77 protein-coding genes, 1 tRNA gene and 3 rRNA genes (1 of these 81 only partly in view) are annotated in these 101736 nt (G+C 71.6%); 35 read left to right on the plus strand and 46 right to left on the minus strand.

The genetic code is table 11. The annotated features are described in order from the left end of the window. Positions 1–861 precede the first annotated feature (861 nt). From WME97_RS21370 to tatC, 9 genes are all read left to right on the plus strand, one after another. Positions 862–2076, plus strand: coding sequence for a helix-turn-helix transcriptional regulator (locus WME97_RS21370; protein ID WP_437554425.1), 1215 nt, complete (start codon positions 862–864; stop codon positions 2074–2076). Between the two features lie 95 nt (positions 2077–2171). Then, positions 2172–2828: a hypothetical protein gene (locus tag WME97_RS21375; protein ID WP_437554427.1), complete on the plus strand. Its 657-nt coding sequence runs from the start codon at positions 2172–2174 to the stop codon at positions 2826–2828. An 81-nt stretch (positions 2829–2909) separates the two neighbouring features. Then, on the plus strand, positions 2910–3230 hold the full coding sequence (locus WME97_RS21380; protein ID WP_437554429.1) for a hypothetical protein: 321 nt from the start codon (positions 2910–2912) through the stop codon (positions 3228–3230). A gap of 649 nt (positions 3231–3879) precedes the next feature. Further along, positions 3880–5094, plus strand: coding sequence for a helix-turn-helix transcriptional regulator (locus WME97_RS21385; protein WP_437554431.1), 1215 nt, complete (start codon positions 3880–3882; stop codon positions 5092–5094). 95 nt (positions 5095–5189) lie between these two features. Continuing rightward, positions 5190–5810, plus strand: coding sequence for a hypothetical protein (locus tag WME97_RS21390; protein ID WP_437554433.1), 621 nt, complete (start codon positions 5190–5192; stop codon positions 5808–5810). Between the two features lie 101 nt (positions 5811–5911). Continuing rightward, positions 5912–6199, plus strand: a complete 288-nt coding sequence (locus WME97_RS21395) for a hypothetical protein (RefSeq protein WP_437554435.1) — start codon at positions 5912–5914, stop codon at positions 6197–6199. Positions 6200–6747: 548 nt separating this feature from the next. Beyond that, entirely contained in the window at positions 6748–7989 is a 1242-nt protein-coding gene (gene rlmN, locus WME97_RS21400) for a 23S rRNA (adenine(2503)-C(2))-methyltransferase RlmN (RefSeq protein ID WP_437554436.1), read from the plus strand. A gap of 44 nt (positions 7990–8033) precedes the next feature. Further along, positions 8034–8714, plus strand: a complete 681-nt coding sequence (gene tatB, locus WME97_RS21405) for a Sec-independent protein translocase protein TatB (protein WP_437554438.1) — start codon at positions 8034–8036, stop codon at positions 8712–8714. Further along, positions 8711–9601, plus strand: a complete 891-nt coding sequence (gene tatC, locus WME97_RS21410; RefSeq protein WP_437554440.1) for a twin-arginine translocase subunit TatC — start codon at positions 8711–8713, stop codon at positions 9599–9601. The genes tatB and tatC overlap by 4 nt, the downstream gene beginning before the upstream one ends. Positions 9602–9823: 222 nt before the next feature. Here tatC and WME97_RS21415 read toward each other — a convergent pair whose 3' ends face one another. The 5 genes from WME97_RS21415 to WME97_RS21435 all read right to left on the minus strand — a co-directional run bounded on the left by WME97_RS21415 (position 9824) and on the right by WME97_RS21435 (position 13418). Then, positions 9824–10762, minus strand: coding sequence for a prolipoprotein diacylglyceryl transferase (locus tag WME97_RS21415; RefSeq protein ID WP_437554442.1), 939 nt, complete (start codon positions 10760–10762; stop codon positions 9824–9826). Between the two features lie 2 nt (positions 10763–10764). Beyond that, positions 10765–11436 carry a signal peptidase II gene (lspA, locus tag WME97_RS21420; RefSeq protein WP_437554444.1) on the minus strand — a complete coding sequence of 224 codons (672 nt, stop codon included), beginning with the start codon at positions 11434–11436 and terminating at the stop codon, positions 10765–10767. Positions 11437–11703: 267 nt separating this feature from the next. Next, positions 11704–12387 carry a signal peptidase II gene (gene lspA / locus WME97_RS21425; RefSeq protein WP_437554446.1) on the minus strand — a complete coding sequence of 228 codons (684 nt, stop codon included), beginning with the start codon at positions 12385–12387 and terminating at the stop codon, positions 11704–11706. A gap of 183 nt (positions 12388–12570) precedes the next feature. Continuing rightward, positions 12571–13038 carry a DUF4398 domain-containing protein gene (locus WME97_RS21430; protein WP_437554448.1) on the minus strand — a complete coding sequence of 156 codons (468 nt, stop codon included), beginning with the start codon at positions 13036–13038 and terminating at the stop codon, positions 12571–12573. Between the two features lie 26 nt (positions 13039–13064). Next, entirely contained in the window at positions 13065–13418 is a 354-nt protein-coding gene (locus tag WME97_RS21435; protein WP_437554450.1) for a DUF4398 domain-containing protein, read from the minus strand. Between the two features lie 617 nt (positions 13419–14035). Here WME97_RS21435 and WME97_RS21440 point away from each other — a divergent pair. From WME97_RS21440 to WME97_RS21450, 3 genes are all read left to right on the plus strand, one after another. Beyond that, complete coding sequence (locus WME97_RS21440; protein ID WP_437554452.1) at positions 14036–16438, plus strand: DEAD/DEAH box helicase; 2403 nt, start codon at positions 14036–14038, stop codon at positions 16436–16438. A 367-nt stretch (positions 16439–16805) separates the two neighbouring features. Then, entirely contained in the window at positions 16806–18383 is a 1578-nt protein-coding gene (locus WME97_RS21445) for a protein kinase domain-containing protein (RefSeq protein ID WP_437554453.1), read from the plus strand. Between the two features lie 45 nt (positions 18384–18428). After that, positions 18429–19307: a class I SAM-dependent methyltransferase gene (locus WME97_RS21450; RefSeq protein WP_437554455.1), complete on the plus strand. Its 879-nt coding sequence runs from the start codon at positions 18429–18431 to the stop codon at positions 19305–19307. Between the two features lie 94 nt (positions 19308–19401). Here WME97_RS21450 and WME97_RS21455 read toward each other — a convergent pair whose 3' ends face one another. The 4 genes from WME97_RS21455 to WME97_RS21470 form a co-directional block, all read right to left on the minus strand. Then, positions 19402–20571: a DUF1566 domain-containing protein gene (locus WME97_RS21455; RefSeq protein ID WP_437554457.1), complete on the minus strand. Its 1170-nt coding sequence runs from the start codon at positions 20569–20571 to the stop codon at positions 19402–19404. Positions 20572–20884: 313 nt separating this feature from the next. Then, on the minus strand, positions 20885–22456 hold the full coding sequence (locus tag WME97_RS21460; RefSeq protein ID WP_437554459.1) for a pre-peptidase C-terminal domain-containing protein: 1572 nt from the start codon (positions 22454–22456) through the stop codon (positions 20885–20887). A gap of 490 nt (positions 22457–22946) precedes the next feature. Beyond that, positions 22947–24581 carry a hypothetical protein gene (locus WME97_RS21465; RefSeq protein ID WP_437554461.1) on the minus strand — a complete coding sequence of 545 codons (1635 nt, stop codon included), beginning with the start codon at positions 24579–24581 and terminating at the stop codon, positions 22947–22949. A gap of 279 nt (positions 24582–24860) precedes the next feature. Further along, positions 24861–25160, minus strand: a complete 300-nt coding sequence (locus tag WME97_RS21470; RefSeq protein WP_437300928.1) for an FtsB family cell division protein — start codon at positions 25158–25160, stop codon at positions 24861–24863. 311 nt (positions 25161–25471) lie between these two features. Here WME97_RS21470 and WME97_RS21475 point away from each other — a divergent pair, with 311 nt between their 5' ends. From WME97_RS21475 to WME97_RS21490, 4 genes are all read left to right on the plus strand, one after another. Further along, positions 25472–30769, plus strand: coding sequence for a protein kinase domain-containing protein (locus WME97_RS21475; protein WP_437554463.1), 5298 nt, complete (start codon positions 25472–25474; stop codon positions 30767–30769). Between the two features lie 816 nt (positions 30770–31585). Further along, positions 31586–32959 (plus strand): Fic family protein, encoded by a 1374-nt coding sequence (locus tag WME97_RS21480; RefSeq protein ID WP_437554465.1) that lies wholly within the window; start codon positions 31586–31588, stop codon positions 32957–32959. 160 nt (positions 32960–33119) lie between these two features. Beyond that, positions 33120–33881: an endonuclease III gene (gene nth / locus WME97_RS21485; RefSeq protein WP_437555448.1), complete on the plus strand. Its 762-nt coding sequence runs from the start codon at positions 33120–33122 to the stop codon at positions 33879–33881. A 156-nt stretch (positions 33882–34037) separates the two neighbouring features. Then, positions 34038–34319 carry a hypothetical protein gene (locus tag WME97_RS21490; RefSeq protein ID WP_437554466.1) on the plus strand — a complete coding sequence of 94 codons (282 nt, stop codon included), beginning with the start codon at positions 34038–34040 and terminating at the stop codon, positions 34317–34319. A gap of 51 nt (positions 34320–34370) precedes the next feature. Here WME97_RS21490 and meaB read toward each other — a convergent pair whose 3' ends face one another. The 3 genes from meaB to WME97_RS21505 all read right to left on the minus strand — a co-directional run bounded on the left by meaB (position 34371) and on the right by WME97_RS21505 (position 36673). Further along, entirely contained in the window at positions 34371–35447 is a 1077-nt protein-coding gene (gene meaB / locus WME97_RS21495) for a methylmalonyl Co-A mutase-associated GTPase MeaB (protein WP_437554468.1), read from the minus strand. Positions 35448–35513: 66 nt separating this feature from the next. Next, complete coding sequence (locus tag WME97_RS21500; protein ID WP_437554470.1) at positions 35514–35816, minus strand: hypothetical protein; 303 nt, start codon at positions 35814–35816, stop codon at positions 35514–35516. Positions 35817–35878: 62 nt separating this feature from the next. Further along, positions 35879–36673, minus strand: a complete 795-nt coding sequence (locus WME97_RS21505) for an arginyltransferase (protein ID WP_437300935.1) — start codon at positions 36671–36673, stop codon at positions 35879–35881. 370 nt (positions 36674–37043) lie between these two features. On the opposite strand from WME97_RS21505, the gene yhbY reads away from it, so the two are divergent. Beyond that, positions 37044–37346, plus strand: a complete 303-nt coding sequence (yhbY, locus tag WME97_RS21510; protein WP_437554472.1) for a ribosome assembly RNA-binding protein YhbY — start codon at positions 37044–37046, stop codon at positions 37344–37346. A gap of 126 nt (positions 37347–37472) precedes the next feature. Here the strand turns inward: yhbY and WME97_RS21515 are convergent, their stop codons facing one another. The 5 genes from WME97_RS21515 to WME97_RS21535 all read right to left on the minus strand — a co-directional run bounded on the left by WME97_RS21515 (position 37473) and on the right by WME97_RS21535 (position 44269). Then, positions 37473–41297, minus strand: coding sequence for an FAD-dependent oxidoreductase (locus tag WME97_RS21515; protein WP_437554474.1), 3825 nt, complete (start codon positions 41295–41297; stop codon positions 37473–37475). A 216-nt stretch (positions 41298–41513) separates the two neighbouring features. Beyond that, positions 41514–42860 (minus strand): acetyl-CoA carboxylase biotin carboxylase subunit, encoded by a 1347-nt coding sequence (gene accC, locus WME97_RS21520; protein WP_437554476.1) that lies wholly within the window; start codon positions 42858–42860, stop codon positions 41514–41516. Between the two features lie 21 nt (positions 42861–42881). After that, positions 42882–43388 carry an acetyl-CoA carboxylase biotin carboxyl carrier protein gene (gene accB, locus WME97_RS21525; protein ID WP_437554477.1) on the minus strand — a complete coding sequence of 169 codons (507 nt, stop codon included), beginning with the start codon at positions 43386–43388 and terminating at the stop codon, positions 42882–42884. A 57-nt stretch (positions 43389–43445) separates the two neighbouring features. Beyond that, positions 43446–43913, minus strand: coding sequence for a type II 3-dehydroquinate dehydratase (locus WME97_RS21530; protein ID WP_437301589.1), 468 nt, complete (start codon positions 43911–43913; stop codon positions 43446–43448). After that, positions 43910–44269 carry a roadblock/LC7 domain-containing protein gene (locus WME97_RS21535; RefSeq protein WP_012236555.1) on the minus strand — a complete coding sequence of 120 codons (360 nt, stop codon included), beginning with the start codon at positions 44267–44269 and terminating at the stop codon, positions 43910–43912. Before WME97_RS21535 ends, WME97_RS21530 begins: the two co-directional genes overlap by 4 nt. A 598-nt stretch (positions 44270–44867) precedes the next feature. Between WME97_RS21535 and WME97_RS21540 the strand changes: the two genes are divergently transcribed. After that, a complete protein-coding gene (locus WME97_RS21540; RefSeq protein ID WP_437554479.1) occupies positions 44868–46754 on the plus strand; it encodes an aconitase family protein in 1887 nt (628 codons plus the stop codon). 87 nt (positions 46755–46841) lie between these two features. Here WME97_RS21540 and WME97_RS21545 read toward each other — a convergent pair whose 3' ends face one another. After that, entirely contained in the window at positions 46842–48926 is a 2085-nt protein-coding gene (locus WME97_RS21545; RefSeq protein ID WP_437554481.1) for a hypothetical protein, read from the minus strand. A 24-nt stretch (positions 48927–48950) separates the two neighbouring features. Beyond that, positions 48951–50048: a hypothetical protein gene (locus WME97_RS21550; RefSeq protein WP_437554483.1), complete on the minus strand. Its 1098-nt coding sequence runs from the start codon at positions 50046–50048 to the stop codon at positions 48951–48953. A 167-nt stretch (positions 50049–50215) separates the two neighbouring features. Here WME97_RS21550 and WME97_RS21555 point away from each other — a divergent pair, with 167 nt between their 5' ends. After that, positions 50216–51628 carry a sulfatase gene (locus WME97_RS21555; protein WP_437554485.1) on the plus strand — a complete coding sequence of 471 codons (1413 nt, stop codon included), beginning with the start codon at positions 50216–50218 and terminating at the stop codon, positions 51626–51628. Positions 51629–51671: 43 nt separating this feature from the next. Here the strand turns inward: WME97_RS21555 and WME97_RS21560 are convergent, their stop codons facing one another. From WME97_RS21560 to WME97_RS21570, 3 genes are read right to left on the minus strand one after another with little or no spacing between them, the layout of a single operon-like run. Then, positions 51672–52706 carry a hypothetical protein gene (locus tag WME97_RS21560; protein ID WP_437554487.1) on the minus strand — a complete coding sequence of 345 codons (1035 nt, stop codon included), beginning with the start codon at positions 52704–52706 and terminating at the stop codon, positions 51672–51674. After that, entirely contained in the window at positions 52703–53113 is a 411-nt protein-coding gene (locus tag WME97_RS21565; RefSeq protein WP_437554489.1) for a hypothetical protein, read from the minus strand. The genes WME97_RS21560 and WME97_RS21565 overlap by 4 nt, the downstream gene beginning before the upstream one ends. Continuing rightward, positions 53110–53787, minus strand: coding sequence for a hypothetical protein (locus WME97_RS21570; protein WP_437554491.1), 678 nt, complete (start codon positions 53785–53787; stop codon positions 53110–53112). Before WME97_RS21570 ends, WME97_RS21565 begins: the two co-directional genes overlap by 4 nt. Positions 53788–53976: 189 nt before the next feature. Between WME97_RS21570 and WME97_RS21575 the strand changes: the two genes are divergently transcribed. Next, positions 53977–54540, plus strand: a complete 564-nt coding sequence (locus WME97_RS21575; protein WP_437554492.1) for a hypothetical protein — start codon at positions 53977–53979, stop codon at positions 54538–54540. Positions 54541–54618: 78 nt separating this feature from the next. Here the strand turns inward: WME97_RS21575 and WME97_RS21580 are convergent, their stop codons facing one another. Next, positions 54619–54774: a hypothetical protein gene (locus WME97_RS21580; protein WP_020736650.1), complete on the minus strand. Its 156-nt coding sequence runs from the start codon at positions 54772–54774 to the stop codon at positions 54619–54621. Positions 54775–55155: 381 nt separating this feature from the next. Then, the gene (gene mutY, locus WME97_RS21585; RefSeq protein ID WP_437554494.1) at positions 55156–56577 is read right to left on the minus strand and encodes an A/G-specific adenine glycosylase; all 1422 of its coding nucleotides are present in this window, start codon (positions 56575–56577) and stop codon (positions 55156–55158) included. 136 nt (positions 56578–56713) lie between these two features. Here mutY and WME97_RS21590 point away from each other — a divergent pair, with 136 nt between their 5' ends. The 4 genes from WME97_RS21590 to WME97_RS21605 all read left to right on the plus strand — a co-directional run bounded on the left by WME97_RS21590 (position 56714) and on the right by WME97_RS21605 (position 60085). After that, positions 56714–57496 (plus strand): hypothetical protein, encoded by a 783-nt coding sequence (locus WME97_RS21590; RefSeq protein ID WP_437554496.1) that lies wholly within the window; start codon positions 56714–56716, stop codon positions 57494–57496. Positions 57497–57740: 244 nt separating this feature from the next. Continuing rightward, positions 57741–58247: a hypothetical protein gene (locus tag WME97_RS21595; protein WP_012236567.1), complete on the plus strand. Its 507-nt coding sequence runs from the start codon at positions 57741–57743 to the stop codon at positions 58245–58247. Further along, the gene (locus tag WME97_RS21600) at positions 58244–58735 is read left to right on the plus strand and encodes a hypothetical protein (RefSeq protein ID WP_437554498.1); all 492 of its coding nucleotides are present in this window, start codon (positions 58244–58246) and stop codon (positions 58733–58735) included. Before WME97_RS21595 ends, WME97_RS21600 begins: the two co-directional genes overlap by 4 nt. Before the next feature lie 159 nt (positions 58736–58894). Next, positions 58895–60085, plus strand: coding sequence for a phosphodiester glycosidase family protein (locus WME97_RS21605; RefSeq protein ID WP_437554500.1), 1191 nt, complete (start codon positions 58895–58897; stop codon positions 60083–60085). Between the two features lie 37 nt (positions 60086–60122). Here WME97_RS21605 and WME97_RS21610 read toward each other — a convergent pair whose 3' ends face one another. Then, positions 60123–62309 carry an ATP-binding protein gene (locus WME97_RS21610; RefSeq protein WP_437554502.1) on the minus strand — a complete coding sequence of 729 codons (2187 nt, stop codon included), beginning with the start codon at positions 62307–62309 and terminating at the stop codon, positions 60123–60125. Between the two features lie 25 nt (positions 62310–62334). Continuing rightward, positions 62335–64866, minus strand: coding sequence for a hypothetical protein (locus WME97_RS21615; RefSeq protein WP_437554504.1), 2532 nt, complete (start codon positions 64864–64866; stop codon positions 62335–62337). Positions 64867–65147: 281 nt separating this feature from the next. Between WME97_RS21615 and WME97_RS21620 the strand changes: the two genes are divergently transcribed. Further along, positions 65148–66653, plus strand: a complete 1506-nt coding sequence (locus WME97_RS21620; RefSeq protein ID WP_437554506.1) for a protein kinase domain-containing protein — start codon at positions 65148–65150, stop codon at positions 66651–66653. Positions 66654–66679: 26 nt separating this feature from the next. Here the strand turns inward: WME97_RS21620 and WME97_RS21625 are convergent, their stop codons facing one another. Beyond that, positions 66680–67759, minus strand: coding sequence for a hypothetical protein (locus tag WME97_RS21625; protein WP_437554508.1), 1080 nt, complete (start codon positions 67757–67759; stop codon positions 66680–66682). A 252-nt stretch (positions 67760–68011) separates the two neighbouring features. On the opposite strand from WME97_RS21625, the gene WME97_RS21630 reads away from it, so the two are divergent. Both WME97_RS21630 and WME97_RS21635 read left to right on the plus strand, forming a co-directional pair. After that, entirely contained in the window at positions 68012–69856 is a 1845-nt protein-coding gene (locus WME97_RS21630; RefSeq protein WP_437554510.1) for a protein kinase domain-containing protein, read from the plus strand. A gap of 489 nt (positions 69857–70345) precedes the next feature. Continuing rightward, positions 70346–70609: a GlsB/YeaQ/YmgE family stress response membrane protein gene (locus WME97_RS21635; RefSeq protein WP_437538714.1), complete on the plus strand. Its 264-nt coding sequence runs from the start codon at positions 70346–70348 to the stop codon at positions 70607–70609. Here the strand turns inward: WME97_RS21635 and WME97_RS21640 are convergent. From WME97_RS21640 to WME97_RS21660, 5 genes are all read right to left on the minus strand, one after another. After that, positions 70570–71379, minus strand: a complete 810-nt coding sequence (locus WME97_RS21640; RefSeq protein WP_437554511.1) for a hypothetical protein — start codon at positions 71377–71379, stop codon at positions 70570–70572. The two genes, WME97_RS21635 and WME97_RS21640, sit on opposite strands and share 40 nt — an antisense overlap. 138 nt (positions 71380–71517) lie before the next feature. Next, a complete protein-coding gene (locus WME97_RS21645) occupies positions 71518–72897 on the minus strand; it encodes a serine/threonine-protein kinase (protein WP_437554513.1) in 1380 nt (459 codons plus the stop codon). Between the two features lie 386 nt (positions 72898–73283). Beyond that, a complete protein-coding gene (locus tag WME97_RS21650) occupies positions 73284–74732 on the minus strand; it encodes a flippase (protein WP_437554515.1) in 1449 nt (482 codons plus the stop codon). Between the two features lie 311 nt (positions 74733–75043). Further along, positions 75044–75116, minus strand: a tRNA-Gly gene (locus WME97_RS21655). A gap of 166 nt (positions 75117–75282) precedes the next feature. Continuing rightward, positions 75283–75825, minus strand: a complete 543-nt coding sequence (locus WME97_RS21660; RefSeq protein WP_437554517.1) for a hypothetical protein — start codon at positions 75823–75825, stop codon at positions 75283–75285. Positions 75826–76113: 288 nt separating this feature from the next. On the opposite strand from WME97_RS21660, the gene WME97_RS21665 reads away from it, so the two are divergent. After that, a complete protein-coding gene (locus tag WME97_RS21665; protein ID WP_012236580.1) occupies positions 76114–76434 on the plus strand; it encodes a hypothetical protein in 321 nt (106 codons plus the stop codon). A gap of 252 nt (positions 76435–76686) precedes the next feature. On the opposite strand, the gene WME97_RS21670 is transcribed toward WME97_RS21665, so the two are convergent. Beyond that, complete coding sequence (locus WME97_RS21670) at positions 76687–77325, minus strand: sterol desaturase family protein (protein WP_437554519.1); 639 nt, start codon at positions 77323–77325, stop codon at positions 76687–76689. An 84-nt stretch (positions 77326–77409) separates the two neighbouring features. Between WME97_RS21670 and WME97_RS21675 the strand changes: the two genes are divergently transcribed. Then, complete coding sequence (locus WME97_RS21675) at positions 77410–77547, plus strand: hypothetical protein (RefSeq protein WP_437554520.1); 138 nt, start codon at positions 77410–77412, stop codon at positions 77545–77547. Here the strand turns inward: WME97_RS21675 and WME97_RS21680 are convergent. The 5 genes from WME97_RS21680 to WME97_RS21700 all read right to left on the minus strand — a co-directional run bounded on the left by WME97_RS21680 (position 77523) and on the right by WME97_RS21700 (position 82946). Further along, on the minus strand, positions 77523–78677 hold the full coding sequence (locus tag WME97_RS21680) for an iron-containing alcohol dehydrogenase (RefSeq protein WP_437554522.1): 1155 nt from the start codon (positions 78675–78677) through the stop codon (positions 77523–77525). The two genes, WME97_RS21675 and WME97_RS21680, sit on opposite strands and share 25 nt — an antisense overlap. Next, entirely contained in the window at positions 78674–80035 is a 1362-nt protein-coding gene (locus tag WME97_RS21685; RefSeq protein ID WP_437554523.1) for a glutamine synthetase family protein, read from the minus strand. The genes WME97_RS21680 and WME97_RS21685 overlap by 4 nt, the downstream gene beginning before the upstream one ends. Positions 80036–80142: 107 nt before the next feature. Further along, positions 80143–80757: a hypothetical protein gene (locus WME97_RS21690; protein ID WP_437554525.1), complete on the minus strand. Its 615-nt coding sequence runs from the start codon at positions 80755–80757 to the stop codon at positions 80143–80145. Further along, positions 80750–82510, minus strand: a complete 1761-nt coding sequence (locus WME97_RS21695; RefSeq protein ID WP_437554527.1) for a serine/threonine protein kinase — start codon at positions 82508–82510, stop codon at positions 80750–80752. Before WME97_RS21695 ends, WME97_RS21690 begins: the two co-directional genes overlap by 8 nt. Before the next feature lie 208 nt (positions 82511–82718). Next, positions 82719–82946 (minus strand): hypothetical protein, encoded by a 228-nt coding sequence (locus tag WME97_RS21700; protein WP_437554529.1) that lies wholly within the window; start codon positions 82944–82946, stop codon positions 82719–82721. A 551-nt stretch (positions 82947–83497) separates the two neighbouring features. Between WME97_RS21700 and WME97_RS21705 the strand changes: the two genes are divergently transcribed. The 3 genes from WME97_RS21705 to WME97_RS21715 all read left to right on the plus strand — a co-directional run bounded on the left by WME97_RS21705 (position 83498) and on the right by WME97_RS21715 (position 87404). Next, the gene (locus WME97_RS21705) at positions 83498–84751 is read left to right on the plus strand and encodes an alpha/beta fold hydrolase (RefSeq protein WP_437554531.1); all 1254 of its coding nucleotides are present in this window, start codon (positions 83498–83500) and stop codon (positions 84749–84751) included. Positions 84752–84995: 244 nt separating this feature from the next. Continuing rightward, on the plus strand, positions 84996–86591 hold the full coding sequence (locus WME97_RS21710) for a hypothetical protein (protein WP_437554533.1): 1596 nt from the start codon (positions 84996–84998) through the stop codon (positions 86589–86591). A 75-nt stretch (positions 86592–86666) separates the two neighbouring features. Further along, entirely contained in the window at positions 86667–87404 is a 738-nt protein-coding gene (locus WME97_RS21715; protein ID WP_437554535.1) for an ABC transporter ATP-binding protein, read from the plus strand. 164 nt (positions 87405–87568) lie between these two features. Here WME97_RS21715 and WME97_RS21720 read toward each other — a convergent pair whose 3' ends face one another. Further along, positions 87569–88495: a lysophospholipid acyltransferase family protein gene (locus WME97_RS21720; protein ID WP_437554537.1), complete on the minus strand. Its 927-nt coding sequence runs from the start codon at positions 88493–88495 to the stop codon at positions 87569–87571. Between the two features lie 360 nt (positions 88496–88855). Between WME97_RS21720 and WME97_RS21725 the strand changes: the two genes are divergently transcribed. Continuing rightward, on the plus strand, positions 88856–89494 hold the full coding sequence (locus WME97_RS21725; protein ID WP_437554539.1) for a response regulator: 639 nt from the start codon (positions 88856–88858) through the stop codon (positions 89492–89494). 86 nt (positions 89495–89580) lie between these two features. Here WME97_RS21725 and WME97_RS21730 read toward each other — a convergent pair whose 3' ends face one another. The 3 genes from WME97_RS21730 to WME97_RS21740 all read right to left on the minus strand — a co-directional run bounded on the left by WME97_RS21730 (position 89581) and on the right by WME97_RS21740 (position 93412). After that, positions 89581–89853, minus strand: a complete 273-nt coding sequence (locus tag WME97_RS21730) for a hypothetical protein (protein WP_012236596.1) — start codon at positions 89851–89853, stop codon at positions 89581–89583. A gap of 294 nt (positions 89854–90147) precedes the next feature. After that, entirely contained in the window at positions 90148–91674 is a 1527-nt protein-coding gene (locus WME97_RS21735; protein ID WP_437554541.1) for a pre-peptidase C-terminal domain-containing protein, read from the minus strand. Positions 91675–92071: 397 nt separating this feature from the next. Further along, on the minus strand, positions 92072–93412 hold the full coding sequence (locus WME97_RS21740; RefSeq protein WP_437554543.1) for a hypothetical protein: 1341 nt from the start codon (positions 93410–93412) through the stop codon (positions 92072–92074). 730 nt (positions 93413–94142) lie between these two features. Between WME97_RS21740 and WME97_RS21745 the strand changes: the two genes are divergently transcribed. Next, positions 94143–94457, plus strand: a complete 315-nt coding sequence (locus WME97_RS21745; protein ID WP_437554545.1) for a KGG domain-containing protein — start codon at positions 94143–94145, stop codon at positions 94455–94457. 250 nt (positions 94458–94707) lie between these two features. On the opposite strand, the gene WME97_RS21750 is transcribed toward WME97_RS21745, so the two are convergent. Next, positions 94708–99612 (minus strand): Lhr family helicase, encoded by a 4905-nt coding sequence (locus tag WME97_RS21750; protein WP_437554547.1) that lies wholly within the window; start codon positions 99610–99612, stop codon positions 94708–94710. Between the two features lie 594 nt (positions 99613–100206). Here WME97_RS21750 and WME97_RS21755 point away from each other — a divergent pair. Further along, positions 100207–100638, plus strand: coding sequence for a hypothetical protein (locus WME97_RS21755; protein ID WP_437554549.1), 432 nt, complete (start codon positions 100207–100209; stop codon positions 100636–100638). Positions 100639–100782: 144 nt separating this feature from the next. Here WME97_RS21755 and rrf (WME97_RS21760) read toward each other — a convergent pair. The 3 genes from rrf (WME97_RS21760) to WME97_RS21770 form a co-directional block, all read right to left on the minus strand. Continuing rightward, positions 100783–100899, minus strand: a 5S ribosomal RNA gene (rrf, locus tag WME97_RS21760). A 204-nt stretch (positions 100900–101103) separates the two neighbouring features. Continuing rightward, a 5S ribosomal RNA gene (gene rrf, locus WME97_RS21765) occupies positions 101104–101220 on the minus strand. A gap of 129 nt (positions 101221–101349) precedes the next feature. Next, positions 101350–101736, minus strand: a 23S ribosomal RNA gene (locus WME97_RS21770); it runs 2620 nt beyond the window's last position.

Consider the following 101736-nt stretch of genomic DNA (forward strand, 5'->3'; position numbering starts at 1 on the left):
CGCCCTCCCAGGGCAGCTCCGGCGCGAGGACCGTCGCTGGCGATCGCTCGAACGAGCGGCCGTCCGCGGCGTCGTAGCGGACGATGGCGTTCGGAGGAGCGAGGGGGTCTGGCGAGGCGTCCTCAGGGTAAAGCGTCGCCGCGAAGAAGCCGGCGGCGGCGAGCGTCGAGGGGTCGCCGTCGAGATGGACGACGGACGCGTCGCGCGCGAAGCGCTCGTCGTCCGCCATGACGTGCGGGGCCGTCCGCGCGTTGCCGAGCTCTTCCCCCGCGATCTCCCGGAACGGGCCGGCCTGGGCGTTCGGCAGGCTGCCCTCGTCGCGCTCCGACGGGAGCGTCGCGCAGGAGGCGAGTGATCACGAGACGGCGGAAAGGGCGAGCGCCCCCAAAGCGGCGGGTGCGGCCAGCGCAACGCCTGGCGCGGCCTAGAAAACCGATCACGTTGATCGAGCGAGAAGTGAACCGCCAAGGCGCCATAAGACGCCAAGATTTTTGTGAATTTCTTGGCGTCCTTGGCGCCTTGGCGGTTCGAATTCTGCTCTCTTCTGGCGGTTTCAACCCGTTTGTCGCTCTAGCCCCTGTCGGATGGACCGTGACACCACATGCGTACCGACGTTTACAGACCTGAACTCGAATTGACCGGTATGTGGCGAGTCTTGCACCACGGCCCCGACGCCGGCGGCGGCCATCTCCCCCTACTCGCCCCAGAAATTCGCGAGGCCCTCATTTCGTGCGGGGCGTCCGGCCGGACCCGCGTCGCGCCCCTCGGAGCGAGGGTCATGACTACACGAGGGTCATGACAACGACATCCGTCGCCGCTATGCTCCGCGTCGGCACAGGCCATCGCGCCGCGCGGGGGACCATGCAGTCAATTGTTCGGCGGGGTGCGGACTTCATCTCGGTGCTCGAGGCCCTGTACCAGCCGGAGCCCGACACCCTCCGGTGGGCCGCCGATCTCCTCGTCGCGATCGGAGGCGTCGTCGCCGCCCCGCGAGGCCTCAGCGTGGGTGCGTTGGCCCATGAAGACGATTACAGCAACGCCGTGGTCATGTTCGGCGTCGCGTCCGACCCGCCGCTGACAAGGATCTTCGAGCGCATGAACGCACCCACGGACGAGCTCACCGTCGTCTTGCGTGACAGCGAGATCGTCCGCGCTGTTTTCTACCCCGGCCGGCCGGTGGCTTCGCACAGCGAGGTCGAGGCGAAGCTCACTGGGCGGGCGAGGGGCTCGTTCCGCGCCGTGGTGGAGAGCTGGGGCGGCCGCGACATGCTCGCGGTCTATGCCTACCCCCGGCCTGGGCTGCCCGTCATACTCTCCTTCCCCTTCGATCGTGAATTCGCCCTCTCCCGCTCCGAGGAGCACCTGTTGCACCGCGTCGCCGGGCACCTCGACAGCGCCTTCCGCCTTCGCTATCGCCCCGACCTCGCGGTCACCGCCGTGCTCTCGCCGAGCGGCGTGTTCCTCGACCTCGACGACGCGAGCATCGAGTGCCCCCAGCGCGAACGCCTCGCCGAGCGTGTGCTCACGCTCGAGCGCGCGAGGCTGCGCGACCGCCGCAACGACCCAGCCGCCCTCGGCGATTGGCAAGCCCTCATCGACGGTCGCTACAGCGTCGTCCCCCGCGATGATACCGACGGAAAACGTCATTACCTGCTGATCCGCAATGCCGCGATCGGCGAGCCTCATGCGCGCTTCTCGGCGCGGGAGATCGACGTGCTGCGTATGGCGGCGCGAGGCTTCACGGGCAAGGACATCACCTACGCTCTCGGGCTGCCACCCAGCTCCGTATCGACCGCGCTCGCCAGCGCTGCGGCGAAGGTCGGTCTTCGGTCGCGACACGCGCTCGTCGAGGTCGCATCGGCCATGTTCGGGGTGCGTTCGTCGAGCGCCCCCGTCGCGACCCTGACGCCCGCGGAGCGCGAGGTGCTGGAGCTGTTGCGCCGGGGATTGACGAACGCCGAGATCGCGCGCCTGCGCGAGCGCTCGAGCCGCACCGTGGCGAACCAGGTCGCATCCGTCCTGCACAAATGCGGCGCTCCCTCGCGCCGCGCGCTCGCTGCTGCGCGCCTGCCTTAGCGTTGCGCAGCAGCTGCCTCGGCGCGAAAAAATGACCATGGAGGCGGCCCCGGGCGGCCCGATAGGCTCCGACCTGCAATCGACAGGAGAGAGATATGCAGGTCAAGATTGTGGTGATCGATTTCGAGATTCCGGCTCGTATCAAGCGCCGTGCGCTCACCGTCGGCATTCCGCTGGCCATCCTCGCGAGCGCTGGGGCCGTCGCTTACGCCAGTGTGCCGCACACGTGGAAGATCGGTGACGTGCTCAGCGCCGCCGATTTAAACGCGAACTTCAGCGATCTCGATAGCCGAGTCACGTCGCTACGGACTCCGATCAGCGCGCGGTATCACCTCAAAACACAGCAACCGTTTTCGGGCGAGCCATTTCCGTCCCTCGGCATGGCCGTCGACTACGACGTGAAAGACCATGACTCCGCGAATGCCGTGACCACGGGCGCCGACTGGCAATTCAAAGCTCCCGTCGACGGAAAATATCTGGCCACCGCGTCGCTTACGGGCACTTGTGCGACGTGTGAAAACACCAACGCCTTCGCTACGATGCGCTTTTCCATCAATGGCACCTGGAACTTCGACGAGGCTGGCCTCGATCTAACTTACGATTGGGTTGGTGGCAACATGCACATGAGCGGATCGGACGTGCTCGTCCTCAAAGCGAACGACAAGGTGTCGGTTCGATTTACCGAGAACAACGTAGGATCGACTTTCAACGCCGGCGGGGGCGCCGTCACCTTCACCCGCATCAGTGACTGAAGCGAATGTATGCCAGCTGGAATCCACGGGAGATTGACAGTCGGATCTCGAACGCCGACGAGCTCGGCAAGGAGGTTAAAGATGACGTATCCATGCCAATGGTGGATCCTCGCCATGGCCCTCGGACTGCTCGCTGGCTGCTCGGGCGAAAGGGTGCGCGATTTCTCGGACGGCGGCACGGCCGGGGGGTGCGGTGACGGGGTGAAGGGCGGCGAGGAGCAGTGCGACGGGAGCGATCTCGGCGGCGCCACCTGCACCTCGATCATGGGCGCCGGCTACTTCCTGCCCTCGCGCAAGACGCTGGCCTGCACGAACGACTGCGCGATCGACACGTCCGCATGCACCAATGCGTGCATCCTCGATGCCCCCGCCTCGATGCTCGACTCGTGTGTGCTCCAGTGACCAAGGCGACAGATCTTCGGCCTGCTCACTCCGAGGATGAGCCGGATCAGCCCCGTCGCGATCTTCCGAGAACTCGATGCGCACTTGCTCGCTCGCCGCGGTCCTGCTGGGATGCCTCCACGTAGCATCGCCCTGCCGTCCGAACATCAACGGATCACCGAAGATGCCCTCGCCTTACCCGAAGCATTTCGGGCATAGCTCGTTCGCCGCATTCTGAGACGCCTAATCCCGGCGCGGTAGGAAAGCCATCGGGTTTGCACGCGGGAACGGAAGCCCTCCGTGTCAGCCGCACAATGAGAGCGCTCAAGCCCTTGACCTCAGGCCTGCCTCGTCGCCGTCGTCGTAGATGCATGATAAGTTGTTGGCATAGAGTCGCTTTTCCAGCAGTGCTAGCCCCTGGGGTGTTGCGATTTGGGCTGAATTTTCTGCGGGTGGAGGATGTTTGCCGGGCGAGCTTGACGGCTGCGCAATGGTTTTGTTTGGATGTGCTGTTGCCGGTGAGAATGGCGCTCGCGACGCGGATGCGGCGGCGGGGACAGGAACGGAAACGGCAAGTGACGATGAGGCGGCTCCGAGGACATGGTGCCGATATCCGCTGCCTGGTATCCTGGCCGGCGGCAAAGGCCATCACTCCACGTGGGAAGGAACCATGCCGTCGATCGTTCGGGCAGGTACGGACTTCATCTCGGTGCTGGAAGCCCTGTACCAGCCGGAGCCCGACACCCTCCGGTGGGCCGCCGATCTCCTCGTCGCGATCGGAGGCGTCGTCGCCGCCCCGCGAGGCCTCAGCGTGGGTGCGTTGGCCCATGAAGACGATTACAGCAACGCCGTGGTCATGTTCAGCGTCGCGTCCGACCCGTCGCTGACAAGGATCATCGAGCGCATGAACGCACCAGCGGACGAGCTCGCCGTCTTCTTGCGCGACAGCGAGCTCGTCCGCGCTGCCTTCTACCCCGGCCGGCCGGTGGCGGCGCACAGCGAGGTCGAGGCGAAGCTCACGGGGCAGGCGAGGGACTCGTTCCGCGCCGTGGTGGAGAGCTGGGGCGGCCGCGACATGCTCTCGGTCTATGCCTACCCCCGGCCCGGGTTGCCCGTCATACTCTCCTTCCTCTTTGATCACGACTTCGCCCTCTCTCGCACCGAGCACCGTGTGTTGCACCGCGTCGCCGGGCACCTCGACAGCGCCTTCCGCCTTCGCTATCGCCCCGACCTCGCGGTCGCCGCCGTGCTCTCGCCGAGCGGCCGGTTCCTCGACCTCGCCGACGCGAGCATCGAGTGCCCCCAGCGCGAACGCCTCGCCGAGCGTGTGCTCACGCTCGAGCGCACGAGGCTGCGCGACCGCCGCAACGACCCAGCCGCCCTCGGCGATTGGCAAGCCCTCATCGACGGTCGCTACAGCGTCGTCCCCCGCGATGATACCGACGGAAAACGTCATTACCTGCTGATCCGCAATGCCGCGATCGGCGAGCCTCATGCGCGCTTCTCGGCGCGGGAGATCGACGTGCTGCGCATGGCGGCGCGAGGCTTCACGGGCAAGGGCATCACCTACGCTCTCGGGCTGCCGCCGAGCTCGGTGTCGACCGCGCTCGCCAGCGCTGCGGCGAAGGTCGGTCTTCGGTCGCGACACGCGCTCGTCGAGGTCGCATCGGCCATGTTCGGGGTGCGTTCGTCGAGCGCCCCGGCCGCGACCCTGACGCCCGCCGAGCGCGACGTGCTGGAGCTGTTGCGCCGCGGGTTGACGAACGCCGAGATCGCGCGCCTGCGCGAGCGCTCGAGCCGCACCGTGGCGAACCAGGTCGCATCCGTCCTGCACAAATGCGGCGCTCCCTCGCGCCGCGCGCTCGCTGCTGCGCGCCTGCCTTAGCGTTGCGTGGCAGCTGCCTCGGCGCGAAAAAATGACCATGGAGGCGGCCCCGGGCGGCCCGATAGGCTCCGACCTGCAATCGACAGGAGAGAGATATGCAGGTCAAGATTGTGGTGATCGATTTCGAGATTCCGGCTCGTATCAAGCGCCGTGCGCTCACCGTCGGCATTCCGCTGGCCATCCTTGCGGGCGCTGGGGCCGTCGCTTACGCCAGTGTGCCGCACACGTGGAAGAGCGGCGAAGTCCTGAATGCTGCAGACCTGAACGAGAGCTTCGGCACGCTCGACAAGCGAGTCGCGACTCTTGAGGCGGACCCAACGTACCTCGTCGCTGATAGCAGCGAGACGGAGGTCGGTGAGGTCTCCCAGGATCTCCTGTACCAGAGCATCAGCCTGGATCTGACCCCGGGCACATGGCTCGTCGAAGGGTTCGCGACGCTGTCGACGACGATGTCGCCTGACCAGGTGCAGCTCAGCCTCTGGGACGACACGAACGACGCCGAGGTGCCCCAATCGAGGAGTCCGATTCACTGGACCGCGAGTTCCGATTACGGTGCGGTGGCGGCGGTGACATCGAGTGCCATCACGGTGACAGCCAATACGAAGATTCGACTCAAGGCGCACCGCAATGGGGTCTCGATCATCTGGTTCGGTCCTTCGAATGCCGCCCTCGAGCTGCCCCCGGGGCACCGTCTCACGGCGCTTCGCCTCAAGTGACCGGACATGCCGCGTGCGGCTTTCGGCTGCGACGCAAACGCTGACCCGATCCGCAAGGAGGTTGAAAGATGGCATATCAATGGCAATGGAGAATCCTCGCCATGGCCCTCGGACTGCTCGCTGGCTGCAGCAGCGACGTGGTGCGCGATTTCTCGGACGGCGGCACGGCCGGGGTGTGCGGTGACGGGGTGAAGAGCGGCGAGGAGCAATGCGACGGGAGCGATCTCGACGGCGCCACCTGCACCTCGATCATGGGCCCCGGCTACTTCCTGCCCTCGAGCAAGACGCTGACCTGCACGAGCGACTGCGCGATCGACACGTCCGCGTGCACCAATGCGTGCATCCTCGATGATCCCGCGTCGCTGCTCGACTCGTGTGTGCTCCAGTAACGGGGTGGCGGATGCAACGGCTCAGGCGGAAGCGGAGGGCGGCGCCTCAAAACGCCGCCGTCACCGTCGCCCCCAGGTTCAGCATCGTCCCGTCGGCCCGGTAATTCCCCCACGAAATCCGCTGGGCTGTCCTTCTCGACCACCACCTCCGGCAGCACCGACAGCTGCCCGTGCAGGTCGATCCGGAGCGACCCCGGCAGCTCCTCCAGCGGCCGGTTCAGGACGACGCCCGCCCCCAGCGACATCGTGTGCCGGTCCGCGTCGACGTAATTCGTCACGCCCTCCTGCGGCGGCACCGGGGACCTCTCGTAGACGTAGCCCGCGCGGAGCGGGATCTCGACCGCGCGGCGCTCGCCCTGTCCGGCCACCTTGCGCAGGCCCCCCGCCGGAAGCCGGGCACGTCCTCCGGCGACGCCTGCGCCGCGCCGCGCGAGGGCGAGCCCCGCCGTAAGGAGCGGCGCGACCCCGCGCCCCCGCCGGCGGATCCGCCGAAACATGCGCGCGCGGCCGTAGACTGGGCCGCCCTGGCGCGCTAGTCGGTATCCGCCGTGGATCCCAGCCCTCGAAGCAGCCCGGACGAACGCCGCCCCCGCCTCGCGCTCCAGGCCGTGCTGCCGGAGGAGCTCGCCGGCGCCTGCGGCATCGACATCACCGACGCGCGCCGCATCGTCTCCCTGGCGCACCGCCTCGGCGAGCTGCCCGCCCGCGCGCCCGCGACCGTCCGGCGCGCCGCGCTCGACGCGGCGCGCTCGGCGGGCGAGATCAGGACGCTCGCGCTCGTCGAGCGGCGCGCGAGCGCCGAGGATCCGTTCGTGAAGTACGCCTTCCGCCTCGAGGACGGCGCGACGGTCGAGTCGGTGCGCATCCCGCTCGAGCGGCCGGGCCGGTACTCGGCGTGCGTGAGCTCGCAGGTCGGCTGCGCGCTCGCGTGCGCCTTCTGCGCTACCGGGCGCATGGGCCTCATGCGCAACCTGGAGGCCTGGGAGATCGTCGAGCAGGTGCGGCTCATCCGCCGCGATCTCGACGCCACCGTGGGCGGCGGCGCGCGCGTCCACGGCGTGCTGTTCCAGGGCATGGGCGAGCCGCTCGCCAACGCGGACCGGGTCATCCAGGCGATCCGGGTGCTCTCCGAGCCGAGCGCGCAGGCCATCGACATGCGCAACATCACCGTCTGTACGGCGGGGCTCCCGTCCGGCATCCGGCGGCTCGCGGCCGAGGTCCCCGCGGTCCGGCTCGGCCTGTCGCTCGGCTCGGTGCGCCCCGGCAAGCGGCGCCTGCTCATGCCGATCGACGCCGCGCACCCGCTCGAGGAGGTCCTCGCGGCCGTGGGCGAGCACGCGCGCGCGAGCGGGCACGCGCCGATGTGGGCGTACACGCTCCTCGCGGACCAGAACGACACGGACGAGGACGCCGCGTGCCTGGCCGCGCTCGCCCGCGGCTTCGCGGCGCAGCACAGCATCTCTCCCCGGCTCAGCCTCATCCCCTACAACGCGATCGGCGCGCCCGACGATCCCCTGCCCTCGCCGGACGGCGGCGATGAACGCGGCGCGTCGGCCGATCCGTTCGTGCGCTCGGCGCGGCTCGACGCGTTCCGCGCGGTCCTCTCCGCCGCCGGCGTCGGCTCGATCGTGCGCTACTCGGGCGGGGGCGACGTCGGCGCGGCGTGCGGGCAGCTCGCGCGGCCTTCGGCGGAGGCGCGGCGACCGGGCGGCCGCCGGGCGCCGCCCCGCGCCGGGGCGACCGCGGGCGCAGCCGACGTCGGGTCGAGCGCGCCGCCCAGGCCAGCGTGAGCGTCGCTATGGATCCCTGCTCCCACGCGCGCTAGCTTGCGCGCGTGTTCGGCTTCAGCTTCGGCGAAATCATGGTGCTCGCCATCGTGGGCATCATCGTGGTCGGTCCCCGGCGGTTGCCTGCCATGATGCGGTCGGCGGGGAGCTGGATCGCCAAGCTCCGCCGCTTGAGCACGGATCTCCGGACGCAGAGCGGCATCGACGATCTGATCCGCCAGGAGGGGCTCGAGCGTGAGCTCCGCGAGCTCCGCGCCCTGTCGCGGGTCAACGTGATCGAGACGCTGGTGAACCCCGTCGTCGGCGCCGTGACCGCCGGTGCGATCGCCTCGTCCACGCCACGCGTGAGGCCGCCGGATCCCGAGCCGCCGCCGCCGCCCGTCGTGAACCCGCCCCGCGAGCGCGAGTACCCCGTCCTCGGCTGTGACGCCTACGGAGTGACGCTGGACGTGGCCGCGGACGGCGCCGCCGGCCTGCCGGTCGCACCGGAAAGCGCGGCCCCCACGGAGACCGCGAACGAGGCGGACGCCACGGTCGACGTCGAGTCCGCCGCGGCGACAGCGCCCGCGACCGCAGAGACCGTCGCGACGACAGCGCCCGCGACCACAGAGACCGCCGCGGCGACAGCGCCCGTGGCCGCAGAGACCACCGCGGCGACAGCGACCGCGACCGCACAGACCGCCGCGGCGACGCAGGGCGTGGCGACCGGAAACGGAGCGACGTCATGAGCCAGGAGCAGGCGGCGGCGGTGAAGAGCGGCTCCCCGGGAGCGGAGGGCGCGTCGAGCGACGCCACGGAGGATCCGGGCGAAGACAAGCCGATGTCGTTCTGGGAGCACCTCGACGAGCTGAGAAAGCGGCTCGTCCGGAGCATCCTTGTCTTCTTCGCGGCCTGCATCGTGGGGTGGGAGGTGCGCGAGCAGCTCTTGCACTTCCTGACCGTCCCGTTCGTGCAGGCGTGGCGCGAGCAGAACCTGTCGGGCAACCCCTCGCTCCACTTCGGCGCGCCCGCGGCCGCGTTCGTCGCTTACTTCAAGCTGTCGATGATCGGCGGCGCGGCGATGGCCTCGCCGTTCATCTTCTACCAGCTGTGGGCGTTCGTCGCGCCCGGCCTCTACGCCAAAGAGAAGCGCTACGTCATCCCGTTCGTCCTGTTCTCGACGATCCTGTTCGTCGGCGGCGGCTGGTTCGGCTGGCGAGCGGCCTTCCCGATCTCGTTCGGTTACTTCCTCAGCCTGGCCGGCACGGTCGGCGGCGACGGGGTGACGATCACGCCGACCGTGATGATGGGCGACTACCTCGACTTCGTCGCCCAGCTCCTGCTCGGCTTCGGGATCATCTTCGAGATCCCGCTCATCGTGCTCTTCCTCTCCATCGCCGGCGTCATCAACTACATCCAGCTCATCATGTTCGGCCGCTGGTTCGTGTTCGGCGCCTTCATCCTCGCCGCCGTCCTGACGCCGCCGGACATCACGAGCCAGCTCGTCATGGCCGTGCCGATGTGCCTCCTCTACGTGGTCTCGATCGGCCTCGCGTACCTCTTCGGCAAGCCGCCGACCGACGCCCAGCGCGCGGCGTACAAGGCGCGCAAGGAGAAGGAAGTCACCAAGGGCTGACGGGCGGCGCGGCGCCGGCCGGGCCGCCTGCGCTGCGTCCCGCCTGCGCGGCGTCGTCCGCGCGCCGTCCTCCGCGGCGGCGTGGCGCACGGCAGACCGCCGCGCTGCTCCTCCGCGCGGCACGGCGCATCGCAGACCGCTGCGCTGCTCCTCCGCGCGGCACGGCGCATCGCAGACCGCTGCGCTGCTCCTTCCGCGCGCCGTCGTCCGCGGCGGCGCAGGTCAGGCGGCGGGCGCGGCCGCCGCGGGCGCTGCCTTCCGGCTCCGCGCCACGTGGATCGCGACCGCGGCGCCGGCCATCGCGAGCCCGATGAGCTGCGACGTGGACAGGCCGACGAAGCCCCCGCGGTCGTCGGCGCGCGCGAACTCGAGCACGAAGCGCCCGAGCGCGTAGAGGCCGAGGAACGTCGCGAAGACCTGCCCGTCGTACCGCTTCCGCCCGTGCACGTAGAGCAGGCAGATCGCCGCGATGGCGAACGACATCGCCGACTCGTAGATCTGCGTCGGGTGCACCGGGTGTGACTGCAGGCGCGGGCTCGTGAGCTCGAGAAGCTTGAACTGCGCCTCGCTCGCGGGGCTGTTCGGCGGGAACGAGAGCCCGAACGCCCCGTCGGTGCGCAGGCCGAAGCAGCAGCCGGCGAGCAGGCAGCCCATCCGGCCGAACCCGAGGCCGAGCGGGACGGCGAAGCCCGCCATGTCCGCCGCCTTCCAGAACGGGAACCGATCGCGCTTGAGCAGCCAGTACGCCATCGCCGACGCGCCCACGAAGCCGCCGTAGTACGTCAGGCCGCCGGCCCAGAACTTCGCCCACGCCAGGCAATCGCGCTCGATCGGGTGGCATACCCCCTTCGCCGCGTCCCACACGCCGTGGTACCGCGACGCGCAGAGCGCCTGCTCGACCTTCCAGTCGACAAGCGACGGGTCGGTGCAGAGGTGCACGTAATCCCAGAAGTATCCGTCGGCGACGACGTGGAGGAGCCTGCCGCCGACGACGCCCGCGAGCAGGCAGGCGAGCCCCAGGTCGACGATCACATCCGGGTTCTGGCCGATCCGCCGCGCCCACAGCGCGCCGATGGCCGTCGCGAAGAGGAAGCCGGTCAGCAGCAGAAGGAAGTAGGCAGGGAACGCGACGTCGAGCAGGCGGAACAGCTCGGGCCGCATGATCAGCCCGCGGACGCCTTCGCGCCGGACGCCTTGAGCTCGGGGCGGTGGGGGGAGAACATGTCGATCGCCATCAGCCCGACGCCGACGACGATCGCGATGTCGGCCACGTTGAACGTCGGCCACACGAACGTCGAGGTGAACCGGACCTGGATGAAGTCGATGACGTACCCGTAACGGATACGGTCGACCAGGTTCCCGAGCGCACCGCCGAGCACGAGCGGCAGCCCCCACCTGAGCGCGATCTGGGAGGGGTGGAGCTTGCGGTACAGCGAGACGATGAAGACGATCGCCGCGAGCGAGACCACCAGGAAGAACGGGCGGCGGATCGCCTCGCTCTCGTCGCCCAGGATGCCCCACGCCCCGCCGTGGTTCTTCGCGAAGATCATGTTCAGGTGATCCTTGATCACCTCGATCTTCCGGAACGAGAGCGGCCGCGCGGCGGTGAGGTCCGTGAGCGCCTGCGGCTCCAGCCGGTCCTTGGCCCACCACTTCGTGCCGAGATCGGCGGCCAGGGTGATGGCCGCGACGACGATCAGGAACACGTACGACGGCCGGTAGGCGGGCTTCGTCGGCGCGACCACGTCGTCGGCGTCCCCCTCCTGCGAGGAGCCGCGCCCCTCGTGGTCGCGTTCCCCGGCGGAGGCCGGCGGCTCGCCGGCCGGCGCGTTCACGAGCGCGGAGCGATGCGACTCCGCGTGGGCACCTTCGGTCTCAACGGGAGCGTCTCGCGGCGTCGCGTCTTCAGTCATGCGGAGCGCGTTCCTCTACGACAAACCGAGCGCTCCGGCAAAGGCTTCCCTCCGCAGGCGCCGCCGCGCGCGTCTTTCACGCCTCGCGCGTGTCACGTGACGTGCGTGACTTGGGCGCGCCGCGCCGCGCCACACCCGGGCACCGCGCCGCGCGCCGTCTGCTCCGGCCGAGCCGCCCGCTCGCGTCCTTCAGCTGGCCGGCGGCACAGGCGGAGGCGCTTCCGTCGATAGCGGAGGTGTGGGGTCGCCGCCCGCCGGGCCCTCCGAGGCGCCGCGAGTGTCTGGAGACGGCGCGCTCGCGCTGCGGGTCGCGACGATCATGTCCTTGGACATCAGGATGACCCCCGCGACGATCGCGATGTCGGCCACGTTGAACGTCGGCCAGTGAAACTCCCGGCCGCCGCGGATCACGTACACGTCGATGAAGTCGATGACCCAGCCGTAGCGGATCCGGTCGACCAGGTTGCCCATCGCGCCGCCGAGCGCCAGCGCGAGCCCCCACTTCATCCCCGTCTGGTCCCTGTGGACGCGCCGGTAGATCGAGAAGATGAAGACCATCGCCGCGGCGGAGACGAACAGGAAGAACGGCCGCCGCAGGCCGTCCGGGAGGCCGCGCAGGAAGCTCCAGGCGCCGCCGGGGTTCTGCGCGAAGATGAAATCGAGGTGGTCCGGGATGATCGTGAGGACCTTCGCGCCCGACCGCTTCGGGTCGAACCCGGCGAGGCGCGCGTGCGCCCACCCCTTCGTCACCAGGTCGGCGGCGCACGAGACGAGCGCCACGACGGCCAAGAAGCGGAGCGAGGCGCGCTCCTCGCTGGGGAGGTCGTCGGGAAGGTGCGCGACGGGCGACGCTTGCGGTGCGTCCGAGGACATCGTCTTCGCTTCTACGCGATGGCGTGGCACGGAGCAAACAGCCTCGAGCAGGGCGATGCCCGGCGGCGGTCGTCTTCTGCTCTTCTGCTCTTCCGTTCGTCTGTTCGTCCGCTTTCCCCCTCGCGCCTTCCGGTTCCGTCTTCCGCGCTCGTCCGCGCCTCCTCCGCCGATCGCCGCGCCGGTTCACCGCTGGTTCAGGATCACCACCGGACGCTCCGGGGCGCGCGGTCGCACCGGCGCCTTTTCCCGTCCGGGAGGATCGGTCGGACCGGCCGGGTCGACCGCCGGCATCCCCCTCTTTCGCAGCGCGAGGTGCACCTCACCGTACGCCTGGAGTGCCGCGCCGCGCTGCCGCTCCGTGGCCGCCGCGCGCCCCAGCGACTCGGCCAGCTGCGCCCGGCGCCCCGCGAGGTACGCGAGATCCCTCGCCTCGGCGAGCTCGCTCCCCCCGGCGAACGCCCGCTCCGCGCGCTCCATCGCCTCGGTGGCGCCGCGCAAGTCCGCGGGCGCGAGCTCTGCCGCCGCGCTCGCCCGGGCGCGCTCGTAGCTCTTCCTCGCCTCGATGAGCTCCTTCGGCGGGAGCGGGGCGCTCGCGCACCCCAGGAGACCGCCGACGAGCAGAATGGCCACTGTCCCGTGATTGGTTCGCATGATTCCGCGCCTCCTCTCGGCGAGCCCTAGCGGAGCTGCCGCTGGATGGATCCGACCTCCTCGAGCGCCTCGTGCGTGCGGGCCTGGGCCTGCGCCTCGCGCGTGAGGGCGAGCGCGAGCTCCGCGTCCGCCTGCGCGCGCAGGAGCATGCGCTGCGCCCGGTCCGGCACGCCGCCTTCCGACAGCCGCGTCGCCCGCTGCACCTGCTCCCGGGCGAGGCGGAGGTGGGCTTCCGCCCGCGGCTCCTCGTCGGCTCCGACCTCCTCGGCGGCTCGAATCATCGCCTCCGACGCGCCGAGCCGCTCGCCGAAGCTTGGAGCGTACGCGGCGCACCCCGCCAGCGACGCGCCGAAGAGCGTCAAGAACACTGCGTTTTTCATGTGCGACACCTCGTTGCCAGCCCCGGACGAGAGGTCGCCCGGAGAAGGCGGGTGAGAGAGCGGATGGGATCATCGACTCCGGATCTCCGTCGTCGATCGGCTCGTCCTCAGGCAACCAGCACACCAGGGCCGACGGCCTCGGGGCGGCGCCTGAGCCCCCACGCGAGAGGCACCGCCCTTCGTCCGTCGGTGCAGAAGGAATCACGACGACACTGAGACATCGCCTCACGCGCCGTATCCGCGCTTCCCATCCGTTGCGCGCAAACGAGCCATTCGCCGGAGCCCCCGTGTGCGTCGCGTGCGGCAACTGGACCACAGGAGAGCCCAAGACACCGGATCTCGTTCGAGGACGGGAGATGCCCCCTCTCCGCTGTACGCCCGCCTGCCGCGGCAGCCCGCCGCGACCGCGTTCCGCGCCGGCCCGCCACGCCCGCCTGCCGCGCCGATCCGCCGCGCCTGCCGCGCCGGCCCTTCACCCGCGCGCCGTCCTCCCCTCACCCGCGCGCCGCCTCCGAGATCCCGGCCGCTCAGGCCAGCGCCGCGCCACGGCGGCCGACGTGTGCGTCACGCCCGATCCGGTTGAGTGACACGGCGCATCTGTTTAGTATACCTGCGTCATGCCGTCGCCCCCCTGGAAGATCGAGACCGGCGTCGAGACCGTCATCTCGTCGTGGCTTGCCTCCGGCTATGTCCGCCCTTGTTTCACCGCGGATCGCGAGCTTCCGCCGGCCGACGCGCGCACCGCGCCGATGCCCGACGCGCTCTCGCCGGCGCTCCGTGGCGCCCTGGAGCGGCGCGGCATCGATCGGCTCTACGACCACCAGGCGCGGGCCTTCGCGGCGGCCCGCGCGACGCCGGCAGGCCCGAGCGCCGCGGCGGAGCCGGCGCGGGCGGGGCGGCACGTGGTCGTCGCGACGCCCACCGCCAGCGGCAAGAGCCTCTGCTTCCATCTCCCGGTGCTCGACGCGCTCGCCGAGGGCGCCGCGTCGGGCCAGGGCGGCAGCGCGATCTACCTGTACCCCACCAAGGCGCTCGCCCGGGACCAGGAGGCCGGCCTGCACGCGCTCATCCGCGAGGCGGGGCTCACGATCCCGGCGATCGTGTACGACGGGGACACGCCGGGCGACGCCCGGCGGGCGGCGCGCGAGCGCAGCCCCATCGTGATGACCAACCCCGACATGCTCCACGCGGGGATCCTGCCGCACCACGCGCACTGGGCGCGGACATTCCAGCGCCTGCGCTACGTCGTGCTGGACGAGCTCCACACCTACCGCGGCGTGTTCGGGTCGCACGTCGCCCACGTCCTCGCCCGGCTGCGACGGGTCGCCGCGTTCCACGGATCGAGCCCGACCTTCCTCTGCGCGACGGCGACGATCGGCAACCCGCGGGCGCACGCCGCGCGCCTGCTGGGCATCGCCGAGGACGAGCTCGAGCTCATCGACGAGTCGGGCGCCCCGCGGGGACCGAGGCGCTTCTTCCTGTACAACCCGCCGGTGGTGAACGCGGAGCTCGGGGTTCGCGCCAGCACCCTGAAGAGCGCCGTGCGCCTCGCCGGGGATCTCGCCCGCGCCCGCGTGCCGACGCTGGTGTTCGGCCAGTCGCGCAACTCGGTCGAGATCATGCTGAAGTACCTGCGCGAGGGCGTCGGCAAGGAGATCGGGGCGGAGGACGCGATCATGGCGTACCGCGGCGGCTACCTCCCGGAGACGCGCCGGCGGGTCGAGCGGGGGCTGCGCGAGGGCGAGATCCTGTGCGTCGTGGCCACGAACGCCCTCGAGCTCGGCATCGACATCGGCGAGCTCGACGCGGTGATCTGCGCCGGCTACCCCGGGTCGGTCGCCGAGACGTGGCAGCGCTTCGGCCGGGCGGGCCGGCGCGGCAAGACGAGCATCGCGGTCCTGTGCGCCACCAGCGCGGCGCTCGACCAGTACCTCGCGAGGAACCCGGGTTACCTGCTGGAGCGCGGGGCCGAGTCGGCCCGGATCGATCCGCAGAACACCGAGATCCTGGTGCAGCACCTCAAGTGCGCGGCGTTCGAGCTGCCGTTCCTCAAGGGGGAGCCGTACGCGGCGATGCCGCCGGACGACACCGTGGCGGCGCTCCGCTTCCTGCAGGACAACGGGGTCGTGCACGAGTCGAACGATCGCTTCCACTGGGCGACCGACGCGTATCCGGCGAACCACGTGAGCCTGCGCTCGGTGGGCTGGGACAACTTCGTCATCATCGACAAGGCCCATGGCAAGACGCTGGCGGAGCTCGACTGGCGCGCGGCGCCGACGATGCTCCACGAACAGGCCATCTACCAGCACGACGGCGAGCAGTACCAGGTCGAGCGGCTCGATTACGAGAACCACAAGGCCTTCGTGACGAAGGTCGTCCCCGACTATTTCACGACCGCGCTCACCCACCGGAAGGTGAGCATCCTCGACGAGAGCGCGGCCGCCCCGCTCGGCCGGGCGACCGCCGCCTTCGGCGAGGTGAGCATCGTGGAGAAGGTGGTCGGGTACAAGAAGATCAAGTTCTACACGCACGAGAACACGGGATACGGCGACGTGCGGTTGCCCGACATCCAGATGCACACGACCTCGTTCTGGCTCACCGTGCCCGAGCCGCTCTGCGAGGAGCTCGGCCTCGGCCGCGCGACCGCCATCGACGGCCTGCGCGGGATCGCGCGGGCGCTGGAGACGGTCGCGACGCTCTCGCTCATGTGCGATCCGCGCGACATCGGCCAGACGCTCGAGGACGGGAGCGAGGCGCGGGAGGTCCCGGCCGGCGGAGAGGCGGCCGGGGTCTTCGATCCGACGCTGTTCCTGTTCGACAACGTGCCAGGCGGCGTCGGGCTCTCCGAGCGCATCTACGAGCAGCGCGACGAACTCCTCGCGCGCACGCGGCAGCTCATCGCCGGCTGCCGCTGCGACGAGGCCGGCTGTCCGCTCTGCGTCGGCGCCACGGAGAGCATCGACGCGAAGCGCAAGCGCGCGTCGCTCGGGCTCCTCGCGATCTTGCTCCACCAGGCGTGAGCCCGGCGCCGAGCGCCTCCAGGCGCTCGCAGCGGCGCGCCGCGCATCATGTCCTGAGCGGACGGGTACCCGGCCCACGCAGATCCAGCGACATCCACCTCGCTCTGCGCCCCTGAGCCCCCTGCCACGCTCGCGATGGGCGCTCGTCGTGGACGTGTCGCCGCCGTCCGCCCTGGCGATGTGACAGCCATGTTTCGGCGCAGAGGGGAACACCACGAGTCGATTTGTGCAATCGACCGCAGCGTCTCTGGAGATCGAGCGCTGTCGCCCCTTTACCCCGCCCCTCGGTGCAATCTAGAGTCGGGGCACCGTGGAGAGCGCGCCATCGAGGGGGGTTGTGCTGGGGCGTTACGCCATTGGACCGCGGATGGCGCGCGGCGGGATGGGCGAGGTGTTTCGCGCGGTCGCGCTCGGGCCGGACGGCGAGGAGGTCCCGGTCGCCATCAAGCGAATCGTCCCGATGCACGCCGGCAGCGACGATCTCAGGCAGCTCTTCATCGCCGAGGCGAGCATGATGACCCGCCTCAAGCACCCCAACATCGATGAGGTGCTCGACTTCGGCGTCGACGATGCGGGCGACTTCTACCTCGTGCTCGAGCTCGTGTCCGGGACGGATCTCGGGCGACTCTGCAAGGGGCTCTGGGCGCGCGGGGAGTCCGTCCCGGTGCCGATCGCGCTCTTCGTCGCCGCCCAGGTGCTCGAGGGGCTGGGCTACGCGCACGAGCGCTCGGCCGCCGAGGGGCGGCTGATGGTGCACCGCGACGTGAGCCCTGGAAACGTGCTCATCTCGCTGAGCGGCGTCGTGAAGATCGCGGACTTCGGCGTGGCGATCGCCACGCGGGGCGACGTGGGGGACACCGCCAGGCGCGACCTGGTCGGGAAACCGAGCTACATGCCGCCCGAGCAGTTCGACGGCGAGCGCGTCGACGCGCGCGCCGACGTGTTCGCCCTGGGGGTGGTCCTGTTCCAGATGCTCACCGGGACGCGGCCCTTCCCCGGGAGCAGCGCCGCCTCACGGATGGCGGCGGCGCGCGAGGGGCAGATGTTGCGGGCGAGCGAGCTGCGCCCCGAGGTGAGCCCCGCGCTGGAGGCGATCCTCGCGCGCGCGCTCGCGCCGCGCCGGGACGACCGCTTCCCCGACGCGCGCGCGATGCTGGAGGCGATCGAGGCGCTGCGCGAGGCAGGCCACGAGATCGGCACGCCGGAGGACCTCGGGGCGCTCGTGAGCGCCGCGCTGAAGGAGTCGCCGGAGTCGCGTCCGCCGGGCCCCCACACGCCCGAGCTCCCCGAGGACGAGGACGACCTGGAGGGGGGCGAGCTGACGCGCGCCGACGCGGACAGCCCCTTCACCCTGCGCGCGACGCGACGCCCCGGCCCGGCGTCGCAGGTGCTCGGTGGTGAGGCCGAGGCGCTCGATGCGCTCGATGCGCTCGATGGCATCGACGCGGCGCTCCCGGCGCCGTCGAGCGCCCCGGTGAGCGGCGGGTTCCACGCCGTGGCGCCGGCGTCCGGCGAGGAGAGCTCGCTCGAGCCGCTCCAGGCGTCGAGCCTGAGGGGGGCGGTCTCCTTGACGCCGAGGCCGCGCGACGAGGCGCGGCCGCCGTCCTCGGCGCCGGGCGCGGTCCTGCCGCCGGCCGGGACGACGCGGCAGCGCCTGCTCGCGGCGGCGATCGCCTGCGCAGCGCTGGCGGGGATCGCGGTCGCCAGCGTGCGCGTCGGCCGCGGCGGACCGAGCGCAGCCTCCCCCGCGGCCGTGCAGCGCGCCGTTCGGGCAGTGCAGCCGCAGATCACCGCCGCCGTGCACGCCGCTCTGTTGCCCCTGCGAAGAGCTCCTTCTCCCGCGAGCCCCGCCGAGGGCGCTGCGCCGGCCGCGGGCTCTACCGCAGGTGCCGCGCCGGCCGCGGGCACTGCCCCCGCCACCGCGCCGGCCGCGGCCCCCCCGTGAGCCGCATCGCTTGCGGCGCTCGGTCCGCTCGGTTAGCAGCGCGGCATGCGACGCCCTCACGTTCTCCTCGCCCTCGCCCTGACCGCGCTCGCCGGGTGTAGCGCCTCGCCGCCCGCAGCCCCGCCGCCTCCGACGGCCGCGCCGCCGGCTCAGCCCGACGCGCCGCCCGCTGCGGCGGCCCCCGCCCCGGGCGACGCGGTCGCCCCGGCGCCGCTATCGGTCACCTCGGTCGAGGTGCCTGCTGCCCTGCGCGCCGTCGTCGACGCCGCCGATCGCGCGGACGCCGACCGGGCGCTCGACGCCGGCCGTAAGCCTGCGGAGACGCTCGCATTCTTCGGCATTCAGCCGGGGATGAAGGTCGCGGAGCTCGCGGCGGGGGGCGGCTACTCGGCCGAGCTCCTGGCGCGGGCGGTCGGGCCGGGAGGGGTCGTCTATGCGCAGAACAACCGCTTCGTCCTCGAGCGCTTCGCCGAGAAGCCGTGGAGCGAGCGGCTCAAGAAGCCCGTGATGAAGTCGGTGGTCCGGGTCGATCGCGAGCTCGACGACCCGTTGCCGCCCGAGGCGCGGGATCTCGACGCCGTGTTCCTCGTGCTCTTCTACCACGACACGGTGTGGATGGAGGCGGACCGGGCCGCGATGAACCGCGCGGTCTTCCGCGCGCTCAAGCCCGGCGGCGTGTTCGCGATCGTCGATCATGCCGGGCGCGCCGGGACGGGCGTCACCGAGGTGAAGACGCTCCACCGCATCGAGGAGAAGATCGTGCGCGAGGAGATCGAGCGGGCCGGCTTCCGGCTCGCGGCCGAGGCGACCTTCCTCCGGAGCCCCGCGGACACGCGCGACTGGAACGCCTCGCCGATGGTGGCGGGCGACAAGCGGGGCACGAGCGACCGCTTCGTCCTGAAGTTCGTCAAGCCCGGGGGCTGAGCCGCCGCCGCGGCCTGGGCTCATCGCGGGCAGCGGGGGGGCGGCGGCGCATGCCATCCGCCATCGGACCCGCCCATCGGCGCCTGAGCGGCGCTCACCCGTCGTCGGAGCGAACGCAGCGCACGAGCCGCCGATCGCGGACCGTGTGGTCCTGCGATGCGCCGTTCGTGAAGTTGACGAGGACGGCCTTCTCCGCGCTGCCGATGGCGGGCGTCGACGACCAGAAGACGTCGGACGGCGTCCCCGGGAAGGCCGCCAGGTCGATCGCCGGCCCGGACCGTCGATCATCGACGATCGAGAGCAGCTCCTTCGCGCTCGGCAGCCGCCAGTCGCTCTTCGCGGCGAGGCCGAGGTCCTGGCAGTGCGCGAGCGCGTCGCTCCAGATGAACCGGGTCTGGGAGGCGTGGCGCTGCCAGACGAGCCCCGTCGAGCGATCGAGCACCCAGTCCTCGCCGGGCGAGAGATCGGCCGGCGCGATCCCCTTCACACCTCCGACGCACAGCGCCCGCGCGGCGGCCGTGTCGTCCTTCGGGAAGAAGCCGAGGGACGCATCGCTGGCCAGCACACCCCAGGCGAACGAGCTGTCCGCGGCGACGTCGGTCGCGGACCAGTAGAAGCTGTCCTGGGTGGACGTGAAGAAGATATCGGGAAACGCCGTGGCATGGCCGAAATCCAGGATGGAGACGAGCTCGAGCCGCGTCGGCAGGCGCCAGTCCGAGAGGCCGCCGATGCCCTGGGCGCTGAGCGCCGCGCAGTGCTCCTGCGCGCCGACCAGCGTGAACATCCCGTTCTCCGCCACCTTTTCCCAGGTGAGCCCGGTCACCGAGTCTTCCACCGCGCCGTCGGCTTCTGTGTAGGAGGGGACGGCGATCTCGTAGTTCCCGTCCTGTCCGAAGAAGGGCGCCGAGGGCCCTGGGCACGCCTCGAGCACGGTGGTCCCGTTCGAGCAGCGCGTGGTCGGCGAGTCCGGCCATGTCACCGGCACGGGCGGCGGCCCTCCGCCGCCGGTCCCTCCCCCGGCGCCCCCGCCGCCGATCGGCTCGCCGCCGCCGCCGCCGATCGGTTCGCTGCCGCCACCGCCGATCGGTTCGCCGCCGCCGCTGCTGCCGAACTGAAAGGGCTCTCCGATGCATCCGGCGAGCGTGACGGACTCCACGAGCAGCGCGGCCAACAGCCAGGTGAAGCGAAGGGCGTGAGAGGTCTCGTTCGGCATGGGCAAGCGGCGGCGCCAGGAGAGGATCCGGGCCAGCAGCCTATCATTCACCGGGGCGCGGGGGTCGACTTCCTCGCAGGCGCCTCGCGCTGCAGGCTCGCATCACCGCCGCCCGCCGCCCGCCCGCCGCTTCGTTCCCCCCCGCGCGTGGTTGCCCGCGCCCGCGCCCGCGTCGGCGGCGTTCGCGCCGCCCGCGCGGGCCGGTCAGTCCAATGAGAGGCGAAGCGAGCATGATGGAAGAACGACGCGCGGCGGAGAGTGGGGTTGATCCCGTGCACCTCGGTGCCTCTCCGCCGCGTCGACCTCTTCTACGCAGGTTGCGTCTGGCGCCCTCTCCGCCTTTGCGGGCCGAGGGTCCGCCGCGTCACGGCGTCGTGTAGTCGACCTTCACCGCGTACGTGCTCTCCGCGTACCCCTGCACGAGGAGGAAGGCCTCCGACTGCCCTTCCGGGACCGTCAGCTCGCACGTCTCGTCCGCGCCGTCGAGGTAAGGCCGGCAGTCGAAGGCGCTCAGGGTGGGCTGCTCGCCGAACCGCACGTAGAGATCGGGATCCCCGGTGCCGCTCATCACGGCCCGGAAGGTCGTGCCCGGGACCACCGAGATTGGCCCGTGGGACGCCGTCTCGCGCCGCGAGACGCTGCCGTCGAAGCTCGTCGACGTCTCGGTGCCGCCGCCTCCGGGCTCGCCTCCGGGCGCCTTCGGCGCGGAGTAGCGCACCTCGATGTCGTAGGTCGAGGCCGTGAAGCCGTGCACCTTGACGAAGGCCCTCGTCTGGCCCTGGGGCACATCGAGCGTGCAGGTCTCGTTGGCGTCGCTGAGGTAGGGCCGGCAATCGAACGCTCTCGCCGTCGGCGCATCACCGAACTTCACGAAGAGATCGGGGTCTCCGGTCCCGGTCATGACGACGGTGAGGGTCGTCCCGGCCACGACCTCGAACCCCTCGGCGGGCCCGACCGCATCGAAGGCTCCCCGGGCGACGCGGCCGCTGAAGTTCTCGGTGGTCGGCTCCCCGGCCGGCGGCTCCCCGGTCGGCGGCTCTCCGGTCGGCGGCTCTCCGCCGCCTCCATCACCTCCGCCGTCACCGCCGTCTCCGCTCGACGTGCCATAGAGCGACTGGACGCCCGCGACGTCCTTCTCCGTGAGGACGAGCGTGCTGTCGCCTGTGCCGTTGCACTGGGGATAGTGCATGACGGACGCGCCGTCGTACTCGGTGAGGGAACGCCAGTTGTCGTCCTCGAAGCAGGTGCCCGACTCAGGACGGGTGTGCTCGTGACGGAAGCCAAGGGTGTGGCCGAGCTCGTGGCGGAGAATGCCGGTGATCGTGGGCCGCGTGCTGTCGAAAGCGGTCCTGTCGATCAGCACGTTCCGCGAGTACCTCGACTGGCCGGGGAAGAAGGCGCGCGCCAGGTACTGGCCGCCGGCGCTGACGGGGTTCACGTCGAACAGGACCTCGCTGGTGCTCGAGGTGCAGCGCGAGTCGGCAGATTCGACATGGATGAAGTCGACGTCCGCGACGTCCTCCCATGCCTTGACGGCATCCGCCATCGCCGTCACGACCTCCTCGTACTTGTCCCCGAATCTCGTGCTCACGCAGTACGAGAGGTTGTGCCGCTGCTCCGCCGTCCAGATGACGTCTTCCCCGCCTTCCTGGTTGACGATCAGCGCACCACCGCGCACATGCGCCTCCCAGAACTCGCGCAGATGCTTGATATCTACGACCGGCGTGTCCCCGTTAACAATGTAGATGCCGGTGTCAGGCTCCCGGAACACCGTCCGCTCGAATCGCTCAAATCCCAGCTGATTCGTGCCAACTTCCTCGGTGTCGGCGCCGCCGACGTCTGCCGAGCAACCGACCGCGGCAGCGGTCAAACCAGCGATCACCAGAACGAGCTTACGGGCGATCACATTGCTCTCGTGCGTCTTTGCAGGATGCATTTGGAGCTCCTTTCGGGGGAGGCGAATCACGCTGTCCACGCGAACTCGATGAGACCCAAATGCCTTAACCTGATTTGACCCTCAGTCGGATAGCCAAATCTGACCGCCGTTCATAAAAAGGGTTCAGGATTGTAAAAAATTTCGAAGAGAGCGGACACGGTTCCCTTGGTACGAGAAAATTCCTGTAACACGCGAAGCGAACAGATCACGTCGGACAGATACACTGGAAAACAACACATCTTGAGATCGGGCGACGCGTACTTGCACCAGGACAAGCATCGGGATCCTCCTGCCTCCGTTGCGCCGATGAAAGGCGCGGAACGCACGCATGCAACGCGACGGCTGCAACGCGGCGAGCGCGGGCGCAGCTGCGAGCGCCGCGGCAGCCGACAGCGCGCGGGCACCTCCGCGGGCGCCGAGCGCGGCGCGATCCTTCAGGGCAGCGTCGGGACGGCGCGCAGCGCTCGTCGCGCGGGACGACGGCGGGCGCTCACCCGCGCGCCGACAGGATCCGGCTGAAGGCCTCGCCGACGGCGCGCGCGAGCTCGACCATCCGGCGCGAGCCGCTCGAGGTGTCGAGGATCCGATCGGCGACCAGGATCATCGCGGGCCGGCCGACGACCTGCACGGCGACGGCGGCGACGTCGAGGCTCGGGTTGACCATGACGTCGAGCAGCGGCGCGTGGGTGGGGGTGCCGGGGATCGGGCCGACGTAGAGGTGGGTCGCCACGGCCGTGGCGAGCACGCTCGGCTGATCCATCGGGAGGGAGAGCTTGCGCAGCGCCTCCTGGTCGCCGAACTCCGCGTTGCACGCGAACCCACGAAAGACCCCGCGGTGCGCGGCGAAGATGGCGACACGCCCGGCGAACAGCCGCAGCCCCCGGAGCGCGAGCCGGATGACGTCGTCGCGCGTGCGCGCGAGGTACAGCGCGTCGATGACGTCGCTCAGATCGACGAAGGGCTGCGGCGGCGGATCGTCGTCGAGAGGATCGCCGAGCTCCGGCTCGGGCGCGGGGGGCAGCGCCGGGAGCCGCCCGGAGCGCCTGCTCGACGGCGGCGCGGCGCTCTCCGGGCGAGCCCTGCCGCTTCCAGGCGACGGGGCCTCCGCATCGACGGAGCGGCGGCGCGAGCGCGGCGCGAGGCCGGAGGGCGCGTCGAGCGGCAGCCGGCCGAGGCGCCGCGTCGAGGGGGCCGGCTCCCGCCCGGCGCTGTCCGGCGCGCGGTCGGGGCCGGGCGAGGCCTGGGGCAGGATCGAGGCGAGCAGCTTGAAGGGCGGCGAGATCTCCACGGGCGGCGGCGGAAAGGAGACGGCCGGCGGCTCGACCGCCGGCGCGCGCAGGGCCGCCTGACGCCCGGTCGCCCTCCCGCCGGCGCCGCGTTCGGCGTCCGCTGAGCGGCGAGCGCTCGAGGGAGAGCCGCGCGCGCCGGGGGCCGCCTTGGCTTGGCGGAGCGGCAGGATCGCGTCCTCGTGCGCCGCCGGCGTGTCCGCGCGCTGAGCGTGACCGTTGTGCGCCGCTCCGCGGTGGCCATGCTTGCCGCTCGGCGCATCGACCAGGCTCGCCTCGTCGAACGACGGGACCGAGGAGCGACGGATCAGCGGGATGGGCACCTCGGACGACGGCGGCGGCGGGATGGTCGACTGGGGCGCGCCGTGCGGAAACGCCGGGGTCGCGCGCCGCGCGCGGGCGGGGACCTGCTCCCGCTCGTCGAGATCGAGGGCGCGGATGGCCTCCTCGATCGCCGTGATCGGCGCGCGAAAGATGCGCACCGGCGCGCCGAGGTGGAAGCTGAACTCGTCGGCGATGTGGCGATCGAGCGGATCGGCCGCCGCGACGTCGATGGTGCCGACGCCGGGATCGATGCGGATCGGGACGGCGCCGAGGCGGCGGCACATGGCGCGCGGCAAGCGCGCGACGAGATCGCGGGCGCCGACGACCTGCCGGAGCGCGAGGCCGCCGTTGCGATCGAGCTCCTCCTCCAGGGCGCGCTCGCTGAGGGCGGCGCGGTCGATGAGGGCGCGAGGGAACGGGATGCCCCGCAGGACCGCCACGAAGAGGGCGGCTTCGACCTCAGCCTTGGAGACGGCGCCGGCGGCGATGAGGAGGCGGCCCAGGTCTAGCGACACTCGCTGCACAATACCAGAAAGGACGCTGCCAGCGTGCAGCGCCCCGCATCCGGTCACGACGGACGCTGCTCCTTCTTGACGGGCGGCGAGCGGCCAGCGGGCCCGCTCCCTCACCACCCCAGGCGGCGGGGTGGCGCGCGCTGGGCGAGGGAGAGAGCCAGGCGAGCTCATGGGCTCGCACCGAGCGCTGGCTCACGTCCTGGCGCCGAGCGCTTCCGCGGCGGAGCCGTGTGGCCGATAGGACAACAGGCCTGGGGAGGACCGAGAGACCCGGAGTCCTCAGCGGGAGAACTGAAAGACCACCTCGCTCTGCCGCACGAGACCCAGGTTGTCGCGCGCGATCCTCTCCACGGCGGTCGGGTCGTCGCGCAGGCGCGCCACCTTGCCGCGGAGCGCCTCGATTTGCCGCCCGAGCTCGGCATTCTCCTCCTCGACGTCGGCGAGCTCTCTCTCGAGCTCCCGCAGGCGGGGCAGCCCCTGCGGCGAGAAGATCATGATCGGTGCGCCCACGACGGCGACGATGAGCACCGCGATGGGGAGGGTCCGCTCCAGGAACTGGGCTATTCGACGCACAGACATCCGCTCGCACGTCCTCCGCGCTCCTGTCAACTTTCCTCCAGGGTTCCTGCAACTCCGCGTTACCTGTCACCCGGCCTCCCGGCGGGGCAGGCGCGGTGAGCAGGGCCCCGCACGCCACGTCGATCGACGTCGATTGCGCCCACGTCGAGCGCCGCCGTCGCGCCGCGCGCGGCCGGATCCCCCTGCAAAACAGGCGTTCGTCGGATGTCGCATGGAGCCCCAAGCTTCGCTAGCATGACCCACGTCCCCCGCCGTCCGGCAGGTCCGCTGCGCGCGCAACGCCGGCACGAGGGCTCGGCCCGAGGAGTCCCATGTCGATTGATATCGTCCGAGGCGAGCTCGAGCGCCTCTTTTCGCTCGATGAACTGATGGCCCTGTCGTCCGACCTCCTCGGCTTCAGCCCGGCCGAGATCGGGGGCAGCGCCTCCAAGGCCTCCTTCGCGCGCGCCCTCACGGATCATTGCGTCGAGCGCGACGCCATCGATGCGTTGATCGATGCCGTCATCGCCTCACGCGCAGAGGTCGACGCGCGCGTCCGCGCCCTCGGCGTCCATGGGCTCGGCCTGCCCGAGGAGATCGGGCCCGGCGAGGCGTTCGGCGAGTACATCGTCACGAGAAAAATCGGCGAGGGCCCCCGGGGCCTTGTCTACGCGGCGACCCGGGGGACCGAGCCGCGGACGCTCAAGGTGTTCCGGCGCGAGGCGACCCGGGACAGCCGGGCGGTGCGCAGGTACCTCACCCACGTCCGCCTGGCCGCGCAGGTGCACCACGAGAACCTGGCGAGCGGCATCGACGCGGGGATCGTGGGCGGCCGGGCGTTCGTGGCGTACACGCACGTCGACGGGCTGCCGCTCTCGGCGCGCCTCGCGCGCTCGGGGCCGCTCCACATCAACGAGGCGAAGCCGCTGCTCCGGGGGATCCTCGGCGGGCTCGCCGCGCTCCACGAGCAGCGCCTCGTCCACGGCGCGCTCAAGCTCGAGAACGTCGTCGTGGCCCGCGGCGAGGACGGGGAGCCGCTCCCGATCCTCATCGACGTCGGCGGCGATCGGCTCGGCGCCGGGTGGTCCAGCCCGGAGCTCGTCGAGGCGGCCAGCCCCGAGCAGCTGCGCGGCGAGAGCGTCGGCCCCGCGAGCGATCTCTACGCCTTCGGCGCGCTGCTCTTCGAGCTCCTCACGGGCAAGCCCGTGTTCTCGGGCGCCGCCGCGGTCGACATCGCCGTCGCCCACCTCATCGAGCCGCCGCCGCCGCCGAGCGCGGTCGCGCCGCGCGGCTGGGTGGGCAAGGACATCGACGAGCTCTCGGGGCGCCTGCTCGCGAAAGCGCAGGACGCCCGGCCGAGGGGGACGCGCGCGGTGCTCGACGCGATCGAGCCGCTGGGCAAGCCGCAGCAGCAGGAGGCGGCGCTCGAGGGCGCGCAGCTGAACGACCTCATCGATCGGCTCGTCGCGAGCCCCACGGACACGGAGCTCGCGCTCGCCGTCGAGGCGGCCGTCGATCGGGGAGCGGACCCGGGGCGCGTGGCCGAGGCGCTCGTGATGGCCTCGGAGCAGATCGACGCGGGCTCGGCGCCAGGCCAGAGCGACGACCAGGCCGTCGCGGCGAAGAAGCTCCTGCACTTCCGGGCGGCCAGGATCTACGAGAAGGGGCGGCTGCACGACAAGGCGGAGGCGGTCTACCTGCGCCTCCTCGAGCTCGCCCCGGGCGACGACATCGCCTTCAGCGCGCTCGAGGAGCTCCGCAAGGCGCTGGGCAAGCACGAGGAGCTCGTGGAGATGCTCCTCCAGCGGAGCGAGCGCGCCGAGACCGCCGGCGAGCGCGCCCGGGCGCTCAACGAGATCGGGCACCTCTACGTGCGGGAGCTCGACGACAAGGACCAGGGGGTGTTCGCCTTCGCCCAGGCGCTCGCCCAGGATCCGGAGCAGGACGCGTACGCCGTCGACCTGGAGCGCGCGGCCGGCAACGACATGAAGGTCTGGTCCGAGGCGCTCCAGATCCTGAGCCAGGCGAGCACCGACGAGGCGATGCCGGCCGAGGCGAAGCTCGCGCTCTTCAACCGGCTCGGGCCCTGGTATGCGGAGAAGATCGCGCGGGCGGACCTCGGGATCCCGTGCTTCCAGTTCGTGCTCGGGCTCGACCCCGCGAACGAGGAGGCGCTGGAGGGGCTCTCGCAGGTCTACCGCCGCGCCCAGCAGTGGCAGGAGCTCGTCCAGGTGCTGCTCTCGCGGGCCGATCGCGCCGCGACCCCGGGGGAGGCGCGCGACCTCCGCGCCGCGGCGGCCGAGCTCCTCGAGACGAAGCTGAGCGACGCGGGCCGCGCGCGCGACCTCTATGAGCAGATCTTCACCGAGGACCCCGGGCACACGAGGACGTGCGAGGCGCTGCTCAGGATCTACCGGCGCGCCGAGGATCACGCGGGCTACGCCAAGATCCTCGAGCGGCGCGCGGAGGCGCTGCGGGGCGAGGAGCGCGTCGACACGATGTGCAAGCTCGCCGAGCTCTACGAGGACCGGCTCGGCGACCTGGGCGAGGCGACGCGCCGCTACGAGGCGGCGCTCGAGCTCGATCCGGCCAGCCTGACCGCCCTGCGCGGGCTCGATCGCATCCACAGCCGCGCCGGCAGCTACGCGGCGCTCCTCCAGAACCTGGCGCGACAGATCGACGTCAGCGCGACGCCGCGCCAGAAGATCAACCTCTACGAGCGGATCGCCGGCATCCACGACGAGGAGTTCCTCGATCACGCGAAGGCGGCCGAGGCCCTCGAGGCGATCCTCAGGATCGACGGCGCGCACGAGGGCTCGCTCGCCGCGCTCGGGCGGCACTACCGCGCCCTCGAGCGCTGGGAGGACGTGGTGTCGCTCTACGAGCGGCAGCTCGGCATCGTGCCCGACGACAAGCGCCGGGAGGAGCTGCTGCTCGCGATGGGGCGCGTGCTCCTCGATCAGGTCGGCTCGCCCGAGCGCGCGCGCAAGGCCTATGAGCGGGTGCTCGCGATCGATCCCCACCACGCCGGGGCCCTGGAGTCGCTCGCACACGTGCGGGCCGCGACGGGCGACGCCGCGGCGGCGCTGAGCGCGATCGAGTCGCTCGCGGCGACGGCGAAGACCGCGGAGAGCAGGGCCGATCTCTGGATCCGCGCGGCGAAGCTGCTCGAGGAGAAGGGCGATCGGGACGGGGCGATCGAGCGCTACAAGATGGCCCTCGAAGCGCAGCCGCAGAACGCGGGCGCGTCCTCGGCGCTGCGCGCGGCCTACCTCGCCCGGGGCGACGCGACGAGCGCCGTCGAGCTCATCGCGCGCGAGGCCGAGGTCGCGGAGGGCAACCTCGCCAAGGGCCGCCTGTACGGCGAGATGGCGCTGCTCCTCCGCGAGCGCCTCAAGGACGACGGGCGCGCCGCGGAGGCGGCGACGAGGGCGGTCAACCTCGATCCGACGGGCGTGCTCGGGCTCATGATCTCGGGCGATCTCGCGTTCGAGGCGGGCCGCTTCCTCGAGGCGGCGCGGCACTACGAGCTCCTGGCGAGCCGGGTCGACGTCCTGCCGAAGGAGCAGGGGCTCAAGCTGCTGCTCCGCTATGTCGACGCGCTCGGCAAGAGCGGCTCGAGCGGCAAGGCGATCGGCACCGTGAAGGCGCTGCTCGCGCTCGCGCCGGACGATCCGGCGGCGCTCTCGCGGGCCGCCAGGGTCAACCTCGACGCGGGCAGGGAGAAGGAGGCCGCGGAGCTCTACGGCCGCCTCGTGGACCGGTTCGGCGCCGGCCTGCCGGAGCGCGATCGGGCGGAGGCGCTCCTCGGGCTCGGCGAGGCGAGGCTCGCGGCCGGCGACCCGGACGGCGCGGTGGCCGCGCTGAACGGCGCCGCCGATCTCCTCCCGGAGTCCCCTGCCCCGCTCACCCTGCTCTCCAGGGTCTTCGAGGCCAAGGGGGACTGGGAGGAGGTCGTGCGCGTCAAGCACCGGCGGCTCGACGTGGTGACCGGCGAGGAGCGGAGCGCGCTCCTGCTCGAGATCGGCGACCTGCTCGCGGCGCACCTCCACGACCGGGCGCGCGCCGCGAAGAGCTACGTGGCGGCGCTGGACGAGCGCCCGGACGACCGGAAGATCCTCACCAAGCTGATGCAGCTCTACAGCGAGGAGAAGGACTGGTCGAAGCTCGTCGACATCGTCCTCAAGCTCGCCGCCAAGATCGACGACAGCCGGCAGAAGGCGAAGTACCTGCACACGGCGGCGATCGTGAGCGCGCGGCAGCTCGGCGATCTCGACCGGGCCGCCACGTTCTACGACGAGGTGCTGGCGCTCGACCCGTCCCTCACCCGGGCGCTCGCGGAGGCGATCGACCTCCGCGGCGAGAAGGGTGATCACGAGGAGGTGGAGCGCCTGCTCAAGGTCGAGCTCGACAGGGCGACCGAGGAGAACGACACGGCGAAGATGCTCGAGACGTTCGACCGGCTGGGCGCCGTCTACAAGGACAAGCTCGGCTGGATCGGCGAGGCGATCGACGCCTACGAGGCGGCGCAGACGCTCGATCCGGACAGCGAGGCGCGGAACGAGCTCCTCGTGAACCTCTACGCGAGCAACCCGGCGGAGTACCTGGACAAGGCGGTGGCCGCGCAGGCCCCGATCCTGCGGCGCAACCCGTACAAGCCGGACGCGTACCGGCTGCTCCGGAAGATGTACACCGAGGCGAAGCGCGCCGACGCGGCCTTCTGTCTGTGCCAGGTGCTCTGCTGCCTCAGCGCCGCCGAGCCGGACGAGGAGCGCTTCTTCCGGCGCCTGCGCCCCGACACGGCCGCGGCGGCGCAGCAGCCGCTCGACGACCACGCGTGGGCGACCGCGCTCGTCCACCCCGACGCGGATCCGCTCCTGACCGCGGTCTTCGGCGTCATCGAGCCGGCCGTGCTCAGGAAGAACGGGCAGCCGCTGGAGGAGCTCGGTTACCAGCTCGCCTACCAGCTCGATCTCTCGCGCCACCCCTACCCGATGTCGCAGACGCTCTACTACGCGGCGGGTGTGCTGGGCCTCGCGCCGCCGCTCACGTTCCAGGATCCGAACGACGGCGGCGGCGTCTCGTTCCTCCACGCGCACGTCCCGGCGATCGTGCTCGGCGCCGCGGCGCTCCAGATGGACCTGCCCACGCAGGCCGCCGCGTTCATCGCGGCCCGCCACCTCACCTACTACCGCCCGGGCATGTACCTCCGGCACCTGGTGCCGACGGGCACCGGCCTGCGCGCCTGGCTGTTCGCGGCGATCAAGCTCATCTCGCCCACGTTCCCGATCACGAAGGAGCTGGAGGGGCCGGTGATGGACGACCTGGCGGTCCTCGAGCCCATCCTCGTCGGGCCTGCGCGCGATCAGCTCGCGAGCGCCGTGACGAAGCTGCTCCAGGCCGGCGCCATCGACCTGAAGCGCTGGGTGTCCGGCGTCGACCTGACGGCCGACCGCGCGGGCTTCCTCCTCGCCAACGACCTCGAGCTGGCGCAGGAGATGATCAAGGCGACCGACGAGGCGAGCGCCGCCCTCCCCCACAAGGAGAGGCTCAAGGAGCTCACGCTCTTCGCGGCCAGCGAGGAATACTTCGCCATCCGGCAGCGGCTCGGCATCAACATCGACAGCTGAGGGCCGGCCCCTCGGTCGCGGAGCGCTCGCGCCCGGCCTCGAGCTACGCCTGGCAGGACCGCGGGCGCAATCTGGCAGGGCCGGTCAACTGGATCATTGACGATCCAGCTGAGGGATGTCGCTTCCTGCCCACTTCCGCACCGGACTGGTTGACGGATAAATCCCCAAATTGCTAGGCTGCTGGCCGGCATTAGGCCTTGTCGATCGTATGTTAGCTCGCCGCAGCGTGGCAGCGGGCAGCCTGAGCGATTGTGTGAAAGCACGCCCATGGCGGCAAAGAAGACCCGAAAAACTTCGAAAAAAGACCGGAAGAGAGCGACCAAGGCCAGCGCGGCAAGCTCGAGGCGAGCAGCCTCGACAGCGCGGACGCGGAAGGCAAAGCCTGCCGCCCGCTCAGCCGCGCGCAAGCCGAAGCGGAAGGCCGCGTCCTCTCGTCCTGCTGCGCGACGCACCGCTGCCGTAAAGGCGGCAAAGCGCCGGAAAACCACGACAAAACGGGCGACCGCCCGCAAGTCGGCGGCCCCGGCGCGGCGCAAGGCGGCGCGCGCACCGGCGCGGGCAACCCGTACGGGCACGAGGAAGAAAGCGGCGGTCGGGAGGGCGAAGAAGTCCACCCGCGCGGCCGCGAAGCGAACGAGCGCTTCCAAGGCGAAGAAGGCCGCGGCCAGGACGAAGGCCAGGTCGACGCGCGCCGCCGCCAAGCTCAGGACCACCAAGGCCAGGGCGAAGGCGAGGGCGACGAAGGTCAAGGCGAGGGCGGCGAAGGCCAAGGCCACGCGAGCGAAGACGGCGAGGGCCAAGGCCACGAAGGCCAGGGTGACCCGCGCCAGGGTCACGAAGCCGAGGGCCACGAAGGCCAGGGCCGCGAAGACCAGGGCGGTCGCCGGGCGGGCGCGGAAGGCGAAGGCCGCGAAGACGAAGGTCGCGCGGGTCAAGGCCACCAAGCCGAGGCTCGTGCGGGTCAAGGCCACCAAGCCGAGGCTCGTCCGGAGAAAGATCGCGGCGCGCTCCGAGCGGGCGCTCGCGGCGCAGGCGGCGGAGCCGACGAAGCTCCGCAAGAAGCTGAAGCTGAGGCTCGACGACCAGCCCAAGCCCAAGGAGAAGCTGAAGCTCAAGGAGAAGCTGAAGCTCAAGGACGTCAGGGAGCAGGCCGAGCCGGGCGAGGCCGAGCGACCGCGCCGGGCGAGCGACAGGCCGTCGCGCACGAGCGACAGGCCGTCGCGCACGAGCGACAGGCCGTCGCGCACGAGCGACAGGCCGTCGCGCACGAGCGACAAACCGGTCATCGACAAGAAGAGCGCGCGGCCGGGCGTGGCGAAGGGGAAGAGCGCGGGGGCGTCGATCGAGCGCCGTCCGGGTCGCGCCCCGCTCCGGGAGGCGCCGCGGGTGGTCACCCTGCCGCTGCCGATGCTGCCGCCGCCTCGGCGCGCCACCATCGAGGAGCGCAGCGCGATCATCGAGCAGCGGTTGAGCGCGCAGTCGGAGGACTTCCGGCGGCGCTACATCGACAGCCTCGATATGTCGTGGATTTACCACGACAGCGCGCTCGAAGGGGTGGTCTACACGTTCGACGAGCTGCGCGCGGCCCTCGCCGGCCCGGCGCCGCTCGTGACGGACTCGAGCCTTCAGCCGACGTACGATGACATCCGGCGGCACAAGGAGGCCATCGCGTACGTGCGCGAGCAGGGCGAGAACAAGCGGGCCCCGCTCACGCTCGACTGCATGAAGAAGCTGTACCTGATCCTCCATCCGGAGGAGGGGGACCTCAAGACGGTGAAATACCGCAAGGATATCCCCCAGCACCGGCTCTACTTCCACGAGTACGCTCCGCCGGACAAGATCGCCTACAAGGTGCGTCAGATCATCGACTGGCTGAACGACCCCGAGACGCGGAAGACGCGGAACGGCATCCGGATCGCTGCGCGCGCGCACTACGATCTGCTGCGGGTCTACCCGTTCCCGAACGACAGCGGCAAGGTCGCGAGGCTGTTCATGAACATGCTGCTGCTCCGCACGGGCCTGCCTCCGTCGATCATCCACTCGACCGAGCGGCAGCGCTACTACGAGGCGCTGAAGGGCTCGGCGACGACGGTGCTGCAGATGGTGCAAGAGTCGGTGGAAAACGCGCTCGCGAGCGTCGAGAAGCTCCTCGATGAGCATGAGACGCGGAAGCGCGCCTTCGTCAGCTGAAACGGCAGAGGGCGGTCGCGCGCGAGACCTCGTCCTGACTGGGCGAGGCGCGCGCCGACCGCCCGCGTCCGTCGCTGTCGATCCCGCAGACAAACATCGAGACGAGGGCGTCGCACCCACGGTGAAGCGGCCGGACAGGGCGGCTCGCGGGGGTGCTCCGATCGCGGCGAAGACGCGCGCGTCGAGGTCCAAGAAGGCGACAGCGCTCGCCGACGCGGCTCGGCCGAGGCCGGCGCGCGCAGCGCCGAGCACGCCTCCGGCCACCTTCGCGCGGCTGCGGGCGCTGCACCCGGACGCCCACTGCGAGCTGGCTCATCGATCCTCGTTCGAGCTTCTCGTCGCGACGGTGCTCAGCGCCCAGACGACGGACGTGCTGGTCAACAAGGTGACCCCCCACCTGTTCGGCGCGTATCCCGACGCCCGCGCCCTCGCCAGCGCCGATGCCGCCGAGGTGGGCGCGCTCCTCAAGCGGCTCGGGATGGGCATGTTCAACCAGAAAGGGAAGAACATCGTGGGGCTCGCGCGAGGCCTCATCGAGCGGCACGGCGGCGAGGTGCCGAGGACGCTCGCCGAGCTCGTGAAGCTGCCTGGCGTCGGGCGCAAGACGGCGAATGTGGTGCTCGGCGTCGCCTTCGGAGCGCCGGAGGGCGTCGTGGTCGATACCCACGTGCAGCGCTTGTCGCAGCGGCTCGTGTGGACGACCAGCGACAAGCCAGAGCAGATCGAGCGCGACCTCGTGGCGCTCTTCCCGCGGCGCGACTGGGATATGCTGTCCCACACGCTGATCTTCCACGGCCGCCGGATCTGCTTCGCGAGGAAGCCAGCGTGCGGAGGCTGCGGGATCAGCGACGCGTGCCCGAGCGCGTTCCGCGCAGAGAACGTGGGGCGCAAGCCGCCACGCCGCCGCGGCGCCGCGCCGTGAGCGCCAGCCGCGCTGCGCGCAAAGTGGGTGTCGAGCGCACCGGCGGAAGGTGGGAAGCAGGCGAGCGCGGCTCATCGCCGCTCGGCGCCCAGCGAGCTGTTTATCGCGCTGGAGCCGAGGACGCGGGATAACCTTGGGCCGATGAAGGCTTCGCACATGATCCTCACCCTTGCCTGCCTCTTCACCGCGGCGTGCAGCCCTCTGGAGGACGATCTCTGCGACTACAAGTGCGACTGCGAGGGGTGCAGCGACCGCGAGTACGGCGACTGCCTCGATCGCTACGATGACAGGTACGTGGACGCCGACCGCCGCGGGTGCGTCGACCAGTACGACGCTCTCCTGGAGTGCGAGGACGACACCGGGATCTGCAACCGCGACGACAAGTGGAGTACGTCCTGTAAACCCGAGAAAGACGCGCTGGATCGCTGCCTCGACTAGCGCTGCCGCGCGGCCGATCTGAGCCGGCCGCCCCGGCCTCCTGGCCGCCGCTCAGGTCCCGCCGCCGGGCGCGACGGCGGCGCCAGCCGAGACGGCGCCTGCGCTGCGGAAGGTTGCGACGAGCCGCTCCGACGCCGTGTAGGGGTCGATGTCGCGCCGCGCGACGGCATGCACCGCGGCCTCGAGCGCGGGACCGAGCGCGGCGACCGCGGCGTCGGTGAGCGCGTCGCGGAGCTGCACGTGCATCGCCTCGCGCAGGCGCTCCTCTCGGCGCGCAGCGCCGGCCTCGGTCCCGAACAGCCACGCCCGGTGCCCCTCCAGCTTGTCCACGAGCGCCGCCACGCCCTCGTTACGTGTGGCCACGGTCCGCGCGATCACGGGCTCCCACGGACCTTCGACGGGCTCGCCACCTGGAGAGGGCGCCCTCTGCGCGCGGGCGTGGAGCGCCGCGGCGCTGTGCCCGCGCGCCCGTCCGGAGGCCGCCGCCACCTCGCCGCCGAGCGCGATCATGAGCTCCAGATCGCGCACCGCCGCGTCGGCCCCGTCCCGATCGGCCTTGTTCACGGCGAAGACGTCGGCGCACTCCAGGATGCCCGCCTTGATCGCCTGCACCTCGTCGCCCATCCCCGGCGCGGCGACGACCAGGGTGGTGTGCGCCATCCGCGTGATCTCGAGCTCGTCCTGCCCGACGCCGACGGTCTCGACCACCACGACGTCCGCGCCCCAGGCGTCGAGCACCCGCACGACGTCCACCACCGAGCGCGACAGCCCGCCGAGCGCGCCCCGGGTCGCCAGCGACCGGATGAACACGTCGGGATCGTCGAAATGGGCCTGCATGCGGATGCGGTCGCCGAGGATCGCGCCGCCGGTGAACGGGCTCGTGGGATCGACCGCCACCACGGCGACCCGGCGACCTTGCCCCCGGAATACGCTGATCAGCCGATCGGTGAGCGTGCTCTTGCCTGCCCCCGGGTTCCCCGTCACGCCGAGGACCCACGCGCGGCCGGTATGGGGGAAGAGATCCTTCAGGATCGCGGCATGGTCGCCGACGCGGTCGTCGACGAGCCGGCAGGCCCGCGCCGTCGCGCGCATGTCGCGGGCAAGGACCTTGTCTGCAAGCGGATGCACGCGAGCGGCTTAGGCCCGGCGATGCCGGAACACAACCGGCCCGCGGGCAACGCGGCGCCGGCCTACCTACCCTGCCCCGGCACCGCCGGTGCCACCACCGCCGGTCGTACCGTCGCCACCGGCCGTGCCGCCACCGCCGCCGGTACCGTCGCCGCCGGCCGTACCGTCGCCGCCGGCCGTGCCGCCGCCGGCCTCACCGCCGCCACCGGACGACCCGCCGCCTGCTCCGCCCTCCCCGCCTACCGACGAGCCGGCGCCCCCGGCGCCGCCGGCGGCGGTGTCGAAGATCGGCCTCGTGTCGCCGCACGCGACGACGAAGAGAGCCCAGAGCGCAGCGCACGAGGTGAAAGCGAGAGCGCGATTCCACATGGGTACGTCCTTGCCACGAGACGCCGAGCGGCGCGCTCGCGAAATCCAGCGGCGTGCTCCTGTCATGGCGCCGCAGGCGGCTGCCGCTCGAAGCGCCGCCAGCGGCCATCGATGAGCCGCTCGTGCGGCAGGTACTGGGCCTTGTAGACCAGCCGCGAGCAGCGCTCGACGTAAAGGCCGAGGTACAGGTACCGGAGGCCCCAGGAACGGCACAGCTCGAGCTGCTTCAGGATCGAGAAGACACCGGGGCTCAGCGGCTCCAGCTCGGGCTCGTAGAACGAGTAGACCGCGGACAGCGAATCCTGCCCCCGATCCACGACGGCGACCCCGACGAGACGGCCGCCGACGCGATAGCGCATCTCGAACGTCTCGCAGCAGCTGTCCACGAGGAACGCCTCGTACCCCTCGGCGCCGAGCGGACCGTCATCGCGCATCAACCCCCGGCCGTGCTTGTGCCGGTTGTACAGGATGATCTTCTCCCGCGTGGTCACGGGCGGGCCGATCTCGACGTCCACCACCCGCTCTCCGCGGCGGAGCACCCGGCGCTGCGTGCGGCCGGGGACGAAGTCACGAACGACGATCCGGATCGGCTCGCACGCCCGGCAGGAGGGGCACTGGGTGCGGTAGAGCAGCTTGCCATGGCGGCGGTTGCCCGCGACGAGCCGCTGGTCGAACTCCGCGCGCGTGAGCGGACGGATGGGCACGCGCAGCGGCATCCGCGCCTCGGCTTCAGGCAGGTACGGACAGGGGCTCACCTCGTCATGGACCGTGAGCTCGATCGGGTCCGCTCCCTCATCCAGCCGAGGGAGCTCGGCGTCCTGCCCCGCTACCGCATCTCGCTCGCTCGATGAGCCCATGTCGGTGTCGATCCGAGCGCTCGATCCCCCGTCGAGCTGCCGGCCGCTAGATCGAGGGGATGCCTGTTGCACGGCCACGTCAAGCAAAACCCAGAGCGCCCGGGCCCCCTGAGAGCTCCGACCGCTTGCGCCGCGCTGGCCCTTATCGCACATCTACCCATGCAAACCCACGTGCACCCCACACATGCTGCATGCTCCGGTTTACCGGCGCTGGCGCCTGAGCGATCACGCGTTGTGCGAAGAGCCCGCGCGGCGCGCCCTTTTCGCTTGGCCCGGAGGCCAGTATGACCGCGCGCGCGACCGCGACAGGGACGTCCCTCGACCATCGAGCGCCCGAATCGCGCGACCGCCTCAAGAAAGGCCGAACGCTTTGGATCTGACAGGAAAGCAGCGCCGCCACCTCCGCGCGCTGGGGCATCACCTCGAACCGGTCGTGCAGCTCGGCAAGGCCGGCCTGACCGACGGCGTCGTCGCGGCCGTCGACGCCGCCTTGGAGCGACACGAGCTCGTGAAGGTACGCCTGGGCACCGAGTGCCCGGACGAGCTGGACGACGTCGCCGACACCCTCTCCGGGCGGCTCCGAGCCGCCGTGGCGCAGACGCTGGGGCGGACGATCCTGCTGTACCGGCGCCACCCCAAGGAGCCGAAGATCAAGCTGCCCGCGGGCAGCTGACCGCGAACGGCCGCGCACCCCCACCCTGCGCGGCCTCGGGCACCTCGAGTCGACGAGACGCTGCCGAGGCCGCCTTCCCGCGTTCCGCGGCGGCGAGGCCTCGGATCGCCGAGGCCCAAGCCTGCGTCACACGTGCCGGAGCGAGGGGCGCTCGGCCAGCAGGTGATCGAGCCAGGCGTTCGACAGCTTCTCCTGCACCGTGTTGGCCCGGAGCCTCGCGGCGAGGTTCTTGAAGTCGACGTGGTCGATGAGCTGGTCCTGGTTGAAGCACGAGAAGACCAGCGTCTCCTTGCCCGTCTCCGGGTCCACGTGCCGCTGGAGGCACTGCGCGCAGACCTCCTTCATCATGCACTGCATCGGCGAGTTGATGCTCGCGATGCCCACGTGCTTCGGATCCAGGTGCGGCGCCAGCACGCCGTGCCGCGCCTCGCGCACGGCGTTCATCATCTTGTCCGAGCCGATCGCGATGATGCGACGGACCTCCGAGAGGGCCGCCAGCTCGCCGCCGAGCTGGCGCTCGGCGTAGGCCCTCATCGCCTGGACGATGTTGCCGCGGAAGTGGTGGTCGGTCGCGCGCCGCGGCGGGATCTCGGCGCCGCCGTCCGTGCACCAGACGACCTGGTCGGTCGCCACCTCGATCTCGTCCTGCTTGAAGAGATCCTCGCCGCGCCGGTAGCCGGCGAAGTAGATCACGCGGTCGCCGCGCGCCTTCAGCGCCTTCGCGATCGAGAACAGGACGGCGTTGCCGAGCCCGCCGCCGGCGAGCAGCACGGTCTCCCCCTCGGGGATGTCCGTGGGCGTCCCGGTCGGCCCCATCACGACGACCTCCTCGCCCGGGCGCAGCGCGGCGAGCAGGCGGGAGGACGCGCCCATCTCGAGCGCGATGAGCGACAGCAGCCCCTTCTCCTTGTCGACCCACGCGCCCGTGAGCGCGAGGCCCTCCATCGCGAGCCGCGTGCCGCGGATCACGGGCGAGCGCACCTCGTAGTTCTGCAGCCGGTAGAACTGCCCGGGCTCGAACTTCCGCGCCGCCGCGGGCGCGCGCACGACCACCTCGACGATCGTCGGCGTGAGCCGCTCGACCCGCTCGACCACCGCGCCGAGGTCGTGATCGAGGCGGGCGAAGAGGTCGCGCCGCCGCCCGTCGCGCGCGGCCTGCGGCTCCTCGCCGAGCCGGGCGATGTCGTGGCGGAACAGCGCGACGACGGACGGGTACGCGTCCTTGGCGCTCGCCATCGCCTTCACGACGCTCCCCGCGTAGTGGGGGTGGTTGTCGCCGTAGAAGCTCACCGCGTGCTCGCCGTCGTTGTAGCTCGTGAAGAAGCCCTCCCGCGGCTTGGCCGGCTCCACCTTGAGCGCGCCGCCCTCATCGACGTAGGCGCGGTGCGGCTGGAAGAACTGCCGCCACTTGTCGAACACGAACGAGCCCGGGCGCTCCTTCTCGTACGTGACGTTGGGGCTCGTCCCGGCCGCGACGCACACGGTGCGGGCAGGGATCGAGACCGCCTGCCCCGCGCTCCGCCACTTGCCGTCGACGATCTCCTGCCGATCGAAGACGAGCGAGGAGACGCACCCGCGCTCGTCGAGCACCGCCTCGATTGGGGCGAGGTTCTCGACGTAGCGGATCCCTTCCTCGAGCGACTTGGCGACCTCTTCGTGGTTCAGCCGGTACGCCGGCGAGTCGATGAGCCGCTTCCGGTAGACCAGCGAGACGCCTCCCCACGCGTCGATCAGGCCCTGGAAGCGCGGCGGGCGCCCCTCGCGCGCGGCGCGCGCGCGCTCGTCGCGGATCTCCTCCGCGTGGCGCCGCTGCTCGGCCAAAAACTCCCGCTCCTCCTCGTCGAACATCGCGAGGACGGCGGCCTCTCCGCGCTCCGCGATCAGCGCGTCGAGCCGGTCGGCCGTCTTCTCGGCCTGCACGACGTAGTACGCGGCGAGCTCCGTCGCGGTGTCGATCGCCGTGAGGCCGCCGCCGATCACCACCGCCGGCAGGCGCACCTGGAGGTTCGCGAGCGCCGAGCGCTTGTAGGCCCCGGCGAGCTGGAGCGCCATCAGGAAGTCCGACGCCTTGCGGATGCCGCGCGCGAGGTTGTTCTTGAGCGGGATGATCGTCGGGCGCCCCGCGCCCGCCGCGATCGCGACGTGGTGGAACCCGAGCCGGAAGGCGTCGTCGAGATCGATCGTCCCGCCGAACCGCACGCCGCCGTAGATCCGGAGCAGCCGCTGCCGGGCCAGCGTGACGTACAGGACGGTGAGGAAGTTCTTGTCCCATCGCACCGTGATCCCGTACTCGCTCACCCCGCCGAAGCCGAGGAGGACGCGCTCGTCGAGCTCTGTGTAGAGCCGCTTGAAATCCTTGACCGGGCGCGGCGGGCGCGATTCGTCGCCCGTGAGCTCGACCGGCAGCGGCTCGATCTTCAGCCCGTCGATCGCCACGCACGCGAAGCCCTGCCGCGTGAGGTGGTGCGAGAGCGTGTAGCCGGCCGGGCCGAGGCCGACGACGAGCACGTTCTTGCCGTTGTACGGGAGCGCGTGCGGCCGCAGCGCGTCGAGCGGGTTCCAGCGCGTGAGGAACCCGTAGATCTCGAGGCCCCACGGGAGCGACAGCACGTCCGTGAGCGCCGCGGTCTCGATCTGCGGGATGTCCACCGGCTCCTGCTTCTGGAAGACGCACGCCTTCATGCAGTCGTTGCAGATGCGGTGGCCGGTGCCGGGGCACATCGGGTTGTCGAGGCAGACGAGCGCGAGCGCGGCGATCGACTCGCCCCGCCCCCGCATGGTGTGCATCTCGCTGATCTTCTCGTCGAGCGGGCAGCCGTTCAGCTCGACGCCGAGCGGGTTCGCCTTGATCGCCCCGGTCTTGTTGTCGCGCAGGCCCTTCGAGCACGAGTCCTTGTCGCGATCGTGGCAGAAGAGGCAGTAGTCGACCTGGCTCTCGACCTCGCGGGGCGGCGCGCGACGGTCCGTCAGCGCGAAGCCGTCCCGGTCCCTCCGCTCGTGCTCGGGGCCGACGAGGAGCTCGGCGGAGCCCGGGCTGCCGTTCGCGCCCTTCCTCTGCAGCTGCACGAGCTCCTGGTAGTCGAGCGTGCGCGGCGCCTTCAGCGTCGGCCACCGCCGCGCCGGATCGTGCTCGTCCGCGCGGCGCGCCGCGAGCCACGCCTCGACGGCGTCGAGCGCGAGCGCCACGACCGCCCCGTCCTCGGCCTCGGTCGGCTCCGCGCCAGCGACGGCCGCCGCCGGCGCCACACCCTCGGCGAGCGCCGGGTCCTCCCGCAGCGCCGCGCGCACCTTCGCCGCCCGCTCGCGGAGCTCGTCCGTCCACTTCGCGCCGCCGGCCTTCGCGGCCTTGCGGGCGATCTCGTCGACCTCGATCAGGGCGAGCGTCGCGCGGGCGATCGCGAGCTCCTCCGCGGCGGAGCCGCCGTCGAGCGCGCTCGCAGGCGCGCCCATGGCCGCGAGCGACCGACGCGCCGCGTGCGCCGCCTCGACGTGCGTGCCCCGCCACGACTTCCCCGGGTTCGGCTTGAACAGGCGCTTCTTCGAGAACTCGCGCTTGAAGTCCCAGAGCGCGCTCCGCTCGAGGGTCGCGTCGATCTGCGCCTGCGTCTCCCGCTCGACCCGGAAGAGCGTCGCCACGAAGCGGCCGACGTGGGGCGCCGCCGCGAGGAGCGCCTCGGAGACCTGCTCCGGCGTGAGCGCAGGCCGGCCCGCGCCGGAGGCGTCCGCCTGCGCCGCGCGCAGCGAGGCCCGGTAAGCGTCGAAGCGCGCGTAGGCGCCTTCGTCTGCTGCGTGGAAATACTCCTCGAACCGCTCCGTCAGCTCGGCGAGCTTCGCAGGGTCGAAGAGATCGGCGTAGCCGAAGCCAGGGAGCCCGAGCTCGAGCTCGGAGGCATCGGAGGTCGCCTGCACCCACGAAGAGAAGTCAGCCTGCACTCCAGCGTTCGCTTCCATACCCGCGGCAAATGCTTTCTAGTTCAAGGGTTCGCTCACCCGACGAGGGCTTGCCCGCGCAGCCTCGAGAGCGACGTAAAGTAGCACCAGGTCGCACTTTCGACCTGGTGCTCGAGCAACATTCAATCGAGCTCGCGCTGCGCTGGTCAGCGCGTCGAGCACTCGATCACGCAACCGCTGCGCGCATCGACACGTCAACCACGCCGGTGCGCCGCGTCAGAATCCCTGCGAGACGACGCGCTCGATCGTATGCGTGGAGATGTTGCCGGCGACGACCTCTGGATCTCGCAGCAGCGCCTGGTGCAGCGGGATGTTCGTGCGGATGCCGCCGATGATGAACTCGTCGAGCGCGCACCGGAGCCTGGCGATCGCCTCGGCCCGGTTCGCGCCGTGCGCGATCACCTTCGCCACCAGCGAATCGTAGGAGCTGGGAACGCGGAAACCGCCGTACACGCCGGAATCGACGCGGATCCCGACGCCGCCGGGCGAGTGGTACTCCGTGATGAGGCCCGGCCACGGCACGAACGAGCGCGCGTCCTCGGCGTTGATCCGGCACTCGATGGCGTGGCCCCGGAAGCTCCAGGGCCGCGTGTCGGGGAGCGAGAGGCGCTCGCCTGCAGCGGCGAGGATCTGCTGCGCGACCAGATCGACGCCGGTCACCATCTCGGTGACCGGGTGCTCGACCTGGACGCGGGTGTTCATCTCCATGAAGAAGAGCTCGCCTCGCTCATCCATCAGGAACTCGAGCGTGCCCAGGCCGGTGTAGCCGGTCTCGAGGATCGCACCCCGGAGGATGTCGCCCATCCGGGAGCGCTTCTCGTTGTCCATCGCCGGGCTGGGCGACTCCTCCATCACCTTCTGGTGCCGGCGCTGGAGCGAGCACTCGCGCTCGCCCAGCGTCCACACGCCCCCGTGCTGATCCGCGAGCACCTGGAACTCGATGTGGCGCGGCGCCTCGACGTAGCGCTCGAGGTAGACGTCCGGGTTCTTGAAGCCGCTCAGGGCCTCCTGCGTCGCGATCTCGAACGAGCGCTGCACCTCGCCGGCCTCGCGGACGATGCGCATGCCCCTGCCGCCGCCGCCGCCGGAGGCCTTCAGGATCACCGGATAGCCGACGCGCTCGGCCTGCTCGGCCGCGTCCGCCGCGCTCTTGAGCACGCCCGTGCCGCTGAGCATGGGGATGCCGAAGCGCTTGGCGACCTCGCGCGCGGACACCTTGTCGCCCCAGGTCCGCATCGCCTCCGCGGTCGGCCCGATGAAGGTGAGGCGGCACTTCTTGCAAAGCTCGGCGAACTTCGCGTTCTCCGAGAGGAACCCGTAGCCTGGGTGGATGGCGTCGGCGCCCGTGACCTCCGCCGCCGCGATGATCTGCGGGATGTTGAGGTAGCTCTTCGACGCCTCGGCCGGACCGACGCACACGGCCTCGTCCGCGAACCGGACGTGCAGCGCCGCGGCGTCCGCCTCGGAGTGGATGGCTACCGTGCGGATGCCGAGCAGGCGGCAGGCGCGGATGACACGCATCGCGATCTCGCCGCGATTGGCGATCAGGATCTTCTGGAACACGGCACCCTCGCCCGGGCAGCTCTAGCTGCCCCGCACCTTGAAGAGACGCTGCCCGAACTCGACCGGCTTGCCGTTGTCGACGAGGATCTCGACGATCGTGCCCGGAGAGTCCGCCTCGATCTCGTTCATCAGCTTCATCGCCTCGATGATGCAGAGCGCCTGACCCACGCGGATCGCGCTGCCCACATCGACGAACGGGGGCGCATCGGGCGACGGCGATCGGTAGAACGTGCCGACGAACGGCGACGTCACATAGGAGATCCCCTCGTCGCTCGCCGCCGCAGGGGCCGCCGGCGCGGGCGCGGCGGCCGGCGCAGGTGCCGCCGCGGGCGGCGCCGGCGGCGGCGCGACCGGCGCGCTGTGGAGCTGGAAGGCGGCGGGCGCGAGATGCGGCGCCGCGCCCTGCGGGATGACGCCTCCGCGCGTGAGGCGAATGCGAACGTGTTCGTCCTCGAACTCGAAGTCGTTCACGTTGCGCTTCTCTAAGATGCGTACCAGCGCCCGCAACTGCTTGAGGTTGATGTTCATGGAAGGACGTTCGGCCATCGATGTTTGCCGCCTTTCAACCAGAGTGACGGCGCATGTTCAACCTCTTTCGTCGGATCGCAGCTTCTCCAGATGCCCGATCAGCCCGATCAGCCCAAGGACATACGAGCTCGGACCGAAACCCGCGACGCGCGCCATGCACGCAGGCGCGATGCGGGACCGACGGCGGAACGGCTCACGGCCGTCCGGGTTGGAGATGTGCACCTCGACGGTAGGAAGCGCGCTCGCGCGGATCGCGTCATAGAGCGCGATGGAGGTGTGCGTGTAGGCACCGGCGTTGAGGAGGATGCCGTGGAAGCCGCGATCGCCAGCGTGGCTGATCGCGGTCACGAGCTCTCCCTCGCAGTTCGATTGCATGCACGACACCGAGGCGCCGCGGGCCTTCGCGGCCTCCTCGACGGCGCGGTGAACGTCATCCAGCGTGGCCGTGCCGTAGATCGCTGGCTCGCGCTTGCCCAGTCGATCGAGGTTCGGCCCGGAGATGACCGAGATGCTGAAGCCGCTCAGGCGAGCTCCTTCAGCAGCACCGGCACCTTGGTGCGCAGGAGGTACCGGGCCTTGCCGATGTTCGCGTCGGGCGTCATCGAGAAGGCCACGAAGTACGAGTTGTTCACGACGCGGATCAGGGTCGTGACCTTCTCGGCCTGGATCGCGATCTCGGCGGCGTTGCCCGCGTCGAGCATCTCGGCGGCGCGCTGGATCGACTTCAACACGACGCTGAACTCCGCGCCGATGGTGGTGATGTCGAACGCGGCCCCCGGCTTGGAGTAGCTGTCGACCGGGATCCCCTCGAAATCCATGAGAAGGGTCGCGATGCCGCCCTCGGTGTTCTCTACGACTTCCTTCAGCACGGCCTGGAACATGCGCCGAGATTACCCAAGCGCGGCACGATCGGGAAAACAAACGAACCTGGCCCGGCATCTCGCGCCGCGGCGCGGGAGAGCCGGCGCTCCTCATCGTCGCCCGACCCGCTCGGCCGCGCGCGCCCGAGCCGATGGCAGCCGGACGCACGCGGCCAGGCCCCTGGCAGACGGGCGCGCACGACGTTGACGACAGATGGCACTGCGCGGCAGCGCCGCGAAGGCTCGTACCGGCCGCCTGCCATCGTGGACCAGCGCAACAGACGCGACACGACGCGACACGACGCGACAGGCGAAGCGCGGCGAAACGTTGGACCGGGCGGGCGCTTTGCCTCTTGCATCCTGGTCCCAGCCGGGCGATTCCCGCCCCTGGGGGCCCGCTCCAAAGCACGCCTTGACCCTCGTCCAGGCGAGCGGCTAACGTGCGGCCGTTCTTTCGCCTCGCGGCAAGGTCCGGAGGCGGATCCCACCGGCGCGTCTCGCCGGGGGGCCGACGTCAAACGTGGTCGGGAGCGGCGTGCGCCGTACCCGCCATCTCATCAAGAAAAACAAGGACGGCCCAACATCTATGCGTGCTCGAGCCGGGGATCCCCCCCGCACGATGCCCCAGAAGATCCTTGCCGGGCGGGCGACGGATCCTCAGCTGCGCGGTGATCTCGTCCAGGTCAAGGTCGACCAGGTGATCCTCTCCAGGGCGCCGTCGCGCGCGCTGGCCGAGGCCATCGCCACGGGCATGAAGAAGACGCCGGTCGAAGTCGCCGTCGCCTACGACGGCACCTGCGTGGCCGACGCGAGCTCGCTCGCGGATATCGACGAGGGCAGCCCGCACTCGGTGTCGCCCGAGTTCCCGACCTACAACATCCCGATCGCGCGGCCCGGCATCGGGTTCCCTGCGCCCGTTCACCTGGAGCGCTTCGCGGCGCCGGCGCGGCTCGCCCTCACGGACGACCCGCGCCTCACGACCGTCGGCGGCATCGGCATGCTGTCGCTCGTCGTCTCGCCGAGCCAGCTCGGGCAGGCGCTCGCCACGGGCTCGGTCTGGCTCCGGCCGCCCCGCAGCGTGCAGATCCACCTCTCGGGCAGGGTGCGGCCCTTCGTCTGCGCGCGGGACGTCGCCCTCGAGCTGCTCCGCAGGAACCTCGACGAGGTGGTGCGCCGCATCGAAGGCGAGCACCACGCGCCGGTGATCCTCGAGTTCGCCGGGCCGAGCGCGCGGCTGCTCTCCGTGGGCGACCGCGCGGTGCTCTGCGGCATCGCGCCCCAGGTCGGCGCGGCGGCGGCGCTGTTCGTGAGCGACGAGAAGACGGAGGTCTTCCTCCGCGATCAGCGCAGGTCGAAGGCCCACCGCGCGCTCGTGCCGGACCCGGGCGCGCCGTGCGAAGAGGTCGTCTCGATCGATCTCGGCACGGTCGATCCGCTCCTCATGGACGAGGAGGGCGTGGTCCGGCCCGTCCGCGATCTCGCCGGCAAGCCCGTGGCGCAGGTCGTCCTCGGGGGCGACTCCGGCGTGACGTTGCGCGACATGCTCGCGGCGGCGCTGCTGCTCAAGTCGAAGCGCGTCCCGTCGCGGCTCGACCTGCTCGTCGCGCCGCCGTCGCGGCAGGTGCTCGAGGTGCTCGCGCAGTCGGGCGCGCTCGTCGATCTCGTCGCGACGGGCGCGCGCATCGTCGAGCCGGACAGGCGCGTCGTCACGTCGGAGATCTACCCGCCGCCGCCCGGCAGCCTGTCGCTGCGCACCGCGGATCCGGAGCCCCGCATCGCCGGGGCGCCGTCGTTCGTCGTGGCCTCGGCGGAGACCCTGGCCTACGCGGTGGCGACGGGCGCGGTCGGCGATCCGCGGTCGTTCAAGCGGCCGGTGCGGGTGACCGTGCCGCGGGCGCTGCCGACCGACGACGTGCTGATCCTCCGCGACAAGAAGGGGGAGCAGGTGAGCACGAAGAAGCCGCCGCCAGCGCCCGCGGCGGTGCCGTGGAAGGGGCCGCTGACGCTCGACGTGCTCGCCGGCGTGCCGAAGGTGAACGGGCACGCCGCGGTCGGGGCGCGCGGGCGCGCCGCCCCTGCGCCGGTCGAGGCGCCCGCGGCGGCCGCCGCGGACCCGCAGGGGCAGGCAGCGCCGGCCGAGGGCAAGGCGGCCGGCGGCGTGGCGCTCGTCCTGTCGACGCTCGACGAGGTGCGGGCGGTCGCGGAGCGCGCGACCGATCTCTCGACGGTGCGCGCGGTGGTCGCGCCCTTCGTCCCGAGCACCGCGGTGTCGGCGTTCGCGAGCGAGGGGATCGCCACGTTCCTCGTCGGCACGGAGGCCCTCGGCAGCATCAAGGACCAGAAGAGCGTGGAGCTCCCCGCCCCCGCGCAGTGGGGCGATCGCGTCGCGGCGATCTTCGGGAGCGAGCGCGTCGAGATCGCCTGGCTCGCGACCGGTATGGAGCGGAGCTGGACCCACGCAGGCACCGTGCGGCAGCCGCCCAGCGCGGGCAAACCAGCGAGGTAGCCGGGCCGGGATCCCGGTGGCGAGGCAGCCTCCCGCAGGAGCGAGGAGCCGCCTTCCACCGGGAACCGGGGAGCCGGACAGCAGCGCTCAGGGAGCCGCGCGCACCGGGGCCAGCGGGGCGAGGAGCTTGATCTCGTTCGTGAGATCGCGGAAGCGGATCTGCTGCTCGTTGATCTGCATCTCGAGGACGATGACGCGCTTCGTGATCTCGTCGAGGCGCGCCGACGCCTTCGCGAGCCGATCGGTGAGGTCGCGGCGGAGCTCGTCGGCGGTCTTGTTCTTCTCGATGGCCCTGAGGTTCTGGCGGAGCTCGTGGCTCTGCTGCTCGAGGCGCTGCTGCTCGGCGAGGATCCTGTCGCGCTCGTCGATCGCGGGGCGGAGCTTGCCCCGGATGTCCCAGGCCTGACCGAGCTGCTTGGCCACGGCCGCGTCGGCGCGCGGGTCCTTCAGGTAGCCTTGCACCGCGTCGTCGGCGAGCTGGTCGAGCCAGTCGATCTGCTGCCGGAAGAGCCGTCGCTCGTCCACGTCGAGCACGGCCGTCCCCCGCCGCGGCACGTCGATCGGAACGAGCGCGCTGCCCGTGCCGACGTTGTCCTCCGTGCCCTTCGGGGGCGCGTGCAGCCGCGTCCCGTGCAAGCGGGGGTGCTTCACGAGCGTCCTCGCCGCGAGGTCGCCGCCGTTGCGGACGGCGTACTTCGTGTGCGTGACCCAGTCGCGCTCGATCTCGAGCGCGCCGCCCTCGATCTTCGCGAGGCGCGCGCCCTCCGCGTTCTCCTCGCGCGTCGTGTCGACGGCGAGGCCCCGCTCCAGCGCGAACGGCACCGTCGTCGTGGCCCCCGGCGGCAGCGGCTCGACCATGCCCTGGCCCAGGAACGCGCCGTTCTCGAAGACGGCGATGGGGCCGCGCTCCAGCAGCCCCTTCGTGTCGTTCGTGAAGCGCGCCACCCGGAACGGGTGAGAGCTCGACGCGGGCACGCCGCCGTCAGGCGCGAACAGGAAGATCGACTCGCCGGGGACCTGCCGGGCCAGGAGCAGGACCATCGTCGCGCTCTTGTCGGGGATGTCGACAGGGAACGGGATGTCATAACGGGTCGTGCCCGCCTCCATCGCGACCGCGGCGAGCGCGCTCATGTTGCGCGGCGGAGAGGGGTTCATCACCATGGGCGGCGGCGCCTGCGCCGCCGCTGACCGCTTCAACTGCGGCCCCGCGTGCTGCCCGGCGGCGCGCGCCTCGTCGCGATCGCTCAGCTTCGGCATCGGCTTCGCGGCGGGCGCCGTGGCAACCGTTGCCCGCCTCGCCGACCGCAGCCTGCCGTCCTCCTTCTTCTCCATTTGCGGCTCGGCCTCGTCGGCGAACGCGTACCCCTCGCCGTCGTCGCCCGGCGCCGCGGGCGCAGGCGCGACGGGCGGCGGAGGCGGCGGCGCGGCCTCGGTGGCCAGCGTCGTCTCGCTCGTCGGCACGGACGCGATCACCTCGCCCTGGTCGCTGACGACAGGGCGCGGCGGGATCGCCGCCTGGTCGAGCGTCGCCTGGAACGCGAGCGGCGCGCCCGCCACGAGCGACAGCTTCACCCCCTTCCAGTCCTCGCCCGAGAGGTTCTGCACGATGCCCCACGCCTGGAGGTGCGCCTGCTTCGAGTCCGCGCGCGGCGCTGCGCCCTGCGCCCCGCCCGACCCCATCACGAGCCGGTACGACGGCCTCCACACCGGCGTCTCCGCCACGTAGCCGACCACGAGATCGTGCTCTCGCCCATCGAGGGTGAGCTTCACCTTCTCGTGCTCGTCGTCGCGCCGCTTCTCCCCCGCCGCCGCGCCCTTGTCCTTCGGCGGCGGCGTCACCTCGGGCCCGAGCTCATCCGGCCCCTCGTCCTCGCCGGATCCGTCGTCGACCTCGACAGGGAACGACGCGCTCCGGACGCTGCTGCCGCCGGCCTCGATGACCGCGAGCGTCGCGAGGAAGTCGCCGACCTTCTCCTTGCGCACCCGGAAGGTCACCTGATCGGCGTCGATGAGCCCTCGGCGCTCGAAATACGCGACGCCGTTCCTGTAGATGACCACGCGCCGCAGCGCGAGCCCCGAGGCGTCCACATCGGGGCCGCGCGCGCAGCCGGCGAGCAGCGTGAGAGCGAGGAGCAGGCCGGAGCCCGCCCGCGCGACGTCGTACCGTCTCATGAATGTCCCTGGGTTTTGCTTGCGTCAGCTGTCGGAGGGCGCCGCCGAGGCGCGGCGCCAGTCGGGCGGCAGGTCGAGAAAGCCCTCGTTGCAGAGGAACTCGTAGAGCCCCTCGCAGACCTCGCCGCAGATCATGCTGAAGAGGTGGGGATCGGTGATGAAGAGGATCGTCTCATCGCGCTCGGCGCCCGCGGTGTCGGCGAGCTGGGCGACCAGCTCGTCCTCGGCGAAGCCGACGAGCATCACCATGAGGTGGCGCTCGAACGCGGCGCGGAAGCGGGGGAACGCCTCGCTCGTCAGCTTGTACGAGTACGCCCTGCCCTCGAACGTCCGCGCGTCCTGCACGACCCGCGCGGAGATCTCGCCGAGGCTCTGGGCGAGCTGCACGCTGAAGAAGTCGACGAGCACGGCGTGGACCACCGAGACGATGCGCCTGAGCTCGCTGGATCGGCGCGCGAGGAAGGCGTCCTGCATGTCCTTCGTCAGCTTCGCGAGCAGCTCGAACGACTGCTCCCGCGCGTCCTCGGACGCGAACTCGAAGCCGTCGAGCTCGACCTCGATCCGGTTCTTGTAGCGGGTCAGCACGTAGAAGAGCGCCTGCTCGCCGTGGTGGATCACCTTCGGTGCGCCGTCGCGGCCGCGCGTCTTCTCGTGGAGCTCGGACTGGAAGAACAGGCGGGCCAGGTTCCTGTGGATCTTCTTGAGCCGCCGCTCGACGAGCAGCGAGATGCCGTCCTCGCGGATGACCCGCTCGAGCAGGGCGCAGAGGGTCTTCTCGTGCGCGTCGCGGATCGCATCGCGGTTCTTCGCCCCGCGATCCGCGGCGCCCGCCGACGCCTGGATCACCTTCAGCTGGGCGACGACCTGCGCGGTGACCGCGTCGAGCTCGGGGTTGGTCTCGAGATCGGCGCGGTAGTGGACGATGCGCGCCTGCATCTGCTCCTCGAGCAGACCGAGCGCCATCTCGGTGATGTGGTCCTTCAGCGCCTGGCTGACGTGCTCGCCGACGCGCCGCGGCGCGTCGGGCGGGAGCGGCCTCGGCGGCTCGTGCGCCGGCCTCCCCCCCGGTTGCGATCGGCCCGAGGGCGGCAGCGGCGGAGGGTTCCGAGGGACCGGGGCCATGACCCGACAGCATAGCGGAACTCGCCCGTGGTGTGCGCTTTTGGCGGAGCGGCGCGAGTCGGAGTAAGACGGCGGCCATGCACGCGGCCATGCACACGCTCGCTTCACCCATGTGCGCCTCGGGACCGGAAGGCCCTCGGGCGCCCTCCTCGCCGGCCCTCTCGTCCATGGCGCCCCCGCGTCTGGCCCGCCGGCGCCTCGCGGCGGCGCTCGCGCTCGCGCTCGCCAGCGCCGGAGCGGGCTGCTCTCGCGACGGCGACGGACAGCCGCCGCCCGCGCGCACGCCGGAGCCCGCGGCACGGCAGGAGCCCGCGGCGGCGGCGCCGGCCGCCACCGCAGAGACCGCCGGGACGACCGCCGCGACGGACAGGAAGGACGGCGCCGCGGGGGCGCCGGCAGGGCAGCGCGAGAGGTTGAACGTCCTCGTTGTCTCGATCGACAGCCTGCGCGCGGACATGCCGTGGAACGGCTACGAGCGCGACATCGCGCCCGTGCTCACCGCGTTCGAGAAGAAGTCGGTCAGCTACACCCGCCACTACGCGATCTCGTCGTACACCTCGATGAGCGTCGGCGGCTTCCTCGCCGGGCGGTACCCGAGCGAGGTCGATCGCAGCGGCTACTTCTTCGGCAACTACCCCGACAGCGTCCTCATGTTCCCGGAGCTCCTGCAGAAGGCCGGGGTGCGGACGATGAGCGCGCACGCGCACTTCTATTTCGACCAGAAGGCGGGCTTCCGTCAGGGCTTCGACGTGTACGAGATCGTGCCGGGGCTCTCGGCCGACAACACGACCGACCGGAACGTCACGAGCCCGGGGCACCTCGAGCTCGCGATGAAGATGCTCTCCGACAAGGCGAACACCTCGGGCACCTTCTTCGCGTACTTCCATTTCCTCGATCCGCACGACGTGTACATGACGCACGAGGGGATCCCGACGTTCGGCAAGCGCGCCCGCGACAAGTACGACGGGGAGGTCAGGTTCACCGACATGCACGTCGGGAAGCTGCTGGACTTCGTGGCGCAGCAGCCGTGGGGCAAGGACACGGCGATCATCGTGACCGCGGACCACGGCGAGGCGTTCGGCGAGCACAAGATGTTCCGCCACGGCTTCGAGGTGTGGGACGTGCTCACCCACGTGCCGCTGATGATCCAGGCGCCCGGGATCACCCCGCGCCGGATCGACGTGCCTCGCAGCTCGATCGACCTGGCGCCGACGATCCTGGAGCTGACCGGCGCGCCGGCAGAGCCGTCCTTCCCCGGCAAGAGCCTGGTGCCCGAGCTCCACGGCGCGACGCCGGAGCCGCGCGACGTCATCGTCGACCTTCCGCGGACGAGCGACAACGACCGGCGCAGGGCGCTCATCCACGGGCAGTACAAGCTCATCGCGTACGGCGACGACGACGCGTTCGACCTCTTCGACCTCGTCGCGGATCCGGGGGAGACGAAGGATCTCAAGCGAACGCAGGCGCCGGTCTTCGAGGAGATGAAGGCGCTCTACAAGGAGCGCTCCGCGGCCATCAAGGACGTGTGCCCGAAGAACACGGCGAAGCTCAAGGGGAAGAAGAGCAACAAGCGGTGCTAGCGCGGAGCGCCGCGCCGCGCGCTGCCACCGCCGAGGAGCAGCGCTAGCGCGCCGGCGGGGCGACGGTGAGCGTCACGACGTCGTCCTCACCCTCCTCGATCCCGGCGCGCGCCACGAGGCGGGCGCCTTCGCACTCGAGGTGGAGCACGACGGGCGCCACCGCCTGGCGGCCGCACGACGGATCGCTCGAGACGCGCGCCGCGAAGGCGCTGCGCGCGAGCTCGACCGCCAGGGCGATGCCTCCGATGCGGCCCATCGCGTCGTCCGGGGCGACCTCGCGCGCCGAGCGCGCCTCCTCGAGGCGCGTGAAGAGCGCAGGCCCGCGGATCGCGACCTCGATCGGGCGGCCCGCCGCGTCCTCGAGGACGGCGACCTCGATCTCCGCCTGCCGCGGCGCGCTCTCGCCCTCGGCCGTCACGACGAACCAGAGCGGGATCCGCTTCGCGCAGACCGCTGCGCCCGGGCCTGCCCGCTCGTCGGCGGGCGCGCAGCGGGGAGGCGGAAGCGCCAGGCTGAACGGGACGATCACCTCCGCCGGCGCCTCTGCGAGGGGCCGCCCCCAGGCCCCCCTGTCCAGGAACCGGCGCAGCCACGCGGTGACCTCCTCGCCGACCCGCGCGCGATCCGCGCGCTGCGTCGCGAGCTGCGCCTCCGTCTCCTGAGCGGCGCGCGAGAGGACGTCGCCGGCGCTGCGCTCGCGGACGAGCTCGCGCAGCCGGTGGGTCGCCTCATCGCGGAACGCGCCCCTGGGCAGCGTCGCGAGGTACGCGGTGAGGCCCGCGGCCGTCCTGCGCTTCGCTGCGTAATAGATCGGCTCGGCCCGCGTGAGGTACGCGCGCACCTCGCCGGCGAAGGCCCCGCGCGGATGGCGCTCCAGGTAGGCCGACGCCGCCGAGAGCCGCCCCTCGAGCGTCCTCGAGACGCGCGTCGCCCGGTACGCCGCGTAGTCGTCGTAGCTCGCCAGGAGCGCCGGCTTCGAGGCGCACCCGGACAGGACCGCGACGAGCGCCGCGAACGAGAAGCTCCGAGCGGAAGTCGCAAGGCGCCGGCGGGAAGCGACTGCGCCACGCCCGCTCATGGCGCCTCTTCCAGTGGGCAAAAATTGCACTCGGTCGGGGTCGACGCGCCTTCGTCGGCCATGTGGCCGCGGTACTCGTCGCAGCTCGCGAACTTGAGCTTGTGCAGGCACACCTCGCCGTCGTGGACCAGCGGATAGCAGCCGGCCGGGAGCTCCGGCGCAGCCTCGAAGGCGCAGGCGGCGTCGCAGGCGCGCGTGAGCACGCCGCACTCGTCACACCGGGCGCAGTCGATCTGCGCCTTCAGGGCGAAGAACTTGTACGGGTCGAGCTCCTCCGGCGCCTGCCCGCAGCTGCCGATGTCGCCGACCACCGGCGCGATGCCCACGAAGAGCAGCAGCGCCGCCACGCCGGCGATTTCCTTCGCCCGGGGGCGCCCGCCTCGACGCTCGCGCTCCGGCAAGCTCATGGCAAGAGCTCGTGATCGATCATGAGCCCGAGCTGCGCCGAGACGACGGGATAGACGGTGTACGCCGCGTCGTACGTCGCGGCGCCATAGAAGAGATCCCCGACGATCTCGCCCGAAAGCGCGACGCCCGCGAGCAGGGAATACCCGAGCCCCAGGGCGAGCTCGCCGCCGACGTTCACGTCGGGCTCGATCAGGATCGCCGCGCCGAGCCGCCCGTACCCGAGCACGCGCGAGAGGCCGCGGTAAGCGACGAAGTAGCTCGGCGTGAGCGACTCCTGCGGGACGCCGCCGACGGCGACCGAGAAGCGCAGCGCCCCGCCGTGCTGAACGCCGTCGGCCGGCCCCAGCGCGAGCGCGACCCCGAGATCGAGGTACCCCGCGGTGAGCGAGAGCGACTCCGCCGTCTCGCCGAGCTGCGTCTGCAGGCGGTAGGGGTTGTTGAACCGGATCCCCTTCCCCATCGCGACGGTCGACACGACCCGGCCCGCCGTCCCCGGTGGCCGCGCGAGCGCGCGGTACGCGTCGAGCTCGGCGCCGCCGCGATCCTCGCCGGGCAGCGGCGCGGCAGCCCCCTCGGCGCCGCGGTCTGCGGCGGGCTGGGCCGCGGCGGCGCGCCCCGAGGATGCCCCGAGCAGAACCGCCACCAGCGCGAGCCCGGTCCGGAGTTCCAGCATGGCCACGAGCCTTCTACCCCGAGGCAGCGCCCGCTGGCACGCTCAATTGCGTCCCGGCCGCGCGCCGCGCGAGCCTCTCCACGGCATCGCCGCCCGGCGACGGCGCCGCGCGCCCCCGGCACGGCGCTCGCCACCGCTGCGTATCCGCCCGCTTCACCTGCGGACCGGACCCTGCATGGTGAGACCACCGTGAGCAATTCAAGCACCCGAGGCAGGCAAGGCACCGCCGCACAGCCGTCGGCGTTGCGCGCGCCGCGCGCCAGCACGACGCGGCGTCGAGAACGAGAAGATCGCAGCGAACCGGGAAGGCCGCGCAAGCCGGCCCATGAAGCCGCGACGTGGGCCGGCGCGAGCGAGCTGGACGATCCGTTCGTCGACATGCTCGACGCCGCGGCGGCGCCGCCGCTGCGGGGCAAGGTGAACCCGCGCAGCGAGATCAGCGACGTGATCCCGACGCTCGACGACGAGGTCCGCGGCTACCACCACCACCCCAACGACGCCGGCAGCACCGAGTTCGAGGTGAACCCCGACGCCGCCGACGCCGCCGCCGATCTGGCGAGCGACCTCGGGGCTGAGTTCCTGGAAGGCGCGACGAGGGGCCAGGACATCAGCGACGTCGTGATGTCGCACGACGACGACGACGGCGATCTGCCCTATCTCCTGGAAGACGAGGACGTCGAGTCCGTGGAACCGGACGCCGAAGCAGAGGACGAGCAACCGGTGACCCAGCGGATGCGGCGGCACGCGGGCTGACAGGCAGCGCGCGCCGTGCGTGACCGCGCGAGGTCGCGGCGCGCCGTCACGCGCGGCGCGCGACGAGGTCCGGCCCGGTCACGCCTGACCGAGCACGGGCAGCTCCGCCACCACCTCTCCGTCGATGCGGATGAAGGCCAGCAGGCCTTCGTCCTCGTAGGCCAGCACATCGAGCACGATCCGCTCGCACAGCGGCAGCACGTACAGCGCTCCGTCGTCCGCCATCACCGTCATGGATCGCACAGGTGCGCTCGCCGTGGGCAGCGTCTCTGTGGTCCGTCGTCGCGCATCCATGTCGCTTGAGCTCCCAGGCTTGAATCGAGCTCCGGCCACCGCCGGCGCCGCGAGGCTAGAGGGCCTGCCCGTCATCTCACCAAGCGCCTTCCATGCCACGACGTTGGCGCAGCAGCGCCCCGGTCCGCGGCGTTCCACGGCGACATATGGCTTTCGCCCTGGCCCGCGCCGCTGCGTCGCTGCGGCTCGGCCGCAAGCGGCGCCGCTCCCCGCCCGCAGCGGAGCGCGGCGCGCCCGGAGCGCCGCAACACCGCGATTTCGAGCCGTCTCCGGCCTCGCCGACGGGCGAGGCGCGCAGGCGTTCAGCCCGCCCGCGCGCGGTCATCGCGGTCTTCGCGCCGTTCCGGCGTCCGGCGCCGATGCCGCGGACAGGACCTTTCGCGCGAGCTTGGAAACGCCGATATCCAGCGCGCCCGGATCGAGCCACGCCGCCTTCTCGTAGGGGGAGGCAAGCTTTGCCCGGAAGCGCCAGGGGGCCGCCACCTCGGCGCGCGCCACCGTCACGTGGAGGCGCCGGTGCGTGAGGATGTGGCGCACGCGGCCGACCTCGCGGAGCGCCGCGTCACGTGTGACGCCCACCAGCTCCAGGAGTGCGCGGGCGTCCGCGAGCGAGCGCGCCTCGACCATGGGCGGCTCCCAGAGCCCGCCGAAGAGACCTCCCTCGGCGCGCCGGACGAAGAGCACGCGATCGCCTGACCGCACCACCGCGGCGACCATCGCGACCGCCGGGACGTCGCGTTTCGGGGCGATCACCGGCAGCTCCGCCTGCCGCCCCGTGGCGCGCGCGACGCACGCGCCGTCGACGGGGCAGGCATCGCAGCGGGGATTCCGGGGCGTGCACACGGTGGCGCCGAGCTCCATCAAGGCCTGGTTGAAGCGTCCGGGATGGACGTGGTCCGCCGAGCCCCGCACGAGGCGTTCGGCCGTGGACCAGAGCTTGCGCGTGCCCGAGGCGCTGCGGATGTCGTCGTCGATGCCCTCGATGCGGGAGAGCACCCGGGCGACGTTGCCGTCGACGAGCGGCACCGGCTGATCGTACGCGATGCTCGCGATCGCGCCCGCTGTGTATGCGCCGACGCCGGGCAGGGCGAGCAGCGCGGAGACGTCGCGAGGGAGCGCGCCGTCGTGGCGCGCGGTGACCTCGCGCGCGGCGAGGTGGAGCACGCGGGCGCGGCGGTAGTAACCGAGGCCGCTCCAGAGCGAGAGCACGTCGTCGATCTCGGCGGAGGCCAGGGCGAAGACCGTGGGGTAGCGGGCGAGGAAGCGCTCGTAGTACGGGATCACCGTCTCGACGCGGGTCTGCTGGAGCATCACCTCGCTCAGCCAGATCGCGTAGGGGTCGCGCGTCCTCCGCCACGGCAGGTCGCGCGCGACGCGGCTGAACCAGGCCCCGAGGGCGGCCGCGATCTCCCGGTCGCGCTCGCCCGGGTCCGGCGCGGCGGGCGGCGGGGCGGCCGCGCCCTGCTCACCGGACGAGGCGCGGCGGCGCGGGGAGCGCTGCCGCGCCTGATCATCCTCGCCCCCGCTCGCACGGCTGCGCGCGGGTCGCTGGTCTGCGCCCGCGCGCTTGCGCGCGGGTTGTTGCTGGTCTGCGCCCGCGCGCTTGCGCGCGGGTTGTTGCTGGTCTGCGCCCGCGCGCTTGCGCGCGGGTTGTTGCTGGTCTGCGCCCGCGCGCTTGCGCGCGGGTTGTTGCTGGTCTGCGCCCGCGCGCTTGCGCGCGGGCGGCCGGGACGTCGTGCTCACGCGCGAAAGGCCCTGCCTCTACGCTGTCGACGCGGATCGCCGAGGTCGCACGGATCGCTGAGGTTGCGCGGCTGCCGCTCGCGGTGCTCAGAAAACGCTTCCATCGCGCGGGACTCTAGCGCAAGAGCCGACCGCGGTGTCGTCCCGGCGCCCCTGCCCACCCCAGCTGCTCCCTCGGGCAGCGCGGCTCTGCGCCGCGCTGTTCCTCTGGCTCGTCGCGCCTGGGTGCCGCGACGAGCCGCGCCCCTGGGAGGGCAAGCCAGGCCCGGCGGTCGTGCTCTCGGCAGCGCCGCCGCACCCAGCCGCGACGATCGGGACCGGCGGGCTCGCGGACGCCGACGCGGGACAGGACGAGGGCGACGCCGGAGCACGCACGGATCTCGATCTGCCGGTCCTCCCGGTGCGCGTCGGAGGTCCCTGGGTACGCTGCTATGGGAACTTCAGGATCAGCGGCGATCCGCTGAAGGACGTGACGCGCCTGTCGCTGCTCTGCGGCCCGGAGAACGGCATGCGCCGGATCTCGCCGAAGCCGATCGAAGGGCAGGTGGCCGAAGGCGGCGCGATCGTCACGGAGAAGCTGCAGGCGGTCCGGGGCGCGTGTTACCGGGTGTTCGCCGTCGGCGGACCGGGGGTCCTCAACCTGGACGTCGCCGTGCGGAGCAGCCGCGGGGCGATGATCGCGAGCGACGGCACCGAGGACGCGTGGCCGATCGTCCAGCCGGATCGGCCCTTCTGCCCGCTCGAGGACGACAACGCCACCGTGGAGATCAGCGCCCGCCGCGGCAGTGGCCGGTTCGCAGCGGAGGTCTGGATGCTGAAGTCCTACAAACGAGCGCGCCAAGGTGATGCCGGCACGGAAGCGGGAGAGGACGAGACGTACGAAATGAGCAGCGAGACGGACGCCTACGAGGAGCTCTGAGCTGGCGCCGCCTCGACCATCGCCCGATCCACGGACATCGCGGGCGCACGGTTTCCGTCCGGGTCACTGCAGTGTCCGCTGCCGAGCGATCAAAGGCAGAGCTTTCTCGTCTGCCGGACGCGCGCGAAAGGCTCCCCATCGTCATCAAAATCCGGCAGATCCATGGACCATGGCGCGACGCCGGCACCCCGCACGCACCCCTGCATTGACGTGGCCGCCCCGTCCCGCTAGGGGAGCCCGAGCCATGGCCGACGACACCGAGCCGCTCCGCGAGGACGAAGGGGACAAGGTGGAAGGCGAAGGCGAGAAGAAACGCCTCTTCGAGCGCGCTATCCCCGAGATTTTCAAGCGCGTGGTCGAGCGCGCCGTCGAGAGCGGCATCGACAAGCTCAGCGAGGGGCCCGAGAACCTCCGACACTTCGTGGGCGACCTCAAGCTGCCCAAAGAGGTCCTCCACTACCTCTACACCCAGATCGACGAGACCAAGAACGGTCTCTACCGGGTCGTCGCGAAGGAGATCCGGGACGTGCTCGAGCACACCCAGTTTGCGGACGAGATCACGAAGGTGCTGACGAAGCTCTCCTTCGAGATCAAGACCGAGATCCGCTTCATTCCCAACGAAGCGGCCAAGAGAGACGACAGCCAGGACGAGCCGAGGACCGGGTTGCCGAAGCCGGAGGTCACCGCTCAGGTGAACGTCAAAGACCGAAGCAAAGAGACCGGGCGAGACCGGCGCCGTGAGGAGAAGTGACGACGAAAAAGCTTAGGACGGGCGGCGAAGTCGACGCCTGGTGCACCAAGTGCCGCCTCGATCTCACCCATCGCATCATCGCGATGGTCGGCGACGTGGTGAAGAAGGTCGAGTGCAAGACGTGCATGTCGCACCACCTCTACCGCCAGCCAAAGAGCGAGCGGGAGAACCGCGCGGCGGCGCGCGCCTCCGCTCGGAGCAGCAGCGAGCCGCGGGCGGCGTCAAGCTCGCCGCGCGGCGGCGGCGCGGAGCGCCTCACGGCCGCACAGCGCGCCGAGCGCGATCAGACGCTCGCGTGGGAACGCGCCATCGCGGGACAGCCGTCCGGGGCGTTCAAGCCGTACCGCATCACGCTGACCTTCGGCGAGGGCGAGCTGATCCACCACAGCAAGTTCGGCGACGGCGTGGTCGCGAAGGTCATCGATCGGGGAAAGATCGAGATCCTGTTCAAGGACGGCCCTCGGACGATGGCGCACGGGCAGCCGTAACGAGCGCCGCGGCGCTCGCTCGAATCCCGAAATTTGGGGCTGCCCGCGCGATCGGGTAACCTCGGTATCGCCTTGGACAACCCTTCGCCCCCTTCTGCGAGCGGGTCCCTGCGCAGGCGGCGATCCCGCGCTCGCTGGCCCGAGCGCGCGCTGCGTTGCGTGGCGATCTGCGCGATCGCCGTCGAGGCGCTCTGGTACGGCATCCACGAGGTCCGCGGCTTCGGCCCGGCCCTCGCCGACGGCGTGCGCGCCGTGGTCGGCCCTGCGCCTGTCGCGTGGGCCGAGGACGTGGCCTACGGCGTCGCCGATCGGCTGAACCGGGCCGTCTACCGCGACGCGGCCCCGAAGACCTTCTGGGAGCCCCCGCCCGCCGCCGCCGCGGAGGCCCTGAAGAGCGCTGATGGCCCGGAGGCGGAGACGGTCACGTCGCCCGCCTCGTTCCAGCCGCCCTTCCCCGAGGTCGCGGCCACCGGTGACGGCGTCTGGACGCCGATCGCCGACAGCGCCGCCCGGCCCGGCGAGGCGCAGGTGCTCTGGAAGAGCGTCGTGCACCCCGACCCGAAGCGCGTGTTCGCGGCCATCGCGGTGGTGGCGATCGATCTCGGGCGCGTCGACCTCCGGCTGGTCGCGGGCACGAAGGAGCCGTTCTCGCCGGACATCCCGGCAGAGCGACGCCCTGGCCTCGTGCCGGGAGGCCACGCCGCGGAGCTCGTCGCCGCCTTCAACGGGGGCTTCAAGGCGATGCACGGCCACTACGGGATGATGCTCGACGGCGACACGTTCCTTCTGCCGCGCGACAGGGCGTGCACGATCGCGCTCTACCGCAGCGGCGCGGTGCGGATCCGAACCTGGCCCGAGCTGCGCGACGGGGAGGCCCGCATGGCCGCGTACCGGCAGACGCCGCCTTGCCTGGTCGAGCAGGGCGAGCTCCACCACGCGCTGTACGACTCGAACCGGGACTGGGGCGCGACGGTGAGCGGCGAGACGGTGATCCGGCGCTCGGCGCTCGGCGTCGACGCGACGGGCAAGCTGCTCTTCTACGGGCTCGGCGAGGCCGTCACGGCCCGCAGCCTCGCCCGCGGGATGAAGGCCGCGGGCGCGCACGACGTGGCGGAGCTCGACGTCAACCACGCCTACCCGCGCTTCCTCCTGTACGGTCGCGGCGCGGACGGAGCGGGTCCACGCGCCAGCTCGGCGCTGATCCCGGACGTGCAGTTCAAGCCCGAGGAGTACGTCGCGGAGCCGGCGCAGCGCGACTTCTTCTACCTGCGACGCCGTCGGCCGTCGGCGCCGCTCGGGATCGCCGATCCGGCGCCCGAAAGCGACGCCCTCGAGCGCGGCGGGCGGTGACCACCGGCCCTCGCCGCGCCCGGGAGAGCGCGCGTCGCTAACGGCGATCGAGCACCTCGCGCAGGCGGTGCGCGAGGGTCTCGGGGGTGAACGGCTTCTGCAGCAGCGCGAGCTCGCGATCGGGCTCGGCGCCCGCGAGGACGTCCTCGGCGTAGCCGGAGATGTACAGCACACGCGCGCGCGGGTGGATCGCGACGGCGCGCTCGGCGAGCTCGCGGCCGTTCATGCCCGGCATCACGAGATCGGTGAGCAGGAGATCCACCGCGTCTTCCCCGTCCCGCGCGAGCATCGCCAGCGCTTCCTCACCGCTCGCGGCCGAGAGCACGCCGTAGCCGCGCCGCTCGAGCACATCGACGATGAGCTTGCGGACGGCGTCGTCGTCCTCGACGACGAGCACCGTCTCGTCGCCGCCCGCCGGCGACGGCCGCGCCCGAGCGGGCGCCACCTCGGCGCGCTCCTCGACGCGCGGGAGGTAGACGCGGAACGTCGTGCCGCGCCCGAGCTCGCTCTCGACCTCGATGAGCCCGCCGCTCTGGCTCACGATCCCGTACACCGTGGCGAGGCCCAGCCCCGTGCCCTTGCCTCGCGCCTTCGTCGTGAAGAACGGCTCGAACAGGTGCGAGAGCGTGTCGTGATCCATCCCGTTGCCGCTGTCGGTCACCGAGAGCACGACGTAGGGGGGGCCTCCAGCGGCGGGCGCGTCGTCGTCGTCGCGCTCCGCTGGCGCGAAGGACCTCGCCGCTGGGCTCTCGCCAGGCTCGCCCAGGGAGGTCTCGACGACGAGCTTGCCGCCCCTCGGCATCGCGTCGCGCGCGTTCACGACGAGGTTCAGGACGACCTGCTCCAGCTGGCTCTTGTCGACCTTGATCGAGCCGAGATCCCGGCCGACGTTCGTCTGCAGATCGATGTCCTCGCCGATGAGGCGCTGCAGCATCGTCTGCATGTCGAGCACGACCGCGTTGACGTCGAGCACCTCGCGCTGCAGGGCCTTGCGGCGGCTCATCGCGAGGAGCTGCCGCGTGAGCGCCGCGGCGCGCTCCCCGGCCTTCGTGACCTGGAGGGCGTCGCGCCGCAGCGCGCTGTCGGGCCCGAGGCGGCGAATGAGGAGCTCGCCGTAGCCGAGCATCACCATGAGCATGTTGTTGAAGTCGTGGGCGATGCCGCCGGCCAGCCGGCCGAGCGCCTCCATCTTCTGCGACTCGCGCGAGCGCTCCTCGCGCTGCCGGAGCGCCTCCTCGGTGCGCCGCCGCTCGGTGATGTCGCGGACGAGGACGAGGACGTGCCCCTCGAGGAACGGCATCACCCGCGCCTCGACGTGCCGCTCTCCGCCGGCGCTCGCGACGGCGTGCTCGAGCGCGACCACGGCGCCCGCCTCGTGAGCCTCCTGGCTCGCGCGCTCGAGCCGCTCCCCGAGCTCCAGGGGGAGCACCTCGGTCATGCGCTTGCCCGACAGCGCCTCCGCCGCGACGTGGAGCTCGGAGAGCCGCGGCTGGTTGTAGTCGACGATCTGCAGCTCGGCGTCGAGGCGGAAGCAGAGATCGGGGATGGCCTGAAATAGCGCGCGGAGCTCGCCCGCGGCGCGCGCGCCCTCCCGCTCGGCGCGCCACCGCTCGATGCTCTGCCCGATCTGGCTGCCCACGGACGCAAGGACGCGGAGCAGCTGCTCGTCGCCGCGGTGCGGGGCGCGGCTCCTCAGCTCGATCACCCCGGCGACGCGGGGGCCGCACGGGATCGGGACGGCGCACGCCGCGCGCTCCCAGCCCGGCGCGCGCGCGGCATGCTCGACGACGTCGACGACGCCGCCCACGCTGGCGCGGAACACCGGCGCGCCGCGCCGGAAGGCGTCGCCGACGAGATCGGACTCGGCGGCGAGGCTCGACCCCTCGCGGAGCACCTCCGCGAGCGCCTCGCGATCGCCGTGCGCCGCCGACCGGGCCGCGACGCAGCGGAGCGCGCTCGCTCTCGCCGCGGACCGCGGCGCGTCGCCCGCGGCGCTCGGCTCCGGCTCCGCGAGCCAGAGCGCGGCGACGTCCCAGCCGAGGTGGTCGAGCAGCGCGGCGAGCACGCGCGGAGCAGCCTCCGCGAGCGAGGCCGCCTCGCACAGCGCGCTCGTCGTCGCGAGGTGCGCGGCCAGCCGGGCCTCGGCCTGATGGACCTCGGCCAGGCCGCCTGGCGCTGCACCGGCGTGGACCTGTCCCTCGGGATCGAGATCGTCGTGTGGCACGTGAAGCCGCGGAGCCCCCATGCGCTCAGCCGCCGGTCTTCTCTGCGGCGCCGCTATCGAGGTGGACCGTCCAGCAGACGGCGCCAGAGGCCGGCTCACCGCCGGGCGGCCCCACGCTGATCTCCGCGCGGGCCGGCCCGACGGCCCGGACATAGAGCCGCTGTCCGACGGCGCCGCGCCCGAGCGCGCAGACCGCGCGGCGCACGCGCGGATCGTCCGCCGCGACCTCCCCCTCATCGTCGGCGGCCATGAACAGGAGCTCGACCTCGGGCTTCAAGCAAGCGCCGACCTCCCGCCAGACGTCGTAGTCGACGGACGGATCCAGGACGTCCGCGAGCTGCCCGTGGCGGGCGCGCCCGACGCGGTAGCGGAACGCGTCGCGCTTCTCCGCGCGGAGCGTGGCCCCGATCCGATCGAACCGGAGCGACAGCGCGCCGAGCGCGGCCGCCATCTTCACGGTGGGGGCGCCCAGGTTGGCCTTGTCCGGCTCCTTGAAGCGGTGCACCTGCACGCCCGCCGGCAGCACGCCTGCGAGCAGCTCCGCGAAGCGCTGGTTCATCCCGAGGCGCCCGCCGAGCAGGATCCTGAGCCCCTGGTAAGGATCCGGCTCGCGCCCGATCTTCGCCACCGCGCCCTCGAGGTGCCGGCGGACCACATCGACCCCGTCCCGGAACCACGCGTCGAGCGCGCCGCCCAGCGCGCCGCGGTCGATCGAGAGCGGCACGACGACCGGCTCCCCGTCGAGCCCGACCAGCGAGAGCCGCTCCGCGACCGTCGCGCTCGGCCCCCCCTCGAGGAGAGGCCGCAGCAGCTCCTTGAGCGCCCACGCATTGGCGCGCCCATCGGGGGACGGAGCGAGCAGGCCTTCCGCGCCGTCGATCGGCTCCTCCTCGGGCGGGCGCTCGAAGGGGATCCGGCGATCGCGCATCGCGGCCTGGCTGGACGAGTACACCCTGTAGGCGATCCGGTGGAGGAGCCGCTCGCCTCCGAGCCAGGGGATCGCCGTGGGCTCGAGGTACTCGACCATCCGCTCCAGCCCCTGGGCGGCCTCGTGCGCCTTCGCGCTCCGCAGGATGCCGAAGGCGAGCCCCGCCTCGCTGGCCCCGGCGTCGATGACGCAGAACGGGACGCCGCCGTCCCGCGGCTGGATCCCGAACATCCGGAACGCCTGGACCGCATAGGCGATCGCGGACGGACCTGCGTCGACGACCTGCAGGCCGTCGAGGTCGTGGTACTCGCAGAGGCCCGCGGGCAGGCTCCGGAACATGCCGCGGCGGAAGGCGACGAGAACGCTCTCGCGGCGCTCGGGCGACCAGCCCGTCGGCATCGTGATCGCGTAGCGCGTGGAGAGCCCCCGCGAGCGCTGGTTCAGGTGCAGGCCGACGTAGTACGCGTAGAGCTCCAGCGGATCGAACGGGTCGTGCGCGCCGATCCCTTCCTCGTCGATGATGGGCGGCGCCGGCTTCTTAAGCGCCTCGGTCGTGTCGGGGTCGCTCCTGCCCCGGAGGCGGAACGGCTCGCCGCGCTCGGTCCGCTCGCGCAGGAGCGGGAGGGCCGGCAGGGAGGCCGCGGCGCGCTCGTGGACGTCGGCGCCCGCCCGGACGCGCATGTCGCGCGCTGCGTGCCCCACGAGCACGTCGCCCCAGCGCGTCATGGGCAGGATCACCCGATCGCGCCAGGCCTTCGTCGTCCGGGCCAGCGCCTCGAACGCCACCTCGCTCGGGTTCTCGTTGTCGGCAGACACCCGGATCGGCGCGTCGGCGCCGATCCGGACGAACTCGGCGCCCCCGCGCTCGCCCCGGACGGCGACGACCGTCGACGCCGCGCCGACGTCCACGGCGACCCAGTCGGCGCGCACGTCGAGCCGCGGATCGCGCCGCTTCACCTCCGGCGGGATCGGATCCTTGTCGGTCTTTCCAGTGCGGCGGTGCAGCCCGACCACGCGGCCCTGTCGGAGGATGGCGATGGACGTCGCGCCGAGGAAGCGCGCGCCGGTCCAGAAGCCCTGCGCGGGATCGACCAGCGTCGTCCCCTTCACCGGATCGAGGTTCGCGACGACCTTCGGGAAGAAGTCCGCGATCTGCTCCGGCGAGGCCACGCCGTCGTAGCGCTCGACCTTGATCGGCGGCGAGTAGTAGTTCTGGAGCCCTTCACCGTAGATGCGCGGACTGACCTGGATCAGCTTCAGATAGGGGATCGGGCAAGTCTGCTCGTCCAGGCGGAACTCCTGGTAGAGCGCGGTCGGGGCGATCGTGTTCTCCATCTCGGGCGCGATGCGAGGCACGCTCGCGCTCATCTCGGTGCCGAAGTACATGAACTTCGTGCCGGCGCCCCCGGTGAAGGCGGCAATCCTGACCTCGTTGAACGTCGCCTGCCCGACGATGAGCGGCGGTAACGCGATCACGTAATCGAGCACCAGCGTCGTGAGCCAAGGTTGGTCGAAGAGGCGCGATTCCCAGCGCATGACGAGCGTCGGGAACGCGCGGCCCTCGAGGGAGACGATCTTCTCCGCCTCGCGGACCAGCGCACCATCGACGGACAGCTCGTAAACCGGCATACGTGGGCGACGTTATCACGAAGATCCCCTGCGCCGGCCCGGGGATCGCGGCAGCGGGGCGTTCGTTGTCAGGCGCTCCGGCGCTCCGGCGCTCCGGCGCTCCGGCGCTCAGGCGGCCGCGCGCCGACGCCATCGATCCTCGTTCCTCGTGTGGGGCGTCCACGCCGCACGGCGGCGGTTGAAGGCGACGCCCCTCGTCGCCCTGCGAGGGCGTAGGCCGGCCTCGGGCGACCGTGCTAGCCTGGCGGCGTGATTTGCTTCTCCGGACCGGGAACGCTGTCATGAATCCGTTGGTCGGCGAGATCATCGACGGCAAGTACCGGATCGTCCGGCTGCTCGGCCAGGGGGGCATGGGCGCGGTCTTCGAAGGCGAGAACCTGCGCATCCGGCGCCGCGTCGCCATCAAGCTGCTGCACGCGAACATCTCGAGCCAGGCCGAGTCCGTCGCGCGCTTCGAGCGCGAGGCCCAGGCCGCGGCGCGCATCGGCTCCGATCACATCTGCGAGGTGCTCGACCTCGGCGTGCTGCCGGACGGCACGCGGTACATGGTCATGGAGTACCTCGAGGGAGAGACCCTCGGGGCCAAGATCGAGCGGATGGGACGGCTCGGGCCGGAGCTCACCGTGCCGATCATGGTGCAGGTGCTCGAGGCGCTCGGCGCCGCGCACGCCGCGGGGATCATCCACCGCGATCTCAAGCCCGACAACATCTTCGTCATCCCGTCGAAGGCCGGCCTCAGCAACTTCGTGAAGGTGCTCGATTTCGGCGTCTCGAAGTTCTCGCAGCTCGCCGGCTCGGAGATGAGCATGACGCGCACGGGCGCGGTGGTCGGGACGCCGTACTACATGTCGCCGGAGCAGGCGCGCGGCTCCAGCCCCGTGGATCAGCGGACCGACATCTACGCCATGGGCGTTCTGCTCTTTCAGGCGACGACCGGGCAGGTGCCGTTCGATGCGGCGACCTTCAACGAGCTGCTCTTCAAGATCGTGCTCGAGCCGGCCCCCCTGCCCCAGCAGCTCGTGCCCGACCTCGACGCCGAGTTCTCCGGGATCATCCAGAAGGCGATGGCGCGCGAGCCGGGGAGCCGCTTCCAGAGCTGCGCGGAGTTCAAGAACGCGCTCCTCGCCTGGGCCGCAGCGCGGCCCAGCCTGGCCTTGCTGACCACGGGGCGGACGTCCTTCCCCCGGCTGTCGCTCCCGTCCCAGCCCGAGACGGCCACCCCTCCGCCCACCCGCACCGAGACGCCGTGGGGTGGCCAGAATGCGCCGGCCATGCCCGGCATGGGCCAGACGCCGCAGCTGACCGCGAATTCGTGGGGCGCCTCGTCAGGGGTCACGGGCCGCTCGACGCGCCCGCCGTCCAGGATGCCGCTCCTCGCCGCGATCGCCGGGGCGGTCAGCTTGTTGGGCGCGGGTGTCGCCGTCTGGCTCGCCTTCGGACACAGCGGGACGACGGGCGCGGCGACCGCGGATCCGAGCGCGGTCGGCGCGACGGCCATCCCGGCGCCCACGCCCCCGCCGCCCACGCCGCCGACCGCCCCGCCGACCGAGCCAATCGTCACCGCGAGCGCCACGGCCACAGGGCCCGCTCCGCCCGTCACCGCCGAGCCCGTCGCGGCGCCGACGGCCTCCTCGGCCCAGGTGAAGCCGCTCCCGCCGCGCCCACAGCCTCCTCAGACGAAGCCGTTGCCCGTCACGAAGCCGCCGCAGACGACGCCGTCGACGAAGCCGAGCACCTCGCCCCAGAAGCCGCAAAAGCCGGGGGTACCGGGCGACTTCGGCTACTGACGCCGGCGCCACGCAGAGCGATCGGATCAGAACGCGCCGCGCACCCCGAGCCCGGTCGGCGTTACGTAGGGGGCGATCCAGGCCGAGCTCGAGGGCTCCGGCTTGGACGTCAGCTCCAGTACGAGCAGCGTCACGCCGCCGGCGAGCAGCACGCCGCCCCCGATGAGGCCGACCGCACCGATCGTCTGCTGTGACGCAGCATTGGCGTCGAGCGACTTGATCTGGGCCTGGATCGCCGGGCTGCACTCCCCGCCGGCAACGCTCTGCGATTCGCACCCACGCTCGGCGCTGAGGTCGTTCGCTTCTTTCTGCGTCCCGCTGCTCTTGGCCAGGAACACCGAGCCCACCACGACACCGCCGAGCCCGAGCGCCGTGGCCGCGATGCCTCCGCCCAGCATCGCCGCGTTCGTCTTTCGCTCCGAAGTGCCAGGCGGGGCGACAGGGGGGACCTCGGTCTGCCCACCGCCCCAGGTGCCCTGCCCTTCGACCGAGCCTCCCGGCGGGGGGACCACGGCCGGGCCTTCCGGGACCGGGATCTTCAGCTCCTTCCGCTCGCCGTCGCCGATGGTGACCCCCTGCTCGATCGGCGCGAGGCCCGGCGGAACCACGGTGACCACGTGATTCCCCGGATCGATCGGGCGATGCACGCCGAGCAGCGCGTCCGCGACCGGCTGGCCGTCCAGCTTCACGCCGATCTTCCGGCCGGCGGCGCCCTCCAGCGCGATGCGCAGCGACGCGATCCTGGGATCGATCGCGGCGAGCTCCTCCCTCGCGTCCTGCTGCGCCCTCTTGAAGGGAGACGGCGCGGTGGGCGGGAGCTCCTCGCGGACGATCCTCAGGTAGGTCTCCTTCGCAGCGACGAGCCGACCGAGGCGCACCTGTGCGCGCGCCGTCAGCAGGAGGTGCGTCGGAGCGTGCACGAGCGCCTCGGCGCGACCCAACAGATCGATCGCCTCCTCGAAGCGGCCGGACGTGAACGCTTCGGCGCCCTGCGTGGCCAGCGACCGGGCCGCTGCTCTGTCCTGGTCCGACTGCGCAAGTGCCTCGCCTGTCGGGAGCAGCAGGAACAGCGCCGCAGCGAACGGAACGCATCGTCTCAAGAGCACTCAGGCCTCCTCGCGCGCCACGCTATCACACGCCGTCGACAACGGAACAAATCAGCCCTCGCGGCGCCGCTGCCCGGGCGGAGGCGGGGTTTTCCCGGGCGAAATGCGCGCGGCGCGCGGTCCGCTCGGAGCCGCGCCGCGAGCGCCGGCGCAGGGCGCCCGCGGCGCGGCCGCGCCCGACGCTCCGTGTCGCGGCCGCTGTGAACCGTCCGCACAGCGCGATGGCACCCATTCTGCTGCGTGGAACGCGCCATGGATTGCCTCCGCGCCTCCGCGCCCCTCGACGCGGGACTCCCGTCCTCGGAGCGATTCCTCAGGGGACGCCTTCTCGGGGGGCGGTACCTCGTCGAGCAGATGATCGGCGCCGGCGCGATGGGGCGCGTCTACCGCGCGCGGCACCTCGGGCTCGGGCGCGCGTGCGCGGTGAAGGTCATCCACGAGCGCGTCGCCGCGCCGCGCGTGGGCGGCAGAGCGAGCCACCGCGTCTGCACGACGCGCGTCGCGGCGTCGCCGCGCGGAGAGGGCGCCGGCCACCGAGGATCGAGCGGCATGAGCGAGAGGTCGCGCTCCGACGAGAGGTCGCGCTCCGGCGGCGTCCGCGCCGGAGACGCGGTGCTGAGGTTCCACGTCGAAGCGCTGGCGGCGAGCCGGCTCGATCACCCGAACATCGTGCGCGTCCTCGATTTCGGCTGCGAGCCGGTGACTCTACACGGCGCGCCCGGCGCGACCTCTGGCGGCCACGAGGCGGCCCCGCCCAGCCTCTGGTACCTGGTCACCGAGCACCTCGACGGCGAGGACCTCATCGACCTCCTGAACGCCACGCCGATCCTGCCCCCGGAGCGCATCGTCTCGATCATGCGCCAGCTGTGCTCCGCGCTGCAGCACGCGCACGACGCGGGCGTCATCCACCGCGACGTCAAGCCCGAGAACATCCGCCTTGTGCCCCGCATCGACGACGACGGGGCGCCGTTCGAGCAGGTGAAGCTCCTCGACTTCGGGACGGCAAAGCTGATCCACGACGACCGGTCCGGCGCGTTCGGCGGCTCGCCCCTGCTCCCCGTACCCGACGAGGACGGCGGCAGGCTCGTCATCGGGACCCCCGCCTACATGAGCCCGGAGCAAGCCGCAGGGCAGCGTGTCGATGCGCGGAGCGACGTCTACGCGTGCGGCGTGCTGCTCTTCGAGATGGCGACAGGGCGGCTCCCCTTCGAGCGCCCGACGCCCGTCGCGCTCGCCGCCGCGCACGTCGAGTCCCCGCCGCCCCGACCGAGCGCGCTCCATCCGGCGTTCGATCCGGATCTCGAGGCGCTGATCCTCCAGTGCCTGCGCAAAAATCCAGACGATCGCCCGCAGAGCGCGCGCGCGCTGCGCGAGGCGCTCGGGTACATCGCGCTTCGCCGGGCGCGCTCCGCCGCCGACGAGCACGCCGCGCTCAGCCGCTCTCCGCGCCCGTCGGAGGGCGCGCGCCAAGCGACGGCGTCCTCGTCGCCCTGGAGGTCCTCCGCGGAGGACGCCGCCACGGCGCGCTCCGCGGGAGCCTCGACATGGGTGGGCCATCGCTCGCCGTCTCTGCCAGAGAGCGCGCACCTCGATCGGCCCTGCTCTCCGCCGACCACGCGGCGAGACGACTCGCCCGCTCCAACGTGGGTCGGCCATCGCTCCACGCCTTGCCCCCCGGCCGCGCTCGTCGAGGCGGCCTCGCCCCCGGCGCCGGACGGCGCGCCGCCGGTGGACGCGGCACCCCCGCCCTCCGAGGCGTCGCCTCCCGCGCACGCTCCGGCCAGCGCCCAGCGCACTCCGACGCTCGAGCCGCTCTTCTTGCTTCGAGCGCACCGATCCAGCGGATCGCGGAGCCTGGTCGCGCTGCGCCGACGTCGGCGCGGGCGTCTCGCTCCGGTCGTGATCGGCACCGTCGCTGCCACGGTGCTCGGCGGATCGCTGTGCCTGCTCTTCAACGCTGCAAGCGCCGCGCTCGCCACGCTCACCTCGCCATCGCCAGAGCGCGGCGGCGAGGCGCCCCCGACCGCCGAGGGGCGCGCATCGCCGGTGCGCGCCCCGGAGCCGGACCCCAGCTGCCCTGCGGGACCGCCACGGTGAACGCCCCAGCCGGGCCGCACGCCGGGTCCGCGGCGCTGCTCGTGTGCGCGCGTTGCGGGCGCGGGTGCGCACCGGGACACGGCGGGCCAACGGGCCCGGGTGACGCGCCAGCGCCTGCCGACGCGACGCCCGGATCGAGCTCGGAGCGATCGAGGAACGACAACAAGCAGACCGACGGCGAGGGCTGAGGCGCGCGCGGTGCGAACGAAGCGCTCACCCCGCGCCCCGAGCGCGCCGAGCGCGCCGCGAACCTCGATCTCGCGCGCGCCGCTGCGCGCCGATGTACAGCCGATGCCCAGCGCAGCGCGCCCGATGGCGACGCAGTTCACGCTGGCCACCGGGTCTCCGCTTCATGGCGGTGCGAACGGAGCTCACCGCGCGCGGCACGTCGTCTGCAGACGCTGAGCCGGACGAAACGCTGGACGCTGGCCTCCACATCGACGCGGGAGGACGGGCCTCGGCGTCACGCGGTGTCGAGAGGAGCGAACCATGTCCGTGCTGTTGTGGATCCTGTTTGGCCTCATCGTCGGCGTCATCGCCAAGCTGCTGACCCCTGGCCGCGACCCGGGTGGCTTCGTGGTCACAGCGCTGCTGGGCGTGGCCGGCTCCTTGCTCGGCGGCTTCGTCGGCAGGGCGCTGGGGCTCTATCCGTCGTATCAGTCGAGCGGCGGCTTCTTCACGTCGATCCTGGGCGCCATCGTCATCCTCGCCATCTACAACGCGACGATCGGCCGGCGAGCGACGAGGCCCTGATCGCTCCCGCCCTCGACGGGCTCGCCCCGCCGCGAGGCAGAGAGCCGCCCGAGCAGCGCGGCGGCAGGCACCACGCGGGCCGGCGCGGCGCGGCGATCCAGACGGAAATCGAGCGCTACCTCCGGCGGCAGCGGCCGGATGGCGCCCGCGCCAAAGCAGCGGTGATAGACGAGATCGTCCGGCCCCGCGCCCCGCCCGCCGAGCTGGTGGCTCCACCACCGCGAGTAGACGGTAGGGCGTTCGGGATCGATCGAGAGCAGATCCGAGCGCTCGAGCTGCACCTCGCCGTGATCACCGCGGTCCGCTGCGCCGTGCTTGGCGGTGAGCTGCCCCCCCTCGCCGACGCTGTAGACGATCCTGAACCCCTCGACATCGCCCTTGCCGTAGACGGCGCGCTGGACTCCCGGAGCGAAGAGCAGCGCGTGCGTGTAGACGAGGTCCACCGCGAGCGCGGGCAGCACGGTCCAGGTCAGCCAGTTGTTGCCCCACGGCCGTTCCTCCGAGAAGAACGCGTAATACCCGACGGAGACCTCGCCGTGCTCTCCGACCGAGCTGCGGTAGTACAGGACGTCGCCGAGCTCGCCCGCGCTCGCGACCGTCGATCCGACACAGATCGGCTGCCGCTCGATGGCCGCGCCGAGCTCCGTCGGCTCCGCCGGCGCACCGGCGACCGGGCACGGCACCGCGCTTCTGCTCGTGAAGCTCGCGAGGAACGGGACAGCCAGCGCAGCGATCGGGAGGGAACGACTCAGGAGATTCCGGACGGGCATCAGGCCGGACAAGGCTAGCGAGCCCGTCGCTATCCGCGCCAACACCAACGGCCGTTCGCGTTCGACGCCTCACGACCGCGGCGCCGAATGGAGATCTCCCAGGTCTAGCGGCGCTCCGCGGCGCCGGCGTCGGAGCGCTCATCCGTCGCGGGGCGCGCCGCGGCTCGCCGGCGCAACGCCGCCGTCGAAGGCGCCGATCGCCCTGCCCGCGAGCGCCCCTGCGGCGAAGGTCACCGCCGCGATCACGAGCCAGGGCAGGAGCCGAACGCGCCGCAGCGGGCGCGCGTCCCTCCAGTGGGGCGTGACGGCGCTCCTGGCCTCGCTGCGCTCGCTCCCTCCTTCCGGCGCAGAGGGGTGTGCGTCTGTCCCGCGCAGCGTTGGCGTCACCTCGCCGCGATCGTCCCCTGAGCGGCCCGCGGCGATCCGCCGCGCGCCCGTGCGCCCGCGAGACCCGACGGACCTCCGGCAGCCCCGCACGAGCAGCGACCGGTGCCGATCGCGCCCGCTCGCGACCTCGCGCACGAGCGCGGCGATCTCCTGACCCGCGAGCAGCCCGCGCTCGCTCGAGCTCGGCTCGTCGCCGCCGCTCGGCGCTCGGCGCAGCGAGGCGAGCACCTCGGCGAGCGCCTCTTCCATCTGCGCCGCGGTCTCGAAGCGGCCCTCGGGATCGCGCGCGAGCGCGCGCCGGATCGCCTCCTCGAGCAGCGCCGGGCACGCGGGGCGGAGCGGCGCGATCGCCGGCACCTCGCCGGAGAGCACCGCGCCCATCGTCGCGCCGTCGTCCTTGCGGTGGAAGAGGCGACGCGCCGTCAGCAGCTCGAAGAGGATCACGCCGACCGCGAAGAGATCGGCCCGCGCGTCGACCCTCTGCCCGCGCAGCTGCTCGGGCGCCACATAGCCGAGCTTTCCCTTCACCGTGCCGCCGCCGCTCGACGGGGCCGCGTCGTCGGACGAGCCCGGGGAGCCGAAGGGGCCGGCCTCCTCCATGCCGCTCATCGCCGTCATCTGCGCGACGCCGAAGTCGATGAGCTTGATCTCACCCTCGAGCGAGAGGAGCACGTTCTGCGGGCTCACGTCGCGGTGCACGAGGCCGACGAGCTTCCCGCCATCGTCGCGGAGCCCGTGCGCGTGCCCGAGCGCCCGCAGCACGCCCAGGCCGATCTCGATGGCCGCCTCGAGCGGGAACGGCCGCCCCTCCGCGAAGAGAGAGCGCGCGGCGGCGGCCAGATCGCAGCCCGGGACGTACTCGATCACGAGGTGATGGCGTCCTTCGTGAACGACGAAGTCGTGGAACCGGATCACGTTGGGGTGCTGGAGCCGGGCGCTGATCCAGGCCTCCCAGAGGAACATCCGCACGATCGACGGATCTCGCCTCGCCTCGGGGCGAAGACGCTTCACGACGACGGGGTGGGCGATACCTGCCGGCCCGCGCCGGCACGCGAGGAACAGCTCCGCCATGCCGCCTGCCGACAGGCGCGCGAGCAACGCATAGCCGCCGTCGCCCATGGGCAGGTCCATCTCTCGATATCTCCACGGCAGCCCTGCCGCGCCGCCCTCGCTTCGCGCCGGCATCCCGAACGCACGAAGCGAGGACGGCCGCCGCGCCATCCACTGCCGGAGTCGCCCCACCCCGGCCAGCCCCCGGACTTGCCCGCGCCGCCACATCGCGCCTTCGCTATTCACGCTGCATGCCACGGAAAGTGCCGCGGCAGCGTCACCTCCGAGCCATGGGCATCGCGCGGTTCTGCGTCGATCCCGCCGGATGAGAGCGCATGTCGGCAGCCTTGGAGACCCACGGCGAGCGCTGCTCCCGGCGGAAAATGCGGAAAACTCGATGGCCCCGCGTTCCACACAGCGGCGCAGAAGAGCGCGCAGCGTCGGGCCCGCCCGCGATGGAACGCAGGTCAAGCCGCGGTGGCGGGTGAGGCGCGGACGCGGCGCGCGAGCAGCGCGCGCAGCTCGCGGAAGGAGACGACGCGCAACGCGAGGAGGAGGACGGCGTAGACAGCAACGCCCACCGCGATCGACGCCCACATGCCGGCGAGGACGCGCGCGACGTAGGCCGCGGTGACCATGACCGCCGTCGCGGCGAGGACCGCGAGGATGCGGCCGAGCTCCACGACGTGGGCCCAGCGCGCGGAGATCCCCCACGACGCGATCAGCGCGCCGGCGCTCACGGCCAGCGTCGCGCACGCGGCGCCCATGGCGCGGTAGCGCGGCAGGAGGAGCAGGTTCAGCGCGACGTCGGCGACGAGCGCCAGCGCGAGCAGCTTCACCATCGCGACCTCGCGCTTCGCCGCGAGCAGCGGCAGCGTCACGACCTGGAACGCGAACGTCACGGGGACGCAGCACGCGAGGATCCGGAGGACGTCGGCCGCCGGGGCGTAGTCGCCCGCCCCTCCGTAGACGAGCTGGATGACGTCTGGCGCGAGCAGGAAGATGCCGGCGGCGACGGGCAGCCCGAAGAGCGCGGCGACGAGCATGCAACCGCCGTAAAGGCGCCCGAACGCGTCGCGATCCTGGGCGTAGAGGCGCATGCCCGCCGCGAAGGCGGCGCCGAGCAGGACGTCGGGGAGCATCCTGAAGTTCTCGCTCAGCACCAAGGCGGCGCTGTAGACCCCGACGGCTTGCTCGTCGCAGAGGGCGCGGAGCATGACGCGGTCGATCTGGAGCAGCGCGCTCGAGAGCGCCCCGAGCGCGCCGATCGGCAGGCTGCGCTTCGCGATCTGCCAGAGCTCGGCGGGCGGCGTCGTGAGCTCGGGCCGGTAGAGGCGGGCGCGGAGATAATGCGAGGTGATGGCGAGCTCCAGCACGTTGCCGAGCAGGAACGCCACGGCCGCTGCGACGACGCCGAAGCCGAGCGCGAGCAAGGCCGCCGAGAGCGCGATGACGAACAGCCGCGCGCCGAGCTCCGCGTACAGGATGTACTGGAACCGCTCGTGGGCCTCGAACGAGAGCCACATGGTCGAGTAGAGCAGCGTCGCCAGCTGGGAAGCCGCGGCGAGCACGATGAGCTGCGCGCCGAGCCCCGAGCGCGTCGCCAGCACGACGGCCACGGTCGCGCCGAGCACCACCGTCCCGGTCACGCCCCGGATGGCGAGCGCTGCGCCGAGGTGACGCGGCCCGAGCTCGGGCTTCACGGCGACCTCCCGGGCCAGGTATCCCCTCACCCCGACGCCGGCGGCGATCGTCACGATCCCCGCGATCGCGAGCGACGCCTGGAACTCCCCCCAGGCGGCGACCCCCACCTTCCGCGCGAGATAGCCGACGAACACGACGCCAAGGACGGCCATGATCGCCTGCTTCAGGAGCATCAGCGCCGCGTTCAGCGCGATGCGCCGGCCATCCTTCATGAACACCTCCCGGTGTCCCCATGCTGTCGGGCGCCGCTGTCCGCGCAGCGGGACCGGCCCCGATTCGAGCGTCGTGCGCCCCCAGAGCGCGTCCGTCTCGCGCAGCGAGCGCTGCCCGACGGCGCGAGCGCAGGCGCTCGCTCAGCGAGCGCCGTCGCCCGAGCTCGGCACGAAGCGCAAGCGCCGTCCGATAGGCCGTTCGCTCACAAAGTGCCGTTTGAAACGGCGCTCCAACGCGAGACGTCCTTCAACCTCGAAGCACCCGAGGTGCAGGAGGATCGCCAGCGCAAAAGGGGGTCGGCGATCCTCGGAGCGGGACACGGGATTCGAACCCGCGACCCTCAGCTTGGGAAGCTGATGCTCTACCAACTGAGCTAGTCCCGCGCGAGGTGGAGGAAGCTTCTACCGAATCCGGGGCCGCTTCGCAACCCCTTCATTTCGTTTTCGATCCCGACGTCTTCACGTCTTCGCGTTTTCAACGTCTTCGCCCGGTTCGACCGGAGGCGGGGCTCGGCGCCCTCTCCAAGCCGCGCCCGGCCCAGCCGCGCAGCTACCGGCGCGCGCGCGCGCGGAGCGCCGGCGCGCCGAGCGTCTCGCCCGGCAGCGGCGAGCGCACGCGGATGGCGCTGTCGCAGTCGCTGGTCGCCGCCGCGATCGCGCTGGAGATCTCGATCGTGCCCGCGTCCGGCGGGATCCAGGGCAGCTGGTGCAGGACGGGCCTGTCCGGCGGCAGCCAGCGCAGGCTCCGCGTGACAAGCACGACCGGGTGGTTGCTGTCCACGAGCTCGCTCGCGAGGCGCGCACCGCCGAGCGGGGCCGGCGGAAGATCCAGGCAGACGAGGCATGCGTCGAACCGTTCGGTCGCCGACGCGAGCAGGGCGTCGTCGATCGACGAAGCGTCCACGATCTCGACGTTCGTCAGCGCACCCTCGATCGCGCGGGCGAGCGCGTCGCAGGTCGCGGCGCGGGCGTCGTGCGCAAGCAGGATCCTGAAGCCGCGCACCGAGCGCGGCCCAGGCCGGCGGGCCTCGACGACCTGCAACCTGCCCGAGGGCGGCGTCTCGCGCTCACGAGGTGCACGTCGAACGGTCATGGACTCCCCTTCCTCAGCTACATCAGGGCAACCGTGCCCCAGACTAACACCCCTTGAGCTCAAACTGATCAACCTTTATATGAGGGCGCGCTTCTTTCCTCGTCGCCGGTTCTCGGTTCTCGTTCGTCTCGGTTCTCGTTCGTCTCGGTTCTCGTTGGTCTCGGTTCTCGTTCGCCGCGTCTCGTTCGCCGCGTCTCGTTCGCGGTTCGCAGCCGCGGCGCCCGCAAGCACGCCGCGATGCGGCATGCCAGCAAGGTCTACGGAAACATCTACGAAGGACGGTCACGCATGAGTCGGTTTCTCATCTCCACTCCTTGCGAGTGCCAGGCAAGCCTGTCAGCCACCCTGGACGAGCACCGGCACGTCACCGCCGGGTGGGCCACCCGGAGTCCCCGCGGCCGGTCGGCCGCCGGTGAAGCCGACAAGGAGCTCGCGCCAGCGCACAGCATCAACGCTCACCTCGACCGGTTCGACGTGGCGTGGTTGTGCCCCTACTGCGGGCGCAACACGCTCCGCACCTTCGATGCGGGCGCCATGAGGCGGCTGCCTGCGGCGAGCGCCTCGCCTGCGGCAGGGCTCGTTCCTCCCGGCACCACCTCCTCGCCGTGAGGCCCGCGACGCGCCGCGACCTCCTCGGTCCGCGCGTCGAGCAGATCCATCCGCCGCGCGCCTGAGCCTGGGCAGGCGCCGTGCGATCGCGGCCGCGCGGCCCCGCGCGGCGCTGCTGCGCAGCATCTCCCGCGCAAGCACCAGCGTCCGGGCGCGACCGCTTCATGGCCCCTCAACCCGCCGCGCTCCGGGCCCATTCCCACCCTGTCGACGATCAGCGCCGGCGCGCTCCGGAGCGCGCCGCTGTCCCGCTCAGCTGCCTTTTCCCGCCTGCGACGTGCCCATTGTGCCGAAGACCCAGTCCCAGAGCGGCGACGACACGCCCCACCGGGCATTTTCTCCCGTGTGGTGATGGACCATGTGATGACGCTTGATCCACTTCCCCCAGCGCGAGCTCATCCGGAAGTGATGAATGGCATAGTGCGTACCGTCGTATGCCAGGTATCCGAGGCCGAAGCCGATGAACAGCGGATCCGCCGGAACAGGGCCACAGACGACGCGAAACAGCGTGTAGAACGCGATGCCGAGGGGGATGCTCGCGCCGAGCGGCATCACCAGCCGGTCCGCATCTTGCGGGAAATCATGGTGCACCCCGTGGAGAACGAAATGCATCCGGCGCTGCCATAGGCGCGGCCCGACGTAGTGAAACACGTATCGGTGCAGGACATACTCGGCGAACGTCCATAGAAACAGGCCGACCAGCACGAGCCCGAGCCCGGTCAGGAGGCCGACACCATGCCGGGCGGCGCGCACGCCCAGATAGCCGTAGACCGGCAGCCAGAAGACGAACGGTGTGATCGGATGGATCCGCGAAAACCGCTCGATGAGCGGCGTCTCGAACATTTGGCATGTCGCTGGACGCGCGGTGCGCTCGGTGGAGGTGACGGTCATCGTGCACCCCTGGTACCGCATTTATCCATTGTCGGCCAGCGGTAGGCCGGCGCCCAACGGCCCGCTGGACACCGGGAAATGACCATGATCCCGTCACGGCAGGCGCTCGCCGGCGCGATCTTTCCGCGGCGGCGACGCGTGCGCGTCAACCCGGCGTCCGCCGCGAGCCGCGCCCGGCCCGGGGCAGGCGCGCGCGATCAGCTCGCGAAGGACGCCTCGTAGAGATGGCGGAGATCGTCGCGCGAGCAGGGGCGCGGGTTGCTCGTGTGGCACGCGTCCTGGGCGGCGAGGTCGGCCAGCGCGTCGAGCTTGTCGCGGGGAACGCCTGCCTTCTCGAGGCCGGCCGCGAGCCCGATCCGGGCGCGCAGGGCGCGGATCGCGTCGGCGCACGCGGCGGCGTCCTCTGGCGCGCCGAGCAGGGCCGCGACGCGCGCGAGGCGCGGCGCGGCCGCGGCGACGTTGAACTCGACGACCGGCGGGAGGCACAGGGCGTTCGCGAGGCCGTGGTGCAGGCCGCACTCGCTCGAGAGCGGGTGCGCGAGCGAGTGGCACGCGCCGAGCCCCTTCTGGAACGCGACCGCGCCCATCATCGCCGCCTTCATCATGCCGCCGCGCGCCTCGAGATCGTCGCCGTGCGTGACCGCCCGCGAGAGGTGCGCGGCGGCGAGGCGGATCCCCTCGAGCGCGATGCCGTCGGCCATCGGGTGATCGCCCTTCGCGACGTACGCCTCGATACAGTGGGTGAGCGCGTCGAAGCCCGTCGCCGCCGTGAGAAAGGCCGGCATCGACCGCGTCATCACCGGATCGAGCAGCGCGGCGTTCGCGAGCAGGTGCGGCGAGAAGATCACCGTCTTCCGGTGGTTCACGTCGAGCGTCACGACGCCCGAGCGGCCGACCTCGCTGCCGGTCCCGGCCGTCGTAGGGATCGCGAGCATCGGCGGGACGTTGGGCGTGATGAAGCGGTCGCCGCCCGTGGCGTCATCGTAGTCGACGAGCGGCCGATCATGGTTCACGCCGAGGCGCACGAGCTTGCCGACGTCGAGCGGCGAGCCGCCCCCGAGGGCGACGACGAGATCGGCGCGGGCCGCGCGGAACGCGGCGACGCCGTCATGCACGTTCTTCTCGATGGGGTTGCCGAGCACGTCGTCGAAGACGGCCACCTCGAGGCCCTCCTTCCGCAGCGACGCGGCGACGGGCTCGAGCAGCCCCGAGCGGACGACGCCCTTGTCCGTGACGACGAGCGCCCTCGCCGCGCCGAGCCGGCGCGCCTCGGCGCCTGTCTGCTCGACGACGCCGGCGCCGAAGAGGATGCGTGTGGGAAAGCTCCAAACCGTGAACTGGCTCATGATCACACCGCCTCGAAGTAACGCTTCAGCTCCCAATCCGTGACCGCGCGCTCGTACTGCCGCACCTCCCAGTCGCGCGTCAGGACATAGTGTTCGACGAACCTCTCGCCGAGGATCTCGCGGGCCATCTTGCTGCCCGCGAGCATCCGGGCCGCGTCGGCGAGCGTACGGGGCAGCGACAGGCGCGAGGACTCGGCGGACGACGCGTCCCCGGCGGCCTGCGCCGGCGGCTCGACGCCGTTCTCGATGCCGTAGAGCCCCGCGCCGAGGCACGCGGCCATGGCGGTGTACGGGTTGATGTCCGCCGCCGTCTGCCGGTACTCGACGCGCGCGCCGGGCGTGCCGAGGCCGATGAGGCGGATCGCGGCCGTGCGGTTCTCGACGCCCCAGCTGGCGGTGAGCGGGGCCCAGACGCCGGGCACGTACCGCTTGTAGGCGTTGATCGTCGGCGAGTAGATCGCCGTAAGCTCCGGCATCAGCGCGATCTGGCCGCCGACGTAGTGGCGCAGCGCCGCCGGGATCCGATCGGGCGACGACGCGTCCTCGAAGACGTTGCGGCCGTCCTTCCAGAGGCTCTGGTGCAGGTGGCCGCTCGATCCGGGGAGATCGGCGTTCCACTTCGCCATGAACGTGACCGACAGGCCGTGCTCGTGGGCGATCTGCTTCATGGCGACCTTGAAGAGCGCGGCCTTGTCCGCGGCGCGGAGCACGTCGTCGTAGCGGATCGCCGCCTCGTACACGCCCGGGCCGGTCTCGGTGTGCAGGCCCTCGATCTCGACGTCGAAGGCCTGCATCTGATCGAGGATGGCGGCCATGAGCTTCTTGTTCTGCCCCTCGCGGACCCACGAGTAGCCGAACATGCCGGGGCTGAGCGGCGTCAGGCCGGCGAACCGCTTCTCGTGCAGCGAGCGCGGCGTCTCCTCGAAGAGGAAGAACTCGAACTCGCACGAGAACTTCGCCGAGAACCCCATCCGCTCGCCCTTCGCGATGACGCTCCGGAGGAGCGAGCGCGGGCACGCGGGGTGCGGGCCGCCGCGCTCGTCGCGGAAGTCGGCGAGCATCGCGACGGTCCCCGGCTCCCACGGGATGTCGCGCAGCGTGCTCGGATCCAGGACGGCGTGCGCGTCCGGGTAGCCGGTGTGCCAGCCGGTCACCTTGGCGTTGTCGTAGAGGACGTCGGCGATGTCCCAGCCGAAGATGACGTCGCAGAAGCCGAAGCCGCTCTTGAGCGCGCTCTTCAGCTTCTCGATGGAGACGTACTTCCCGCGCAGGATGCCGTCGATGTCAAAGCCGCCGATCTTGGCGCGGGTGATGCCCCGCGCTTCCAGATCGGAGAGGAGCTTCTCGGAGGTCGAGGCGGTCATGGGCCGCGACGATAGCAGGGGAACGGGGCGACATGGCAAGCGCCCGCGCGAGGCGCGCGATGACCGCAGGGCGCCCCGCCGTCTGGATGCGCGCGTCCGGCGCGCGCTCACTTCACCCGGACGACCTGGATCGGATAGCGCTCCGCGAGCGGCACGAGCACGCGCTCGACGAGCTCGCGGACGCGCGCGTAGCGCTGGTGGTTCGTCGCGGCCGGATTGCGCTTCGAGTCGACGACGCCGATGCGGATGTCCAGCGTGCGCGCGTCCTCGACGCCCCCCGTCACGAACGCGTCCGGGTGCACCTTGTCGAGCTCGACGTTGAGCTCCGCCGCCTCCGGTGCCGCGCCGACGAAGGTGACCTCCAGCGCCTCGCCCAGGCCGTTCAGCACGGCGTTCAGGTTCTCCACCGGGAACGGCTGGCGCGCGAGCCACGCGACGACGGCGCGACGCGCGCCGCGCAGCGCCACGCTGACGGCGAGCGCGACCGAGATCGGCGCGAACACGAGGACCCCGAGCGCGCGCGCGACCTCGGGGCCCACGTCGCGGCCGAGCGCCCCGAGGAAGACGAGCAGGAACACGCCGGAGGCGAGCGCCACGAGCGGGGGATCGGTGAGCACGCCCCACCGCGAGGTCGACGCGTTCATCAGCCGCGTGAAGCGGGCCGACACGCTCTGATCGGCGCGCTCGCCCGCGGCGGCGCTCCCGTGCGTCAGATCAGGCATCTCCAGCATCTCCGAGCATGCGCCAGAAGAACAGCCCGACGCCGAACAGGAGCAGCACGCCGGCGACCCAGAACGAGCGCACCGGGCCGAAGCTCAGCGCCTCGCCCGATTGCTTCATGATGAGGTCGGCCACCGTGACCACGCACGCGAACACGATGCAGGCCACGGGCAGCCCGAGCTGCTGGAGGAGCGTCGGCCCGCCGAGCGGCTTCGGGTCCGGCGGGCGCGGCCGCACGTCCGCCGGTGGACGCGCGGTCGGCCGGTACCTGCTCGACGGCATGTCCGACAGCGCGCGCACCGCGGCCGGCGCGACCGACGTCGTGCGCGGCGCGACGCTGAGCGCCATCTCGAGCGGCGGCGTGCTCTCGATCATCCCGCCCCCGCGCGCCAGCATGCTCGGCGGGGCGCTCTCCATCCCGCCGCCGCGCGGGAGCGCGCCCACGGGCGTCGCCTCCGCGAAGCCGGCGCGGCCTCGCGCGCTCGTCGGCATGCTCTCCGGGACGATCACGCCCATGCCTCTGCCCCGCGCGCTCTGCGGCGCCTCGGGGAGGTCCATCTCGAGCCCGGCGGAATCCGAGGGCGGCGGCGGGCGCACGCTGCTCGCGGGACCTTCGCGGCGCCCTCCCCTCGGCGAGCGCATCGAGGCCGGGGCCACGTCGAGATCGAGCTCGAGCGACCCCGCGTCGCTGGGCGTGTCGAGCCACACGTGCGCGGCGCGCTTGACCTGCGGGGCCGCGCGCATCGACGACGACGGAGGCGGCGGAACGGAGTACGCGTCGTCCTGCGCGGAGGTCCGCCCGAAGGTGGCCGGGAGCCCCATCGCCGCCTCCAGCTCCGTCCAGAAGGCCTCGATGTCGCGCGTGCGGTCGCGCGGGCTCACCGCGAGCGCGCGCTCGAACACCGCGTCGACCTCGGGCGGGATGTTGGCGCCCTCGGCCCGGGGCGTGGGCCGGCGCTTCACGTCGAGCGCCGTCCCCATCATCGCCTGCGCCTCGCCGTCGATCACCTGCCGCCCTACGAGCGCCTCGACCATGGTGAGCGCCAGACCCCAGACGTCGGTCCAAGTTCCCGCCTGCCCAAACCGCTTCGGCGCCCACTGCTCCGGGGCGCCGTACGCCGGGGAAAACGCGTTCAGCGGGTCGCCGTTCGTCACCCGTCCGACCGCCTGCTCGGCCAGCGTCTTCGCCTGCGCGATGCCGTAGTCGAGGATCTTGAGGCGCTCCGTCCCCTCCTGCGTCGTGATGAAGATGTTCTCGGGCTTGAGGTCGCGGTGGATGATCGACACCGTGCCGTTCGGGCTCGGGAAGCGGTGCGCGCGCGCGATCGCCTGCGCGATGGGACGCATCATCTTCATCAGCCTGTGGAGCGGGATGGGCGGCTCTCCCTTGAGCCTCCGTCGATCGATGACCTTGTCGAGCGACTCGCCCTCCAGCCACTCGAGGGCCAGGAAGGGGACGAACTCCCCTCGCTTCAGGTGCAGCACGTCGACGTGGAGCGGGCGGACGACCTCCGGGATCGAGGCCGAGAGCCGGAAGAGCAGCTGGGCCTCCTCGCGGAACTTCTCGAGGAAGAGCTGCCGCTCGCGCGGCGTCTTCGCCTCGGACACCTTCAGGCATTTCAAGGCGACAGGCGCGCGAAAGCCGGCGTGGAGCGCGCGGTACACCACGCCGAATCCTCCCTCCGCGACCACCTGCTCGACGTGGAAATTACCCGCCTGCGTGGTCCCGACGATGCCGAAGACGTCGTCCGCCATGCTCCCTGAGCCATAGCGCACGGGGCCGCTGGACCGAAGGGTGAAACCTAATTTTCCTGTTCGATCGTCCCAGGTCTGCCGGTCTCCCCGCGTTGGGGAGGGGCCGGGGTGACCAGATGGGCGTAGAGGACGGAGAAGGGAGCGAGGTCGACGGTTCAGCGTGACCGCACGTGGCCGCAAGGCGGCCGCGCGGCCGGGAGGCGCCGGCTCAGCTCCGGAGGTGCGAGGAGGCGTCGCGGTGGGCCCGGTCCTCCTCCTGGAGGATCGTGAACACGAGCCCGGCGCCGATGATCGGCAGGAGCCAGACGAGCTGCGCCTGCCAGACCTTCTGCTTGGGCTCGTAGACGCGGCTCCGGAAGACGCGCACGGTGACGTAGACCTGGAAAGCAAGGACCGCCGCGAGCGCGGCGCCGACGAGGATATCGAAGAGCGTCATGGGTGGGCCGCGGACAGCCTAGCCATGAAGGGCCTCCCCGCAAGGCAGCGGCGTCCGCCGTCGCGTTTTCGTCCCCGGCGGGCACGGAGCCGACGCACCGGAGGGCTGGAGCGACTCGCCGCTCCAGCTCGCTCCGATCACCTCCCGGCAGCGCTCGACAGGTAAGACATCTTACTTCGATGGCCGCCCGGGGTCACCGCGCCGTATTCCAACTCGCTCCGATCGCCTTCAGGGGCACTTCCTGCCTCCGCTGCGGCCCGCGGCCTGCTCCTTCTGACCGTATCCAGACAACGGGCCAGGAACCTCGATGATCTCGCGAAGGATGGGATACCGATCGATCTCGTCTGCTTCACGGGTGATGTGGCGAGGCCAGCTCGATGAGGCGCTCGATGCCCGCGACACCGGTCTTCGGGATGGAAGCGGCTCTGCCGAACCCAGCTGAGCCGCGGGATGCGCCGTGAGGTGTCCGGTGTACCTCGGCTCGCGCCCCGGTTCGACCCGTCCATGCCGGGCTGGTTCAGCGCGACAGCTGCACGTACTACAGTGCGCGCGTGCCTCAACCCCAGCCCCGGCGCCGCCCGCACCGAACCTCGACGCTGGACCTTCCCGGCCTCCGGCGCGGCCGCGCCCTGCTCACCGCCGCGCTCGCCGGCGCCGCGGCATGGATCGCGGCGGCGTGCTCCACGCCGTCGTCGGGGGTCGACGGCGGCGACCTGCTCGGCGTCTTCGAGCAGGACGCCGGCGCAGCCGTGGCCGACGGCGGGCAGCCGCGGCCCTCGGCGGCCCGGCAGGACGCAGGCGCCCGCGCGGCCGGTCCGGCCAGCGCGGCCGCGCCGCCGACGAAGCCGCCCGAGGCCAGGCTTCCCAGCGAAGGGAGCTGCGTCGCCGAGCAGGGACGCCCCGGGCGAGAGCTCCGCAAGACGCTCGGCAGACCGCCCTGCCGCGGCGCCCAGGTGCTGGAGACCCGCGACGCCGAGGGGTCGCCCCGCTACGCCTGCGTGATCGCGCCGAGCGGCGTGGAGACGCGCGCGCCGCTGCCGCTCATCGTCTTCTTCCACGCCGACGGCGACAACCCGACGAGCGTCGACAAGGAGACGGGCCTGCGCAAGCTCGGCGCCACGTGGAACCTGACCGGCGACCCGGCCCACGCGGGCTTCATCGTCCTCGCGCCCCAGGGCCGCGCCTTCAAGACGCCGAGCCAGGCCGAGCGCGAGCGCGGCACGAAGATGTACACGCCGACCGCGCCGTTCGACGTCGAGTTCACCGGCGAGGGCAACGTCGACGTCGCGACCGTCGACGCCTTCGTCGACCAGCTGCTCGAGAAGAAGCTCGTCGACCGGCGGCGCATCTACGCGCTCGGCGGCTCCTACGGCGGCCACATGGCGGCGACGTACGCCATGATGCGCGCGGACCGCGTCGCCGCGTTCGCCACCTTCGGCAGCGACGCGCCGCCCGCCGAGTGGGCGTGCCCCGGCCCTCCCCCGCCCGCGATGGCGGTCTACCGCGCGTGCGACGACACGTTCCCGTGTGAGTCGGTCGAGCGATGGCTGCGCGCGCGCGACGCGCTCTCCGCGCACACCTCGTTCCTGCGCCTCGACGAGGCCGGCAGGGACGAGCCCCACTGCGCGCTCCGGAACCGCTGCTCCGCCAAGAAGGGCGCCATCAACCACGCCCGCTGGCCGAAGTCGCGCGAGACCGACCTGCTCCGCTTCTTCGCAGGGCACGTCCTTGCGCTCGGCGCGGACGCCGCCGCGGCCGAGGCCGCTCAGCGCCCCCGGACGCAGACCGGCACCAGCACGCGCTGACCGACGCACCCGGACGTAGACCAACACAAACGCGCGCTGACCGACGCGCACGGACGCTGATCGACACCAGCGGACGCAAGCCAACGCAAACACGCGCTGACGAGCGCTGACGAACGCTGACGCCGCAAGCGCACGCCCGCACTGCTCGTCCCACGTATGCACCTGGCTTCGCCGCACGTCGACACTGCAACGTTGCGGTGCGGCGTTGAGCGGACCCGGCGTGTTGTCGTAGTGTTCGTCCCCGATGTCCGCTCAGGTCCAGCCCCTGCTCACCCCCTTGCCGGCCGGCATGTCCATCCCCGCCGGCACGCTCCGCGCCGAGATGGAGTCGCGCCGCGCGACCGGTCGCCGCTTCGACATCCGTGAGGCCATCGGCCTCGCCGTGCCGCTCTGCACCCAGCTGCACGAGCTGCACGCGCAGGGGCGGACCATGTTCGTGCACCCCTCGTGCCTCGGTCACGGCGCGAACGGCACGATCCAGCTGATCGAGGAGCTCGCCCACACCCCTCCTCTGCTACCGCGCGACCGCGCCTGCCTGGCGCCCGAGGAGCGCAAGGGCAACGAAGGCGACGCGCGCGCGAGCGTCTTCGCGGTGGGGGCCATCCTCTACGAGATGCTCACGAACAGCAGCGTCGGTCCCGGGATGCGGCGTCCGGCGGACGTGATCCCGGACCTGCCGCCCGCGCTGGAAACGGTGCTCGGCAAGTCGCTCGTGGCCGATCCGAAGCACCGCCCGGCGGATCTCGCCGCCCTCGCGCAGGCGCTCTACCAGATCGTCCCGAGCGCCTCGTCGATGCCCCCGAGCGCCGACACGTCGCACCTCGATGCCGACGGCGAGTTCGAGGTCGACGTCAACCTCTCGATGATGCCGCCGACCGGGCACCAGGAGGAAGCGCGCGTCCCGTCGGCGCCGTCCGTGCCGAGGATCCAGGCGGTCTCCGGGGACGGACCGTTCGCGGTCGCCATCCCGATCAACCAGCCGCAGCGCCTGCACGGCAATGATCCGACCCGCAAGCTCGCGGATCTCAAGGCCGCGCTCGAGTCCGATCCTCGGCCGCGGTACGTCGTCATCAAGGACGGCATGGACCATGGGCCGTTCTCGTCCGTGGAGCTGCTCCAGCAGATCGCGTCCGGCTCCTTCACAGGCGATCAGGTGCTGCGCGACACGTTCTCCGCGGAGGAGCGCGCGATCCAGGACTGGGAGGAGTTCGCCCCGTTCGCCGAGCAGGCGAAGCTGAACCGGGACATCGTGCAGGAGAAGCGCGCGCTCGACGCCGTCGTGTCGGCCGAGAAGCAGGGCACGCAGTACAAGGCGCTGCTCGGTCTCGCCCTGATGGGCGTCATCCTCGCCGCGGGCGCGGGCTGGTGGTACCGCGAACGCAGCCACAAGGAGCAGGAGCTCGCGGTGCAGGGCGCCACCGACCGCGTCGCGATCGAGGTCGACGCCGGCCTCGGCAGCGGCAAGACCGGGCGCGCCGGGGGCGGGGCGCGGCCGAGCGGCGGCGGCAGCTACCCGACGCTCGGCACTGGCCTGAGCTGTGAGGCGGCGCAGGCGCGCTATGTCGAGGAGTACAAGATGGGCAACAACGGCCCGGCCGACCTCACGGCGGGCGCCTACGGCAACGTGCTGAACCGCGGCACGTACCTGAATGCGTGCAACGTGCCCTCGAGCATGGAGGTGAACGTCTGCGCCGCGGTGCAGAACGGCCGCGCCGTGGGAGTCACCGTCACGACGAGCCCGTCGAACCCGAGCGTCGCCTCGTGCATCTCCGGGCAAATCCGCGGGATGTCGTTCCCGTCCCACCCGCGGCTCGACGTCGCCCGGACGACGTTCAAGTAAAGGAGGCCGGCGCGCCCCTCCCCGCCGAGCATCGAGGCCGGCGCGCCCCTCCCCGGCGACCGTGTCCACGCGACGATGATCCAGATCGAGCAGCTGACGAAGAGCTTCGGGGGCATGCCGGTACTCCGGGGCGTCGACCTCGACGTGCCTGCCGGCTGCCTCTACGGGCTCATCGGGCCGGGCGCGTCGGGCAAGAGCGTGCTGCTCAAGATGATCACCGGGCTCCTGCGGCCGGATCGCGGGCGCGTGCTCGTCGACGGGAAGGACGTCCACGCGCTCAGCGACCTCGAGCTCCAGACGTTCCGTCTCAAGTTCGGGATGCTGTTCCAGAACAACGCGCTGTTCGACTACATGACCGTCGGGGAGAACATCGCGTTCCCTCTGCGCCGGCTCTACGATCTCAGCGAGGACGAGATCGAGGAGCGGGTCGCGGAGCGGCTCCGCGCGGTGTCTCTCGCGGGCTTCGAGGGACGGACGCCGGCGGGGCTGTCCGGCGGCCAGAAGAAGCGCGTCGGCGTCGCCCGCGCCACGATCGCGCGCGGCGAGATCGTCCTCTACGACGAGCCCGCGGCCGGCCTCGACCCGGTCACGTCGCAGCGCATCTTCGACCTGCTCCGCGCCGAGCAGAGGGCGATGAACGCGACCGTGGTGATGGTCTCGAGCGATCTCGACCGGCTGCTCACGGTCACCGACCGGGTGGGGATGCTCTACCGCGGGCGGCTCATCTTCGACGGCACCACCGCAGAAGCGAAGGCGAGCGACGACCCGCGCGTGAAGCAATTCGTCCACGGGCTGACCGAAGGGCCGCTGTAGAGCGGCGCCGCGCCGCGTAAGGCGCCCTGGAACAAGAAACAAAGACGCCAAGAGGACACGGAGAGAAATCTCTTCTCTCGATGTCTCTGGCGTTCTTTCGGCTCGCCTCCGCCTCTCCGCTTTTGCGCTGATCGGCCAACTTGCGGTCTTCTCCGCTGTTCAGCTCAACCCGTCCCGTCCTCCGCCGGCGCGACCGGGCCGTCGCCGGTGAAGTGGAACCACTGTGTCGGGTGAGCCCGGATGAAGCGCTCCAGGGCGCCCATCATCTCGGCCGCGGCCGCGTCCCGCTCCTCCTCGGTCGCCCGGCGGGCGAGCCGGATCGGCGGCGCCACGACCGCCTCGTAGTCGAGGAAGCCCAGGCGGTGCGTGAACACGGGCAAGATCGGCGCGCCGCTCATCGCGGCGAGCGCGATCGGCCCCTCGGGCGCCCGCCAGCGGCCGCCGAGGAAGGTGACCTCCCGGCTGCGCATCCCGGGCGGCGCGCGATCGATCTGCATCGCGACCACGCCGCCTCGCTGCAGGTGCTTGAGGAGCGGCAGGGCGTCCAGCGGTCCATCACCGATGTGCACCACCTGGACACCAGCGCGCTGCCGGGCCGCATCCTGGATCGCGCGCGCCTCGGCGTCCCGTTCCCGCTGCATCGCCAGCATGACGCCCGCCGGATGCACCGCGCCGAGGATCTGGCCGGCGATGTCCCAGCCCCCGGTGTGCGCGGTGACGATGATGACCCCCCGGCCCGCTGCAGCGCACGCGTGGTAGTGCTCGACGCCCCGGGAGCGCCGCGCCACCGTGTACCCGCGATCGCTCGCGAGCAGCAGCGCCTCGGCGATGCAGCATCCGTAGGCGGCGAACACCGCGCTGCTGTCGAGCAGGTCGACGAGGCGCGACCGCGGCCCGCGGACGCGGCGGAGGTTCTGCTCGACGCGCCGGCGCAGCTCGGGGAGCGCGGCCGCGAAGAGCACGCCGAAGACCGGAGGGCTATGGCGCACCAAGGGCTCCGGCCCGCGCCTGACGCCCGCGGCGAGGGCGCGGCGCCAGAAGGCCGAGTCATGGCGTAGACCGGAGAAGAGCGCTCCGCGCGGGCGAGGCATGCGGCAGCCTATCTACCGCAAACATAACGGCCGAGGGAGAGGCATCGGGCGCGGGCCCCGCGCCGCCTTCGCGAGCCTGCCGAGGGCTCGTCACGAGACGCGCGGGCTGCGGGCTGCGAGCTGCTGGAGCGCATGCGCCCCCACCGAGGCACAACGCCCCGCTCGGATGAAACGACGTTCCAGGGCCATCGGCCCGACGCCGATTTCTCTCCTGCGCTCGTCCAAGGCGCTCTGCGAGGAGCCCAGTCCAGCATCACAGGAACCGAATCGCCGTCGCCAGGCGAATCCTTACCGATAAAACAGGTTCATGGAGCTCAAAGTAGTCTGTTACAAGGCCCTTTGATAAGGGGGGCCTTCGACATGAATATCCTGCTCGTCGATGACCAGAACGTCGTCCGGGAAGCGCTGGCGTACGCGCTGACGTCGCAGCCGGGGGTGAGCGAGGTCGTTCAGGCTGGAAGCGGGCAGGAGGCGCTCCGAGCGCAGGAGATCCACCGCTGTCAGGTGGCGGTGATCGAGCTCGGCCTCGCTGACCGCAGCGGCGTCGACCTCATCCGGGAGCTCAAGGGCGTCGCGGAGCTCCGCGTCATCGTGCTCTCGATGCACCGCGACGAGTTCCGGGTAGCCGAGGCGATGCGGGCCGGCGCCGATGGATATCTCTCGAAGCAGAGCCGGCTCGCCGATCTCGTGGAGGCGCTGCGCACCGTCGTCCGGGGGCGCACGGCGGTATCGCCGGACGTGAGCGCCGCGATGGTGCGCGCGCTCCAGCGGCGCGACGCCGCCGCCAGGGGCGACATGGTGGCCGCGCTGAGCGACCGGGAGCGCCAGGTGCTCCGGCTGCTCGCGATGGGCCTCTCGGCCAAGGAGGTCGCCGCCCAGCTCTCGATCAGCGTGAAGACGGTCGAGACGCACCGGGCGCGCCTCTGCGCGAAGGTGGCGACGCACAGCGTGGCCGACCTGACCCGCCTCGCCGTGCGAGCCGGCCTCGTCGAGGCCTAGGCGGCGCCGTCGCGCGGGAGCGCCCGGCGAGCGCCGGGAGCTCGCGCGCCGCCGTCACCGCGCGCGGCGTGCAGCGCGGCGCTGGCTCACGCCGCCGCGGTGGAAGCCCGCGGAGCTGCCCGGAGCGCCGGCAGCGTCTTTCCGATGAGCGCCGAGCCGATGGCGAACCCGGAGAGCGTGAGTCGCATGTGGAGCACGTCCAGCATGCCCTGGCGGTGGAGCAGGGTCAGCGTGCCGCGGATATCCCGGCGGCGAACGCGCAGCTTCTCGACCAGCGAGTCGAGTGTCTCGGAGCGTCCTTCGCGTTGCGCCATGGCCAGAGCCTGCAGGAGAGTTGCGGCTAAAATTTTCTTGTCCATGAGAGCACCCTACGAAGGGTTCCCTTAGGCGCCCAATTTTCGGCGACGATTTTTGTGCGAGATGTCGCTCGCAGATTGGACGATGGGCTCTCCGTACTCTGCTCATCCTGCGCCTGATACCCACCTCCCGTATCGAGGGTTCGTCAGCGGTGGTGTCCAGGACGCCGCCAGCAGGGGCGCGTCGCGTCACGCCGAAGTGACGCCCTCGATGGGTGCGAACACACCCGGTTGGGCGACCCTTCGGCCAATCCATTCCCTCGAATGGCTCGACGCGTCAGCGGGGCCCCGCCCTGACTAAGGGGCCGTGTAGGTCGCGCTCAGCTGATATGTGCTGGCCGCGAAACCGTTCACCGAGAGGAAGGCCTGCGTCTGCCCCGCCGGGACCGTCAAATTGCAGGTCTCCGCGGCGCCATCCAGATACGGACGGCAGTCGTACGAGGTCAGGGTCGGCGCGGCGCCGAACCTCACGTAGAGATCAGGGTCTCCGGTGCCGGTCATCACAAGCCGGAGGTTCGTGCCAGGAACCACCGAGAGGGGCCCGTGCGACGCCGAGGCGCCCGCCGCGAGGCGGCCGTTGAAGGTGGCCGACGTGGCCGTGCCGCCGCCGCTGCTGGGGCCGCTCGATCGGGTATAGGTCACCGCCACGTTGCAGGTGGCCGCGCTGTACCCTCTGACCTTGACGTACGCCTTGGTTTGCCCTGTCGGCACGGTCAACGTGCACGTCTCGGATGCCCCGGAGAGGTACGGGCGGCAGCTGTACGAGGCCGTCGTCGGCGCCGATCCGAACCTCACATAGAGGTCGGGATCGCCGGTGCCGGTCATCACCACAGTGAGGCCAGTCCCCGGCGTGACAGCGAAACCGGCGCTCGGTCCGATGTCCGCGAACGCACCTGCGTTGACACTGCTGCTGAAGTTCTCGGTCACCGTCGTGCTGCCGCCGCTGCCGCCACCAGCGCCGCCGCTACCTCCACCAGCGCCGCCGCTACCGCCACTGCCCCCACCAGCGCCGCCGCTACCGCCGCTACCGCCGGCGCCGCCAGGCGGGCCGTAGAGCGCCTGGGCGCCCTGGATGTCTCTTGCGGTCAGCACAAAGTTCCAGTCGCCGGTGCCGTTGCACTGGGGATAGTGCATGACGGAATCCGAGTCATAGGTGGTCAGCGCGCGCCACGCATTGTCCTCGAAGCAGACCCCCGCCTCGGGGCGCGTGTGCTCGTGCCGAAAGCCGAGCGTGTGGCCAAGCTCGTGCCGCAGGGCTGCCTCGAGCGCGACGCCAGAGACCTGGAGCTCGTTGAAGTCGATCAGCACGTTCCGCACCGATCGCGTATCGTTGGGGAAGAACGCCCGCGCGATGTACTGGCCGCCGGAGTTCGTCGGCCTCACGTCGAAGACGACGTTGCTGTTGCCAGCAGTGCAGGTCGCGTCCTGAGCGCTCTGGTAGATGTAATCGACATCCGCGGCGCTCTCCCAGGATGCCGTGGCGGCAGCCATGGCCGCCACGACGGCGGCATGGCGCGCGCCGAAGGTCGTGCTCACGCAGTAGGTGATGCTCTTCTTCTGGACCGCCGACCAGACGACATCGCTGCCGCCGCTGCGTTGCACGCTGAGAGCGCCATCTCGTACGTACGTCTCCCAGAACTCCCGGAGATGCTTGATGTCGGCGACGGGTGTGTCCCCATCGACAATGTAGACACCAGAGCCAGGCTCGCGGAACGCGGCCCTCTCGAACGCCTCGAAGCTTTCCTGGCTACTGCCGACGTCCTCGACCGGCTCGTCCTCGAGATCCGACACGCAGGCCGTAAGCGCGAATACACCCGCGGTCATTACGCCAAGCTTGAAGCTGGCCGAGCCGCAGACACGCGATCTACGCGATCTCACAGAGCGCATTGAGAGCTCCTTCCGCTCGAAAAAATGATTCTTTGTTCCAGCGAAGAGTCGTTCGGCCGACCGGGAGGTTATATAACCTGATCCGAGCGGGGCAGGATCACCAAATCGTCATGAATCAATAAAAATGACGACGATACTCAAGCGCTGCAGCCATCCAGCGCAACCGACAGCATTTCGTCGCCACGGAAATTTTCCAATTCTATAGAAAATCCCCCGACGGTGCCGGCTGGCGATTGCGCTCGATGGTGTCCGACCGGCAAGGCCCGCCGCGCATGGCCGTCGGCGAGCGCCTTGGCGCTCCCGGACAGGCCCGGGAGCGCATCCGCGGGCGGTTTTACAGCTTGCCCCTGACGTAGGCTCGCTGGATCGTCAGCTTGGGAGGACCGGCGGAGATCTCGAACGCTTCCGGACGGCCATCCGGAGCGAGGCTGCCCACGAGGCGCATCGTCTTCAGAGAGACCGTGACGGCGCCCGAGGCGTCGCGGAGGTACTGGACGTCGACGGGCTTCGTCGGATCGACGCTGGGCATGTACTCCTGCTGCTTCAGGTCGAAGGAGCCTTTCTTCTTGAGGAGCCGGGCGAGCGCCGAGGCGGTGGCGACGGGCGAGGCGAGCCACGCCTTGGCCGCCGGCGTGAACGTCCCTTGGACCTTCTTGCCCTCGACCTCTCCCGAGTACTCGTATTCGAAGTTCTTCTTCTGGGACAGCTCGATACGGTGGTTCGCCTTGCCTCCCGACGTCTCGATCCAGACGCCTTCCTTGATCTGCCCCTGAGGATCGATGAGCACGTTCGACGCCTCATCCTCGATGTGCAGAGATTTGGGGTCACGCGGCAGGAAGGTGGCCGAGCGGGAGAACCATCGCCGCTGGCCGCCCTCGTCCTTGAGCAGATCGCTCGTCTCGAAGCCGACAGGGACCTTGTCGAGGCGCAGGATGACGGTGTCCGTGTACTCGGGCTTCGGCGCGGCGCTCTTCGACTCGAACGAGTCGAAGAGCCCCTTGGCGAGCCGCTCGAACGTGCGGACATACCCGACCTCGTCATGCAGGCAGGCGATGGGGCGCGCCCTGTCCGCGTGCAGCGCGATCTTGAGCAGGCCGGCCGCCTTCCCGCCGGCGGTCGGGACGAGGTAGAGGGCCTGCACGAACACCGCGGGGCTCTCCCGGTGCACGCTCACCTCCCAGGGAACGACGCGAGCGACCTCCACCTTCGCAGGGTCGAGCAGCTCGATGAAGTTCCTTATCACCTCGCCCGAGTCGAGCATCGTATTGTAGACGAAGCACTCGACATGGGTGTCCGTGCCGAGGGGGATGGAGATCGCGACGAGCTTCTCCTTCGGCTCGATCTTCGCCTCCCCTGCCCCGAACGCGCGCGCCGACCAGTCCGCGGCGCGGAGCTCCCGGGCGGGCAGCTCGCCTGTCTCGCGGGCGAGCGCCTCCTCGATGTTGAAAGGCTCCTTCGCCGCGGGCGCGGGCGCGGGGCCCGGCTCAGGGCTCTCCGCGGGCGCCGCGCCGCCGGTGCCGCCGCAGCCGGCGAGGAGCGCCAGCGTGAGCGCGACCAGGCCCGCGCCACGCGCGTAGCCCGGAGCCCGGCCGCGCGCGCGGCGCGGCCATGATGTCATGTTCGGTGAGCAGAGCTGGCCCCCATCGAGACGAGCCCCCTGGATCGCAAGCGCCATGTGAATCTCCTGCAATGTCGTCACCCCGGCCGCCCGGAAGCCTCGTCGTCGGGCCGGGCGCTGGAGGTGATGATGCAGTGCAACGAGAGCGGCAGCGGCATCGTGTTGTCAAGACGCGATGCGCCAGCGCCGCAGCCATCGACGCCCCGCCTGAAGGCTGCCGTCACAAGACCGTCAAGGTGGCCCCTGGATCATCCCGATTCAACCATGTCACAGCAAAATAACAACCACACGATAATCAACAGGCCCGCCTGAGTGGACAGAACGCAAAGGAGCCATCGGAGATGCCGGACGCTCGATCGTGAGCAGCGGCGGCCGCGCAGGTGAACCCTGAAAGGGCCACCGTGAGCTCTTGTGTTGCGCGATGGTGGCAGTGGTCTCGCTGGTTCGTTCGATCAGAGGATAGTCACAGAAGACGATCCGGACGACCGGCCGCTTCCAGTGAGCCTGTCACGACGGAGCCCGCAGACTGGGGCGACCAGACACGGCGGAGCGCACAGTGAGGCAATTTGCCACAGCGAGCCCTCGAGACGACACCCCGGCGACCCGATGGTCATCAATTGTCCGGCCTCGACGCATCGGCAGATTCGTCCGAGCTCCCCGGCCTGGCACCCGCGTTGCAGCATGGCCCCGGCGTCGCCGGCACCGCCGGCCTGATGTGGCCAAGCAGCAGCAGGTAGCCACGGTCGTCGAGTGGCGTTCACGAGGCAATCCATCCGAGGAGTGATTCATGGGACAGACCAGCGAGAGCAAGCGAGGCTTCGCAGCGATGAACGCGGATCAGCAGCGCCAGATCGCGAGTCAGGGCGGCAAGGCAGCTCATGAGAAGGGCACGGCGCACGAGTTCACGTCCGAGGAGGCGCGCGCAGCGGGCCGCAAGGGCGGCGAGGCTGTCAGTCAGAACCGCGAACACATGGCCGAGATCGGGCGCAAAGGCGCCGAGGCGCGGAGTCTCGCGACGAACGGCGAGGGCCGGAGCCGGAAGGGCCGCGGCGGAAGCCATGAGCAACAGGTGAAGGCGGACGAACAACCCCAACAGAACTAGACCGTCCCGGCGCGCCGCTCGGGATCGCCCGGGGGCGCGAGGACCACGAAGAGCCGCCGAGGAACCACGAAAGGTATCCCCCCTTTCACGGTTGCTCGGCGGTCCTTCTTGGCGCTGTCGAGACGCCCGACGCCGCAGCGCTCCCTCCTCCGCGCCCGCCCCCCGATCGACGGTGGGTGATGGCTGGAACCCAGACGCCAGTACCCGGAATCACTGGTTCGGAGAGGGCCACTCCAGCCCCTGACGATGGCTACTCCGAGCCGTCGTCGATCCCCGCGCCGTCCTCGAACATCGCCGGGTCGTCGTCGTCGAGGTCGCTCTCGTCCGGCGCGCCGCCGTCCGCCGCCTGCGCGCCGCCCTCGGTCGCGCTGGCGGGTGACATCGTCCATCCGCCGGTCGGAGGGCCCGAGGGCCACGAGCGGAGCCCGGGCGGCGGCCTGAAGCCGTCTGCCTCGTCCTCCGGCGCATCGAGGCCCGCCGCCGCCGCGCGGCGAGCCCAGTCGGGCGCGTTCGCGGGCGGCACGTGCCGCGGCCGCCACCCGCCCCCCTCGGGCGTGATGGCCCGCTTGAGGTAGCCGTGCGCTCCGGAGGTGAAGCCCACGTCCGAAAGCGCGCGCGCGAGGGGGGAGCTGTGCGCGGGCTCGCCGTCGATCGTGGCCACGAGCACGGCGCGCCGCCGCCCCTCGTCGACGAGCGCCCCGAGCGCCGAGGCGATGGCCCGGATCGCGTCGCCGCGCTCCGGCTCGGCCTCCGGCAGGAACGTGGTGAGGCTCCGCTCGGTGCGGCCCATCCAGGCGAGCAGCCGGCCGTCGTGCAGGATCACCAGGGCGCCCGCGGCCCGTTGCGGCCGGACCGGGCCGCGGACGGCGCCTTCGGTGCCGCCATCGACAGGCGCGGGGAGCTCGGGCCAGCGGACGGCGGCGCCCCAGGGGCTCGCCGGATCCGTGGCAGCGAGGACGAGCGTCCGGGGATCGTCGGACGGCTCGCGGCAGGCCCGGAGGCGATCGTCGGCGCCGGGCACCGCGAACTGCGCAGCGCCCAGCCCGGCGACGAAATAGCCGCGCCGCGCCTGACCGGCCTCCTCCATGGCGCGGAGCACGTCGTACACGGCGGAGAAGCCGCCGGCGAGCCCCTCGACCGCCGCCGCCTCGCGCGTGAGCACCCCGTGGCGCTCGAGCAGCGCGCGGGCGAGCGCCGCGCGTCGCTCGGTCTCGCCAGGCGCGCCGGAGGACGCGCCGCCGGCAGCGCCGGACGCGCCGGGAGACGACAGCAGCGACCAGCGCCCTTCGCTCCCCGGCGGGCCAATCCGACGCGCCCGCAGCGCCGCGAGGCCGCGGCTGGACGCAGCGCGATCGCGGTCGCGCCGCCGGCCGCTCGAGCCGGACGCGCGGCCGAGGGCGCGCAGCGGGGCGAGCGTATCGTTCGTGACCTCGCCGGCCCACACGAGATCCCAGAGCGCGGCGAGCAGGTCGGCGCCGAAGGCGCCCGTCTCGCGCGACAGGTCGGAGAAAAAGAGCGCGCCGCGGCGCGCGAGCGCGGCGCGGATGCCCTCGGCGAGCGCCCCCTCGGCGCGGCCAGGCGGCGGGGCGAGGTACGGAAAGGCCTCGGCCAGGTAGAGCGCGACGCGGCCATCGCCGTCGCCGACCGGCTCGACGCCGCGCCAGAGGACCTCGCCGGCCGCGCAGAGCGCGTCGAGATCACCGGGCCGGTAGCCCTCGACGCGGGCGGGCAGGATCTCGGCCTCCAGGGCGGAGGCCGAGAGGGGCGCGCCCTGGAGCTGCTCGAGCGCCGCGAGCAAGCCGTCGAGGCCGCGCCGGCGGCGGTGCAGGCCGTGCCAGTCGGCGAGGAAGCGGGCGTAGGCCTCCGGCGGGACCGGCTCGACCTCGGCGCGCAGCCGGGCCAGCGAGCGGCGCTTCAGCGAGCGCAGCACCTCGGCGTCGCAGAACTCCTGGCCGCGGCCGCCGGGGAGGAACTCGCCCTCGACCACACGGCCTCGCTCGGCGAGGCGCGCGAGCGCGGCCAGCACCGGCGCAGGGCCGAGGCCGAAGCGCCGGGCGACGTCGTCGCCGCGGAAGGGCCCGTGCGTGCGCGCGTAGCGGGCAACCAGCTCGCCGAGCGGGTCCGCGACGGGCTCGAGGAACGCGATCGGGAGGCCGAGCGGCGGCACCACGCCGAGGGCGTCGCGCAGCCGGCCCGCGTCCTCGACGGCGGCGACGCGGCGCTCGCCGCCGATCTGGACCTCGATGGCGCGCCGATCCCGGACGAGCTCGTCGATCCAGGCGGCGGCGCGCTCGCGGGCCGCTTCGGGCGGGGCGTCGTGACCGACCGCGCGCCGGGCGATCTCGTCGCGCGTGAGATCGCCGAGCGAGAGCAGGAGATCGTGCGCCTGGTCCTCGTGCTTGAGCGGCGCTCGGCCGTCGAGGCGCTGGAGCGACGCCTCGAGGGCCAGCACCGCGTCTGCGTCGAACAGCTCGCGCAGCTCGGCCTCGCCGAGCAGCTCGCGCAGGCGGCTGTGATCGATGGTGAGCACCTGCGCCCTTCGCTCGGCGAGCGGCAGATCGCCCTCGTAGATGAAATTGCCGGCGTAGGTGAAGAGCAGCGTGGCCGCGAACGGAGACGGCGCGCGGACGTCGACCGTGACCACGCGGACCTTTCGGGCGGCGATCTGCCGCAGGAGATCCTCGAGCGCCGTGAGGTCGAAGACGTCGCGAAGGCACTCGCGGTAGGTCTCGAGCAGGATGGGGAACGAGCCGTAGCGCGACGCGACGGCGAGCAGGTCGGCGGCGCGCTTGCGCTGGGCCCAGAGCGGCGAGCGCTTGCCGGGGAACTTGCGCGGCAGGAGCAGCGCCCGGCCCGCGCACTCGCGGAAGCGCGAGGCGAAGAGGGCGGTGTCGCCGAGGCCGCGGACGAGCAGCTCCTCCACCTGGTCGGCCTGCGGCAGGAGCTGCTTCGCGTCGGGGGGCGACTCCGACTCGGGCAGCCGCAGGACGATGCCGTCGTCGGTCCACACGGTGTCGACAGCGAGGCCGAGCTCGAGGCGGCACCGCTCGGAGATGCAGGTCGCGAGCGGCGCGTGGACGCGGCCGCCGAACGGCGAGAGGAGGCAGATGCGGTGGTCGCCGACCTCGTCGATGAACCGCTCGATCACGAGGGTGCGGTCGCTCGGGACGTCGCCCGTGGCCGCGGCCTGGTCGCGCACGTACCGGACGAGGTTCGAGGCCGCGCGCTCGTCGAGGCCATGCTCATCCGCGAGCGTGCGCTCGGCCTCGCCGTCGGGCAGCGCGGCGAGGCGCCGCGCGAGGGCGCCGATGGAGGCGCCCAGCTCGGCGTTGCGCCCGGCCTGGTCGCCGCGCCAGAACGGCATCTTGCCCGGCTCGCCCGGGGCGGGGACGACGAGGACGCGGTCATGAGTGATGTCGGTGATGCGCCACGAAGAGGCGCCGAGGAGGAAGACCTCGCCCTCGCGGGCCTCGAAGACCATCTCCTCGTCGAGCTCCCCGACGCGCCGGCCGGGGCGCGCGGCGTCGCCGCCGGTGTCCAGGAAGACGCCGTAGAGGCCGCGGTCGGGGATGGTGCCGGCGTTGACGACGGCGAGGCGCTTCGCGCCCTTCCTGGCGCGCACGGCGCCGCCCACCCGGTCCCAGACGATGCGGGGCCGGAGCTCGGCGAACTCGTCGGAGGGGTAGCGGCCGGAGAGCATGTCGAGCACGCCCTCGAAGCTCGCGCGGGGCAGCTCGGCGAAGGGCGCCGCCCGGCGAACGAGCGAGAAGAGCGCGTCCACGTGGAGGGTGTCCATCGAGGCGATGGCGACGATCTGCTGGGCGAGGACGTCGAGCGGGTTCCTCGGGTACAGGGTCGCCTCGACCTTCCCTTCGCGCATGCGGGACGCGGCGGCGGCGCACGCGAGCAGATCGCCGCGGTGCTTCGGGAAGACGACGCCGCGCGAGGTGCCGGAGACCTCGTGCCCCGCGCGCCCGACGCGCTGGAGCCCGGCGGCGACCGAGGGCGGCGCCTCGAGCTGGATCACGAGGTCGACAGAGCCGAGGTCGAGGCCGAGCTCGAGCGACGAGGTCGCGACGATGCACGGCAGGAGGCCCGCCTTGAGCCGCTCCTCGATCTGCTGCCGCTGCTCGCGGGCGATCGATCCGTGGTGCGCGAGCGCGATCTCGGCGCCGGCGGTGTCGTTGAGCGCCGCGGCGAGGCGCTCGGCGAGGCGCCGGCTGTTCACGAAGATCATCGTGGTGCGGTGGGCGCGGACGAGCTCGACGAGGCGCGGGTGGATGCTCGGCCAGATCGAGCGCTGCGCCGGCTCGGCGGGCGCCCCCCGCGGGCCCTCGCCCGCGCGGGCGGCCTCGCCGAGCTTGGTCATGTCCTCGACGGGCACCTCGATGCGGAGCTCCAGGGCCTTCGGGGCGCTCGCGTCGACGAGGGTCACCGGCCGCGGCGCGAAGCGCCCGCCGGCGCCGTCGGTCTCGCCGCCGCCGAGCAGCCGCGCGACCTCGTCGAGCGGCCGCTGCGTGGCGGAAAGGCCGATGCGCTGCATCGGCTGCGGCGCGGATCGGAGCGCCTCGAGCCGCTCGAGGGACACGGCCAGGTGCGCCCCGCGCTTCGTCGCGACGAGCGCGTGGATCTCGTCGATGATGACGGTCTCGACGGCGCGCAGCCGATCGCGCGCGGCCGCGGTGAGCAGGAGGTAGAGCGACTCCGGGGTGGTGATGAGGATGTCCGGCGGCCTCTTGGCGAGCCGGACGCGGTCCTCGGGCGCGGTATCGCCGGAGCGCACGCCGACCTGGGGGACGCGGTAGGGCAGGCCGAGGCGCTCGGCGGCGGCGGCGATGCCGGCGAGCGGCGCGCGCAGGTTGCGCTCGACGTCGATCGCGAGCGCCTTGAGGGGCGATACGTAGACGACGCGGCAGCGCTCGGCGGCCTCGGGCTCGGGCGACGCCATGAGCCGGTCGATGGCCGCAAGGAAGGCGGCGAGCGTCTTGCCCGAGCCGGTCGGCGCGAGCAGCAGGGTGGAGGCGCCGTCGAGGATGGGCGGGAAGCCCTGCACCTGGGCGGGGGTGGGCGCGGCGAAAGCCGCGCGGAACCACGCCTGGGTAGCGGGGTGGAAGCGGTCGAGCGGATCGGGTGCGGGGGGGCGTCTCTTGGCCATCGGCGGCGCTTGCGCGATCCCTGCCTGAGCGGGGGTTGCTGGGTATGCAAGAGCCATCCCTCGCGGCGGGAGGCGGTGCAATAGATCGTTCCAGCCGCCCAGCCGCGCCGGCGGGTGGGTCCACGCGGCGCGGGCGGGCGGGCGCTGGCCATCCGCCAAGGCGGGGACCTGGAGCTTACGCATGGAAACACCGCCCGGCATGTCTCCCTTCGGGCCATGCCAGCTGGGACGTCATGTTGCGCGCCACACAAGGCGCGCCTGAGACCTCGAGCCCCCTGAGGGCCTTATGGCACCTCGGTCGGTGCTCCAGCGCGCCCGCCCGCCCCCGCCGCGTGGACCCACCCGCCGGCGCTCACCTAAGTTTGAAGGGGCCCAGGCGGGCACGGCCGATCCGACCCGGGACGGGTGCTTCTCGGCAGACCGCCGATCCGACCCTCCGAGGTGGAAAGCGACGTGGTTCGCCCCGGCACGCGACGGCCGGGGGTCCTCGCGGCGCGGGCGTTCGAGCGAGCAGCGGCGCGGTCCGCGTCACCCCTTCGTAGGATCCGCCCGTGACACATGGCAGACTATGCGTCCTCAGAGACGGAGGGGGTCGTGGTTCACGGAATTGAGCTGGATCGTTCGCGTTATCCGCTGGTCGTGATGCGCTCCGGCATGGACTTCATCCAGAGCGACTGGGACGAGCTGATGAAGGGCATGACTCAGCTCATCCGCGCGGGGCCATTCGGTCTGATCAACGACATCCGCGGCAGCCGGATGCCGGACGCCGTGCAGCGGCGCGCCATCACGCAGATGTACGTCGACTACGAACACGAGACGCGCGCGCACCTGCTCGCGAGCGGCGTGGTGGGCGATTCCAGGGTGGTGAACGGGGTCATCACCGCGCTCAACTGGCTGAAGCCAACGCCCCATCCCTTCAAGGTCTTCTCGACCTTCATCGAGGCGGAGCGCTGGGTGCTCCAGCACTTCAGCCACGATCTCCGCCGGCAGGTCATGTCGCAGAGCATCCAGGGCGCCGCCGGCTGACCCGCGCGGCCGGACGTGCTCGGTCCGGCGCCGCGCGCCCCCTCCTCCCGGTCTCGCGCGCCGCGCGGGGCCCCTGAAGAGCCACACGAGCGACAAAGAAAAAAAACCTGCGCACGGCTCTCACCGTGCGCAGGTTCGAAGAAACCCCGGCGGCGTCCTACTCTCCCACCAGGTTGCCCTGGCAGTACCATCGGCTCCAAGAAGCTTAACTTCCGAGTTCGGTATGGGATCGGGTGTGACCTTCTCGATATCACCACCGGAAACTTGCGGGCGCGTCCATTCCGGTCGGACGCTCGGCAGGGCCCGCTTCTCGCGGCGCCCAACGCCTTGCCAGCCGTGCTGGCATGCTCGTCGGCCTGGTTCAGGCACGACGCGATCGCTGCTTGCCCTGGGAGCAGCGACCAGCCGCGGTCTCGCGGCCAAAAGGCCTGCGCATTGATGTCAGCGCGCAAGCTCAAAAAAAAATCCCGGCGGCGTCCTACTCTCCCACCAGGTTGCCCTGGCAGTACCATCGGCTCCAAGAAGCTTAACTTCCGAGTTCGGTATGGGATCGGGTGTGACCTTCTCGATATCACCACCGGAAACTTGTGGGTGCGTCCAATCGGAACCCGGCGGAGCCCGCTCTTCGCGGTGCTCTACGCTGGGCCAGCTGTGTCACGCTGCTCGTCACCCGAACTCCGGGCGCGACGCTTCGATGTTTGCCTTAGAAGTATGGTCAAGCCGCACGACCTATTAGTACCGGTTAGCTCCGCCGATTGCTCGGCTTCCACACCCGGCCTATCAACCTCGTGGTCTACGAGGGGTCTTTAGGGGCCTTGCGGCCCGGGACACCTAGTCTTGAGGCCGGCTTCCCGCTTAGATGCTTTCAGCGGTTATCCGTTCCGTACATGGCTACCCGGCTATGCCCTTGGCAGGACAACCGGAACACCAGAGGTACGTCCACCCAGGTCCTCTCGTACTATGGGCAGCTCCTCTCAAGTGTCCTACGCCCACGGCAGATAGGGACCAAACTGTCTCACGACGTTTTAAACCCAGCTCGCGTACCGCTTTAATCGGCGAACAGCCGAACCCTTGGGACCTGCTCCAGCCCCAGGATGC

Origin of the sequence: Sorangium sp. So ce367 (assembly GCF_051520455.1) — a bacterium.
Taxonomy (GTDB): Bacteria; Myxococcota_A; Polyangia; order Polyangiales; family Polyangiaceae; genus Sorangium; species Sorangium cellulosum_B.

Coding starts and splice junctions, on each gene's coding strand:
- WME97_RS21550 (WP_437554483.1), bottom strand. CDS start 50,048: ATGGCCCCGGTCCCTCGGAACCCTCCGCCGCTGCCGCCCTCGGGCCGA.
- WME97_RS21535 (WP_012236555.1), bottom strand. CDS start 44,269: ATGTTCCAGGCCGTGCTGAAGGAAGTCGTAGAGAACACCGAGGGCGGC.
- WME97_RS21725 (WP_437554539.1), top strand. CDS start 88,856: ATGAATATCCTGCTCGTCGATGACCAGAACGTCGTCCGGGAAGCGCTG.
- WME97_RS21620 (WP_437554506.1), top strand. CDS start 65,148: ATGAATCCGTTGGTCGGCGAGATCATCGACGGCAAGTACCGGATCGTC.
- WME97_RS21545 (WP_437554481.1), bottom strand. CDS start 48,926: ATGAGACGGTACGACGTCGCGCGGGCGGGCTCCGGCCTGCTCCTCGCT.
- WME97_RS21720 (WP_437554537.1), bottom strand. CDS start 88,495: ATGCCTCGCCCGCGCGGAGCGCTCTTCTCCGGTCTACGCCATGACTCG.
- WME97_RS21715 (WP_437554535.1), top strand. CDS start 86,667: ATGATCCAGATCGAGCAGCTGACGAAGAGCTTCGGGGGCATGCCGGTA.
- WME97_RS21615 (WP_437554504.1), bottom strand. CDS start 64,866: ATGCCGGTTTACGAGCTGTCCGTCGATGGTGCGCTGGTCCGCGAGGCG.
- WME97_RS21490 (WP_437554466.1), top strand. CDS start 34,038: ATGATCCTCACCCTTGCCTGCCTCTTCACCGCGGCGTGCAGCCCTCTG.
- WME97_RS21505 (WP_437300935.1), bottom strand. CDS start 36,673: ATGGGCTCATCGAGCGAGCGAGATGCGGTAGCGGGGCAGGACGCCGAG.
- WME97_RS21500 (WP_437554470.1), bottom strand. CDS start 35,816: ATGTGGAATCGCGCTCTCGCTTTCACCTCGTGCGCTGCGCTCTGGGCT.
- WME97_RS21375 (WP_437554427.1), top strand. CDS start 2,172: ATGCAGGTCAAGATTGTGGTGATCGATTTCGAGATTCCGGCTCGTATC.
- accB (WP_437554477.1), bottom strand. CDS start 43,388: ATGAACATCAACCTCAAGCAGTTGCGGGCGCTGGTACGCATCTTAGAG.
- WME97_RS21645 (WP_437554513.1), bottom strand. CDS start 72,897: ATGGACCTGCCCATGGGCGACGGCGGCTATGCGTTGCTCGCGCGCCTG.
- WME97_RS21730 (WP_012236596.1), bottom strand. CDS start 89,853: ATGGACAAGAAAATTTTAGCCGCAACTCTCCTGCAGGCTCTGGCCATG.
- WME97_RS21635 (WP_437538714.1), top strand. CDS start 70,346: ATGTCCGTGCTGTTGTGGATCCTGTTTGGCCTCATCGTCGGCGTCATC.
- WME97_RS21745 (WP_437554545.1), top strand. CDS start 94,143: ATGGGACAGACCAGCGAGAGCAAGCGAGGCTTCGCAGCGATGAACGCG.
- WME97_RS21370 (WP_437554425.1), top strand. CDS start 862: ATGCAGTCAATTGTTCGGCGGGGTGCGGACTTCATCTCGGTGCTCGAG.
- WME97_RS21595 (WP_012236567.1), top strand. CDS start 57,741: ATGGCCGACGACACCGAGCCGCTCCGCGAGGACGAAGGGGACAAGGTG.
- WME97_RS21750 (WP_437554547.1), bottom strand. CDS start 99,612: ATGGCCAAGAGACGCCCCCCCGCACCCGATCCGCTCGACCGCTTCCAC.
- WME97_RS21385 (WP_437554431.1), top strand. CDS start 3,880: ATGCCGTCGATCGTTCGGGCAGGTACGGACTTCATCTCGGTGCTGGAA.
- WME97_RS21430 (WP_437554448.1), bottom strand. CDS start 13,038: ATGCGAACCAATCACGGGACAGTGGCCATTCTGCTCGTCGGCGGTCTC.
- WME97_RS21415 (WP_437554442.1), bottom strand. CDS start 10,762: ATGCGGCCCGAGCTGTTCCGCCTGCTCGACGTCGCGTTCCCTGCCTAC.
- WME97_RS21470 (WP_437300928.1), bottom strand. CDS start 25,160: ATGTCTGTGCGTCGAATAGCCCAGTTCCTGGAGCGGACCCTCCCCATC.
- WME97_RS21650 (WP_437554515.1), bottom strand. CDS start 74,732: ATGAAGGATGGCCGGCGCATCGCGCTGAACGCGGCGCTGATGCTCCTG.
- WME97_RS21460 (WP_437554459.1), bottom strand. CDS start 22,456: ATGCATCCTGCAAAGACGCACGAGAGCAATGTGATCGCCCGTAAGCTC.
- lspA (WP_437554446.1), bottom strand. CDS start 12,387: ATGTCCTCGGACGCACCGCAAGCGTCGCCCGTCGCGCACCTTCCCGAC.
- WME97_RS21570 (WP_437554491.1), bottom strand. CDS start 53,787: ATGCTGGAACTCCGGACCGGGCTCGCGCTGGTGGCGGTTCTGCTCGGG.
- WME97_RS21735 (WP_437554541.1), bottom strand. CDS start 91,674: ATGACCGCGGGTGTATTCGCGCTTACGGCCTGCGTGTCGGATCTCGAG.
- WME97_RS21555 (WP_437554485.1), top strand. CDS start 50,216: ATGGCGCCCCCGCGTCTGGCCCGCCGGCGCCTCGCGGCGGCGCTCGCG.
- WME97_RS21445 (WP_437554453.1), top strand. CDS start 16,806: ATGGCGCGCGGCGGGATGGGCGAGGTGTTTCGCGCGGTCGCGCTCGGG.
- WME97_RS21640 (WP_437554511.1), bottom strand. CDS start 71,379: ATGCCCGTCCGGAATCTCCTGAGTCGTTCCCTCCCGATCGCTGCGCTG.
- WME97_RS21540 (WP_437554479.1), top strand. CDS start 44,868: ATGCCCCAGAAGATCCTTGCCGGGCGGGCGACGGATCCTCAGCTGCGC.
- WME97_RS21665 (WP_012236580.1), top strand. CDS start 76,114: ATGAGTCGGTTTCTCATCTCCACTCCTTGCGAGTGCCAGGCAAGCCTG.
- tatC (WP_437554440.1), top strand. CDS start 8,711: ATGAGCCAGGAGCAGGCGGCGGCGGTGAAGAGCGGCTCCCCGGGAGCG.
- WME97_RS21630 (WP_437554510.1), top strand. CDS start 68,012: ATGGATTGCCTCCGCGCCTCCGCGCCCCTCGACGCGGGACTCCCGTCC.
- WME97_RS21560 (WP_437554487.1), bottom strand. CDS start 52,706: ATGAGCGGGCGTGGCGCAGTCGCTTCCCGCCGGCGCCTTGCGACTTCC.
- WME97_RS21670 (WP_437554519.1), bottom strand. CDS start 77,325: ATGACCGTCACCTCCACCGAGCGCACCGCGCGTCCAGCGACATGCCAA.
- WME97_RS21740 (WP_437554543.1), bottom strand. CDS start 93,412: ATGGCGCTTGCGATCCAGGGGGCTCGTCTCGATGGGGGCCAGCTCTGC.
- WME97_RS21450 (WP_437554455.1), top strand. CDS start 18,429: ATGCGACGCCCTCACGTTCTCCTCGCCCTCGCCCTGACCGCGCTCGCC.
- WME97_RS21475 (WP_437554463.1), top strand. CDS start 25,472: ATGTCGATTGATATCGTCCGAGGCGAGCTCGAGCGCCTCTTTTCGCTC.
- WME97_RS21690 (WP_437554525.1), bottom strand. CDS start 80,757: ATGCCTGATCTGACGCACGGGAGCGCCGCCGCGGGCGAGCGCGCCGAT.
- WME97_RS21515 (WP_437554474.1), bottom strand. CDS start 41,297: ATGGAAGCGAACGCTGGAGTGCAGGCTGACTTCTCTTCGTGGGTGCAG.
- WME97_RS21565 (WP_437554489.1), bottom strand. CDS start 53,113: ATGAGCTTGCCGGAGCGCGAGCGTCGAGGCGGGCGCCCCCGGGCGAAG.
- WME97_RS21660 (WP_437554517.1), bottom strand. CDS start 75,825: ATGACCGTTCGACGTGCACCTCGTGAGCGCGAGACGCCGCCCTCGGGC.
- WME97_RS21700 (WP_437554529.1), bottom strand. CDS start 82,946: ATGACGCTCTTCGATATCCTCGTCGGCGCCGCGCTCGCGGCGGTCCTT.
- WME97_RS21580 (WP_020736650.1), bottom strand. CDS start 54,774: ATGACGGTGATGGCGGACGACGGAGCGCTGTACGTGCTGCCGCTGTGC.
- WME97_RS21440 (WP_437554452.1), top strand. CDS start 14,036: ATGCCGTCGCCCCCCTGGAAGATCGAGACCGGCGTCGAGACCGTCATC.
- WME97_RS21695 (WP_437554527.1), bottom strand. CDS start 82,510: ATGGCGGACGACGTCTTCGGCATCGTCGGGACCACGCAGGCGGGTAAT.
- WME97_RS21435 (WP_437554450.1), bottom strand. CDS start 13,418: ATGAAAAACGCAGTGTTCTTGACGCTCTTCGGCGCGTCGCTGGCGGGG.
- WME97_RS21675 (WP_437554520.1), top strand. CDS start 77,410: ATGATCCCGTCACGGCAGGCGCTCGCCGGCGCGATCTTTCCGCGGCGG.
- WME97_RS21685 (WP_437554523.1), bottom strand. CDS start 80,035: ATGACCGCCTCGACCTCCGAGAAGCTCCTCTCCGATCTGGAAGCGCGG.
- WME97_RS21390 (WP_437554433.1), top strand. CDS start 5,190: ATGCAGGTCAAGATTGTGGTGATCGATTTCGAGATTCCGGCTCGTATC.
- WME97_RS21710 (WP_437554533.1), top strand. CDS start 84,996: ATGTCCGCTCAGGTCCAGCCCCTGCTCACCCCCTTGCCGGCCGGCATG.
- WME97_RS21395 (WP_437554435.1), top strand. CDS start 5,912: ATGGCCCTCGGACTGCTCGCTGGCTGCAGCAGCGACGTGGTGCGCGAT.
- WME97_RS21380 (WP_437554429.1), top strand. CDS start 2,910: ATGACGTATCCATGCCAATGGTGGATCCTCGCCATGGCCCTCGGACTG.